Raw genomic sequence first — 103,985 nt, forward strand, 5'->3', positions numbered from 1 at the left:
AACGCCGTCGCCCTGGGCACCATCAAGACACCCATGCACCCCCAGGAGCACCACGCCGCCCTCGCCGCCCTCCACCCCGTCGGCCGCATGGGCGAGATCAGCGACATCGTCGACGCGGTCGTCTACCTCGAGAACGCCCCCTTCGTCACCGGCGAGATCCTCCACGTCGACGGCGGCCAGATCGCCGGCCACTGAGCCGCAGGCCACCCGTCACCGTGCCGCTCGACATGCAGGGACCGATGTGTCGGACCGTCGGTGCCGGACGCCGCGCTCGTGGCCGGTCCGGTCCGTACCGGTCCGCGGGAGGGGCGGCCCTCCGGCGCCCCCGAGGTCCGGGTGGTATGTGCAGAAATAGTTGCGTCGTCAAGGATGGATCGGCTCCTTGTTTTGTCAAGGAGCTAAAGTGTGGGCATGCCGTCAAAAGAGCAGCCCCTTCAGCCGATGAGCCCGAGCGAGGAAGCGTTCGTGCGGGCGCTGGCCCGGGTGCTGCTCGCGCTACCGCGCGTGGTGGATGCCGACATGACCCGCGGTGCGGGGCTGCCGCTGTCCGAGTACACGCCCCTTATGCACCTGTCCGAGGCTCCACAGCAGCAGATGCGAATGAGTGAACTCGCCTCGGTCTGCAACCTCTCGCTCAGCGGTATGACCCGCGTCGTCATCCGGCTCGAGCGGCAAGGCTGGGCCCGGCGCACCAAGTGCGCCGAAGACGGGCGTGGCTGGAACGCCGTACTGACCGAGTCCGGGCTTGCCCGCCTGGAACAGGCCTGGCCGACCCATCTGGCCAGCGTGCGACGGCACCTCCTCGACCATTTCGGCGGTCAAGACCTCACTCGGCTCACCGCCACCCTCCAGCGGGTCGCCGCCTCCGACCAGGCGGACCACGCCTGATTCCTGACGGGTCCGGTCGGGGTGCGGGTCTTTCTCCGGTCCGGGGCGGCCTGTGAGGCCGGGCGCTGATCGGCGCCCGGGGAATCGTGTCGCCCGTGGCGCGCCGGTGAGTGTCGACCTGAGCGGCGCCTGCCCGTGAAGTGCGACGTGTGGCGTTTCACGCCCGTCCGCATCACTGCCCCGTTCGGTGCGCAGCCTCGCAGTCGCACCGCTCGACCTGTCGGCGGTCGAACGCCGGCCTCGCGACGGCATTCGCGTCAACGCCCCACCGGCTCGGCCCTCGCTGTCCAGGCCGCCGCGGCGCGGCCGAGTGCGCCCTCGACCTGCACGGGGCGGCCCGCCTGTCGGCAGGTTTCCCTCGAGGCTCCCCTCGGCATGCTCGCCGCCGCCAGGGCCGCCGCCTGACCGCACCGCCGCATGCGCTCGCCCGCCACGACGCGAGGGCCTGGCCTGGCGCCGCGCCGTCGGCCCGGCCGGCGGCGCGGACCGCACACGGAAGAGCCGTCACCGCCTGGCTGTGGCTGCGGGAACTGCATGGCCGATCTTTGGGTAACGCGAGCGGCTCCTTGACGCGTCAAGGAGATTCGTGTGTACTTCACCCGGCAAGTTTCTACTTGACGAGGCAACTACATGTTCAAGCTGTTCAAGAGGCACGGAGGAACACCCATGACCAGGATCGGCATCATCCTCGGAAGCACGCGCCCCGGACGTAACGGAGAGGCCGTCGCCCGCTGGGTGCACGAGGTGGCCGCCCAGCGCACCGACGCGGAGTTCGAAATCGTCGACCTGCTGGACTACAAGCTCCCGCTGCTCGACGAGCCCGCCCCGGCGGCGATGGGTCAGTACAGCCAGCCGCACACTCACGAGTGGGCCGCAAAGATCGCCTCCTTCGACGGCTTCGTGATCGTGACGCCCGAGTACAACCACTCGGTGCCCGGCGCGCTGAAGAACGCCATCGACTTCCTCTGCGCCGAGTGGATCAACAAGGCCGTCGGGTTCGTCAGCTACGGCTCGGTCGGCGGCACCCGCGCCGTGGAGCACCTCCGCCTGATCGCCGGCGAACTCCAGATGGCCGACGTGCGGTCCCAGGTCGCCCTCTCCCTCTTCACCGACTTCGAGAACTTCAGCGTCTTCAAGCCCATCGACGCACAGCGCGACGCCCTCACGAGCACGCTGGACCAGGTCGTCGCCTGGAGCAACGCGCTCTCCCCCCTGCGCGCCAACTGACGCCGCGCCACCCACCAGAGGCGGAGCGGCTCGCACCACCGTCGACCGTCCACCGGCCGAAACGGTCGAACCGCAAGGCCCCATGGAGCCTTCATGCGGCGGAAGCCGACGTGAGCGGGCACCGACATCGCCGTCCCGCGACCTCCGTTGCTGTGCACGCGACCTCCGTTGCTGTGCAGCCGAAGAACGCTGGACGGCCACCGTGCGCGTGACGCCCCCTGGTTCAGCCACTCCGTGGGCTTCGCCCTGCCTCCGGTGGCGGCACCGCGCACCCATCCCGGCAACATGTCACTGATGCGACGCCGCGTCGCAGGAAGCACAGGACGAGAGTGAACACATTCCTCTGGATTCTCCAAGGGCTGGTTGCGGCCGTCTTCGCCATGGCCGGCCTGATGAAAGCAACCCAGCCCAAGGAGAAACTCGCGGCGAGTCAGCCCTGGGCCGAGGATGTCTCGCCCAGCGCGATCAAGTCCATCGGCATCGTGGAGCTCCTCGGCGCGGTGGGGCTGATACTGCCCGCCGCCCTCGGCAGCGCCACGTTCCTGACGCCGTTGGCTGCCACGGGCCTGGCCGTCGTCATGATCTTCGCCGCCGGCGCCCACGCTCGCCGCAAGGAATACGGCAACATCGTTGTGAACGTCGTGCTGCTCGCCATGACCGCGGTCGTGGCCTGGGGCCGCTTCGGTCCTTACGACTTCTGACCCCGTCTGTCGGGATCGCCGCGCCCGAAGTAGGTCGTCGTTGTTTCCCCTCGGCGCGAGGCGGTAACAGTGCGGCACCGAACCTCTCCGTCCGCCTCGCACCCGACGGCGAACGCGGGGGGGCGAACGAACACAGTCGATGGCCAGGGGCCGCGCCGGAGTGATCCGGCCCGGCCCCTGGCCTGTTTCCGCTCCTCAGCCAGAGCCTTCCGTGCTCTCCTTGGCGGCCTTGAGCTTCCGCCACACCGTGCCGAGCGCCTCGAGGTCCTGCTGGTCGAGGAGGTCGGTGAAGACCGGGGCCAGGCACTCCCGTCGCGTGGCGTCGGCCTCGGCGAAGAGGCGGTGGCCCTTCGGTGTGAGCGCGACCTCGACGGAGCGGGCGTCGCGGGGCGACGGGGTCCGGGTGGCCAGGCCACGGCTCTGGAGGGCGTCGACGACGCGGGAGACCTGGCTGCGGCTGAGCATGGTGCTGTTGCCGAGCACGGAGGCCGGAACAGGGTCCGGGCTGCCGGCGAGCCACAGCATGACCTCGAACCAGGAGACCGGCAGGTCGTGGGCCTTGCTGAGGGCGCGGTCGACGCGCTCGGTGAGGGTCGTGCCGGCCCAGACCAGGCCGTAGAAGGCGTAGTCGGCGGCGGGCATCTCCGCCTGGGTGAGCTTCCTTTTCGGCATGCTCCGATCTTACGGGTTGCGTGCGCACGCACATAATGCTTAAGGTGTGTGTACACGCACTGAATCGCCCCGGCTGTGCGGCGATTCACCCACGGAGAACCCCCGACGAAAGGCCCACCATGTCCTCCACGCCTCCAAGGTCGTTCTGATCACCGGCACCTCCTCCGGCATCGGCCTCGCCGCCGCCGTCGCCGCGGCGCAGGCGGGCTGGCACACCGTCGCGACCCTGCGCGACACCGGCCGCGCCGACGCACTGCGCAAGGCCGCCGCCGAGGCCGGGGTCGAACTCGACATACGGCAGCTCGACGTCACCGACGAGGCGTCCGTCGCCGCAGCGGTCGACGGCGTGATCACCGACCTCGGCCGCCTCGACGCCGTGGTCAACAATGCGGGCGCCGGACACGTCGGCACCCTGGAGAACGACACCGTCGACGAGGTCCGCACGGTCATGGAGACCAACTTCTTCGGCGTGCTCCACGTCTCCAAGGCCGCCCTTCCGCACCTGCGTGCCTCCGGCGGCCGGCTGATCACCGTCACCAGCGTCGGCGGCGTCGTCGGTCAGCCCTTCAACGAGGCTTACTGCGCGGCGAAGTTCGCTGTCGAGGGCTACATGGAGAGCCTGGCCCCCGTCGCCGCCACGCTCGGCGTGAGCGTCTCCCTCGTCGAGCCGGGCGCCGTGGCCACGGAGTTCGTCAACAACATCGGGATCGACGTCGAGGCCGAGATCGCCGCCGCCGGACCCTACGCCGCCGCGCTGCACCACTACGCCAACCGCACCGTCGCGCAGTTCCTCAGCGGCGCGCAGACTCCGGCCGAGGCAGCCGAGGCCGTGCTGGAGGCGCTCACCGCGGACCGCCCGGCGCTGCGTATCCAGACGTCCGACTGGGCACGCGGCTTCACCGGCACCAAGCTCGCCGACCTGGACGGCTCGGCCGTGCTCGGCATCACCGGAGCCTGGGTCCGCTGACCGCGGCGGAGCCCGTACACGCCGGCGCCAGGGGCCGTACCGGATCGCCCGATACGGCCCCTGGCACCGGGACGGGCCCTAGATCCGTAGTTCGCAGGTCCCTCGTTCGTGAAGATCGAGCGGTCGCAGCCGGTCAAGTAGCGGTCGACTTGGGTGCGCACGTATCCCTGTCGGCTCGACAGCGGCCGGGAACGGACAACGATCATGCGTCGAGCCGTCACCAACGGGTGACCTGCGAAGTCCGGGCCCTAGATGTCCAGCCGTGCCGCCAACTGCTCGGGCAGCACGTCCCGATTCTCCACAGTGACCTGGACCAGTTCGATGCCGGCAGTCCGCTTCAGGGCATCGGTGAACGGGTCGTGGTGAGCGTGCACGGTGGCGACGACATCGATGCCGGCCGTGAACAGACTCCCGACAGCCTCCCGGAACGCTGGGCTGGACAGCTCCATCCGGCCCAGCTCGTCGATGAGCACAAGATCCCCCGGCGCCGGGTCCCGGGACACGGGCGCCAGCGCCGACACCGCCAGCTCGTCCATGACGCGCGGATCGACGCCGTACCGCCCGACGCGCGGCGGCCCGGGGAAGCCGACATGTGCGAGCACGGCCCGCCGGCCGTCCAGCGTCTCCAGCGCGAAACCCACCCGGGCGGCGCCCTGACGGATCTCCTCCGTGGTGAAACCGACGAGCGCACGGGTGCGCAGCAGCGCGGTCAGCCGCCGCACGGCGGTCGTCTTGCCCACACCCGGGCGCCCTTCGAGCAGGATCCTCGTCGGCATCTCGTCCTCCGCTCCGTTCGCGTCGGCCGCCCACGTCTCCCCGGACGGGGCTCATCGCGTCCCCGCATCCGTGTACCGGAGCAGCGCCCCCACGCCGTCCCGCAGCCGCAGCGCGCTCTCCGGTACGACGACCAGCTCGGCGGCCGTGGCCACCAGGGACCGGACCAGCGCCTCGTCGGCCGGTTCCTCGCGGGGTGCCCGTACCCCGAAGGACGTGAGCTCCGCCTCGGTGAGGGCGACCTGGGTGGGGCGCGGACCGACCCAGAGCAGCCGCCGGGACCCGGTGTGCGGATTGAGCAGAAGGGCGGTGACCTGGCCGCGCTGGAGCGCGGCGACGGCGGCTGCCAGGCCCTCGGCCGTGGCGCCGTCCCGTGCCCGCCGGGCGACGAAGATCTCCACGAGTGCACGGTCGTGCTCGGCCATGCGCCCGCGGAAGACGTCCTCGAGCTGCGCCTCCAGCAGAGCGCGTCCGGTGTCCGTCGGCGTAGGGCCGCCCACGCGCACCACCCGGGTCCGCAGCCTCTCCGGCAGCCGGCGGACCAGGACGCTGCACGCCCATTTGTCCCCGCCGACCACGACCGCGTCCGCGCCCTCGTGCCGTGCCCGTGCGTCCAGCTCGTGGCCGAGCCGGGCCGCGGCGTCGTGCCACTGCGCGACCGGGACCCGCCGACGTCGCCGCTCACCGGGGGCGACGCTGGACACGGGCCAGGTCCCGCCCTCGACGGCCACGGTCACCGTGCCTTCGGTTCCGGCGGTCGGGAGTCCGCCGTAGTGCACCACCACCGCGAGATAGGGGATCTCCGGCAGGTGCTGCACCACGAGGGGCATCGCGTCGGGAAGCATGCCGTAGCGCGCGGAGTCGTGCGCGGGCGGCGCCGGCAGCTCACCGTCCAGCACCAGCGCCCCGTCCGCTGTGAAGATCGCCTGCCCGTGCATGCCGGGCAGCTCCGCATCCGCGCCCACCACCCGCTCCGCGGCGGTGATGGACGCCCGGTCCGCGCCCTGCCGTGCCAGCTCGTCGCGCAGGCGGCGCCAGCGCAGCGCGATGGCCCGCTCCGGATCCTCGATGTCGCGCGAGGTGTCCAGATACACGGAGGTGAACGGGCCGGGCTCCGCGTAGAGAGGCTGCAGGAACGACAACCTCATCGCCCCTCCTCGTCGCTCGTCTCCTCCGTCTCCTCACTTCGATGATGCGCGCGCTCGGGCGCTGGAGGGCAGGAGAGGCCGCCGGCGGACGGCGCGGTGAGCCCGGCCGGCGCCGGCGGAAGCTCCTATAGATCGTGATGGGACCTTTGGCCGGGCTCCTATGAAGTCGCAGACGCCCGACCGGCCACGCGCCGAGCGGCACCGCCCGGAAGGCCGACGAATCCACCGAAGGACAACCGGAGCGTCAGTCAGGCGAGGAGTCAGACCGCCGGGCGATGCCATCGTCAATCCTCACTGTCAGGCGTTCAGTGCGGCGGCCAGCTGGGCGCGCGAACGGACGTCCAGCTTCTGGTAGATGCGGGTCAGCCTGGCCTCGACCGTCTTCACGCTCAGATACAGCTTGGCCGCCGCCTCCTGGTTGCTGGCTCCCTGGCCCACCAGCTGGGCGAGGCGCAGCTCCGCCTCCGTGAGGGCGGAGAGGGCGCCACCGCGGGCCGACGGGGCGGGGTCCGGAGCCCCTGCCGGAGTCTCCTTGGCGAGCCCCAGCCAGGGCGCCGCGCCCGCCCGTTCGAAGATCACGGCCGCGGCCTGCAGCGCGTTCTGCGAAGCGGACCGCCGACGGCGGCGGCGCTCCACGCGGGCGAGCGCCACCAGCGCCCGGCCGCGCTCCAGCGGCAGGCCCGCGGCGCCGAAGGCCTCGGCGGTGTCCGTCAGCAGTCCGGCCGCCCCGTCGGGCTTTCCGCTCGCCGCCAGATACAGCGCGTACGCCCGGTCGCAGCCGAGCAGGACGGTCCTGCGGCCGAGGCGTTCCGCGACCGGACGGACATCCGCGATCAGGGCCGCGGCCTCCTCCGGGGCGTCGTTCGCGAGCAGCGCCTCGGCCAGCTCCTCGTGCCAGCGGAGCATGGAGGGGTCGACGGTCGCCTGGGCCCGTTCGCCGGACTGGACCCGGCGCAGGGTGTCCAGGGCGTTCGTCACGTCACCCATGACGAGCTGAACGCGGCCGAGTGCATACAGGCTGCGGGAGAGGAAGACGTGGTCGCCCTCCTCCTCGGAGGCCTGGACGCTGCGCCGTGCATAGCTGGCGGCGCGCGCGAAGCTGCCGCCCGCGGTCTCGGCGAGGGCCAGCGCGTACCAGGCGGGGCCGGGGGAGAGGCCCGCCTCCAGGGTCAGGGCGAGCGACCGTCCGGCGTGCGCGAGGACCGCCGCGCACTGGCCCTGCCGGGCCTCGACCTCCGCGAGCGTACGGAACAGCTCGATCGCGTCCTCGACCGGACCGCGCCGCTCGACCAGCGGCAGCAGGGCGCCCAGCTGTTCGCGCGCGTCGGAGAGACGGTCGTCGAAGAGCGCGTGACGGATCGTCAGTATCTGGGCGGCATTGCGGACTCCGAGCGGACGCTCGACCATCTCGAGGGCCCGCGCCTCGGCGAGCACCCGCTCGGCGTCCGGCGAGCCCAGGACCCGTTCCATGCGCGCCTGGACGGTCAGCGCCCGCGTCGCCGTCATCCGGTCGCCGACCGACGCGGCGAGCGCCGCCGACTCGACGGCGGCGGCCCGGGAGCGTACCGGGTCGCCGTCGGCGAGTACGTGCTTCACCGCGAGCCGGAGCTGGACGGCCGCCCGCAGCGCCGTGTCGCCCTCCGAGTCCTCCATGGCGTGCACATAGATCTCGTCGAGTCCCGTCAGCCCCTGACCTGCCGTGTCCAGCACCGCGAGGCGCGCCCGCACCCGGTCGGCCGGTGACGCGTCACGCGCGAGGAGATCCGTCGCGGCGCGCATCGCCAGGTCGGCGCGGGCCGCACGCGCGGCTTCCTCGGCGGCGTCGACGAGCCGTGCGATCCGCTGCGCACCCTGGCGGCCGGGTGTGGACTCGGCGGCAAGCAGGGCGAGTTCGGCGGCCAGCGCGCTGTTGCCGCGGCGGCGGGCGGTGTCGGCGGCCGCCCCGACCTCGGCGGCCAGCCGCTCGTCCGGGACATCGGTGGCGAGCGCCCGGTGCCGTACCTCCTCCACGGGGTCGTCGACGACCCGGGCGAGCGCCGCGTGCCCTTCGCTGCGCTGGATCCAGCAGGCGTCGTGCACGAGCGTCGATGGCAGGAGGCCGGCCGTGAAGGCCACCGTCCCGTCCTCGGTGAGTGAGATCAGCCCGGCTCGCTCGGCGGTCGCGAGATCGGCCTCGGCGGTGGGCCGGCCTGCGCGGCGGATCAGTGACGCGGTCGGGCGCAGGGCCAGTGCGGCGAGCAGCAGTGTGGTGCGCACCGAGGGCGATGCGGCGCCGAGCAACTGCCGTGCGAGATCGCGGGCACGGCCCGACAGGGACAGCGCCTCGGCGTGGTGCACGGGCGTGCGGGCGTCGGCGAGGGAGCGGCCGACCGCGAGCGCGAGGCGCGGATTGCCGCCGCTGGCCCGGTGGATCCGGCCGGCCATCCGGGACGGAAGCCGGTGGTGGATGAGGAGTTCGGCGATCTCGTCGGCCTGCAGCGGCGGAACGTTGAGGACGTCCGCCTCGGACGGCACCCACAGGGGCTCGGGGCCGTCGGGGCCGTCGGCGGTGTGCGTGCCGGGTCCGTCTGCCTTCGGCCCGTGCGCCGTCGGTCGGTACGTCGTCGGTCCGTGCGCCGTCGGTCCGTGCGTCGCCGGGGTCTCGACGGCGACGACCCGCAGTGTCGGCGGCGCGAGATGCAGCGCGAACCTCAGCAGATCGGCGCTGTCGGCGTCCATGTGCTGGACGCCGTCGACGACGAGCAGGGCGGCTCCGCGGGCGGTGAGCGCGCGCAGGATCTGCGCGAGGGCCAGCCGCAGCGCGATGGGGTCCCAGCCGCCTTCGGGAACGGGCGCCTCGCGGCACAGCATGGCCACGGCGGTGCGCTGGGGGCCGGGCAGCCCGTCGAGAACGTCGTACGGGCCGGACGGCCCACCGGACGGTGCCGGACCGGGGCTCCCGGATCCGCCCACGGCGCCGGGCCGCCACGTGCTGCCCGAACCGCCGGGTCCTGCGGGCGTGTCCGCACCGGGGGAGACGCCCGGGCGGCCCGCCTCCGGCCACGGCCAGGTGACGCACGAGCGGACGGCGGCCACCAGCGCGGCCGCCACCGCGCCCGGTATGGACCGGTCGGTGGGGAGCGTGGCGAGCCAGAGGACGGTGTCGCCGCGGGACTCCGCGCGGGCCGCCGTGGCGAGGGCGAGCTCCGTCTTGCCGACGCCTGCGGGGCCCGTGAGAAGGGCGCGCCCGCGCGTGTGCAGGACCCCTTCGAGACGGGCGAGCAGGTCGGCCCGGCCGACCGGCGCTGGGGGTCCCCCCACGCCCGCAGGGCGTAGGGGGAGGTAATCCGCCGACGTCACGTGCCCACCACCACCTTCCGGCGTGCGCGGGCCCCCTGCCCGTTCGAGCAGAGGATACGAAGCGTTTCGCTGCAGTCCAGGCCCCTGGTCCGGCATACGGACAGGTCTGGACCGGAGCGGCGGCGGGGCGCGCCCGCGGCATGTGCCCGCGAACGCGCCCCTGACCAGCGATGATTCCGATGTGCGGCCGTCTCAGAAGGTGAGACTCCAGGTGTCGATGTAGCCGGTGTCACCCGATGCCACATCGCGGACCTGCAGCTTCCACGTGCCGTTGGCGACCTCGCTGGACGCGTCGACCGTGTACGTCGCGAGGACGTTGTCGGCGCTGTCCGAGCCGGAGGCGGCCTTCAGGTTGCGGACGGTCCCGTCCGGGGCGATCAGGTCGATCACCAGGTCGCCGCGCCAGGTGTGCTTGATGTCCACGTCGACCTTGAGGGCGGCGGGGGCGTTGCCGGTGCGGCCGGTGACGGCGATCGAGGACGAAACGGTGGCGAGGTCGCCGATCGTGACATTCGTCCCGTTGGTGAACGTCGCACCGCCGGGGGTGGTGCCGGTGGCGGCGTTCACGGTCTTCGTCGCATCGGCGACACCGGCGCCGCAGCCACCGGTGCAGGTGCCGGGCAGCGGCCGGGCGTTGGCCTTGATCGCCGACTCGATCTCGGCCGGGGTCAGCGCCGGCTTGGCAGACTCCAGCAGCGCGGCGAGACCGGCGATGTGCGGAGCGGCCATCGAAGTGCCCTGGTAGGGCTTGTAGTTCTCGGTCGACTGGGTGGTCGCACCGGAGTTCAGCGTGGAGAGGATGCCGTTCTCGGGGGTGGTGACGGTGCCGGGCGTGTCGGTCGCGCGGCGGGTCTCACCGCCGGGCGCGGCGACATCGACGATGCTGCCGAAGTTCGAGTAGAAGGAACGGTTGCCCTCGCGGCTGGTCGACGCCACGTTGATGATGTTGGCGCAGTTGGCGGGGGTGAAGCCGGACGCGTTGGCGTTGCTGTTGCCCGCCGCGACGACGACCGTCGTACCGCGGGAGACCGCGCCGTTGATGGCGTTCTGGTAGACGCTCGGGCAGGTGGAACTGGCGCCGCCGAGGCTGAGGTTGATGACCTTGGCCGGGTTCGCGTTCGCCGGGACGCCCGGGACGCTGCCGCCGGACGCCCAGGTGATCGCGTCGGCGATGTCGGCCGACGAACCGCCGCACTTGCCGAGCACGCGGACCGGCTGGATCTTCGCGTTGTACGCGATGCCCGCGACGCCCTTGCTGTTGTGGGCCGTCGCCGCGACGGTGCCCGCGACGTGCGTGCCGTGCCAGGAGGAGTTGCTCGCCTTGGAGCCGGTGCCGCACTCGCCGTCGGTGGCGTTCCAGTCGCCCTCGTCCTTGGCGTCGGCGTCACGGCCGCTGCCGTCACGGGCGTCCGCCGAGCTGGAGATGAAGTCGTAGCCGGAGACGACATTGCCCGACAGATCCGAGTGGGCGGCGTAGCCGGTGTCGATGACCGCGACGGTGACGCCGCTGCCGGTGGTCTTGTCCCAGGCGCCCGGGACGTTCATGCCGCCGGTGGCCTCGAAGAGGTCCCACTGCTTGGTGTACTCGGTGTCGTTCGGGGTGACCGCCATCGCGTAGGCACGGATGTCGGGCTCCACGGAAGCCACCGAGGGGTCGGCGCGGAAGGCGTCCATGACCTCGGTGAGGTCCTTCTTGGACGCTTCGCCCCCGAGGTCGACGAGGGCGGAGCCGCCGGCGAGGCGGCGCTCGAAGGACAGGCTCTCGCCGGTCTCGGTGCCCTTGGCCGCGGCGTCGCTCTTCGCCGCCGCGTTGGAACTGGCCTCCGCCGTCGTGGACTTGTAGGTGACGATGACCTTCTCGACGGGTGCGGCCGGGAGGGTGTTCATCGACTGCGAAGCCGGGGCGGGCTTCGGGGAGGGGCCCGCCGGGGCGGCGGCGAGCGCCACGGCGGAGGTGGCGGCGACACCGATGATCGTGGCGGTCGCGGCCACGACGGATATGAGTCTCCGTCCGGAACCGTTCAAGGTGTTCCCTTTCAAGACGCTGCGGAGCGCGGACGGGTGGCGCGGGAACCGTGGTGCGGTGTGGGGGTGCGATCCACGGTTCCCCGGGCCGGGTCGCCCGCGCGCCGCCGCCGGCGCGACGGCCCCTGGTCAAGAGCCGTCACCGGACGAAACCCAGTGTTTACATGCACCTGACAGCTACGCGTCAGGGTCTGGGAACCGCCGGTGCGGCAGACAGTAGGGAAAGGCGAGATGAACCCGATACGGGGAAAACCCTTGTCGCCGCGAGGGAGGTCCCAAGGGCCGGTGCCGCCGGTGCCCTGCGGCCATCGCCCCAAGTCCCGGTCGGTTGGCGGGGTGTCGGACGAACCCGGCACGTGCGGGGAGCCTGCCGGGAGCGTCGGTGGCGGATCGCCCTTCGCGGCCGCGTCTGGGCCGGGTGTCGGGCTGCCGGGGTGCCTGGGTCCGAGTGCCGAGGTTGCGCGGGGTGGGAGAATGAAATCGCGACAATCACTCCGATTCCGGGAGGTCGCGATGGATGTCCTGGTGCTGATTGGACGCATTCTCTTCGTACTGGTGTTCCTTCCTTCGGGTGTGCAGCACCTCATGCAGAGCAAGGCCATGGGTGCCTACGCCGCCGCAAAGGGCGTCCCCGCCCCGGTCGCGGCCACGGTGACCAGCGGACTGGTGCTCCTGGCCGGAGGGCTGAGCGTCCTGCTCGGCATCTGGGCGGACCTGGGGTCACTGCTGCTGGCTGTCTTCTGCATCCCGGCTGCCGTCGTCATGCACGGCTTCTGGAAGGAGAGCGACCCCGGGGCGCGTCAGACGGAGCAGATCATGTTCCTGAAGGATGTGTCGCTGGGCGGCGCCGCGCTCATGCTGCTCGCGTTCTTCTCGTACGTCGGTCACGACCTCGGCCTGATGCTGACCGGCCCGCTCTTCCACATCGGCTGACCCGGCTCAGGGCTTCGTCCCGGCCTGTACGAGGACCTCGCCGGCGGCGGTCCGGTAGTACAGCACCGACCGCCCGGCGCGTCGCCGCCGGATCAGCCCGGCCTCGTACAGCACCTTGAGGTGGCGGCCCACCGACCCCAGCCCCTGCCCGGTCAGCGCCACCAACTGCGTCGTGCTCTTCGGCGTGCCGAGGAGCACGAGGACTCCCGCCCGGGCGGGCCCGAGCAGCCGGCCCAGCGAATCGGGCACCGGCGCCGCCTCCGGCTCGGCCGGCTCACCCGAGCACGGGTACACCACCGCGTACCGGTGCGGCAGATCCCAGGCGACCCATCCGGTGCGCGGAGTTACCGGAACGAACAGCAGGTCCGCCGCGGAGATCTCGCGCGGCGGATAGTCCTGCGTGTTGACCTGCAGGCGGCCCTCACCGAGCCAGCGCATTCCCTGGCGCATGCCGGCCAGCGCGGCGGCCCAGCCGCCCTGGCTCAACTGCCCGGTCCGCGCGACGACATCGGCCTCGATGATCCGCCGACGCCGCGGCCAGTACGGCAGCACGGCGTCCGACCAGACCCACTCCACCAGCTCCGCCGCGCGCCAGGAGAGATCGGAGCGGTGCAGCAGGCGGGGGAGCGGGCCGCCCAGCGACACCTCCAGATCAGCCCGGACGCGCGCGGCGGACGCGTCGCGTATCCGCGCCAGCTCCTCCTCGAACGCCGGCTCGCCGTCGCCCGTCGGCGCCGGTGTGAGGAAGTCCGCGAACCAGCGCCGTCCGAGAGCCACGCGCACGAGCGGCGCGGTGACCGGGTCGGCCGCCAACCGCTCGCGGTACGCGGGCAGATGAGCGTCGAGCCAGAGCCGCTCGCCCGGATGCGCGGCCGTGCCCCGTTCCAGGGCGATCAGGCTCGCCATGGCTTCGGCCAGCGGGGAGAGGGCGAAGCGGCTGCCCGCCAGCGTGTCCGCGCTGATCCGCCACCACCCCATCGTTTCGCCTCCCCGCGAAACAGTGACGCCCACGCGCCCACGGCACCGAGACTCCCCGGCATGCGCACCTACCGAGAGCTCTTCCGGGCCCCCGAGTACACCCCGCTCTTCCTGAACACCACCGCACAGATCGCGGCCTCGACGGTGAGCGGTCTGGCCGTCGGGACGCTCGTCCACGCGGCGACCGGCTCGCCCCTCCTGTCCGCCCTGGCCATGTTCGGTCCGTCGCTCGCCCAGGTGATCGGTGCGACGACGCTGCTCTCGGCGGCCGACCGGCTGCCCCCGCGCGCCGTGCTGTGCGCGATGCCGCTCGTCTCCGGGCTCGTCATGGCGGCCATGGCCGTGCCAGGAGTGCCTGTGTGGGCCGTCTTCGCGATCCTCTTCGGCCTCGGGACCATCGCGGCCCTCGGTGGCGGTGTGCGAGGCGGTCTCCTCAACGAGATCCTCACGACGGACGGCTATCTGCTCGGCCGCTCCGTCCTCAACATGTCCGTCGGCGCGATGCAGATCTGCGGATCCGTGACCGGCGGTGTGCTTGTCACCGTGCTCTCGCCGCGCGGCACGCTGCTCGCGGGAGCGGCTCTGTACGTCGCCGCCGCGGCCGTCGCCCGGTTCGGTCTCGCGCAGCGGCCGCCGAGGGCCGCAGGGCGGCCGTCGGTCACCGAGACCTGGCGGAACAACGCGCAGCTGTGGTCGTCCACGCCGCGCCGCTACGTCTACCTCGCCCTCTGGGTGCCCAACGGGCTGATCGTCGGTTGCGAGGCCCTCTTCGTCCCGTACGCGCCCACGCACGCCGGGCTCCTCTTTGCGGCGGCTGCGCTGGGCATGCTCATCGGGGACACGGCGGTCGGACGGTTCGTGCCCCGCCGGTGGCGGGAGCGGCTCGGTGCCCCGCTGCGTCTGCTGCTCGCCGTCCCGTATCTGCTCTTCGCCCTGCGGCCGGGGCTGCCGCTCGCGATGGCGGTCGTGGTGCTCGCCTCGGTCGGCTATGCGGCGAGCCTGCTGCTCCAGGAGCGTCTGATGGCGCTGACCCCGGGGGAGGTGAGCGGGCATGCCCTCGGGCTGCACACCTCCGGCATGCTCGCCATGCAGGGGGTCGGTGCCGCGATCGCGGGTGCCGTTGCCCAGTTCACGTCGCCCGCGACGGCGATGACGGTGATGGCCCTGGCGTCGGTCGCGGTCACGCTGGCCCTGGCGCCGGGGTTGCGTGCCGATGACCCCGACCCAACCGACCCAACCGACCCAACCGACCGAACGGACCGAACGGACCGAACGGACCGAACGGGCCAATCGGTCTGATCGGACCGATCCGACCGCCCGGGTCGATCCGTTCGAACCCGCTGACGCCTCGGACGCCGAGGACGCGGCCGTTCGGCCGGCGGTCCCGTCAGTGACCCGGTCCGCTGAGCCGGGCGGCCCGTATCGTCAGATGGTGCCGCTCCGGCAGGCTCGGCGTACGGCTCGCGGCTGCGCGGTAGTTCTTGACGGCCGCCTCGCGTTCGCCTGACATCTCGAGAAGGTGTGCCCGCACCACATAGAGGCGGTGATGGCCCGTCAGCCGGGCGTCGGCCTCGAGCGCGTCCAGGAGGCGCAGACCTGCCTCGGGGCCATGGACCATGGCTGCCGCGACCACGCGGTTGAGCGAGTAGAACGGATTGTCGGAGAGCTGCTCCAGCACCCCGTAGAGCGCCAGGATCTGCGGCCAGTCGGTCTCCTCCACCGTCCTCGCCTCGTCGTGCACGGCGGCGACGGCGGCCTGCACCTGATAGGGGCCGAGCCGGCCTCTGGGCAGGGCATCGGTGATCAGCGCGACACCCTCGGCGATGGCCTCGGCGTCCCACAGACTCCGGTCCTGCTCGGCGAGCGGCACCAGCTCGCCGCCCGGTCCTGTGCGCGCCGTGCTCCTGGCGTGGGTGAGCAGCATCAGCGCCAGCAGCCCGGCGACCTCGCTTTCCTTGGGCAGTAGCCGGTGCAGCGCCCTGGCCAGCCGGATCGCCTCCACGGACAGCTCGACACGTTGCAGCTCCCGGCCGGCGCCGGCCGCGTACCCCTCGTTGAAGACGAGGTAGAGAACGTGCAGGACCGCGTCCAGACGGCGCTGCCGGTCGTCCTCGTCCGGCATCCGGAAGGGCACGCCGGACGACGTGATCCGCTGCTTGGCACGGCTGATCCGCTGCGCCATCGTGGCGTCCGGCACCATGAACGCCCGCGCGATCTCGGTCGTCGTGAGCCCGCCCACCGATCGCAGGGTGAGCGCGATCGCCGCCGACGGTGTGAGTGCGGGGTGACAGCACATGAAGAGCAGAGTGAGGGTGTCGTCCTCATCGGTACTGTCGTCGCTGTCCGCCGCGGGAGCGATCAGCCGGTCCGCGGGCTCCCGCCGTACGGCGAGGTCCTCCCGGCGCCGCCGGGCCTGCTCGCTGCGCACCTGCTCGGTCATCCGCCGGCTCGCGACCTGGATCAGCCAGCCCCGCGGATTGCGGGGCAGACCTTCCTGGGGCCACTGCACGGCGGCGGCCAGCAGCGCTTCCTGTACGGCGTCCTCGGCGGCGTCGAAATCCCCGAACCGCCGCGTGAGCACGCCGACGACCTGCGGCGCCAGCTCGCGCAGCAGGTCCTCGGCGATCCGGTCGGCTTCCATGGCCCCGGTGGCCTGCCCAGCTCCCGTGTCTTCCACAGTGCCCACTGCTCCCATGGCTCCGACGCGGCTCAAGAGACTCCGGGGTCAGTGTCGCTCACAGCTCCTGGGGTGGTGCGGACATCACCTGACGCACCTCGATCGGCATGTTCAGCGGGGCCCCGCCGGGCCCCGGCGCCGCCGAGACGAACGCGGCCAACTCGACCGCCCGTTCCGGAGTCTCGCAGTCCACGATCCAGTACCCGGCCAGGAACTCCTTGGTCTCCGGGAACGGCCCCTCGGTCACCACGGGCGCGCCGCCCTCGGCCCCGGCCCGTACGATCTTGGCGACCTCCGGCATGGCCAGGCCCTGGCCGTCGACGAGCTCACCGGCCTCGGCGATCTTCGTGGTGGCGTCCTTCATGAACGCGATGTGCGCCTGGACCTCCTCCGGCGTCCATGTGTCGATCCGCGGGAAGTCGACGGTCGCCTCGCTGAACTGCATCAGCAGCATGTACTTCATGGTCCGCTCCCTGTCCTGTGGGGCGCCCTCATGGCGCTCTCACGGGTAGGTAGAAGCACGCGCCGCGTTTTCGACATCCCGGCGGGCCTTTTCGGCAAGATTTTTCCGGACGGCGGATCCGGGCGCTTCCGGTCAGTCTCCTCGCGGGAAGGTCAACGGCTCACCCGTCTCGATCAGGCTCTTCAGACTGGACAGCCGCATCGGCCAGCCCGGTTTCACGATTTTGAGGAGCTCGCCATCGGGGTCCAGCCCTCCGTGCACCACATTCAGATGGGTGACCTCGCCCATGGGGTCGAGGTCGAAGGACACGACGGACGGCCGGCCTCCGTTCAGGTCCGGCTCGTCGGTCTGGCGCCAGTCGTAGGACAGATGCTGCCCGGGCACCGCCTGCTGCACGCTGCCCTCGCCGTCCGGCGACCGGGTGGTGAGCGGGGAGCCCGGCTGCCAGTCGGTGCGGAAGGTCATCCCGAGGCGCCAGCGCGGAACCATCGCCGGATCGGTCAGCGCGTTCCAGACCTGCTGGGGCGTGGCGCGAACGTACACGTCAAAGTCAAGGCTCGTCATCGAGACTCCAGCGGCGGCCCGGGATCATCGGCGCCCAGCGTGCCACGGGGACGCGGGCAGGCGCTCCTCCCCGCGCGGGACATGCCGAAGCGATCACGCGACCAGGGGCCGGGCTGTGTGGGGGCGCCCTTCCTCCGGTGCGCCGCCTCGGACACCATGGCCGACCCGTCCAGGCTCGACCTGACATCGCGGGCCAGGGCTTCCCGCACATCCCACCCGCCACCTCACCCTCGCCGGGCACCGAACTGCCCACCGGAGCCACGGTCTTCGTGGCGTCGGATCCACGACCGCGCCCCTCCACCCCCTCCCCCCAGGAACTCGGCGCCGTCGACAGCGTCGACAGCGTCGACAGCGTCGCCACGGGCAGGGCGATCGCCATCGCCGATACCGGTCCCCGGTGCGCACGATCGTCCTGGACGGCGGCGCCGGCCAGGGGCGACGCCGGATCACCCTCGTCCCCGACCACCACGTCCGCGGCGTACGACCAGGAGCAGGTCGTCGCCTCCGTGCCGCAGGCGCTGCCCAGGTCGGCCGTCGACCGCCCGCCGACCTGGATCTCCGGGCCGTCAGCCACCAGCGACATCGAAGTCAACCGCGTCGAGGGCGTGCACGGCCCGCGGACGCTGGAGGGCGGGCTCGTCACCGGCTGACGCGCAGCCGCGGCGCCCGTTCCGCCGCCGTGACCACGGCAGTGTCCCGCCGCAGCTCATCGGCCAGCGCGCCTGCCCAACGGGTGAGCCCGACCACGTCGATTCCGTACGGCATGGCCGCGGCGTACGACGCGATGGACTCCGCGCCGCGCACCAGCAGCGCCGCGCCGCCCGCCGCGTTGCCGCGGGCGGCGTGTGTCAGCCCCACCGCGAGCTGTGCAAGACCACGCCACAGCCCACGCTCCGCCTCCGGGCCGGACTTCCAGGCGTCCTCCAGCACCTCGTGCGCATGGAACGGCTTGCCTGCGTCCAGCAGCCGCTGGGCCTCCACGAGCGTCTCGTCCGGGGTCCGGACCACGCCCTCGGGCTGCCGCTCCACGCCCTTCTCCCCGTACGGGAGAGGTCGCCCCAGCCCGTCACGCGGGCGCGCGCTGCGTGCCCTGCCCTCGACGTCGCGGTCCCTCGGAGTCCTGTTCACGCCCCGATTGTCACTCGCCCGACGGGGCCTGTCAGACCCGCTTCCGTCGCCCGCTCGAACCGACGGCGTCCCTGCCGGGGATGACACAGAGTCAGGCCGCCGCTTCCCGACACGCCCTGACGTGCCGCGACGAGGAGGCCCGCGCGTCCATCCTCACCGTGGAGTGAGGTAATGTTTTCCTGCGCGCACGGCGGGGCCCAGCCCCGACGGTCCGCGCATCGGGACGTGGCGCAGCTTGGTAGCGCACTTGACTGGGGGTCAAGGGGTCGCAGGTTCAAATCCTGTCGTCCCGACTTGCGAAGTCGCAGGTCAGGGGTTGTGTCGGAGCATCCGATGCGGCCCCTTGACCTTTTTGGGGCGGTGGAGTCACGGCATGCTTCGCGCCGTGAGCACGCTGTAGCGCCCATGGGGAATGAACGCCCCATGGGTGAACGCCCCATTGGTTGAGAATCCTCGACCGGGATCCCTCCGGCCCAATTCCCTTCTGTGGTGCGGCGCCCCTCCCCTCCTCTCGTTGACATCGCGCCAAGGGAAGAGCAGGGTGGAAATAGTCTAAAAGTGTGATTTGCACCCGATTGCTCGGAGGTGCATGGAAATGCGTCGCAGGATAGTTGCCGCAATGTCCGCAGCAGCCGCAGGGCTGGCCATCGGCGTGATGCCCGTCGGCGGAGCTCAAGCCTCAACGAGTGACTTCAGGGACGACTACAGGTGCTCCGAGTGGTTCTACAGCGGCTGGGACTACCGCGACTACCGCTACTACTGCGGTGACTACGGCGGCTACTACGACGACCGTGGCTACTACGGCTACTACGACGACCGCGGTTACTACGGCTACTACGACGACCGCGGTTACTACGGCTACTACGACGACCGTGGTTACTACGGCTACTACGACGACCGCGGCTACTACGACGACAACGGCCGCGGCTACTACGACGACAACGGCCGCGGTGGCGACGGCGACAACGGCCGCGGTGGCGACGGCTACGGCGACAACGGCCGTGGTGGCGACGGCGGCGATCGCGGGGGTGGCGGCGGTGACGGTGGCGGTCGCGGGGGTGGCGGCGGCGGTGACGGTGGCGGTCGCGGTGGAGGCGGGGGTGACGGCGGCGGTGGCGGCGGCGGTCGCGGTGGAGGCCGGTGAGCGCTGAACGGTGAGGCCGCGCGTCAGGCCACGGGCCCGGATCTTTCCGGGCCCGTGGCCTGTGACGAGCCGTCGGGGCCCTTCGCCGGTGAACGGTCGGGTGGGCGGTCCGGTGCGGTCAGGGGCGAAAGGCCGGCGAGCCTGGCGTGAAGGGATGAACGGTGGTTCACTTCTTCCATGGCCTATCGCAAGACCCCCGCGGTCCAGGACCGGCTGACCGCCGCCCGTGACCGGCTCGTGGACGAGGCGATCACCGTCGTCGCCGAAGTGGGCTGGGCGCAGGCATCCGTGACCGCGGTGGCCGCGGCAGCCGGCATGTCGGTCGGCTCGGTCTACCAGCACTTCCCGTCGAAGGCGGCGCTCGCCGTCGAGGTGTTCCGCCGCGCCGCCGGGCGGGAGGCCGACGTGCTCGGTGAGGTGCTGCGCGACGGCGACGGCGATCCGGTCGAGCGGCTCGCGCACGGCGTGACCGTCTTCGCGCGACGCGCCCTGGAGAGCCGGGGCGTGGCGTACGCCCTGCTCGCCGCGCCGTCGGAGCCCGCCGTCGAGACCGAGCGGCTGGAGTTCCGGCGGCGCTATCGCGGCATGTTCGCCGAGGTGGTCCGGGAGGGCATCGCCGCCGGGCTGCTCCCCGAGCAGGACCCGGAGGTCACCGCGGCGGCGCTCACCGGCGCCATCGGCGAGGTGCTGGTCGATCCGCTGTCCGGGCCCGCCGAGGGCTCCGACGGCGACCGTCTGGTCGCCGAGCTCGCCGCCATGTCCCTGCGCTGCGCGGGCGCCCTGCCCGCCGCGCCGCCCCGTGAGTTGGAGGACTCCGATGCGCAGTGATCCCGTACGCACCCACGAGGTGACCAACCAGGTGCCGCCCCTCGCGGAACACGACGTGGCGGACGACCCAGTGCTGCTGGAGGGTGTACGGAACGAGGGCGCCGAGTGGTACGAGGAGGACCTGCACCGCCTGGGGCGGCTCGCCGGCTCGGAGGAGGCGCGACGCTGGGGCGACGAGGCCAACCGGTACGAGCCGGTGCTGCGCACCCATGACCGGTACGGCAACCGCATCGACGAGGTCGACTTCCACCCCTCCTACCACGCGCTCATGGACGTGGCCATCCGCGAAGGCCTGGGCGGCACACCCTGGACGGAGGACAAGCCCGGCGCCCATGTCGCGCGCGCGGCCGGACTGATGGTGTGGGGTTTCACCGATCAAAGTCATCTGTGCCCGGTGTCCATGACCTACGCCGTCGTCCCGGCCCTGCGGCACGCCCCGGAGCTGGCGGCCGCGTACGAGCCGTTGCTCACCGGCCGGGTGTACGACCCGGGGCTGCGCGCCCCCGAGGACAAGCGGGGACTGCTGGCCGGAATGGGCATGACCGAGAAGCAGGGCGGCTCGGACGTGCGCGCCAACACCACGGTCGCCGTCCCGCAGCCGGACGGCACCTGGCGGCTGCGCGGCCACAAATGGTTCACGAGTGCGCCGATGAACGACCTGTTCCTCGTCCTCGCCCAGGCTTCCCCCTCCCAGGGGCCAGGCGGCCTGTCGTGCTTCCTCGTGCCCCGCGTCCTCCCGGACGGCAGCCGCAACACCTTCCGGATCCAGCGCCTCAAGGACAAGCTCGGCAACCGTGGAAACGCCAGCAGCGAGCCGGAGTTCGACGACACCGTGGCATGGCTGGTCGGACCCGAGGGGCGCGGAGTCAGGACCATCATCGAGATGGTCACCATGACCCGGCTGGACTGCATCCTCAGCTCCGCCTCCGGCATGCGGACCGCGCTCACGCACGCCGCCCACCATGTGCGCCACCGCTCGGCGTTCGGCGCGACACTCCTCGACCAGCCCCTGATGCGCAATGTCATCGCCGATCTCGGCATCGAGTCCGAGGCCGCGACGACACTGGCGCTGCGCGTCGCGGGCGCGGTCGACCGGGCGCAGCGTGGCGACGACCAGGAGCGGAGCTTCCTGCGCCTGGCCACGGCCGTCGCCAAGTACTGGGTGTGCAAGCGCCAGCCGGCGATGGTCGCGGAGGCGCTGGAGTGCCTGGGCGGCAACGGCTACGTCGAGGAGTCCGGCATGCCGAGGCTCTACCGGGACGCACCGCTCAACGGCATCTGGGAGGGTTCGGGCAATGTCGGAGCCCTGGACGTCCTGCGCGCGCTGACGCGCGAGCCGGAGTCACTGGAGGCCTTCGGCGCCGAGATCACGGCCGCCGCCGGGGCGGACTCCCGGCTCGACGGCGCCTGGCGGCGGCTCCGCGACGAGCTGCGGCCGGGCGAGGACGCGGAGCTGCGCGCCCGGTGGCTCGTCGAGCGGATGGCGCTGGTGCTCCAGGGCTCGCTCCTCGTCCGCCACGCCCCGGCCGCCGTCGCCGACACGTTCTGCGCCTCCCGGCTTGGCGGGGACCAGGGGCTCGCCTTCGGGACGCTGCCGACGGGGGCCGACCGGGCGGGGATCATCGCCCGCGTCCCCGGCGCGGGCTCCGGAGCCTGAGACGGCTCGGGACGCGGACGGCGCCGCGCGGAGGGATCCTGAAGACAGGACCCCGCGCGGCGCCGCAAGGCCTGCACGGGGAGCGGGTGAGGAGGTACGCCATGACGCGGACGCTGGAGTGGCAGGTCGGCGTGGTCCTCGTCGAGGAGGACGGTACGACCAGGGCCAGGGCCGTCCTGGACACCGGCACCACGACCTACACCGGCCAGGGCGTTGCCCGGTGCAACCCCCAGGACGTGGACGTCCCGGAGATCGGCGACGAACTCGCGGCGAGCCGTGCCATGAAGGACCTCGCGACCCAGCTGATGCGGGTCGCGAACCGCGACCTCGAGAGTGTCGGGGGCGGACCGGAGGACGGGCTCGTCCCGTACGGCTGGCCCGAGGCCGCGACGTAGAGCCGGTCCGGGCCGCCGAGCAGCGGTCGCAGAGGGCGGCGCACCGCAGAGATCAGAGCGTGGAGCCGCTGCCGTGCGGCGCGTAGAGATCCAGCAGACGGACACGCGTCGCATGGAGCCGGTGTGCGAGCACTCTGCCGACCCACTGCCCGATCGCCGAACCGAGCCTCGGGTCGGCGTCCATCATCATGCGTACGGTCAGTGCGTCGAACTCCTGTGCACGGACCGGCGTCATCGCCTCCGCGCTCAACTGCCACACGTACGGCGGGAACAGCCATGACCAGCCCACGAGTTCACCGAAGCCGAGGTTCTCGATCACGGCCGGGCGCCGTTCCGGCAGCGGCATGTGGAGGGTGACCGTGCCGGACCTGATGATCCAGAAGTGGTCGGCCCGATGGCCCTCCTCGAAGACCGTGGCACCCTCGGGAAACTTGACCTCTTCGGCGATCTCCAGCAGCCGGGCGCAATGCTCGGCCGAGAGGGCGGCTGTCATACGCATGGAAGAATTCATCAGGGGGCCTCCGTTCCGCGCGCCGGCTCATCTCAAGAGTCGCACGGCGGAACGCGGTGTGCGGTGCTCGGGACCGGCCGGAGAAGGTGCCCGCACCACCTTCCGCTGACGTTCCCCCCGGCGCTACGTGGCGGCGGCCGCCGCGTCCCTGAGCGCGTCGAGCAGGACGCGCAGCGCGGGCTCGGCCGGCGCCGAATCCCGTACGGCCGCGTGGATGACCCGCACCGGCTCCGGTCGCCGCACCTTGCGCACGACCACGCCGGGATGGGGGTTCCGCAGCCCGATCAGCGGGATCAGGCTGATGCCGAGACCGGCCGCTACGAACCCCTGCGCCGTGGCGTAGTCCTCGCTGTCCACGACGAACCCCGGGCCGAAACCGGCGGCGGAGCATGCGTCGAGCACGGTGTCGAGACAGGGCCCCGGCCACTCGCTGCCCACCCAGGGCTCATCGGCGAGATCGGCGAGGTCGAGCGTGCGCTTCGCGGCGAGCGGATGGCCCTTGGGCAGGACGGCACGGTACGGATCGTCCAGCAGATGCTCCAGCCGCACGCCGTCGACGGACCGGTCGTGCGCGCGGACGACGAGCGCCACATCGGCCCGGCCCTCCTTGACCTCCGGCAGGGGGTCGTCGGGGTCGATCAGCTTCAGGTCGACCTGCACGCCCGGGTGGTCGCGGCGCAGCCGGGCGAGCGCGGGCGCCACGAGCGGTGCACCGGCCGTGGCGAAGTAACGGACGGACAGCCGGCCCGTACGCCCCTCGCGCAAATCGGCCAGCGCCGTCTCCGCCTCGGCGACCTGCCGGCTGATCAAGGCGGCGTGCTCGGTGAGCAGCAGCCCGGCCGTGGTGGGCCGGACGCCCCGGCCCACCCGTTCGAGCAACGCCATGCCCGCTTCCTTCTCCAGGGCCGCCACCTGCTGGCTGACGGCGGACGGCGTGTACCCCAGGCGGGTGGCCGCCGCCGTCACCGAGCCACTGGTGACGACAGCCCGCAGAACCTGCATCCGTCTCACATTGAGCATGTAGTACAGGTTAATCGTCCATGCAGAACATTTCACTTGTCCTGTCGAATCTGATGCGTGACCGTTGCCCTGAGGACGCGACGGGCATCGGCGTGCATCAGCGGGCAGGGGAGAGAACTCATGACGAGCGGCCACGGAGCGAGCGGCGGCGGGCGGGGAACAGCGGTGCGGATGGGCGTGCTCGCCCTGCTCTGGGGATCCGGCTTCCTGTGGATCAAACTGGCCCTGAATCACGGCCTGACGCCGCTCCAGATCACCGTCGCACGCTGTGTGCTCGGCGCGGCCGTACTACTCGTGCCGGCCTGGTCGGCGCGGCAGCGACTGCCCCGCGACCGCGCGACCTGGGGCCATCTCGTCGTGGCCGCCTTCTTCTGCAACGCCCTTCCCTTCTTCCTCTTCAGCATCGGCGAGCAGACCGTCGACTCCGGCGTGGCAGGCGTGCTCAACGCGACAACTCCGCTGTGGTCGCTGCTGATCGGCATCGCGATCGGCACGGAACGCGGGCGTGCGCTGCGCCCGTTCCGCCTGGGCGGACTCCTGCTCGGCTTCGCCGGCACACTGCTGATCTTCGCGCCCTGGCAGCGGAGCGGACTGATCGGCTGGGGCGCCTTCGCCCTTCTCGCGGCCGCGGCCAGCTATGCCGTCGCGTTCGCCTACATGGGCCGTCATCTCACCGGCAGGGGCACCGCGCCCCTCGCGCTCTCCGCCGCCCAGCTCGCCACCGCGAGCGCCCTCGGCGCGCTCGCCCTGCCCGCCGGAGGCGGACTCACAGCGGTACGCCCCGACGTGACCGCCCTGATCGCCGTCACCGTCCTCGGGATCTTCGGCACCGGGCTCACGTTCCACCTCAACTACCGCCTGATCGCCGACGAGGGTGCGACAAGCGCCGCCACCGTCGGCTATCTGCTGCCGGTCGTCTCGGTGGCGCTCGGGGCCGTTGTGCTCGACGAGCAGATCGGCTTCCGGGTCGTCGCGGGCATGGTCGTCGTCCTCGTCGGCGTCGCCATGACCCGCGGCGGTGACGTGGTGACCGGCGGCGGTGACGCGGTGACCCGTGGCGGTGACGTGGTGACCGGCGGCGGTGACGCGGTGACCGGCGGCGGTGACGCGAAGGCGACGCGCGCGCCGCGACGCGAGGACACCGTCCCCGTCGCCCGGTCTCAGTGCGGCCAGTCCTTGATGATCTCGAAGCGGTGAGTCTCCCGCCCGAGCTCCGTGCCCTCCTTGTCGACGAACGTGCCGGTGACCTCGTACACGTCCCGTGCCAGATGGCCGGTCGGCAGATGCTCCGCCGGGAGGACGATCTCGTACGGACCACCGGTCCGGTAGTCACCCAGCAGGGTCTCCCGGTGGGTCATGGTCACCCCCTGCCTGCTGCGCTCGTCGATGTACCGGAGCCCATCGATGTCGTGCTTGGAGCGGACGGTGAACGCCAGTCGCGTCCGGAACTCCGTGCCTGCCCTCAGCGTGAGCGGAGCCACCTGCGGCCGTTCGCCGTCCGGATCGCCCGGGCCCTCGGGAGGCAGCGGTACGGGGATGTCGGGACGCCCTTCTACCTGGATCGTCACGGCCACCAGCTCGAAATCACGGGGTGAGTTCATCGCGTACGCCAGCTTTCGCCGCTAATGAGGAGGAAGGGCCCGTATGTCAGCCTAGTCATCGGAGCGCGGCACGGTCGCCGACGGGCGGGGGCGGGGAGCCGGTAGCGGTGTCATAGTCGGGTGTGTCACCGGGGGGCCGGACGGACCAGGAGAACCGGGCATGGGGTCAGCACGGGACGGATGGCCGGGGAACACCGGCGAAGGCGGCGGGCTCGCCGTCGACGTACGGCCGGGGCCCGAGCCGGGCGTCGCGGTGGTCGCGGTCACGGGCGAGCTCGACCACGACACGGCCGAACCGCTGCGCACAGCCCTGGACGAGACCATCGCGGGCGGCGCGCGACGGATCCTGGTCGACTGCTCCGAGCTGCTGTTCTGCGACTCCACAGGTCTGAACCTGCTGCTGCGGGCCCGCCTCGCGGCGAAGGAGACCGGCGCTCGCATCGAGCTGGCGGCGCTGCGGCCCCAGGTCGCGCGGATGCTGGCCATCACGGGCGCCGGCGCGGTCTTCCACCGGTACGCGAGCCTCGGTGAGGCCTTGGCGGAGCCCCGGCAGGAGTAGCCGTGAGCGCGGCACTTCCGGCGCAGGGTGAGACCCGGAGACTCGTACTCTCCGAAGCCCGGGGGGCCGTGGGGCGCTGCCGTGCCTTCAGCAGGGCCGCGCTCGCGGACTGGGGGTGGCTCCCGGACGGCGGCATGGACGACGATCCGTACGCCTGGAGCCACGTCCCGGCCGGCGAGGTGTACGAGTTCGACGAGGCCTGGGAGTTCGACGAGGCGTGGGAGTTGGACGAGGGGCACGAGACGGACGAGCGGAGGGCCGTCACCGAGGACGTGCTCATGGTCGTTTCCGAGCTGGTCACCAACGCCTGTCTGCACGCCGGCGGTCCGGAGGAGCTGGTGCTCCACTGCACGTCCGAGCGGCTCCGGATCGAGGTCACCGACGCGAGCCCTGTCCCTCCCCACCCCCGCCCTCATGCGGACCCTGCCGTACCCGGAGGCCATGGGCTCATCGTCCTCGGACGGCTCGCCCGCGCCTGGGGCTCCGCTCCGCATGGCACCGGCAAGACGGTATGGGCGGAGATCACGGCGCCCCGCCGCGCGTAGGCCGCCCTGTCAGGTGCCGCGCTTCCGGTCCGGCCGTGGACGCCGTGCCCGCGCGCCAGGGGCCGAGCCACCGTCGCCGTGCTCACTGCCACCGCGGCTGTCGCCGGTGCGCGTGCCGGTGTCCTCGCACTGGTCGCGCAGCTGCTCGGCCTTGCGGCGCAGCCGCTCCCGGTGCTCGGGATCGTTGCAGCGCTCCGCGCCGCGGGTCAGCTCCTCGGCCATCACCCGGAGCTGTTCGGGCGTCCTGACGGGTTCACCTGCTGTCGCCATGGCTCCTCCTTCCGGGGCCATGTGACAGGCAAACACGACAGGGTCACACGCGCATCACATGTCATTGCTCTGCGTGACGGGTCATGGTCGACCTTCACCTCTGAGGCGGCGAAAAGCGGTCTCTGTACAGCTGGTTGGCAGCTGGTTGGCCGTTCGGACCTGCTGTCGGGGCGGCTTCGACGAGCCGCGAAAAGCTGCCGTCCGGTGCCGCCGCCTCCGACCCGGCGGGCGGCACGGACAGCGGGTGCCCGTCAGGGCAGGTAGCGCTCCAGCGCCGCTGCGCCCTTCTCCTCTATCTCCTTGCGGGCGCGTTCCAGGTTCGCCGGCGTCGGCTCGCGGCCGGACGCCATCACCAGGTCCTCGGGGTCGAAGGGGCGTTCCGATCCGGTCCAGATCCGCAACGGCGCCCGCCTGCTCTCGGGCTCTTCGGTCTTGTCCTGACTCATCTGTGCCTCCGGGCGATCCGATGTCGAGGGGCTGACTACCAGCATCAACCCGTATCGCCCGACGTGCAGCTCGGACGTGTGTGCGGATACGGTGCGTGCGGACACGGCGACGGGCCGGGTATCGCGGTGTCGCGACACGCCGGCCCGTCGTCTGCCGTCGGCGGCCAGTACGGCCTGCTCAGGCGATCGATGCCGAGACGATCGCCGCCACCGCGAGATTGCACGACGCCGTCACCCACACCGCCGGGTGCGGCTCCGGCTCGACCAGCGTCTCCCCCAGCTTCCCCGGCGTGACCAGGTCCACGATCAGGAACGCCACGGCCATGAGCACGAGCCCCAGCACACCGAAGGCGGCCGTCGAGACGAGGCCCTTGCCGAAGTCGTCGTACGTCGTCCAGATCGACGTGAAGACGATGCCGCCGATGCCGAGGAGCGCGGAGCTCAGCAGGAGCGCCGCGTTGCGGTTGCGCTCCTCCCAGATCTGCCGGCCGAGCTTGCCGGGCGTCAGCACGTCCACCAGGACGATGCCGAGGATCAGCAGGACCACGCCGAGGGCACCGTAGGCGGTGGCCCGGCCAAGTCCGTTGACTATGTCGGTCATTGAGAAGCCAGTCTCCGTGTCTAAAAATGATCGCGGTCAAGGCGCGGCAAAATGTATCGCACGGTCGGCGCGCGCCCCAGGGCACTCCTCGCCCCGGCTCCGCCACTCGGGCGGCCCGGCAGCGGACGGAGAGGGGTCGGAGAATGGCCCCGTGCCTGGTTTCCGGAGCAGGTTTCCGGAGCAGGCCCTGGCATCGGCGTCATCCGACCGAGGAGATTGTCATGGCAGATCGCGAGCTCCGCGACGACCGGGAAAAGGGCCGGCTGGAGGCCTACGAGGACGGCGTGTTCGCCGGACACATCGCCTACTTCACGATGAGCGGAGAGCCCGCGGCCCTCGTCGCGGTGCACACCGTCGTGGAGCCCGAGCACGAGGGCAAGGGCGTGGCCGGCTCGCTGGTCCGGGAGTTCCACTCGATGGCCGCGCGCGAGGGCGTCACCGTCGTGCCGCTCTGCTCGTACGCCGCGAAGTGGGCGCAGCGCCACCCCGACGAGGCGCCCGTGCCACCTGCCGAGCTGGTGAGCGAGGCGGAGCGGAAGCTGCGTGTGGAGCACCCGGGGATGTGACGACGCTGCCCGCCGATCCTGCGTTCGTCGAGCCTGCGTCCGTCGGCTCCACGCCCGCCGGTTCCGCGTCCGTCGGCTCCACGCCCGCCGGTTCCGCGCGCGTGCTCGCGCTGGCTGCACACACCCCCGGTCCACGTCCCCCTCTTCAACGTGCTGCGGGACCTCGACCACCCAGGGCTGGAACCGCGGCATGCGGTGGACGAGGAACTGCAGGTACGCGGCAGGGCCGAGGGTCCGGACTCGGCCGCCGTCGAGGCCGTCGTCGAGGCCGCCCTCGTCGCGGCCGTCGCCCAGGGGGGCGCGTGCCGTTCTGTGCGCCTGCTCCACGATCGGCGCCGTCGCGGACGGTGCGCCGAGGCCTTCGCCGTACCCGTGCTCCGCCTGGACCGGCCGATGGCCGCGGCGCGGCCGGCGCCCACCGCGGCATCGCGGTCGTCGCGGCGCTCGCGAGCACTCTGGAGCCCATCGTCGCGCTGATCGGCAACGAATCGGGGGGCGCAGTCAGTCCGCGCATTCGTGCCAAGGTGGTCGAGGTGCCTGGGAGTTGTTCGAGGCCGGCGACCGGGACGGATGTCGGGACGCCGCGGCGGCGGCCGTCGACGGTGTACGCGCCGCCGAGGTGATCGTGCCGGCCCAGGCGTCCATGGCCGGTGCCGCCGACCGCCACGACGGCCGTTCCCGTGCTCTCCGGCCCGCGCCCGCCCTCGCCGCTGCCGCGGCCGCCGCGCGCCGAGGACTGGATCCGCCGCGCGTGGGCACCCGCAAGGCGAGAACCTGGAGCCATAGCCCCACCGACCCCGGGAGCCCCTCATGACCCAGCCGCAGCCCCCTCCCACACCTCCCATCCCGACCCCGCCACCGGACCCCCTGGGACCGGGGCCCGGGCCCCCCACCCCCGTACCCCCGCCGGAGCCGCCGCCCGGTCCGGCCCCGGGACCGGTTCCGGAGCCGCCGGCCCCGATCCCGGTGCCGGAGCCGGAACCGTCGCCGAGCCCGCCCGGCTGAGCGGGCTCAGCCGGTGCGCTCCTCCGACCGGTCGCCGCCCCACAGCGTGTGGAACGACCCGTCGCGGTCGGTCCGCCGGTACGTGTGCGCGCCGAAGAAGTCACGCTGGCCCTGGGTCAGCGCCGCGGGCAGCCGCCGCGCGCGCAGCGCGTCGTAGTACGCCAGCGCCGCCGAGAAGCCGGGCGTCGGCACGCCCTGGCGTGCGGCGGCCGCCACCACCGCACGCCAGTCGTTCTGCGCCGCGCCGATCTCCTCGGCGAACTGCTTGTCCGACAGCAGGCTCGGCAGCTCGGGCTGCGCGTCGTAGGCGGCGCGGATCCGGTCCAGGAACGCCGCCCGGATGATGCAGCCCGCCCGCCAGATCGAGGCCACCGCCCCCAGGTCGATGTTCCAGTCGTAGGCGTCGCTGCCGGCCTGGATCTGGTGGAAGCCCTGCGTGTACGACACGATCTTCGACGCGTAGAGGGCCTGCTCGACCTGGTCCGCGAAGCGCGCGGCCTCCTCCTCGCCGAGCGGCTGCGGCACCGGCCCGGGAAGGTCGCGTGAGGCCTCCCGCAGATCGGCGTGCCCGGAGAGCGACCGGGCGAAGACCGCCTCCGCGATACCGGAGACCGGCACCCCCAGGTCCAGCGCGATCTGCACGGTCCAGCGGCCCGTGCCCTTCTGCTCGGCCCGGTCGGCGACGATGTCGACGAACGGCTTCCCGGTCGCCGCGTCCGTGTGCGCCAGCACCTCGGCCGTGATCTCGATCAGATACGAGTCGAGCCGGCCCGTGTTCCAGCCCCTGAACGTCTCCGCGATCTTCGCGGGGGAGTAGCCGGCGACCGAGCGCAGCAGGTGGTACGCCTCCGCGATCAGCTGCATGTCCGCGTACTCGATGCCGTTGTGCACCATCTTCACGAAGTGGCCCGCGCCGTCGGGGCCGATGTGCGTGGTGCAGGGCGTGCCGTCCGGGGCCTTCGCGGCGATCTTTTCCAGCAGTGGACCGAGCGAGGCGTACGACTCCTCCGAGCCGCCCGGCATGATGCTCGGCCCGTGCAGCGCGCCCTCCTCACCACCCGAGATGCCCACACCCACGAAGTGGATTCCGCGCTCGCGCAGTTCGCGCTCGCGGCGCCGGGTGTCCGCGAAGTGCGCGTTGCCGCCGTCGATGATGACGTCGCCCGGCTCCAACAGCGGGGCGAACTCCTCGATCACGGCGTCCGTCGGATCGCCCGCCTTGACCATGATGACCAGACGGCGTGGCCGCTCCAGTGCTGCGACGAACTCCTCGGGGCGCTCGGCCGGCACGAAGGAGCCTTCGTCGCCGAACGCCTCGACCAACTCGCGCGTCCTGGCGGCGGTCCGGTTGTGCACAGCGACCGTGAAGCCGTTGCGTGCGAAATTGCGGGCGAGATTGCGGCCCATCACCGCGAGGCCGGTGACGCCGATCTGGGCGGTACCACTCATGCGTGTGCTCCTGGAGTCGGTCGGAAGTGCCCCTCCCTGTGGCCAGTATGGATACGTGTCCGAGGTGCACCGCGTTCATGAGAGCTCAAGTCGCCCGAGCGGCGCATGATTCCCGGACGGCGGCTCACGGCGGCCCACGGCGGCTCACGGCGGCTCACGGCGGTTCGCGCGTGCGACGTGGCGCCTCCTCCACGACCCTTGTCACGGCCTGTTCCCAGCCCCTAGCTTTGACGGCTGCTGATGCGTTCAAGGGGGGACCATGGCCGTTCGCGGACGACACCGTCGCTACCAGCCGAGCCGTATCAACCGGGCATCGCTCACCGTCACCGCGGGGGGTGCGGGCATCGCCCTGCCGCTGATCGGCGCAGGCACCGCCGACGCCGCGTCCGTGGACGTCTGGGACAAGGTCGCGGCCTGCGAGTCCACGAACAACTGGCAGATCAACACCGGCAACGGCTATTACGGCGGCCTCCAGTTCAGCCAGTCGACGTGGGAGGAGTACGGCGGCAGGGCCTACGCCCCGCGCGCCGACCTCGCCACCAAGGACCAGCAGATCGCCATCGCCGAGAAGGTGCTCGAGGGGCAGGGGCCGCGGGCCTGGCCGAACTGTTCCGTACGGGCAGGACTGGCCCGCGGGGGCGACGCGCCCGGCATCACGCCGGAGCGCCGGGGCGAGACGAAGGCCGAGCCCGTCCGTGCCCGGCAGCAGCAGCCGGCCCCGGCCGCCACTCCGACCACCGTCCCCACCCAGCGCGAGATGTACACGGTGGCCCGAGGCGACACGCTCTCCGGGATCGCCGAGACGCAGCGGGTCAGGGGCGGCTGGCAGGCGCTCTACAAGGCGAACCGGACCGTCGTCGGCGACGACCCCGACCTCATCCTCCCGGGCCAGCGGCTGCGTACGCAGATCGTGGCGCCACCGCGCCCGGCGACTCCCGCACAGCCGGAGAGCGCCGCGACCTCCCGGCCGCCGACGTCCCGGACCGGAGCGAAGACCGCCCCCGACCAGCGGTCGGCGCAGCAGAAGCAGAGGGCACAGGAGCAGCAGCAGAAGCAGCAGGAACGGAAGAAGCAGCAGCGGGCCGAGGAGCGGAGTGAGCGGGCCGAGCGCCCGGCCACCCGCACCGGCGGCTACGCCGCTCCTGTCGCCGCAGGCCCTGGCACCCCCTACCGCAAGGCCGGTTCGGCCTGGAGCAGCGGCTACCACACGGGCGTGGACTTCCCCGTGCCCACCGGCACCTCCGTCAAGGCCGTCGCCGCCGGCCGGGTCGTCTCGGCGGGCTGGGCCGGCGCGTACGGCTACGAGGTCGTCATCCGGCACGCCGACGGGAGGTACAGCCAGTACGCGCATCTCTCGGCCATCACGGTGCGCGAGGGCCAGCAGGTCGGCGGCGGGCAGCGGATCGCGCGTTCAGGATCCACCGGCAACAGCTCCGGACCGCATCTCCACTTCGAGGTGCGGACGGGGCCCGGGTACGGCTCCGATGTCGATCCGCTCGCCTACCTCAGGGCACGCGGCGTCACGATCTGAGGCATCGGCCGCCGCCGCGCGGGGCTGTTCCCTGGTGAGCAGCACCAGCCCCGCGGCGGCAACCGCCGCGCACGCCACCGCCACAGCGGTGCCCGTCGCGCCGTACCGGAAACCCTCGCCGAAGAGGGTGACGCCGACCGCTGCGGCGACGACCGGATTCACCACGGTCACGGTCGCCAGCGGCGCGGCCAGGCCCGCGCCCCGGTACGACGCCTGCGACAGCAGAAGTCCCGCAGCGGCCAGGCCCGCGATCACCAGCAGAGCCGGCAGCCGTTCGCTCACCGCGCCGCCGGGCAGCTCCGTCAGATCCTCCGCGGCGATCTTGATGAACACCGAAGCGACCCCGAAGGCGACTCCCGCACCTCCCGCCAGCACCACGCCGCGCACCACGGGACGGTGCACCCGGGGCGCGGCGAGGAGCACCGCGGCGATCGCTCCGAACGCCGCCGCGGCCAGCACCAGCCGCCCCGCGCCGCCCGGCGCACGGGAGTCCGCGGGTCCGGTGAGCGCCAGCAACCCGGCGAGTCCCGCCGTCGCCATGAGCGCGCCCCGCCACGCGGCCGCGCCGGCCCCGCGCCGTACGAACACCGCGGCCATGGGCAGCGCGAAGACGATGGTCAGCGCACCGAGCGGCTGCACCAGGCTCAGTGGCCCGTACGCGAGAGCGATCACATGCAGCAGCCCGCCCACTCCGTTCAGACCGACGGCGGTCCACCACCCGGCGTTGCGCAGCAGGGCGTAGGGCCTGCCGGACGCGTCGGCGGCCACGCGCTCCTGCACGATCGCCGCGGCCGCGTAGGCGACCGCCGAGACCAGTGACAGCAGCACGGACAGTGCGAGGGAGCTCATGGTCTCCACGATCTCCCCCGCGGACCGCCCCCGTCGTCGTCCTTGAGCAGGCAATTGGTCGTACTGCCGACGGAGTACACGATTACGGGAATACAACGCCGCGCCCTGAATCCGAGCGACTTTTCAGTCCTTTTCCATCAGATCAGCGTCAAATCCGATCGAATCAGAGCACTCCGTCGTCCGGGTCGAGGTCGGGCCCGGGCCACGGACCGTCCTGCCCGGCGGCCTTGAAGGGTGGCGTGGGAAGGTGACATGGCAACGTGACACGGCAACGTGACATGGCAAGGGGGCCTGGAACGAACAGCTGTATCGAGGCGGGGAGCGGATGGACTGGGACGAGGCGGCCTCCGTCGGCGGGTACTTCGCGGTACGGACCGGTGAACCCGGCACCGGAAACCTGCCCATCGCCCGCCTGTACGCGGGAGACCTCGCGCCGCTGACCGCCCGCGTCGACCGGGTCGCGGACCGGCTGCGCACCCCCGAGCGCCGGGTCGCCGCCTCCATCGCCCATCTGGGGCTCGCGGCCCGGCTCTGGTCCACGGCGCTCGGCCCGGCCGCACTGTACGGCGAATTCCCCGACCCGGCGGCCGCGGCCCTGCACTGGGACCCGGACCTCCCCGCGCCCGACGACCTCCGCTGGACGCGGGCACGGCCCCTCCCCGGCACCGTCGAGGCCATCCGCGAGGCCGTCCACCACGGCCATCTCGTGCCCCTCGCAGACGCGATCCGCCACGACGTGCGGATCTCGCCCCGGCTGCTGTGGGGCAACGCGGGCTCGGCACTCGCCGGAGCGCTGCGCGAGCTGACCCGCTGGTCCCGGGCCCAGGGCCGCCCCGAGACCGCCAGGCGCGCCGCGGACCTCACCGCCGGGCTGCTGGACCACCCCGATCTCTCCGGCACCGTGCACGGCCCGGCTCTGCGCAGAACCACGTGCTGCCTCTACTACCGCGTTCCCGGCGGCGGGCTGTGCGGCGACTGCGTCTTCGACCGCCCGCCGAAACGGTAGGCGGGCGTGCAGGAGGTCTTCCGCACCGGCCTCATCTGAGTGACCATCAACCTATGAGGGTGGGACTGCTGACGCGCGAGTATCCGCCGGATGTCTACGGCGGCGCAGGAGTCCATGTGGAGTTCCTCGCCCGGGAGTTACGGGCCCTGGCCGACCTCGACGTGCACGCCTGGGGCGAGAGCGCTGCCGTCGGCGGTGTCGTACGCCACGCCGCACTCGCCGGGCTCGACGGCGCGAACGACGCGCTGCGCACCTTCTCCGTCGATCTGTCGATGGCCGCCGCGCTCGCGGGTCGCGAGCTGGTCCACTCCCACACCTGGTACGCGAACCTCGCAGGACACCTCGCGAAGCTGCTCTACGGCATCCCGCACGTCGTCACCGCGCACTCGCTGGAGCCGCTGCGGCCCTGGAAGGCCGAGCAGCTCGGCGGCGGGTACGCCCTGTCCGGCTGGGCCGAGCGGACCGCGATCGAGGCGGCGGACGCCGTCATCGCCGTCTCCCACGGGATGCGTGCCGACATCCTGGGCTGCTATCCCGCCCTCGATCCGGCCAGGGTCCATGTCGTGCACAACGGCATCGACACCGCTCTCTACCGCCCCGACGCCGGCACGGACGTGCTGCGGCGCACCGGCATCGACCCCGGCCGCCCGTTCGTTCTTTTCGTCGGCCGCATCACCCGCCAGAAGGGCGTCCCGCATCTGCTGCGCGCCGCCCGCGCACTCGACCCCGGTGCCCAGCTCGTCCTGTGCGCAGGGGCGCCGGACACCGCGGAGATCGGCGGCGAGTTCCGGGAGCTCGTCGAGGAGCTCGGGCGGGCGCGCGACGGCGTGCACTGGATCCCCGACATGCTGCCGCGCGCGGACGTGGTCCAACTCCTCAGCCATGCGGCCGTGTTCGTCTGCCCGTCCGTGTACGAGCCGCTCGGCATCGTCAACCTGGAGGCGATGGCCTGCGGCACCGCGGTCGTCGCATCGGCCGTCGGCGGCATCCCGGAGGTCGTCGACGACGGGCTGACCGGGCTGCTCGTACCGTACGACGCCCGGCATCCGCGCGACTTCGAGAACGGGCTCACCGAGGCCCTCAACCGGGTGCTCGACGACCCCGCCACCGCACGGCGGATGGGCGAGGCGGGACGGGAGCGCGCCGTCCGCGAGTTCGGCTGGGACCAGGTGGCCCGGCGCACGTACGACGTGTACGAGGAGACGCTCAAGGCGAGCTGACGGCGGATGCCGACGGCGTGACGGCGTGAGGGGGCGCGATGCGCGGTGGACCTTCGGTGCTCGGAATCGTCCTGGCGGGCGGCGAGGGCAAACGGCTGATGCCCCTCACCGCCGACCGGGCGAAACCCGCGGTCACCTTCGGCGGCACGTACCGGCTCGTCGACTTCGTCCTGTCCAACCTGGTCAACGGGGACATCCTGCGGATCTGCGTGCTGACCCAGTACAAGTCGCACTCGCTGGACCGCCATGTCACCACCACCTGGCGGATGTCCAGCCTCCTCGGCAACTACGTGACACCCGTGCCGGCGCAGCAGCGGCTCGGCCCGCGCTGGTACCTCGGCAGCGCCGACGCCATCCTGCAGTCCCTCAACCTGGTCCATGACGAACAGCCGGACCACATCGTGGTGTTCGGCGCCGACCACGTCTACCGCATGGACCCGCGCCACATGCTGAAGCAGCACATCGAGAGCGGAGCGGGAGTCACCGTCGCCGGGATCAGGGTGCCGCGCGCCGACGCCTCGTCGTTCGGGGTCATCAGCCCGGCGTCGGACGGCGCCCGTGTGGAGCGCTTCCTGGAGAAGCCCGCCGATCCACCGGGGCTTCCCGGCGACCCGGGAAGGGTCTTCGCCTCGATGGGCAACTACGTCTTCACCACCAAGGTGCTGATCGACGCACTCCACCGGGACGCCGAGGACCCGCACTCCGTCCACGACATGGGCGGCTCGATCCTCCCGATGCTCACCGAGCGGGGGACGGCGCAGCTCTACGACTTCGACAGCAACCACGTGCCCGGGGAGAGCCCCGCGGAGCACGGCTACTGGCGCGATGTGGGCACGCTCGACTCGTACTACGAAGCCCATATGGATCTCCTCGCCGACCAGCCCGTCTTCAGCCTCGAGAACCGCCGCTGGCCCATCTACACACACCCGGGGCAGCTGCCGCCCGCGAGATTCTGCGCGGGCGGGATCGCGAGCGAGTCGGTCGTCGGCCCCGGCTGTGTGATCCGCGGCCAGGTCACCCGCTCCGTCCTCTCACCCGGCGTGACGGTCGAGCCGGGCGCGGTCGTCCAGGGCTCCGTCCTGCACGACAACGTCCGCATCGGACGCGGGGCGGTGGTGCGTGGCGCCGTCCTCGACAAGAACGTGAACGTGCCGCCCGGCGCGACGATCGGCGTCAACCCCGAGAGGGACCAGGAGCTCTACACGGTGTCGAAGGGCGGGGTGATCGCCCTCGGCAAGGGGCAACCCGTGCTGTGACTCCCGCCGCCCACGGGGCCGGTCACCCCGGTCACGGTCGCCCTGCGGGCCTGCCGGGCGTGGCGGGCGTGACGGGGATGAGCAGTGCGGTGATGTTGTCGTGGCCGCCGGCGTCCAGGGCGTGATCCACCAGCGTCCGCGCATCCTCCAGCAGTCCGACACCGCCCGCGGGTGCGCGTCTGCGCCGGACGAGCATGCCCCGCAGCGCGTCGGGGTCCGGCAGGCAGCGCCACAGCCCGTCGGTGCACAGCATCAGCCGGCCGGGCCCCGGTGGCCGGTAGCTGCGGATGCGCGGTGCCGTTTCGCCGGCGTCGGCGCCCAGCCATGCGGCGAGGGCCTCGTGCTCGCCGATGTCGTCCTCGGTCAGCGCGATACCCGGCCCCTCGTCCGGCAGCCAGTAGGCACGACTGTCGCCGATCCAGGCGCTCCAGAGGCCCTCCGGGCCGGCGATGCCGGCGACATACGTGCACGCCGGTGCCGCGTCCACCGACGCGGCCAAGGCGGCGACCGCGCGGCCTGCGCGGACGGCGGCCTCGTCGAGGGCGACCTCCGGCACGGCGCCCGCGCGCAGCCGCTCCGCCAGGGCGGTCATGCCCACCTCGGCCGCGACTCGGGCGGCTCGCTCGCCCCGCGGCGACATGGACACGCCGTCGCAGACGACACCGATCGTCCACATGCCCGTCCTGGTCAGGGCCATGGCGTCCGCGTTGGTGCCGCGCCGCTTGCCGCGGTCGCTCACTCCTGCCGCGCCGTCGTCCGTCGTGATCTCCACATGCGAGCGGAAAGCCGGCTGCGCCTCGCCGCAATGCCAGCAGTGGCCGTCGGGGGCGACCGTTCCGCCGCACAGGACGCAGCTCGTGATCCCAGTCATCGATGAGGGATCTTGTCATGCTCCGGAGGCCGCCTCCAGCTCCGACCGGGAACGGTCCGCAACGAGACGGTTTGGCGTCGGCTCCCCCGACTGACGTAAAGTTCCGCTTTTGGAAACTTCACGCGACACAGCGAACGGAACGGCAGCGGCGATGACGGTGACACAGGACGGCCCTGGCCAGGAGTGCGGGCCGGACCAGGCACCGGACCAGGAGTACGGGCCGGGCATCGACCCGGAGCGCCTGGCCGTCTGCCTGAGCGTTCTCGAGGAGCTCGACAGCCTCGAGGTCGACCACCCCGACGCGATCGCGGTCCGCCGGGCCACCGCCGGCATCTACCGGACCGTGAAGCAGCGCCGCCGCCAGGAGCGCCGCGCCGCCAAGACCGCCCACGACAGGTCGGTCACCGAGGCCACCGCCACCGGCTCCGCCGAGCGCATCGACGACGAGACGCAGGGACTTCTGCCGTCGTCCTCCGTGCTCGGCGAGGTCGCGGGCATACTCCAGCGCCCGAGGTCCTGCTACATCTGCAAGACCCGGTATGTCGAGGTCGACGCCTTCTACCACCAGCTCTGCCAGAAGTGCGCCGCCGAGAACCGGACCCGCCGCGACGCCCGCACCGACCTCACCGGCCGCCGGGCACTGCTCACCGGCGGCCGGGCCAAGATCGGCATGTACATCGCGCTGCGGCTCCTGCGTGACGGTGCCCACACCACGATCACCACGCGTTTCCCGAACGACGCGATCCGCCGCTTCAAGGCGATGCCGGACAGCCATGAGTGGATCCACCGCCTCAAGATCGTCGGTATCGATCTGCGCGACCCCGCGCAGGTCGTCGCGCTCGCCGACTCGGTCGCCGCCGAGGGCCCGCTCGACATCCTGATCAACAACGCCGCGCAGACCGTGCGCCGCTCCCCGCAGGCGTACAGCGAGCTCGTCGCCGCCGAGGGCGCCCCGCTGCCCGCCGGTGAGCTGCCCGCCGCGCAGGTGATCGGCACCTTCGGCAGCGGCACCGTGGACCGGATGGCCGCCCTGCCCGGGCCCCGGTCGGAAGGGCTCACCGCCCAGGACGTCACCGAGCTCGCACTGGTCTCCGGCTCGGCGTCGCTCGCCCGGATCGAGGCGGGCACCGCCATCGACGCCGGCGGCCTCGTCCCCGATCTGCACGACACCAACAGCTGGATCCAGACCGTCTCCGAGGTCGACCCGGTCGAGCTGCTCGAGGTGCAGCTGTGCAACTCGACCGCGCCGTTCATCCTCATCAGCCGGCTGCGCCCGGCGATGGCCGCGTCGCCCGCGAAGCGCAAGTACGTCGTGAACGTCTCCGCCATGGAGGGTGTCTTCAGCCGTGGCTACAAGGGCGCGGGCCACCCGCACACCAACATGGCCAAGGCCGCGCTGAACATGCTGACCCGCACCAGCGCCCAGGAGATGTTCGAGACCCACGGCATCCTGATGACCGCCGTCGACACCGGCTGGATCACCGACGAGCGCCCGCACCCGGACAAGGTCCGGCTCGCGGCCGAGGGCTTCCACGCCCCGCTCGACCTCGTCGACGGAGCCGCCCGCGTCTACGACCCGATCGTGCGCGGCGAGGACGGCGAGGACCTCTACGGCTGCTTCCTCAAGGACTACGCACCGGCCAACTGGTAACCCGTTCGGCCGAAACCCCCGGGCGCGCAGGGCCGTCCGGGGGTTTCCTGTACCCGATGGGCCGCCATTTCTGAGGATTTTCCTGTACAGAAACCCTCGATGTGACGAGCCCCATCGAGCGCAAGGGTGCTCATTTGGTTAGGCTGGTGTCCAGCGGACGGCCACCGAGGGCCCACGAAACCCCTCGACCGTCCTGGGACCAGGCCCACAACCACGGCCGCGATCCCGCCTGGAAACGGCGCCACCGCGACCGAATGGCCCTTGTCCCCCTGTTACGCGACACACGAGGAGTGCGCGGTGACAACTGAAGTGACAAAGCAGGACCAGCGACCGGCAGAACGCGGCGAACGGGCCGGCAGGCCCGACGAACTCGGCAGCCTCGAAGTCTGGGCCAGGTCCGCACCCATCCGCCTCGCCGGATACGAGGACGACCTCGAGGAACCGCACATCCTGCAAGGCATCGACTGATCCGGTTGCTGGATGACGTACCCCCTGGCCCGGGCTGGGCCAGGGGGTACGAGGTTGTTTACATCCTTTTTGCTCACTGTTTACACTCTTTCGGCGGATGTGTCCGTCGTGCTCAGCCGGCTCGGCGGCAGGAAGTCCCGCAGATAGCGCCGCTGCCACCAGGCGCCGGTGGCCCGCAACTGCCGCCAGCTCGTGAACTCGTAGTGATAGAGCCGGGCACGGACGAACACCGGCGGTGCGTCGGGGAACGGGTTGTGGCGCAGCAGCTTGAGCGTGTCGCGGTCGTTGTCGAGCAGCCGCTCGACGAAGGCGCCGAACCAGGGTCGGGCGTACGCGGGGGAGAGCGCCGCGAACCACATCAGCCAGTCCAGGCGCAGATGGTACGGGGCGAACTGGCGCGGCAGTCGTCGGATGTCGCCCGGTTTGCCGTGGAACGCGTACTCCCGCCAGACCGTGCCGGGGCGCAGCACCGGTTCGTCCGTCCCCTCCACGACGACCTCGAACCTCACCCGCCCGACGGTGCCGAAGGCCCCGTACGTGTTGACCAGGTGCAGCGGGTCGAAGGAGCGGTTCATCGCCTGGCGCCGGGAGAGCAGATTGCGCACCGGGTGGTAGCTGAGGACCAGCACCATGACGGTCACGGCGATGACGACGACCGCGTACCAGAGCGGCGGGGCCGGCAGCGGATGCGGCCCGGTGACCAGGGAGCCGTCGATGGCGGACAGTGCCAGCGTGATCGTCAGCCAGTTCAGCCAGGAGAAGTTGCCGGACAGCACGAGCCACAGCTGGGTGAGCACGATCGCACCCGCGGCCGCACTCGCGACCGGCTGAGGGGTGAACAGGAGCACCGGAACCACCAGTTGGGTGACGTGGTTGGCCGCGGCCTCGGTCCGGTGGAGCGGCCCCGGCAGATGGTGGAAGAACCAGCTCAGCGGGCCCGGCATGGGCTGTGTCTCGTGGTGGAAGTAGAGGCAGGTCAACCTGCGCCAGCACTCGTCGCCGCGAATCTTGATCAGTCCCGCGCCGAACTCGAGGCGGAACAGCAGCCAGCGCAGCAGCCACAGCACCAGCACGGGCGGCGCGGTGCGTTCGTTCCCGAGGAAGATCGCGAGAAATCCAGCCTCGAGCAGCAGTGACTCCCAGCCGAAGGCGTACCAGGTCTGCCCCACATTGACGATCGACAGATACAGCGCCCACAGCACGGCCCACCACAGCATCGCGGTCCACAGCGGCAGCCGGTCGGCCGCTCCGCCCACCAGTGCCGCCGACAGCACCGCCCCCGCCCAGGCGCAGCAGGCGAAGAACCGGTCCGAGTAGTGGAGTTGGAAGATGCTCGGCGCCCGCCGCATCGGCACGAGACGCACGTACCCGGGCACCGGGAGCATGCCGCGTGACCCGATCAGCGCCCGGAACTGGAGGGCGGCACTCAGGAAGCCGACGAGGTAGATGACGGCCAGCGCCCGCTGGAAGACCAGCCTGCTCAGCCAGTAGTCGGGTGCCGTGAACCACTCCATCGCGGACCTCCGGTACCTCCAGTATCGGCCTGGGCCGCGATGCGTTGCAGTACGGCGCCGAGCCTGCGGGCGTACAGGCGCTGCAGCAGCGGTACGAGGGGCCCGGCGAGCCGCGTGTACCAGGTGGCCGGCCTGCTGAAGGCCATCACGGTGAACCAGACGGAACCGTCGTCCCCGAGCTCCACGACGAAGCACTCCTCCCCGCACTCCGGATGACCGGTACGGGTGCCGTACGCGAAACCGGTGCGGAGCGCCTCGTACTCCGTCCAGATCACCTGGCACGAGGCCCGGAACCGCAGCGGCCCGACGCCCAGGGACAGCTCGACGGCCGTGCCCGGCTCGGCGTGCGGCGAGGAGGCCCGCACCCGTGCGCCCGCCTCGCGGTGCATGCGCCAGGTGGTGACCGCGCTGCCGGCGGCCTCGAAGACGGCGCGACCGCGGCCGATGCGGGTGCGGCGGTGGAGGTGGTGGTAGCCGTCCGGGAGAGGGCCGAGGCGGGTCGCTCCGATCTCGCGGTAGCTGAGCCCGTCGGTGGTGTTCATGCGGTGATCTCCTTCAGTCGGTGCCACGCCAGCACGGAGCAGAGGGCGAAGCCCAGCGCGTTGCCGAGACCATGGGTGGCGGCCATCCAGGTGAGGTTCGGGTGCGGCAGACCGGTGGCCTCGCCCACCGCCCAACTCAGTGCGAGGAGCATCGTCGCCACCAGAACGGCCGAAGACACCGCGAGAAGTCCGCGCGTCATCCGTTCGGCCCTGCCTGTGCGCACATCGCGCCAGGTCAGCAGGGCGACGGCCCACATGCCCGCGGTCAGGACGAGGGCCCCGGCCAGCTCGGCCCAGTCGCCGACGAAGTAACCGCCGAGGACGAGCAGCGTGCCGAGCGGGACGCTGAGCGCCGCGAAACGGCCGGCCGGCGAGTCGGCGGCCCCGCACACCAGGCCCGCGACCAGCGCCGCGGCGAAGCCCGCGAAGTGGAAGTGCGGCACGGTCAGCGCCAGGATCTCCAGGTCGAAGCCGAAGAGGCGGTGCCCGGAGCGTTCGGCCACCAGGGCGACACCGGCGACCGCGGGAGTGACGAGGGCGGTGAGCACGGCGATCTCGGCGGGCGAGAGCGAGCGGGTGCGCCGCAGCCGGGCCGGGGCGTGCAGGGCGAGGGCGACGGTGGCGAGCGCGTACGCCGAGGCCAGGGCCGTGGCGACGGGTCCGCGCGGCAGCCAGAGGGCCACAGCCCCGGCGGCGGCCGGCAGCGGCCACAGCCGGCGCAGCGGCACCGGGTCAGGGCCCCCGACGAGCTGGAGGCCTGCCGGGACGATCACCAGCATGCCCAGCATCACGATCGCGTTGACCAGGGCGTTCATGCCCCACCCCCCTGCTTGAACATGTTCAATTCTTGTTCATGAGTCTAGAGCCTTCTTTGAACGTGTTCAAGTCGCGGTCCGGGCCGGCATGCGGCATGAACAAGAGTGATCACTCCGTGTCACTCACAAACAGGCGGGAGATGGCGGTTCATGTTCGTGCGCTCACCGAGGTATCGCCGACACGCCGGGCTCGCCGCGCTGTCGGCCGGTCTGACGGCCGCGGCTCTGGTCACGGGCTGCAGCAGTCTGACGGATTCGGGCCAGTCAGGCGCGGCAGCCCGGCAGCAGGTCCATCTGCAGGCGGCCCTGGAACAGGGCCCCGATCCCTTCACTCCCTCGACGGCGACCGTCATGGGCGCCGCCGGGAAGCTCCCGGTGCCGCGTGCCTCCGCGTCGGCCGGGTCCGGGGCCGCGTTCGGGTCCATCCGTACGGTGCTGGGTTCCACGCCCGGCCTGTACGGCGGGATGAACTCGGTCGGGAGCTGCGACGTCGAGCAGCAGATCCGCTTGCTCATGGCCGACGGCAACAAGGGCCGTGCCTTCGCGCACGGCGCCGGCGTCAGCCAGGAGGACATCCCCGCGTTCCTGCGCGGGCTCACCCCCGTGGTGCTGCGCGCCGACGCACGGGTCACGGGGCACAACTACCGCGACGGCTCCGCCAACCGCTTCCAGGCCGTCCTCCAGGGCGGCACGGCCGTCCTCGTCGACGAGCAGGGCTCGCCCAGGGTCCGCTGCGTCTCCGGTAGTCCGGTGGCCTCGCCCGTGGTCGACTCCGCCGAGCCCGAGGAGCAGGGCAAGGCCTGGCCCGGCTACGACCGCGGGCGCGTCGTGGTCATCACCCGCGCTGCGCAGACGATCGACAACCTCATCATCGCCGACCTCGCGAGCAACTCCTGGCTGGCGCGGAAGAGCGGCACCGACGGCGAGGCGGACCGCGCGCCGGAGGTCCCGCCGGCCTACGCCCCCGGGCTCCACGTCACCGACGTGCCCGAGTCGCAGGCGGCCGGCCGGAACCCGGTGAACCCGAGCGCGCCGAGCCCGAACCCGCCGAGCCCGGATGCCGCGAGCCCGAACGCCGCGAATCCGCAGCGGAAGGCCAGTCCCGGCGTCACGGCCCCCAAGCCGGTCCTCCCGGACGCGAACCCGGACCGGCCGGGCGTGCCGACGGCCCCCGACGCGGGCGGCTCCGGTGGCTCCGGGGATGCTCCCCAGCCCGCGCCCGTTCCCGAGGCCCCCATCGGCGGCAACCAGCTGCCGCTGCCGGACGGCGGGACCACGTACGAGGAGTTCGACACCGAGAGCGGCTCGGTGGAGGGCTCCGAGACCGGGTCGGACGACGACATCCTCTTCGGCCCGGGCAGTGCCCCCGGCCAGGGCCGGGGCGGCGCTCCGAGCAGCGACCGGAGCGGCAGCCCCGGCGCGGCAGCCCCGGGCTCCGGCGTCCCCGGCGGTGCGCGGAACGCCGTGCCGGCGCCCAAGGGCGGCGGTGGCGCCCTGCGCGGCTGAGCGGGTGGTCGAGCGGGTGGGCCGCCCGGACCACCCGCTCGCTCGAAAAATCGGACAAATGATGGCAGAGTGTCACCATGGTTGATCGGGCAGCGGGTGCCGTGTCGCTTCCCGACGACTGGCCCGCCCACCCGGATCTGAGCCTGGCCCTCAACCGCATGGGCAGCTTCGACTGGGATCTCGACAGCGGGCTGATGCACTTGGACCAAGCCGCCCTCGACGTATTCGACATGAGGGCTGCGGAGTACGACGGGCGCCCCGAGAGTCTGACCTCCCGGGTCCCGCCCAGCGAGGCGACCCGGCTGGACGGACTGGTGTCGCAGGCGCTCAAGGGCGGCAGCAAGACCTACGGCGCGTACTTCCGCATCCGCTGCCGCGACGGCATGCTGCGCTGGACCCACACCCAGGGCTCGGTCCAGCGTGACCACGCCGGGCGCCCCTACCGGATCATCGGCATCGTCCGTGACGCGACCCAGGAGCTCGCCGACTCCAGCGCGCGCGTCGAACTCGACACGGAGCGCCGTCGCCAGACCAGCGTCGTCGAGAGCACCACGGCCGCGCTCGCCCATGCCAGGACCGTCAAGGACGTCATCGACGTGCTCAAGGACTCCCACGGGCTCGAGCACCTCGGTGCCACCAGCCTCGTCATGGGCCTGCTGGAGTCCGGCCGGATCCACCTGGTCGCCGAAGGCCCCGAGGGCTCGTTCGTGCCCGGCACGCGCTACACCCGGGTCGACGAGCAGTACCCGATGAGCGAGGTCATCCGCACCCTCGCACCGCGCTTCATCGAGTCCAAGGAGGACTTCGCCGTCTCGTACCCGAGGCTGTGGCCGCATATCAGCGGGCTGGGCATCACCTCGGCCGCGTACATGCCGCTCATCGCCCAGGCCCGACCCATCGGCGCGCTCGGGCTGCTCTACCGCGACAAGACCGGGTTCACCACCGAGGAGCGCAATCTGCTGGTCGCGCTCGGCAGCAGCATCGCGCAGAGCCTCCAGCGAGCCGTCCTCTTCGAGCAGGACCACGACCTCGCCGAAGGGCTGCAGCAGGCGATGCTGCCGCGCCGGATCCCGTCCGTGCCCGGCGCGCAGATCGCCGTCCGCTACCGCTCGGCCCGTCTCGGCCGCGACATCGGCGGCGACTGGTACGACATCATCCCGCTGCCGGGCGGCCGCGTCGGCGCGGTCATCGGCGACGTCCAGGGCCATGACACGCACGCCGCGGCGGTGATGGGCCAGCTGCGCATCGTGCTGCGCGCGTACGCCGCCGAGGGTCACACCCCGGCGACGGTCATGGCCCGTGCCTCCGTCTTCCTGCACGAACTCGACACCGAACGCTTCGCCACCTGCATCTACGCGGAGGCCGATCTGACGACCGGTGTGGTCCAGGTGGTGCGGGCGGGACATGTCGATCCGCTGCTGTGCGAGGACGACGGCCACTGCCGCCGCATTCCGGTGAACGGCGGGCTGCCGCTCGGCCTCTCCGCCGAGTTCGGCCGGCTCGAGTACCCGGTCGCCACCGTCGAACTCGACCCCGGGCAGACCCTCCTGCTCTACACCGACGGGCTCGTCGAACAACCGGGCTCCGACCTCGACGACGGCATGCAGCTGCTCGCCGCCGCGATCCGCAGCGGCCCCAGGAACCTCCAGCTGCTCGCCGACCGGCTCTGCGAGGAGGTCGACGAGCGGGGAGGCGAGGACGACGTGGCGCTGCTGCTGCTGCGCCGCCACGGCGCCTGCGCCCCGCAGGCCGGCGGCAGGCTGCAGCAGCACGTCGCCCAGAACGACCCGGAGGCACTGAGCTCCGGCCGACACATGATCCGGGCTGCGGTACGGGCCTGGGGTGCGGGGGACCGGTCCGACGAGATCGAGCTCGTCGCGGACGAGCTGATCACCAACGCCCTGATGCACACGGACGGCGACGCCATCGTGACCGCACGCGTGCTGCCGGGGCCGGAGCGGCGGCTGCGGATCGAGGTCGAGGACCCGTCCAGCGCCCTGCCGCGCCGCAGGGAGGCGGGGGAGTCCGGGGTCTCGGGACGGGGGTTGATGCTGGTGGACCGGCTGACGGACGTCTGGGGTGTGGAGTCGCGCGGCAGCGGCAAATGTGTGTGGTGCGAGTTCATCGTTCCGGCCCGCGCCCATGGCCGCCCGGCAACCTGACCACTACCGAACGGTAACCGTATGTAACGTTCCTGTGCTTGACCGTAACCGATCGCAGGCGATTGACTGCATATACCTGTCTTCCTGTTCCGCACGTTCCGCGTCCGTACCCTCTGCCTCCGTACTTCCTGACGTCCTGTCTTCCGGCCTTCCCGTACACGAGGACCCCCTTGAGCGCTGAGCCTCTCGCACCCATTGATCTGGCTTTCTGGCACCTCGAGACCGCCGACCACCCGATGCACCTCGGCGCGCTGGCCTTCTTCGCCCAGCCTCCGGCCGGTGAGCGCGGCAGCGAGGAGATCCTCGAACTGCTCGCCACCCGCGCCGCCGCGATCCCCCGGCTGCGGATGCGGGTGCGGGACGTCCTCCTGCCCGTCGGCGGGGCCGCCTGGGCCGTCGACAAGGACTTCGACGTGCGCCGCCACGTCCGCCAGGTGCGGCTCCCGGCGGGGGACTTCGCCGAGACCGCCACCCGGCTCGCCGGAGAACTGATGGAGCGTCCGCTGGAGCGCGGGCTGCCGCCGTGGGAGATGTACCTGCTCACGGGCGGTCCAGGCGACCCGTTCGGTGTGCTCGTCAAACTGCACCACGCACTCGCCGACGGGATGCGCGCCGTCGCCATCGGCGCCGGGATCTTCGACGAGATCGCCGGCACCCGCGCGGCGCGCGGCCGCAAGAGCGGCCGGAAGCCCCGCAGTGTGCCCCCCCGTTCCTGGCTGCCGGGGCCGTGGCAGGTCGCCGGGATGGCGCGCGGCCGGATCGAGGACCTCGGCCGGGCGGTCGGCGTCGGCGCCTCGCTCGTCGGTGCCTCGCTCGCCCGGGCGGGCCGGCTCGATCCGCGGGGCGCCGCGGCGCTGACCGCCACCTCCAGCGGCACCCGCCGGCTCGCCACGTCCGTGCTCTCCCTGGACGACGTCCAGCAGGTACGCAGGGCCGTCGGCGGAACCGCGAACGACGTGCTCCTCGCGACCGTCGCGGGGGCGCTGCGCCGCTGGATGACCGAGCGCGGGGACACGCTGCCGCTCAGCGACCCGAGCGCGCTCGTCCCGGTGTCGAGGCGCCGGCCGGGCAGCGCGCCCGGCTCCGGCAACAAGCTCTCGGCCTATCTGCTCGGGCTGCCCGTCACCGAGCCCGACCCCTGGGTCCGGATCTACACGGTCCGGACCGCCATGGACCGCAACAAGGCCGCGGGTCCGCTGCGCGGTGCCGGCGCGGTCGCGGTCCTCGCCGACCAACTGCCGCCGCTCGCACACCGCTTCGGCGCGCCGCTGGCCGGGAACGCGGCCCGGATGCTCTTCGATGTGCTCGTGACGAGCGTGCCGCTGCCACGGTCGGCGCTGTCGCTCGGCGGCTGCCCGCTGCGGGAGGTGTACCCGATGGCTCCGCTCGCCCGCGGCCAGTCGCTGGCCGTCGCGATGTCGACGTACGGGGGGCACGTGCACGTCGGCCTCGTCGCCGACGGCAAGGCGCTTCCGGACGTCGACCGCCTCGCGCGCAGCATGGAGGACGAACTCGCGGCCCTGCTGGCGCTGATCCGATAGAAGGGCGAGGGCGGGGCTCCGCCGCGTGAGGGGCGAGCCCGCAGCCCCCGTCGGGCGGCCGGTGCCGTCCGGCGGCCCGGAATTCCGTCCTCAACCGCGGGACGGGCTCCGAACCGAGGCGGATCCCTCGCGAACGGGGCCCGGGGCATCCCGGACAGGCTCGCCGCACGCGGCCGCGTGCGGCAGGCTGGAGCCATGCCGGAACTGCCCGAAGTCGAAGCGCTCCGAGGCTTCCTCGACGACCACCTGGTCGGCAAGGAGATCGCCAAGGTCCTGCCCGTGGCCATCAGCGTCCTCAAGACGTACGACCCTCCGCTCACCGCCCTCGAGGGCACGCAGGTCACCGCCGTGCACCGGCACGGCAAGTTCCTCGACGTCGCCACGACGGGCGGGCTGCACCTTGTCTTCCACCTCGCCCGGGCCGGCTGGCTCCAGTGGAAGGACGTGCTGCCGTCCGGAGTGCCCCGCCCGGGCAAGGGCCCGCTCGCCCTGCGCACCGCGCTCACCGGTGGCGACGGCTTCGACCTGACCGAGGCGGGAACGACGAAGCGGCTGGCCGTCCATCTCGTACGGGACCCGTCCGAGGTCTCCGGCGTCGCCAGGCTCGGCCCCGACCCGCTCGCCGACGGCTTCGGGCGGGACGCCTTCGCCGCGCTGCTCGCCGGGGAACGCCGCCAGATCAAGGGTGCACTGCGCGACCAGAGCCTCATCGCCGGAATCGGCAACGCCTACAGCGACGAGATCCTGCACGCCGCGAAGATGTCACCGTACAAACTCACGTCGAAACTCACCGCGGACGAGATCACCGGGCTCTACGAGGCGATGCGCACGACGCTCACCGATGCCGTCAAGCGCTCGCACGGGCTGGCCGCCGGGAGTCTCAAGTCCGAGAAGAAGAGCGGTCTGCGGGTGCACGGGCGCACCGGCGAGCCCTGTCCGGTGTGCGGCGACAGCATCCGCGAAGTCTCGTTCCACGACTCGTCGTTGCAGTACTGCCCCACCTGCCAGACGGGTGGCAAACCGCTCGCCGACCGACGGATGTCCCGGCTGCTCAAGTGATCCGGGGCCGGGCCGCACACGGGGTCACGAGCCACACGCGGGGTCAGCGGCCGGCGTTCAGCGTCACGAGCCGTTCACCGCGCACCGTGCGGACCTCGAAGTGGTCGATCTCGTCCGGCCGCAGCGCCGTCGCCGCCTCGAGGTCCAGCGGACTCCCGTCCCCGGGCGAGCCGGGGACGCCGTGACCGCCGCTCGGCACCGACCAGGTGGTGACCCTGTGCTCCTCGCCGTCCCTGCCGACCACGACCAGTTCGCAGGTCCGCGGCCCCCGCAGCCGTGCCACGCGGAGGGCGACGGAGGTGCCCGAGTCCTTTGCGCGGAGATCGACGGCGCCGTACACACCGGTCGCCGCGTCCGTCGCGGCGATCCGCGCATCGGGACGACCGCCCCGGGCGCCGGCACCGTCCACCAGGGCCGGCGTCACGGCCGGCAGCGCCACGATCAGCGCCGCGGCCGCCACCACCAGCCGCAGCCTGCGGCGGGAGCTGTGCCGGCGCCGTGCCGCGACCTCGTGGAGCAGCCGGTCGAGCAGCTTCGGCGACGGCGCCGGCGTCGGCGCGCGCCCAGGGCCGGGACCGGCGAGCTCGGCCAGTGCCGACGCGGCCGGCGTGAAATCGGCCAGCCGCACGGCACACAGGACACACTCCGACAGATGCTCCTCGAAGCGGAACGCGTCCGAGGGATCGAGGACGCCCAGCGCATAGGCGGCCACGTCCCGGTGCCGCTCCCGCAGATTCATGGACCATTCCTCGATTCGCGTGTGCTGTCGTGTACGTAGAGTGTTGTGGTGTCGCTCTGGAATACGCAGAAAGACCCGTCCGCGCTCATGCGACAGGTGGAGAAACGGGGAAACCCATGACCGTGCCACCCTCCGGCAGCCCTCATGTGGTGCTCCTGCTCGGCGCGTACGTGCTCGGCGCGCTCGCCCCCGAGGAGGACGCGGGCGTCGCCCGCCATCTGGCGTGCTGCGACCCGTGCCGGACGGCGTGTCTCGACCTCGCCGACGCACGGGCGCTGCTCGCGACGGTCACGGTGGAGGACCTGCTCGACGGCATCGAGCGGATCGAGGGCCCGGCCGGCCTCGGCGGCCACGACGTCCCCGAGGACGGCGCCGGACCTCCGGGGACCGGCGCCCCGTAGGGCCGGTGGCCCGGTAGCCCCGTCGACCCGTGGTCCCGCGCTCCTCCCGCGCCTAAACTCCGCAGCATGCTGCGCGTACTGGCCGTCGACGACGAGAAACCGGCTCTCGAGGAGCTCCTGTATCTGCTGCGCTCCGACCCCCGCGTGCGCAGTGCGGAAGGAGCCACCGACGCCACCGAGGCGCTGCGCCGCATCAGCCGCGCCCTCGACGCGGGGCCCGACGGTGACGACGCCATCGACGTCGTCTTCCTCGACATCCACATGGCCGGGCTGACCGGGCTCGACGTGGCCAAGCTGCTCGCGGGCTTCGCCCGGCCCCCGCTGATCGTGTTCGTCACCGCCCATGAAGGCTTCGCCGTGCAGGCCTTCGACCTCAAGGCCGTGGACTACGTCCTGAAGCCGGTGCGCAGGGAACGGCTGGCCGAGGCGGTGCGCCGGGTCAGCGATCTGGCCGATTCGGCGCGCGAGCCCCGGCTGTCCGTGCCCGTACCCCAGCCCGCGCACACCCACGCACCGCCCGCCGTGACGGGAGCGGCCGTGCCCGGCGGAGGCCCCGATCAGATCCCGGTGGAACTGGGCGGGGTCACCCGGTTCGTCGCGATCGACGACATCGCGTACGTCGAGGCCCAGGGCGACTACGCCCGACTGCACACGGCGGAGGGCAGCCATCTCGTCCGGATCCCGCTCTCGACGCTCGAGGAGCGCTGGGCGTCCCGCGGATTCGTTCGCATACACCGCAGCCATCTCGTCGCCCTCGGCCGCATCGACGAACTGCGTCTGGACGCCGGGGCCACCACCGTCCGGGTGGGCAGCGCGGAGCTCGCGGTCAGCCGCCGCCACGCGCGCCAGCTGCGCGATCTGCTCATGCGCCACGCGCGCCGCTGAGGACCGTTCGGCGTGTGCGCACCGCCGTTCGTCGTCCCGCCCGGCCCGTACGGCGACGGCCCGGGCCACTGGCCGAGCGGCGACCGCAATCGGTGCTGCCGCCCTCCGGACCCGCCTACCCTTGATCGGGAAGGGGAGAAGGGGCCTGATGTCCGATATCGAAGCGCTGCTGCACGAGCTCAGCGGTCTGCAGGAGATGCGGCCCGCCGGTCCGGACGACGTAGAGGCGCTCCTCGCCAGGGCCAGAAGCGCGGCCGGCCGCTGGGCCGATGTGCTCTACGACATCCAGGAGTCCGCGCAGGGGCTCGTCGGCCCGCGGGCGGAAGCCGCCCTCGAAGTCGCGTTCCGCCGTGCCGAGGAGTCGTACGTCGAACTGGAGATCGCCCTCGCCGACTGCACCCGCCAGCGCGCCGGCCAGTGATCCCCGGACCTGCCGGGACCGTCTGTCGGAGGTCCGCGGGCCGGGACGCGGCCCACCGAGACCGGGACGAGACCATCCGGTGCCTACCTTCCGTCAAGGCCGCTGCATAGACTCCGTAGATCCTCGGACCCCTGTCCGAACGAGCCGAGTCGACGAGAGATGCCGGGAGCGGACGACGATGTCTGCAGAGCAGCCACCCCGCCGTGAGGTGGTCACGGGTGTGCCGCGAGGGGCCCGCCGCAGGCCGGGCCACGCCCCTGCCCGCTCGGAGATCAGCGAGCAGACGCCGCTCGGCACCGTGTACGTCCGTTCCCTGATGCGCAGTCAACTGCGCACGGGCCTGTACGCCCTCGGCGCGCTCGCCCTCCTCGTCGGCACCCTCCCGCTGCTGTTCGCGTTCCCCGCGGCCGTTCTCGGCTCCTTCTCCTCGCCCGAGCCGTTCGTCTGGGTGGTGCTCGGCGTGGTCGTCTATCCGGTGATGTGGCTCGTGGCGCGCTGGTACGTCCGCCGGGCGGAGCGCAACGAACGCGACTTCACCGGGCTCGTCGAAGGCCGCTGACGCCGCTCGTGGGGAACAGCCGGTGAACCAGACCTACGCGGTGACGGCCGTCACCTTCGTCGTCCTCGCGACCGTCCTCATAGGCGGCCTCGGCCTGCGCATATCCCGTACCACCTCCGACTTCTACGTCGCGTCGCGCACCGTCAAACCCGGGCTGAACGCGGCCGCCATCAGCGGCGAGTACCTCTCCGCCGCCTCCTTCCTCGGCATCGCGGGACTGGTCCTCCTCCAGGGCCCCGACATGCTGTGGTACCCGGTCGGCTACACCGCCGGATACCTTGTCCTGCTGGTGCTCGTCGCCGCCCCGCTGCGCCGCTCGGGGGCGTACACCCTCTCCGACTTCGCCGAGGCACGGCTCGAATCGGGCGTCGTGCGCCGCCTCGCCAGCCTCTTCGTCGTCGGCATCGGCTGGCTCTATCTGCTGCCGCAGCTCCAGGGCGCGGGACTCACCCTGGAGATCCTCACCGGCGCGCCGGACTGGGTCGGCGGACTCGTCGTGGCCGTCGTCGTCACGGGCGCGGTCGCCGCCGGTGGGATGCGCTCCATCACGTTCGTCCAGGCGTTCCAGTACTGGCTCAAGCTCACCGCACTCCTCGTGCCCGCGCTCTTCCTCGCTGCCGCCTGGTTCGGCGACGACGCGCCCCGCGCCCGGTTCGACGCGCCCACCGTCTTCCGTGAGCACACCGTCGTACGGATCGACGACACCGTACGGGTCGAGCTGGAGCAGCCGCTCACCGTCGGCGTCCTCGGCAGCATCGACGGCATCCGGCACGACGAGGACCGGCTCACCCTCGACGCGGGCACGCACCGCATCGACGCCGGGACCCGCCTCAGCTTCGTCCGCGGCTCCGAGGTACCCGAGCGGGCCTCCACCGGGACCGACCCGTTCAGCTGGTCCCAGCCGCTCGCGGGCGGCCGCGACGGCTATCAGCTGTACGCCACGTACGGGCTGATCCTCGCGACCTTCCTCGGCACCATGGGACTGCCCCATGTGGCCGTCCGCTTCTACACCAGCCCCAACGGGCGGGCCGCGCGCCGGACCACACTCGTCGTGCTCGGGCTGATCGGCGCCTTCTACCTGCTTCCGCCCGTCTACGGAGCGCTCGGCCGCATCTACGCACCCGAACTCGCCCTCACCGGCCAGGCCGACGCGGCCGTGCTCGTCCTGCCGGAGCGGATGATCGGCGGCATCCCGGGGGATCTGCTCGGCGCGCTTCTGGCGGGCGGCGCGTTCGCCGCGTTCCTGTCCACCGCGTCCGGACTGACCATGTCCGTCGCGGGAGTCCTCACCCAGGACGTGCTTCCCTCGCGCGGTGTGCGGCACTTCCGGCTTGCGACCGTCGTCGCGATGGCGGTCCCGCTCGCCGTGAGCGTCGTCGCCACCAATGTGCCGGTCGCGGACGCGGTCGGACTCGCGTTCGCCGTTTCGGCGTCCTCGTTCTGCCCGCTGCTCGTCCTCGGCATCTGGTGGCGGCGGCTCACGCCACCGGGTGCCGCGGCCGGGCTCGTCGTCGGCGGTGGGGCGGCGCTGACCGCGGTCATGGCGACCCGCGCCGGTCTCGCCCCCGAGGGCTGGCCGCACACGCTGATGGCCTGGCCGGCCGTCTGGTCGGTGCCGCTCGGCTTCCTCACCATGGTGGTGGTGTCGCTCGCGACGCCCCGGTACGTACCGTCCGGGGCGGCCGCCATCCTGGCGCGCCTCCATCTGCCCGAGGACCTGGTCGGCCGGCAGCAGCCCGAAGGAGCCGATCGATGACGGCGATGGCGCTGGCGGCGCTCGGTGCGGCCGCAGCCGTACTGCTCGCGGCCGGGTTCGGGGTCGGCCGGCTCACCGCCCGGCCCGACAGCGACCCCGACCTCGACCTCGGCACCCCGGTCGAGCGGGCCACCTTCCACACCCTCCACACCGCTTCCCTCGCCGCCCCGCCGCTGCGCGCCGGACTCACCGAGGAGACCGCCCGCAAGGCGGCCCGACGGCTGCGCTCCCTGCTCGGCACCGAGGCGCTGTGCCTCACCGACCGCGACACGGTCCTCGCCTGGGACGGACCCGGCGGCGACCACCACGGGGAGCGGGTGATGCGGCGCGTCACCGGCGTCCTCGACTCGGGGCGCAGCCAGAGCATCCGCACGGACTGCGACGACCTGGAGTGCCCGCTGCGCTGGGCCGTCATCGCCCCGCTCACCGGAGAGGAGGGTGTGCTCGGCGCGCTCGTCGCCTACGGCTCGAAGGAGTCGGCGGTGCTGGTACGGGCCGCCACGGAGGTCGCCCGCTGGGTGTCCGTACAGCTGGAGCTGGCCGAGCTCGACCGGTCCCGTACGCGGCTCATCGAGGCCGAGATCCGCGCACTGCGCGCCCAGATATCTCCGCACTTCATCTTCAACTCGCTCGCCGCCATCGCGTCCTTCGTCCGTACCGACCCCGAGCGGGCCCGTGAACTCCTCCTGGAATTCGCCGACTTCACCCGCTACTCGTTCCGCAGGCACGGCGATTTCACGCACCTTGCCGACGAGCTGCGCTGCATCGAGCAGTACCTGGCGCTCGCCGGCGCGCGCTTCGGCGACCGGCTCAAGGTGACGCTCCAGATCGCGCCGGAAGTGCTGCCGGTCGCCCTGCCCTTCCTCTGTCTCCAGCCTCTCGTCGAGAACGCCGTCAAGCACGGCCTGGAGGACTCCAGGGAAGAGTGCCGGGTCTCGATCTCCGCACAGGACGCGGGCGCCGAGGCGGTCGTCACGATCGAGGACGACGGCATCGGCATGGACCCCGCCGAACTGCGCCGCATCCTCGCTGGAGAGGTGACCAGGTCGTCGGGCGTCGGACTGAGCAACGTCGACGAGCGGCTGCGGCAGGTCTACGGCGACGACCACGGCCTCGTCATCGAGACGGGCATCGGGGCCGGCACGAAGATCACCGTGCGGATCCCCAAGTACCGGGCGGGCGTGCACAAGAACTCCGGCGGGCGCTGAGCCTCCGGGTGGCGCGGCTCAGTACAGGTGGATCGCCAGATGCCCCAGTGGCAGCCCGAGCCGCCACGCCGGGGTCCACACCTGCGCCGACTCGTCCACCGCCGGTTCCAGCGGCAGGGCCGGGTGCCAGAGCCCGGACTCGTCGCCGAGGTCGGCGACGAGCAGCTCGGTCCGCTCCAGCCACCGCCAGGCCTCCCGCGCCAGCGCCAGGTCCGGGTCGGGCCCTGTGACGTCCCGCTCGAAGGCCTCCCGGGCTGCCATCCGTTCGCGTACCCACTCGGGCCAGGGGTGCCCGTACGCCGTGCGCGACAGCCACTCGTCCAGGCGGGACACCGTCCGGACGAGCCCCGGCTCCTCGGGGCCGTCGCAGAGATAGACCGTCAGGGCGAGGGTCTCGCGGCCGGCTCTGAACTCCAGCGAACCGGTCTCCACAAGGCCGCCGGTGCGCAGCACCTCGTCGGCTATGTACTCGGCGCACAGCCAGGCCATGGGGACCGCCAGACCGCCTCCGCCGGTGCCGTTCGTACCTTCGGGCAGCACTTTCTCCACCTTCTCCCGGACGTGCTCCGTACGGCTGTCGACGACGAGCCTCCACCGGGAGACACGCGTCAGGGTCCCTCTTTACTCAACTCGAGCGGCGGATTTCGAATCGGTGGGACGCCGAGCCGTGGCCCCAGGGGGCCAGGCTTCCGAAGGGGCGGCGGAGACTGAAGTGACGCGGTCCTGGCCGTCAGGCGGCGGCGGAGGAGACCGCCGCACGGCTGTAGCCGGGCAGACAGCGGGCCAGCTGCCGCAGGGCGTAGTACGAGCGCGACTTGACCGTCCCCGCCGGAATGCCCAGCGCCTCGGCGGCCTCGGCCACGCTCCGGCCCTGGAAGTAGATCTGCATCAGCACGGCCCGGTGCTGGGGACTCAGCGACTGCACCGCGGTGCGGACGTCGAGCACGGCGACCGTGCGGTCGGCGGCATCGGCGGGGTCCGCGGTGGTGGCGAGGACGGCGTCGCCGATCTCGGTGGGGCGCGCCAGCTGGGAGCGGCGGGCGTCGATCGCGAGCCGTCGGCCGACCGTGAAGAGCCACGGCCGCATCGACTCGTACGGCCCCTCGAACGCCTCGGGATGCTGCCACGCCCTGACCAGGGTCTCCTGGAGGAGGTCCTCGGCACGCTGCTGGTCGCCGTACGTCAGGCCGATGAGGAAGCTCAGCAGGGCGGGACCGTGTTCGCGCTGCAGCTCAGCCAGGGCCCGCTCGTCGGTCGTCGCCGTCGCGCTCGTCACCGTCGCGGTCGCCGTCGCCATCGTCGGCATCCTTTCGCACAGTAGTCCGGAGTATTCGCTGCTACGTGGCGTATACGAACGCATCGGGGCGCGGAGGGACAGGCGTTGTACCGGCGCGTGCGTTGAGCGGTCGCACTGTTCGGCGAATGGTTCGGCGAACGGTTGACCGGAAGGGAGAACGGTCGACCGGAAGGGAGTAGTCCGTTCTGGTTGGGTAAGTCATATTAGCGGCTTTGATGATTGACTGACCGTTGAGTCCCCTGTAACGGAGCCGCCGATGAGTCCACGCGTACGCACGGCGGCGGTGGTCCTGGCCATCGCACTGCTCGCCCCGTCGGCGGGCTGCGGCGGCGGCCCCGACCGGGCCCGGAGCGCCCGTCCTGCCACCCACGAGCCCGGAGCCACCGGAAGCCGCCGTCCTGTCCCGAAGGCCGTCCCCGAGCCGGCGACCACACCTGACTCCCCGACCACACCCGACTCCCCGGCCCCCCGTGGCTTCACGCTCGTCGCCAGCGGTGACGTACTCCCGCACGACTCGGTCATCCGGCAGGCGAAGGAGGCCGCAGGGGGCGACGGCTACGACTTCCGGCCCATGCTCGAGGGCGTCGCTCCCGTCGTGTCCGGCGCCGACGTCGCCATCTGCCACATGGAGACGGTGTACGGCGACAACGACGGGCCCTACACCGGCTACCCCGCCTTCACCTCCCCGCCCCAGATCGCCGAAGCCCTCCGCGCCACCGGCTACGACTCCTGCTCCACCGCCTCCAACCACACGCTGGACGACGGTGCCGAAGGGCTGCGGCGCACGCTCGACGCCCTCGACCGTGCCGGGATCGAGCACGCGGGCTCGGCCCGCACCGAGGCCGAGGCCCGGGAGCCGGCCTGGCTGCGCGCGGGGACTGCCAAGATCGCTCAGCTCGCGTACACGTACGGCACCAACGGCTACCCGCTCCCGGCGGGACAGCCGTGGGCGGTCGATCTGATCGACGAGCGGAAGATCGTCGAGGATGCGCGCGCCGCCCGCCGGGCCGGGGCCGACGTCGTCGTGGTCAGCCTCCACTGGGGCACGGAATGGCAGACCGCCCCCGACGCGCGCCAACTGCGGCTCGGTCGCGCCCTGACCGCCTCGCGCACCGCGGACCGTCCCGACATCGACCTCGTCATCGGCACCCACGCCCACGTCCCCCAGGCGTACGAGAAGGTCAACGGCACCTGGGTCGTCTACGGCATGGGCGACCAGATCGCGGGCCCGATGACGAACTACGAGGGCGACCACGACCCGCGCGGCAACCAGGGCACCATCGGCCGCTTCACCTTCGCGCCGCCCGCCCGGCCCGGCGGGCGGTGGGAGGTGATCAGGGCCGAGTTCATCCCGCAGTGGATGGACACGGCCGCCGGTCGCGTGGTCGACCTCAACGCGGCGATCGAGGGCGGTGCCGAGCACCTCACCGCCGTACGCGACCGGATCCGCCACGTCGTCCTGAGCCGCGGGGGCGCCGCGGACGGCCTCGTCATGGGCCGTTGACGCCGCCGGCCGAAGCCGGCACTCGGGCCGTTCAATCGAGCCCTTCGGGTCACTGCGGCCCAGGACCGGCCTCGGTCCCGGTCCCGGATCCGGTCCCGGGACCCGCCCCGGGCCCGGCCGGCACCTCCGCCTTCGCGAGTGCCGAATGCCGGTAGGAGTACGCGAAGTAGATGACCAGGCCGAGCGCGAACCACACCGCGAACCGCGCCCACGTCTGCCACGCCAGAAACGTGATGAGCCAGATCGAGAACGCGACACCGATGGCCGGCACGAAGGGCATGCCGGGGCAGCGGAACGACCGCGGCAGCTCCGGACGCCTGTAGCGCAGCACGATCACCGCGATGCACACGACGACGAACGCGAGCAGAATGCCGATGTTGGTCAGCTCCGCCGCCTCGCCGATCGGCAGGAATCCGGCGATGATCGCGGATCCCACACCGACGATCCAGGTCACTCGTACCGGCACATGCTTCGTCGGGTGGGTCTTCGCGAACCAGCGGGGCAGCAGCCCGTCACGGCTCATCGCGAACCACACCCGTGTCACCCCGAGCATGAACGTGAACATGACGGTGAGGATGCCGATGATCGCGCCCACCGCGATGACGTTCGCGAGCCCGCCGAGCCCCACCGACTCGAAGGCCGTGGAGAACCCGCTCTCCGGGTCGATGTCCTTGTAGTTCTGCATGCCCGTCAGCACCAGACACGCCAGCACGTACAGCACCATCGAGATGGCCAGCGAGTAGATGATCGCCTTGGGCATGTGGCGCTGCGCGTCCTTGGACTCCTCGGCCGCCGTCGACATCGCGTCGTACCCGAACACCGCGAAGAAGACCGTCGCCGCACCCGTGAACGCCCCGCTGACGCCGAACGGGAAGAACGGGCTGTAGTTGGCCGTGTCGATGTAGAAGAAGCCGACGACGATCACCACCAGTACGACCAGGACTTTCAGCACCACGACGACCGTCTCGAAGCGGGCCGCGTTCTTGATCCCGAGCGTGAGCAGGTACGCGATGAACAGACAGAGCACCGACGCGAACAGGTCGACCTGGTGCCCCTCGCCGGTGCCGGGTGCGCCGAGCATCCATGCGGGCAGCTCCACCCCCAGCGCGTTGAGCAGGAAGCCGAAGTAGCCGGAGATGCCGATGGCGACCACTGCCACGATCGCCGTGTACTCCAGCAGCAGGTCCCAGCCGATGAACCAGCCCACCAGCTCACCGAGGACCGCGTAGCCGTACGTGTACGCCGATCCCGCCTTGGGGATCATGCCGGCGAACTCGGCGTACGAGAAGGCGGCGGCGGCGCTGGCGACGCCCGCGATCAGGAACGAGATGAGGACCGCAGGGCCCGCCGTGCCGTTGGCGACCGCTCCGGCCAGGGCGAAGATCCCGGCGCCGATGATGCCGCCGACGCCGATGGCCGTGAGCTGCCCGAGGCCCAGAGTTCTTGTGAGCTGTTCGCCCGGCGGACCCTCTTCGATCAGTTCGATGGGCTTGCGGCGCAGTACGCCCTGTCCCATCCGTAGCCCTGCCATGAGTCACCTCTTCGCGGACCGCTGTCGGACAACGGCGGCTCATGATGGACCAGGGGAGCCGGGGACGGAAGGCGACATGCGGCCGCGGAAGTGATGATTCCGGGCGGACTACGGAACCACTGTCACCGGCCAGCGCCCCGCCTTGACGAGCCGCACCGCCACCGAGCCGATGATCCGGTGCCCCGCCGACTCCGACGCGCCCACCACCACCGCGTCCGCCTTGAGCTCGTCGGCGGCCGTCACCAGTCCGTTGTAGGGATCGCCCCGGAAGGTGTGGAACTCCCAGCGCACGTTCCAGATGCCCCGTACCCGCTCCGCCGCCTCGCGGATCTCCGCGACCAGGCCCTCGGCGATCTCCTCGGTCGCGTCCACGACCGGGGCGCCGAGCGCAGCGCCCGCGGACAACAGCGGCTGCACGTACACGATCGCGAGCAGGGCGTTCTGCCGCCGGGCGAGACCGCCCGCGTAGGCCACGGCCCGCAGCGACGAGTCGGAACCGTCCACGCCCGCGACGATCACCTTCGGCCCGTCGGTGCCACGCTCGAACCCCTGGCGCTGCTCAGTCACACCACCGAGGCTATCCCGCCCGACAGGCGGCCGGGCGGCGGCCTCCCTAAAGTGCGGAACATGAGCGTCGGCGTGGCGGATCATGCGACGAAGGCCCGAAGCGGCTTCCTCGGCAAGGTGCCGGGCGCCTTCGCGGTGTTCTTCGCCGTGCTCGGGGCGTACTGCGCGCTGATCGCGCTGATCGCACCCCTGCGCAGGCTGCTCAGCCCCGTCTCCGCCTTCCTCGACCAGGTCGCCGTACCCGTCAGCGCCAACCTCGCCTACGCCGTCTTCCTGATGCTGCTCGCCGCCGCGATCGGCGCCCGGAAGAAGGCCGCCTGGTGGCTGGTCGTCACCTATCTCGCACTGCTCGTCGTCACCGACGTCCTGACGCTCGCCCTCCAGCGGGACTGGGCATGGATCCCCAACCTCGTGCTGTGCCTGCTCGCGCTCGCACTGCTGGTCGTCGCCCGGCGCGAGTTCTACGCCCTGACGCGGCGCGGCGCGCTGCGGCACGCGATCCTCGTCCTGATCCTCGGACTCGCCGTCGGCATCCTCGTCGGCTGGGGACTCGTCGAGCTCTTCCCGGGCAGCCTCGTCCCGGAGCAGCGGCTGCTCTGGTCCGCCAACCGGGTGCTCGGCGGCCTCGCCTCCGGCGCCCAGTTCGACGGCTCCCCGCCGCGCGCACTCTTCTTCCTCCTCGGCCTCTTCGGCGCCCTCGCGCTGCTCAACTCCGCCCGTACGCTCTTCCGCTCACAGCGCATGGAAGCCGCTCTGCACGGCGACGAGGAGCCCCGCATCCGCGCCCTGCTCGGCGCCTACGGCTCCCAGGACTCCCTCGGCTACTTCGCCACCCGCCGGGACAAGGCCGTCGTCTTCGCACCCAACGGCAAGGCCGCCGTCTCCTATCGCGTCGAGGCGGGAGTCGCCCTGGCCAGCGGTGACCCGGTCGGCGACAGGGAGGCCTGGACCCCCGCGGTCGAGGCCTGGCTGGACGTCGCCCGCCGCTACGCCTGGGCGCCCGCCGTCATGGGCGCCTCCGAGGACGGCGCCAGGTCCTACGCACGCTCGGGGCTCGGCGCCATCCAGCTCGGCGACGAGGCGATCCTGCACGTCGACCGCTTCGACCTGGACGGGCGTGACATGCGGGTCGCCCGGCAGGCCGTCGGCCGCGTCCGCAGACTCGGCGCGACCGCCCGGATCCGGCGCCACTCCGCCCTCACCGACGAGGAGATGAAGCAGGTCGTCGACAAGGCCGACGCCTGGCGCGACACCGAGACCGAACGCGGCTTCTCCATGGCGCTCGACCGGCTCGGCGACCCGGAGGACGGCGACTGCCTCCTCGTCGAGGCCTTCGACGTCGACGACCGGCTCATCGCGCTGCTCTCCTTCGTCCCCTGGGGGCGCGACGGCATCTCCCTGGATGTCATGCGCCGCGACCGCGACACCGCCCCCAACGGCATCATGGAGTTCATGGTCGCCGAGCTCTGCGCCCAGGCCCCGACGCTCGGCGTCCGCCGGATCTCCCTCAACTTCGCCGTCTTCCGCTCGGCCTTCGAGGAGGGTGCCAGGATCGGTGCGGGACCGGTGCTGCGGCTCTGGCGCAGGCTTCTGCTCTTCTTCTCCCGGTGGTGGCAGCTGGAGGCGCTCTACCGGTCCAACGTCAAGTACAAGCCCGCCTGGTACCCGCGCTTCCTCTGCTACGGCGATGCCGGCTCCCTCGCCCGTGTCGGACTCGCCTCCGGGATCGCCGAGGGCTTCGTCTCCGTACCCAGCCTGCGCAAACGCTGGGGCAAGGGCCGACAGCGCGGCGTCGCCGCGCCCGTGGCCGGCACGGCGGGGCTGCCGGCGATCGACGCGCTGGAGCTGGCCGGGCCCGACACGGTACGCCCCATGGGAGAGCGCAGACTGCCCGAGCAGGTGCGGATCCGCCATCGCAAGCTGGAGCGGCTGCGGGAGCAGGGCACCGACCCCTACCCGGTCGGCGTCGCCGCACGCACCGGCACGCTCGCCGCGATCCGGGCCGCACACCCGGCCCTCGTGCCCGGGACCCGCACCGGCGACCAGGTCACCGTCGCCGGGCGCGTCATGGCCGTACGCGACTTCGGCGGCGTGGTCTTCGCCGTGCTGCGCGACTGGTCCGGCGATCTCCAGATCGCCTTCACCCGCGACGCGTCGGGCACCGGCGTCCTCGACACGTTCACCAGGGACGCCGACCTCGGTGACCACATCACCGCCACGGGGGAGGCCGGCGCGAGCGACCTCGGCGAACTCACCGTCTTCGCCACCGCCTGGCAGCTCACCGCCAAATGCCTGCGCCCGCTGCCCGACAAGCGACGCGGACTCGCCGACCCCGAGGCCCGCGTCCGCCGCCGCTATCTCGACCTGGTCGCCAGCCCCGACGCGCGCAGTGTCGTCCGCGCGCGCTCCAGCGCCGTACAGGCACTGCGCCAGGGGCTGCTCGACCGCGGCTATCTGGAGGTCGAGACCCCGATGCTCCAGCAGATCCACGGCGGCGCCAACGCCCGCCCGTTCACGACCCACATCAACGCCTACGACATGGACCTCTATCTGCGCATCGCCCCCGAGCTGTTCCTGAAGCGGCTGTGCGTGGGCGGCCTGGAGAAGGTCTTCGAGATGGGCCGCACCTTCCGCAACGAGGGCGTCTCGTACAAGCACAATCCCGAGTTCACGATGCTGGAGGCCTATCAGGCCTTCGCCGACTACGACGTGATGCTCGACCTCACCCGTGAACTCATCCAGGGCGCCGCCACCGCCGCCTTCGGCACACCCGTCGCGCACAAGGCGGGAGCGGACGGGAAGCTCGTCGCCCACGACATCTCGGGGCCGTGGCCGGTCAAGACGGTCTACGGCGCGCTGTCCGACGCCCTGGGCGACCATGTGGACGCCGACACCGACGAGGACACGCTGCGCAGGCTGTGCGATCTGGCCGGAGTCCCGCACAGTCCCGAGGACACGCGCGGCGATGTCGTCCTGGAGATGTACGAGCGGCTGGTGGAGGAGAAGACCCGGCTGCCCACCTTCTACAAGGACTTCCCGACCGACGTGTCCCCGCTGACCCGCCAGCACCGCCACGACCCGCGCCTCGCCGAACGCTGGGACCTGGTCGCCTTCGGTACGGAACTGGGTACTGCCTACTCCGAGTTGACCGATCCGGTCGAGCAGCGGCGGCGCCTCACCGCCCAGTCGCTGCTCGCCGCGGGCGGCGACCCGGAGGCCATGGAGCTCGACGAGGACTTCCTCGACGCGCTCGAGTACGCGATGCCGCCGACCGGCGGCCTCGGTATCGGAGTGGACCGGCTCGTGATGTTCCTGACCGGGCTCACCATCCGCGAGACGCTGCCGTTCCCTCTGGTACGCCGCCACTGATCATTCGGCCGACTTGTCGGACAGATGTACCTACCGGTGCTCCCAATGGGTGCATTCGTACGCCGAACCGGTGTCGCGGAGGCCCGCTGAACGGTGCCCGTGGCAGCCATTGCTCATGGAGAAGGATCAGAACCCGCTGACGCGACGGTCGGTGCTGGGCTTCGCAGCCTGCTTCGCGGCCGCCGCTGCCGCACCCCTGTTCAGTGCGGAGGTCACCCGCTCGCCGAACGGGCCATCGGTCCCCGCGCCGGGCCCGCAGGCGGCGGACCCCAAGGCGGCGGGCCCCAGGGCGGCGGCGGGACCACAGTCGGCAGCCACGGTGCCCAAAGCCTCGGCGTACAGGCTGCAGCCGATGACGGCGTTCGCGCCCAACCCCCTGATGAGGGCGGCGACTCCGGTCCGGCAAGAGCCGTTTCTGCGCATGCCGGCACTCGGCCGCTCCATGGTGCTGACCTTCGACGACGGCCCGCACCCCCGATACACGCCGGACATCCTGAAGATTCTGGGCAAACACGACGTCCGGGCGATGTTCTTCGTCTGCGGCGAAATGGCGGTGGAGCACCCGGACCTGCTGCGCAGGGTTGCCGACGACGGGCATGTGATCGGCAATCACACCTGGTCGCATCCGCTGGTGCCGAGGCTCTCCGCGTCCCGCATCCGCGACGAACTGGGCAGCACGAGTGAGATCATCGAGAAGACGCTCGGCAGCCCGCCGCTCTGGTACCGCGCCCCGTACGGGGCATGGAACAAGCACTCGTTCGAGATCGGCGCCGATCTCGGCATGGAGCCGCTCGCCTGGACCATCGACAGCCTCGACTGGCGCGAGCCCGGCACCGGAAAGATCGTCAGCCGCGTCCTGGACGGGGCCGAGCCCGGCGCCGTCGTCCTCTCGCACGACGCGGGCGGCGACCGCTCGCAGAGCGTGGCGGCGCTGCGCCGCTACCTGCCGGCGCTGCTGCGGTCCGGGTACCGGATCAGAGTGCCGGTGCGCTGAGGAACGCCGGGCGCGGGCGCTGCGCGTGCACGGTGACCGGCACGTAGGACGAGGGGCCGTCGGCGGGCCGGGCCGGCGGCCCCTCGAACGCTCACTGCGACGAGATCATGCGGGCGAAGACGACGACGTTGCCGTCGTAGCCACCGGCCCGTGAGTACCCGCCGCCGCAGGTGATGACGCGCAGCTCCGGGGCCCCGGTGTCGCCGTACACGCGGGCGCCCGGGAACTCGTCCTTGGAGAACACCTCGACGCCGTACACCTCGAACACCGCGGCCCTGCCGTCGTATCGGGCCACCTCCACGTGCTGACCCTTCTGGAGCGCGCCCAGACCGTAGAACACGGCGGGGCCGGCCGCGTTGTCGACGTGGCCGACGACCACGGCGGTGCCCTGCTGGCCCGGGGCGACGCCGTTCTGGTACCAGCCCGCGAGGTTGGGGTCCTGCGCGGGCGGGGCCTCGATCCAGCCGTTGGTGTCGAGACCGACGTCGATGATCGGTGCGTCGACCTGGAGCGCCGGGATCGCGATCCGGGACGCCGGGGCGTACGGCAGCGGCTCGACGGGCCCCGTCAGGGGGACCGAATCCGTGTAGCGGCGGCTGTCCAGCGCGGCCGCGACCGCCGGCTGGGGCGGCCCGATTCCCACATCGATGCCGTTCCGGACAAGAGCGAGGCCGGTGAGCATGACGAGAGCAAGTACGCCCCACGGTGAGCGTCTCCTCGACTTTGCGCCGGTGTAGTCCTGGCGGCCCATGGTTCTCCCATCTCATCGTCTGCACGCACGCTAAGCACGCCTGGGCCGGGCGGCGACCGGAGAGGGGCGAACGGGTGGTACGGCCACTTGGGGTGACCCATTCGTGTACATCGTCATATAAAAGCCTCTGACGGTCTGTGACCTGCGACTCCGTCAGATACGAGGTGCTCGCACCGGCGTGTCGGCTCACTGGGGTGGACCAGTCCCAAAATGCGGCGAATGTGCAGGCCGGTGAGTGTTCGTGGTGGAGGGCGTTCTCGTCAAATCTCCCGGAGCACCGTTCCGGGGCGCGTCTCCACTGGAGGTTCAACCATGCGTGCTTCACGCACACTCGCGGTGACCTTCACCGCATGCGCGGCCGTTGGGCTGTCAGCGCCGCTGACCGCCGCCAACGAGGGTGGCAGCGGCCCCACCAGCGTCAACATCTCCCCGTCCGCGGTCCACCAGGGCGGGATCCTGAACATCTTTGTCGACGGTTGCGACAAGGGCGGCACCGTGAGGTCCAACGCCTTTCCGACGGCCAACCTCTCCGGGAACCGGGGCGGGCACGGCTCGAAGGGTGAGCGTGCGGTGGGCGGCGCGACCCGTGACAGGTCCGGGGTCCGGAGCAGCGACGGCGATGACTGGGACGAGGGCGGGAGCGAGAGCGGCTTCGGCGAAGGCTCTGGCGAGAACGGCAACGGGAACGGGAACGGGAACGGGAACAACGGCCGTGACCAGGGTGGGAACGGGAACGGGAACAACGGCCGTGACCAGGGTGGGAACGGGAACGGGAACAACGGCCGTGACCAGGGTGGGAACGGGAACGGCAACGGGAACGGCAACGGCCAGGGTGGGAACGGCAACGGGCACGGTAACGGGAACGGCAACGGCCAGGGTGGGAACGGGAACGGGAACGGCAACGGGAACGGCAACGGCCAGGGTGGGAACGGCAACGGGAACGGGAACAACGGCCGTGACCAGGGTGGGAACGGGAACGGGAACAACGGTCGCAACCAGGGCGGCAACAACAACGGCCGGGACAACAACGGCCGGGACAACAACGGCCGTGACAACAACGGCCGTGACAACAACGATCGCGACAATGACCGTGGCCGCGGCGGGAACGGCAACAACCGTGGTGACCACGGCGACGACTTCCGCGGCGTGGCCGACGCCACGGCCCGCATCTACGACAACGCGACGCCGGGCGTGTACAACCTCGCCGTCCGGTGCCACGACGGCAAGAGCGAGAGCCATCGGGTAGCCACCCGGACCTTCACCGTGCTCGCCGGCCGCGGCGCGCAAGGTGGCCTCGGCGGCTCGCGCGGTCCCTCGACCACCGAGATGGCCGTGGGCGGCGGGCTCGTCGCCACGGCGGCCGTCGGCGGCGCCGTCTACACCATCCGGCGCCGTCGCATGAGCAGCGGAAAGGCCTGACCGGCCGAACCTCCCGGTCGGCCCGAACCGCCCGTCGCCCCGAGTCCTGGACCAGGACTCGGGGCGACGGGCTTGTGCTGCGTGTTCTTTTGTCGACGTGGGGGACGGTCGTGGGTGGAGGCCGGTGGCCGAGGCTGGTGGCGAGGCGCTCAGTGGAGACGGTTTCCCATATGCCTGCGCACCACGTAGAAGACGCCACCGGACGCGGCCAGCACGAGCACCCCACCGGTGATGATCTTGAATGTGTCGATCCCCCCGACACTGCCGCCGACGCCGCCCCTGACGCCCTGGGGGGCCCGGGGGGAGGCGGCGGCGGTGGCGGTGGAGGTGGACGTCGAGCGTGTCGTCGCCACGCCCGTGCCGCCGGCGACGGTCAGGTCGGTCGTGCCCGACTGGCCTCGGCAGGTGAACGTCACCGAGTACACGGCACCGCGTCTGGCGTCCCGGTCGACCGTCGCCGTGCCGGTGAGACCCGGCGGGATGGTGACGGTGTCGAAGACGCCGGAGGAGGCCGTGGCAGAGGTGTTGCAGCCGGACACGGTCAGGGTGACCTGGCCGCCCGGGACGACGGTCTTGGGCGAGACGGCGAACGAGAACGGCTGCTTGCGCGGCGCGCCGGGTGCGCCGCCCGCGCCGTCAGTGCCGTCGGCTGTCGCCCAGGGAGTGGTGAGGGCGAGGGCGGCCGCTCCCAGCAGAGCGGCAGACGCGACTGGTATCGCGCGCATGATCAATCCTCCGGGTCCCCGAGGAGCAGCTGCGGAACGGGTTTCCACAAAGGCAGGGAATGCACCTCGATACCCGAACGCTAGGAGCGCCCTATCACACCCGCGATCTCCGACGGGCGAATGGGGGACGCGGGTAACCCGGATGGCGTACGACCGGGTGAATCGGCCGTACGCCACCCGGGTGTCTCGCCCTCAGTCGAGGATTTGTGGGAAGAGAGTGATGAACGGATCGGCGGTGGCCGAAATGCCACGGCCGAACGGCGCGTCGAAATCCCAGATGAGGAAGAGGAGGAAAGCGATCAGGGCGCTGAACAGCCCCGCGAGCAGGAGTTCCCGGGGAGTCCGGCGAATCTGGAGCGTAAAGATCAGGCCAACGGTTACCACGGCTCCAGTGATCAGTCCGAACCACACCACGCCGGGCATCGTCGCCTCGATGCCCTGACCCCTGGAGCCCCTGGCATCGTCGGCCGCCGCGACCTGGTCGACCAGCGGCTGGTACGCCTGCCCCTCGTGGTCGGTCTTGGGGACGTAGTCCGTCACGTCCCGCCGCACCTGCTCCAGGAGGCGGGTGCCCTTGTCGGTGAGGCTGCCCGTCTCGACCATGGCGGGCCACTCGTCGTCGACGACATGGCTGACGTACGCGTCGACGTCGTCCCGGATACGGGTACGGACGTCCGCCGGATACACCTCGGCGCGGGCGTACACCTCGTGCAGCGCCTGTGCCTCGTGACGCACGGACTCCTGGGACGCGCTGCGCGCCTCCCAGACGCCGGCGATGGCGAGGCCCAGCACGATCGCGTACACCACGCCGATCATCATCGTCATGTACTCGATGACGCTGGGGGTCTCCGACGGGTCGTCGTCATCGCCGATCCGGCGGTGGTTGATGATCGTGATGGTCAGGACGACCGCGCACGCGGCCGCCATCGCGATCGTCAGTACGGCCCATTCCGACACAGATACCTCCGAGGGCTAACGGGAGCGGGGACGCAGAAAGGCCGCGGCGAGTACCGCGGGGGCGGTGACCAGGAGCGTGAGGGACACGAGGGACGGGCCGTTCCGCGGTTCCTCGCGCTGTGGGCTGCGGTAGTGGGGGAGCGCGACCGGGCTCGGTGAAGGGACCGTGCGCACGGTCGGCGTGGGCGACGGCGTCGGAGGTGGAGGCGGCGGTGGGGGCGGGGCCGGCTCGGGTTCGACGCGCGGTGGTGGTGGAGGTGGTGGTGGAGGAGGTGGCTCGGGTGGCGGCGGGGCCGGCCGAGGTGGTGGCGGTGGCGGTGGCGGTGGCGTCGGGGCGGGCGACGGGCCGGCCGTACAGCGGCCGCTGCCCGCGACCGCCACGGCCGAGGCCGAGCCTTCGCCGCCGATCGAGGCGTACGTACAGTTGTCGGCAGCGGCGGGCACCGGGGCCACCAGTAGCCAGGCGAGTGCGGCGGCTGGCAACAGCCGTCCGACGAGGAGCGATCCGTACACGCCCGTGAGCATGATCCACAACTGTGCCGGGCACGCCAGAACGGGTGCCGATTCGCCTGATGGTGGGGTTGTCGGCGGACCGGGTTTGAGACTCCGGAAGATTTCTTCGCTGCCGTTGAACACTTCACAGCCTCCTGCCCGTACCTAGGGACATGAACGGCGCACCCAGGCGCCACAACAGGGACCAGGCACAACGGGAGTTGACATGAATACCTGGCGTAACGCCTCGCTCGCGGTGACTGCAGCGGCCGTACTCGCGCTGACGACGGCGTGCGGTCAGGACCAGGGCACGGCAACACCCAACGGTCAGGCGGTCGGTGCGGCCAATCCCGCGCAGCAGCCTGCCGCCGACGGCTACGGCTCCGACTACGGTTCGGGCGCCGACGCCGCGGCCGCCCCGAAGACGGCTGGTCAGCTCGCCGTCGTGGACAGCAAGAAGCTCGGCAAGGTCCTCACCGACAGCGAGGGCTTCACCCTCTACCGCTTCGACAAGGACACGGCCAGCCCACCGAAGTCGAACTGTGAAGGCGAGTGCGCGAAGGCCTGGCCCGTCGTGGCGGCCGGCGACGTCACCGCCGCACCCGGCACGGACGATTCGGTGATCGGTGAGATCACCCGGGCCGACGGCAGCAAGCAGCTCACCATCGGCGGCTGGCCGATGTACCGGTATGCCAAGGACACCAAGCCCGGTGACACCAACGGCCAAGGCGTGGGCGGCACGTGGTTCGCCTCGGCCCCCGACGGAAAGAAGGCCGCACCCGGCGGAGCCGGGGACGCTGCGGAAGAAGCGGGCGGCGAACCCGCAGACCTCGCGGGCCTCTCCGTCCGCAAGGACCCCAAGCTCGGCGACATCGTCGTCGACAAGAACGGCATGACGGTCTACCGCTTCAAGAAGGACTCCGCCTGGCCGATGAAGACGGCCTGCACCGGTGCCTGCCTGGAGAAGTGGCCGGTTGTCGAGCCGGTCGACAAGAACGACACCGCGGGCATCCTCAAGAAGGGCTTCGTCACCTTCGACCGGCCCGACGGCATCGAGCAGCAGACCATCGACTGCTGGCCGATCTACACCTACTCCGGCGACTCCGAGCCCGGTGACACCAACGGCCAGGGTGTGGGCGGTACCTGGTACGCCGTATCGCCCCAGGGAAAGCTGGTCGGAGCGTCCAAGTAGAGTCCCCACGCAGCGTTTCCGGCCCTGTCGGCCCGCCGTTCACGCCCCCCGCGTGACGGCGGGCCGACCGCACGTGCCGACGGCATGTGTGACCAAGAACGGACCGGTAATTTCCGTTTCTGCTCGCCCTCTTGGCGGCCGATCAGTAGCCTCGGCTCGAACACCGGCCATGCGCATGGCCTTACGTCCGTGGCGACTTGTTGGAGAAATCAATGGAGCGTCCCGCCTGGGCCCCGCCGGGCATCGACATATCGGTGCCGAGTGTGTCCCGCATTTACGACTACTACCTGGGCGGCTCGCACAACTTCGAGGTGGACAGGGAAGCGGCGCGCAAGGCCATGCAGTTCATGCCGGGGCTGCCCAAGATCATGCAGGCGAACCGGGCCGTGATGCGCCGTGCCGTGCGCTTCGCCGTGAGCGAGGGTGTCACCCAGTTCCTCGACATCGGCTCGGGTATTCCCACTTTCGGCAATGTCCATGAAGTGGCCCAGAAGGCGGACCCGCAAGCCCGGGTGGTCTACGTCGACCACGACCCGGTCGCCGTCGCGCACAGCCAGGCCGTGCTGGAGGGCAACGAGAGAGCCGGGATCGTCGGCGCCGATCTGCGCAAGCCGCGCGAGATCCTCGACAGCCCCGAGGTCGCCCGTCTCCTCGACCTCGACCGGCCCGTCGCCCTGCTCCTGGTCGCCGTGCTCCACTTCATCGAGGACGCCGACGAACCGCAGCGCGCCGTCGCCGAGTTGCGGGATGCGCTGGCGCCCGGCAGCCTCATCTTCGTCACCCACGCCTCGTACGAGGGCGTCCCCCTTCCCAAGGAACAGGCGGGCGGCGCGGTCGAGGTCTACAAGGACATCCGCAACCCGCTGATCATGCGCGGCCGCGAGGAGGTCGCGCGGTTCTTCGACGGCTTCGAGCTGGTCGAACCCGGACTCGTGGCGACGGCGAAATGGCGGCCCGACGCCCCGGCCGAGCAGGAGGACCCCTACGCCTTCGCCGGCTTCGCAGGGGTGGGACGCAAGGCGTGATGGCGCCGGCGCAGGCACCGGAGCCCACGGCGGGCCCGGACGGCCTGGAGGACAGACTCCAGCGGTTCGCGACCATCTGGAGCCGGGCGATCTTCCCGGTGACGGCCACGTCGCTGACCAGAGCCGAGTTCGAACAGCATCTGCTGCCTCTGGCCAGGCAGTTGCGCGACGCGCTGCACGTGCGTCCCTTCGACACCGCCGCGGCCCAGCGTGTCGGGGCCGCCCTTGTCGACGCGCACTGCACCGACCCGGACGCGCTCAGCCGTACCCTCGGCGTCGTCGACGCGTATCTGGTCCTCTACTGCGGAAGCGACCGGGAGTCCGCCGAGGACAACCGTGCCCGCTGCGCCCGGCTGCAGCATGCACTGGCGGCCGGCTACGCCCATGCGCTGCGCGAGCGCACCCTCGCCGAGCAGGAGGCCATCGCCCGGTCGGCGCTCGCGGCGCGCAGCGACGCGATGCAGGCCCTGCACGCGACCGAGACCCGCTTCCGCGCGGTGTTCGAGGGCGCCGCCGTCGGCATCGGCATCGCCGACCTCGAGGGCAATGTACTGGAGGTCAACGACACCCTGACCCGGATGTTCGGCGGACTCGAGCACCACGTCCGCGGCCGCAAGGTCAGCGAGTGGGCCCACCCCGAGGACCGGCCGAACGTCTGGGAGCTGCACGAGGAGCTCGTACGCGGGGACCGCGAGCACTTCCGGGTCGAGAAGCCGTTCTTCCGCAACGACGGCACCGTCCTGTGGACCAACCTCACGGTGTCGCTGCTGCGGGACGCCGACGGCAAGCCGCAGTACCAGCTGGCGCTGATGGAGGACACCACCGAGCGCCGGCTGCTCAACCTCCGGCTGCGCTACGAGGCCACGCACGACGCGCTCACCGGACTGCCCAACCGCACGCTCTTCTTCGAGCGGCTGGAGAAGGCGCTCTCCGCCGGAGAAGGCGCCCGCTTCGGGCTCTGCTACCTCGACCTCGACGGCTTCAAGGCGATCAACGACAGCCTCGGGCACTCGGCAGGGGACCGGCTGCTCGTAGAGGTCGCCGACCGGCTGCAGAGCTGCGCCACCGCGCCCGGCGAGATGGTGGCCCGGCTCGGCGGCGACGAGTTCGTGGCGCTGACCACCGGCGCGGACACCGCCCGCGAGGTGCGCGAACTGGCCGCCGGGATCCTCGGCGTACTGGCCGCGCCCGTCACGCTCGAGGGACGCGAGATCAGCCTCCGGGGCAGCATCGGGATCGTCGAGGGGGGCGGCGGGGGAGCGGACCTCTGCGGAGGTGCTGCGCAGCGCCGACATCACCATGTACCGGGCCAAGGCGGCGGGCGGCAACCGCTTCGAGTTCGCCGACGCGGAGGCGGACGCCCGCGCGATCACCCGGCACGGGCTGACCACGGCGCTGCCGGCGGCGCTGGAGCGCGGTGAGTTCTTCATCGAGTACCAGCCGCTCGTGCACCTCGGCGACGGCAGTGTGTACGGCGCGGAGGCGCTGGTGCGCTGGTGCCATCCGCAGCACGGGGTGCTCGGGCCCGACCGGTTCATCCCGCTCGCCGAGCACACGGGCCTGATCGTGCCGCTGGGCCGCTGGGTGCTCCAGGAGGCTGTGAACCAGGCCCGGTTCTGGCACGAGCAGGCTCCGGTCGGCGGGACCGGCCGGCCACTGAGGATCAACGTCAACCTGTCGCCGACCCAGTTGCACCACCCGGGACTGGTCGCCGACACGGTGGACGTCCTGGAGCGCTCCGGCCTGGAGCCGAGGGCGTTGTGCCTGGAGGTCACCGAGTCGGCGTTGATCGGCGCGGACGAGGACCTCCTCAAGCCGCTGCGGCAGCTCGCCGAGATGGGTGTCGACATAGCGCTCGACGACTTCGGCACCGGCTACTCGAACTTGGCCAACCTGCGGCGGCTCCCTGTGAGCGTCCTCAAGCTCGACCGCTCCTTCACGCAGGGCATGCAGCAGCATCCTGCGGACCCCGTCGACATCAAGATCGTCGAGGGCATCGTCTCCCTGGCGCACAGCCTTGAACTCGCGGTCACGGTGGAGGGCGTCGAGACGGGTGCGCAGGCCGAGCAGCTGCGCCAACTGGGCTGCGACACCGCCCAGGGCTGGTACTACGCCCGCCCGGGCCCTCCGGAGCGCCTGCACACACTGTCCCTGGCGGACGCGGTGTAGCCGGCCGCGGGCGGTCGAGGGCGCGCTCGGCCGTGCGGGTGCGGTCCGGGTGCGTTGCTCGGCCGCGGGCCGGTGGGGTGCCCCCGCCCGGCCTCCGGCCGGTGGGGCACCCCACCCGCACACCCGCGCAGGTGGGAGTCCAGGTGCGGGTCCCCTCGCGGGCGGTTGCGCGCCGTCGGCGGCGGCCGCCGTGTGGGCGGCCCGCCCGGGCCTGCGGCCCGACTGCCATCGGCGTGGGGCCGCGGGTGCAGGTTTCCCGCGGCGCGTTGACGCCGGCCGAGTGTGGCCCGGCCTCGGGCCGGGCTGCCGCTGCCCATCAGGTGTGGGCAGCCGTTCCGCCGGGGCCCCAGGACGATGTCCTAGGGGGCGGAACGCGTGGGCACAACCCACCCATCGGGCCGCCCCCGGCGAGCAACGGGCGGGACCGGCCAGGCACGTCGTCGACCGACACCCCCCCCGGGCCGCGCGCGCTGGGGCGCGGCCCGCCACTGTGGGTGTCCGGGACGCCGCCGGCCAGCAACGGGCGGGACCGGCCAGGGACACTGCCCGGCGCCTTCGGGACGTCCCGGGCCGACAACCCCGGGCCGCGCGCCCCCGGGGCGTGGGCGCGCCGTCGAGCGTCGCCCGGGACCGTGGGTGTCCGGGCCGCGCCCGGCGAGCAACGGGCGAGAACCCGGCCAGGGACGTTCTCGACCGGCGCCCCCGGGCGGCCGCCGCGCGCGCCGCCAGGCGTCGCCCGGGACCGTGGGTGTCCGGGCCGCCGGGCACGGGCCCGTCAGGTGTCCGGGGCCGGGCCAGTGGGCGCCCCGGTCCGGGTGCGGAGCAGCATGCGCTGCAGCTCCCGCGCCGCGCGCGGCGGAGCCACATCGCTGCGGTGCGCCAGCGCAATGGTGCGCCGCAGGCCGGGCGGGGCCAGCGCCGTCACCCGCAGGTCCCGCCCCGCCCGCGCCGCCACCATCCACGGCACCACCGCCACGCCCAGCCCCGCCCGCACGAACCCGAGCACGGCGTCCATCTCGCCCCCCTCCACCGTGAAAGAAGGCTCGAAGCCCTCCGCCCGGCACGCCGCGACCGTCAGCTCCCGCAGGTCGTACCCGTGCCGGAACATCACCAGCGGCTGCCCCTGGAGATCCGCGATCCGCACCGGCCGCCCCGGTGCTGCCGCAGCCGCCGATGACACCACCACCAGGTCCTCCTGCAGCAGCTCCACCGTCGTCAGCGCGGGCGCCTGAGTCGGCAGCGGCAGCACCACCAGCGCCAGATCGAGCACGCCGCGCGCCAGCTCCCGTACGAGATCGTGCGAGCCGCCCTCCTCGATCAGCAGCTCGATCCCCGGGTGCAGATCGTGGAACGCGCGCAGCACGTCCGGCAGCAGCCCGGTGCACACGCTCGGCGTCGCCCCGAGCCTGATCCGCCCGCGTCGCAGCTGCGCCAGCTCCTGCACCTCGTGCCGGGCCGTGTCCGTGTCCGCCAGGATCCGCCGGGCAAGCGGCAGCAGCGCCTCGCCCGCGTCCGTGAGCGCGATGTTCCCGCGCGCCCGGCTGAAGAGGTCCGCCCCGAGCTCCTTCTCCAGCGCCCGGATCTGCTGCGACAGCGACGGCTGCGAGACGTGCACCTGCTCGGCCGCCCGGGTGAAGTGACGGGTCTCGGCGACGGCCACGAAGTACTGAAGCTGCTGGAACTGCATACCACCACGATAGCGAGAGCCTATGGAGATGAGCCGGACCATGTCTTGGACCTTTCGGCATCCCCGGACCTAGCGTCTGTGACCATGGCTCTGGCAACGCGGACGGACCGACGACCGTCCATGACGCGATCCCTCTGGGGATCGACCGTCGGCAAGAAGACGATCATGGCTGTGACCGGCCTGATCATGCTCGGCTATCTGGTCGTCCACATGCTGGGCAACCTCAAGATCTTCTTCGGCTCCGACGACTTCAACGGCTACGCCCACTGGCTGCGCACGCTCGGCGAGCCCTTCCTGCACTACGAGTGGGCGCTCTGGATCTTCCGTGTGGTCCTGCTCGCGGCCGTCGTGCTGCACATCGTGTCCGCGTACCAGCTGAGCAGGCGGGACATCAGGGCCCGCCCCAGCAAGTACGTCCACAAGCGGCGCCGGGCGAGCTACGCCACGCGCACCATGCGCTGGGGCGGGATCATCCTGGGCCTGTTCATCGTCTGGCACCTGCTGGACCTGACCACACTCACCGTCAACGAGAACGCGCAGCACGGCCGCCCCTACGAGAACGTCCTCGCGACCTTCTCCACCTGGTACGGCAACACCATCTACATCGCGGCGATGCTCGCCCTCGGCCTGCACATCCGGCACGGCTTCTGGAGCGCCGCCCAGACCCTCGGCGTGGGCAACGCGCGGCGCGAGCGCGTTCTCAAGACCGCCGCCGACGTCCTCGCGCTGGTGCTGACGCTGGGCTTCATCGCGGTACCCGTCGCCGTCATGACCGGAGTCGTGAACTGACATGAGTTACCTGAACTACGAGACCGGCGCCTCGATCGCCGACACCAAGGCACCCGCCGGGCCCGTCGCCGAGCGCTGGGACCGCCGCCGCTTCGAGGCCAAGCTGGTGAACCCCGCCAACCGCCGCAAGCACACGGTGATCGTCGTGGGCACCGGCCTCGCGGGTGGCTCCGCCGGAGCCACCCTCGCCGAACAGGGCTACCACGTCGTCCAGTTCTGCTACCAGGACTCCCCGCGCCGGGCCCACTCCATCGCCGCCCAGGGCGGCATCAACGCGGCCAAGAACTACCGCAACGACGGCGACTCCATCCACCGCCTCTTCTACGACACGGTCAAGGGCGGCGACTTCCGCGCCCGTGAGTCCAACGTCCACCGCCTCGCCCAGATCTCCGTCGAGATCATCGACCAGTGCGTCGCCCAGGGTGTGCCGTTCGCCCGCGAGTACGGCGGACTCCTCGACACCCGCTCCTTCGGCGGTGTCCAGGTCTCCCGTACGTTCTACGCCCGCGGCCAGACGGGACAGCAGCTTCTCCTCGGCGCCTACCAGGCACTGTCCCGGCAGATCGCCGCCGGCAACGTCGAGATGCATCCGCGCACGGAGATGCTCGACCTGATCGTCGTCGACGGACGGGCCAGGGGCATCGTCGCCCGTGACCTGATCACCGGGAAGATCGACACCTACTTCGCCGACGCGGTGGTCCTGGCCACCGGCGGCTACGGCAACGTCTTCTACCTGTCGACGAACGCCATGAACTCCAACGCCACCGCCGTGTGGCGGGCGCACCGCCGGGGCGCGTACTTCGCCAACCCCTGCTTCACCCAGATCCACCCCACCTGCATCCCGCGTACCGGCGACCACCAGTCCAAGCTGACGCTGATGAGCGAGTCGCTCCGCAACGACGGCCGCATCTGGGTCCCGAAGGCCAAGGGCGACACCCGACCGGCGAACGAGATCCCCGAGGACGAGCGCGACTACTACCTGGAGCGCATCTACCCCTCCTTCGGCAACCTCGTCCCGCGCGACATCGCCTCCCGGGCCGCCAAGAACGTCTGCGACGAGGGACGGGGCGTCGGCCCCGGCGGCCAGGGCGTCTACCTGGACTTCGCCGACGCGATCCGGCGCATGGGCCGGGCGAAGGTCGAGGAGAAGTACGGCAACCTCTTCGACATGTACGAGCGGATCACTGCGGAGAACCCGTACGAGGTGCCGATGCGGATCTACCCCGCCGTGCACTACACCATGGGCGGACTGTGGGTCGACTACGACCTCCAGACCACCGTTCCCGGCCTCTTCGCCATCGGTGAGGCCAACTTCTCCGACCACGGTGCCAACCGCCTCGGCGCGTCCGCGCTGATGCAGGGCCTCGCCGACGGCTACTTCGTCCTCCCGTCGACGATCAACGACTATCTCGCCCGCAACCCGCAGCACGACACGATCGACGACAGCCACCCCGCCGTGGCCGAGGTGCTCGCCGAGACCGGGGACCGGCTCCAGCTCCTCCTCGCTGTCGACGGCGACCGCACGCCCGACTCGTTCCACCGCGAACTCGGCGAGCTGATGTGGGAGTTCTGCGGAATGGCCCGGACCGACGCAGGGCTGCGCAAGGCCCTCGACCGGATCCCGCAGATCCGTGAGGAGTTCTGGCGCCGGATCAAGGTGCCCGGTACCGGCGAGGAATTCAACCAGTCGCTGGAGAAGGCCAACCGGATCGTCGACTACCTGGAGCTCGCCGAGCTGATGTGCCTCGACGCGCTGAACCGGTCGGAGTCCTGCGGCGGCCACTTCCGCGAGGAGTCCCAGACCCCGGACGGCGAGGCCGCGCGCAGGGACGAGGAGTTCTCGTACGCCGCCGCCTGGGAGTTCACGGAAACCGGCGAAGCGCCTGTCCTGCACAAGGAAGACCTCGTCTTCGAGTACGTCCACCCCACCCAGCGGAGCTACGCATGAAGCTCAACCTCCGCGTCTGGCGTCAGAAGGACGCCGACGCCCCCGGCGCCATGGCCACCTACGAGGTGGACGGCATCTCCCAGGACATGTCGTTCCTGGAGATGCTCGACACCCTCAACGAGGAACTCATCCTGCGCGGAGAGGACCCGGTCGCCTTCGACCACGACTGCCGCGAGGGCATCTGCGGCGCCTGCTCGCTCGTCATCAACGGCGACGCGCACGGCCCGGAGCGCACCACCACCTGCCAGCTCCACATGCGGTCCTTCGAGGACGGCGACACCATCGACGTCGAGCCGTGGCGCGCCTCGGCCTTCCCGGTGGTGAAGGACCTGGTGGTCGACCGGTCCGCCTTCGACCGGATCATCCAGGCCGGCGGCTACATCTCCGCGCCGACCGGCTCCGCCCCCGAGGCCCACGCCACCCCGGTCCCCAAGGCCGACGCCGACTTCGCCTTCGAGCACGCCGAGTGCATCGGCTGCGGTGCCTGCGTCGCGGCCTGCCCCAACGGCTCGGCGATGCTCTTCACCTCGGCGAAGATCAACCACCTCAATGTGCTGCCGCAGGGTGCGCCGGAGCGCGAGACCCGCGTGCTGGACATGGTCGCGGCCATGGACGAGGAGGGCTTCGGCGGCTGCACCCTGACCGGCGAGTGCGCGACGGCCTGCCCGAAGGGCATCCCGATGCCGTCGATCGCGGCGATGAACAAGGAGTGGCTGCGTGCGACCCGGAAGGCCGGCCGGTAGCACGACACGCCGCGCGGTGCGGTGGTCAAGGGCCGGCGGTCGCAACGCCGACCAGGCCCGCGGTGAACTCGTCCGCGGTGAGGATGGCGTGGGCATAGGCCGGAGCGTTGATCTCGAAGGTCGCCTGCATCTCCTCGGGGCGGAACGCGGCGATCGCGTCCCTGATGAGCGTGACGTGATAGCCGAGCTCCTGCGCGAAGCGCGCCGTGGTGTCGATGCAGGTGTTCGCACGCATGCCCATCAGCACGATCCGTGAGACATGATGCTGCTTCAGCAGGAAGTCGAGATCGGTGTTGGCGAAGCCGCTCGCGGACCAGTGCTCGTGGACGCGGAGCTCTCCGTCGCGCGGCTGGAAGTCCGGGTGGAACTCTCCGCCCCATGAACCTGCCGCGAAGAACCGGGCCTTGCGCGTGGCGTCCTGCGAGGGCGACAGAAAGGCCCAGGTCTCGTAGTCGCCCGGGGCGGTCCTGCGGTGAGGCACGAACAGTACGCGCAACCCGGCGGCGCGAGCCGCCGCCAGGACCTGACGCATGTGGTCGAGGAGGCCGACCTGTTCGGCGACCGCCTTCGTGCGCGGCCACAGCTTCCCGCCTTCGGACAGGAAGTCGTTGTACGGATCAACCACAAGGAGTGCGGTGCTCTCGCTGGTGTTGCCGGGATCGTTCATGCCAAGGCTCCCCTGCGGCGGGTCGTTCCGACCGGGGCCGTCAGCTCGACCTTAGAACGGAACGGTCGGGGGTGCCACGTGTGACGAGCCGCCTGCGGGGCGGGCCCGGGCGTGCGGTGCGGCGGTGACGCTCTACCCGGTACTGCTGCCCGATCCCCTGCCGAGGGACCTGGCCAGATACGGCGCGGTCCGGCTGCCCGCCTCCCGCGCCACGTCCGCCGGGGGTCCCTCGGCCACGATCCTGCCGCCCTCGTCCCCGCCGCCCGGCCCCAGGTCGATCACCCAGTCCGCGTCCGCGACCACATCCATGTCGTGCTCGACGACGACCACCGAATGCCCGGCGTCGACCAGGCCGTGCAACTGCCGCATCAGCACCTCCACATCCGCCGGATGCAGCCCGGTGGTGGGCTCGTCCAGCACGTACAGGGTGTGGCCGCGACGCAGCCTCTGGAGCTCGGCGGCGAGCTTGATGCGCTGCGCCTCCCCGCCGGACAGCTCGGTCGCCGGCTGGCCGAGGCGCAGATAGCCGAGGCCGACGTCGAGAAGCGCCCGCAGGCTCCGCAGGGCCGCCGGGGTGTCGGCGAAGACCTCGGCCGCGGCCTCGACGGTCAGGTCGAGCACCTCGGCGATGTTCCGGCCGCCGTGGCGGACCTCGAGGGTCTCCGGGTTGTAGCGGGCGCCGTGACAGTCCGGGCAGGGTGCGTACGTGCTGGGCAGGAAGAGCAGTTCGACGGAGACGAACCCCTCGCCCTGGCAGGTCTCGCACCGGCCGCCCGCGACATTGAAGGAGAACCGCCCCGCCCGGTAGCCGCGCGCCCGCGCCTCGTCGGTGGCGGTGAAGAGCTTGCGCACGACGTCGAACAGGCCCGTGTACGTCGCCAGATTGGAGCGCGGAGTGCGCCCGATCGGCCGCTGGTCGACCGTCACCAGGCGCTCCACGCCGGGGAGTTCCTCGGTGATCGAGCCCACGAACGTCGACTTGCCGGAACCCGACACGCCGGTGACCGCCGTGAGCACCCCGAGCGGCAGCCGGGTCGTCAGGCCGCGCAGATTGTGCCGGGTGACCGGGCCCAGCGCGAGCTGCCCCGACGGCTCGCGCCTCCTCCGCGCGGGTGCCGGACGCACGTCGAAGAGGAAGCGCCGGGTCGCCGACTCCGCCACATCGGCGAGTCGCTCGGGCGGCCCGCTGTGCAGCACCTGTCCGCCGTGCTCGCCGGCCCGCGGCCCCACGTCCACCAGCCAGTCGGCGTTCCGCACCACATCCAGGTGGTGCTCCACGACGAACACCGTGTTGCCGCCCGCCTTCAGCCGGTCCAGCACGACCAGCAGCGCCTCCGTGTCGGCGGGGTGCAGGCCCGCGGAGGGCTCGTCGAGCACGTACACGACGCCGAAGAGCCCCGCCCGCAGCGCGGTGGCCAGCCGCAGGCGCTGCAGCTCGCCGCTGGAGAGGGTGGGCGTGGCCCGGTCCAGGCTCAGATAGCCGAGACCCAGCTCGGTCACCGTGGCGATACGGGCCAGCAGATCGTCCGTCAGCACTCGCGCCGTCTCGTCGTCCCGGTCCCGCGCGCCAAGGGCCAGGGCCTCGGCGAGCGCGGTCAGCGCAAGCGCCGCCAGCTCGGCGATCGTCCGCCCCGCGAACGTCACCGCGAGGGCCTCGGGACGCAGCCTGCTGCCCTCGCACACCGGGCACGGCTCGCTCGTCAGGAAGCGCTCGGCCTTCGTGCGCAGCGCCTGGCTCCTGGAGTCGGCGAAGGTGTGCAGGACATAGCGCTTCGCGCTCATGTACGTGCCCTGGTACGGGCGCTGGATACGGCCCGCCTCGCGCACCGGGTGGACCGTCACCACCGGCTGCTCGTCCGTGAACAGGATCCAGTCGCGGTCCTTCTGCGCGAGCTCCCGCCAGGGCCGGTCCACGTCGTACCCGAGCGCGTCCAGCACATCCCGCAGGTTCTTGCCCTGCCAGGCGCCCGGCCAGGCCGCGATCGCGCCCTCCCGGACGGACAGCGAGGGATCGGGAACCAGCAGCTCCTCACCGGTGCGGTGGATCCGCCCCAGGCCATGGCACTCGGGACAGGCCCCGGCCGCCGTGTTCGGCGAGAACGCGTCGGAGTCCAGATGCTCGGCGCCCTCCGGATAGTCGCCCGCACGCGAGAACAGCATCCGCAGCGAGTTCGACAGCGTTGTCACCGTGCCGACGGACGACCGCGAGGTGGGGGAGGAGCGGCGCTGTTCCAGGGAGACGGCCGGCGGCAGCCCGGTGATCTCGCCGACCTTCGGCGCGCCCACCTGGTGGATCAGCCGGCGCGCATACGGGGCGACGGACTCGAAGTAGCGCCGTTGCGCCTCGGCGTAGATGGTGCCGAAGGCGAGCGAGGACTTGCCCGACCCGGAGACCCCGGTGAAGACGGTCAGCGCGTCGCGCGGGATGTCGACGTCGACGCTCCTGAGGTTGTGCTCGCGGGCGGCGCGGACGCGGACGTACGGATCGTGAGGGCCTTGCATACCGGGGATTCTAGGCAGCGGCCGGGACATCCGCGCTGGTCAGCCCCGCGAGACGGGCGAGACGCCGGAACGAGTCGACCAGCCCGGCGCGGTCGTACGTGCTCGTCGTCACCAGCACCTCGTCCGCGCCGCTGTCCTTGATCACCGTCTCCAGTGCGACCGCGACCTGATCCGCCGTGCCGTGGATCTGGCCGCGCAGCCCGGACTCGTAGAACTCGCGCTCCTTCGGCGTCATCGTCCGCGCCTCGATCCGCTCGGCCGGTGCGAGTGGCGGGAAGGTGCCGTGCGTACGGGCGTACGCCATCGCCCATGCCTCCGGGACCAGCAGCCGCCGGGCCGCCTCCTCGGTGGCCGCGACCGCGACCGTGCCCGACACGACGACGTACGGCTCAGCGGCCCAGGGCGACGGCCGGAACGCGCCGCGATAGCGCTCGACGGCCCGCAGCAGCCGCTCCCGGCCCTTGAGGTCGCCGATCACCAGCGGCAGCCCGGCCGCGGCGGCGATGTCCGCGCCCTCGCCGGTCGCCAGGACGAACGGCGGCACGCGCAGCCCCTCGGCGGGGCGGGCGTGCACCTGCGGATGGGCCCCCTCGAAGTAGCGCAGCAGCTCGCCCAGTTGCCCGGCGAAGTCCTCCGCGTCGTCCTTGTCACGCCCCAGCGCCCGACGGACCCCGTCGGTGAAGCCCACCGACCGGCCGAGCCCCATGTCGATCCGGCCCGGGAAGAGGGACTCCAGCACCCCGAACTGCTCGGCCACGACCAGCGGCTGGTGGTTGGGCAGCATCACCCCGCCCGTGCCGACCCGGATCAGCGAGGTCTCGGCCGCCACCGCCGCCGCCAGCACCGTCGGTGCCGAGCCGGCCACGCCCGGCACGCCGTGGTGCTCGGAGACCCAGAAGCGGTGATAGCCCAGCGCCTCCACCTCCCGTGCGAGCCGCACGGTGTCGCGCAGCGCCTGCGGGCCGTCCCGTCCCTCCCGGGTGCGGGAGCGGTCCAGGACGGAGAACCGGGTCGAGGCGATCACGGAGGTCACACGGGCTTCAACGCCCCTGCGCCACGATGATTCCCGTCGACGCGCCGCCGGCTGCCTGCCGCGACCGCTTACCCTGGGGCCCGTGCATCAGAGCAGCAGGCCGCTGGCCGTATTCGACCTTGACGGGACCGTCGCCGAGACCGGCCACCGCCAGCACCATCTGGAGCGGAAGCCGCGCGACTGGGACGGTTTCTTCGCCGCCGCCCCCGACGACGCACCCCTCGCCGACGGCGTACGACTGGCGGCCGAGGCGGCCGAGGAGTGTGAGGTCATGTACCTGACCGGCCGCCCCGAGCGCTGCCGCGTGGCGACCGTGAAGTGGCTGGAGCAGCACGGACTGCCCACGGGTCGCATCTGGATGCGCCGGGACGACGACCGCCGGCCCGCGCGGACCACCAAAATGGAGATCCTGCGGCGCCTGAGCCGCACCCGCGAGATCCGGATGCTGGTCGACGACGACGAACTCGTCTGCGACGCCGCCGAACGGGCGGGCTTCCGTGTGGTACGCGCCCGCTGGGCCAGTACGTCCCAGGCGATGAAGGACGCCCAGCAGCGCGAAGGCCGCACCTGAGCCGGACGGCGCCCGCGCGGCGCCGGGGCTGCTGCGCGCCACGGCTTCCGACGCGGCTGCTGCGCGGGACCCGTTGCGCCCTGTGCGGCCGAACGGGTGACGTGCAGCCCTGTCCTACGAGTCTTCCAGCCGGAAGCCGACCTTCAGGCCGACCTGGTAGTGCTCGATCTCGCCGTCCAGGATGTTGCCGCGGATCTGCGTCACCTCGAACCAGTCGAGCCCTCTGAGCGTCTGCTTGGCGCGCTCGATGCCGTTGCGCAGGGCCTGGTCGATCCCCTCGTGCGAGGTGCCGACGATCTCGGTGACCCGGTAGGTGTGGTGGGACATGGGGCCGCACTCCTCGTCGCTGTGGCGGTGGTTCCCCTCCACGGTGCACCACCCCGGAGCGGTCCGCGAGGTGTCGGGGGGTTGACCACCCGATTGGTACATACCAAAATCCAGCCAACGCCCGCGCGAACACTGTTCGATCCCCCCACGTCGGGTCCACCGTCCGTGCCATCACGCAAAGGTGACCTACGTGAAGAACCGTCTCCTGACCTGCGCCACAGCCATCGTGTCCGCGACAGCGCTCAGCGGCTGCGGAATGCTGCCGGGCGGCGGCCCGGGCGGCCGTACCGTCACCGTCTGGCTGATGCAGGACAGCGTCTCCGACGAGTTCCTTGAGCGCTTCGTCACCGAGCACGAGGACGCGCACCCCGGTGTCGACCTGGAGGTGACCTTCCAGGAGTGGACCGGCATCGGCAAGAAGGTGACCGCCGCGCTGGAGAGCGACGAGGCACCGGACGTCATCGAGGTCGGCAACACCCAGGTCGCCGAGTACGCCGGGAGCAACGCGCTGCTCGATCTCACCCTGGAGTCCATGCGTGACCTGGGGAGCGAGGACTGGCTGCCGGGCCTCGCCGACCCGGGGAGCATCAACGGGACGCAGTACGGCATCCCCTGGTACGCCGCCAATCGCGTCGTCATCTACAACAAGGACCTCTATGCGCAAGCGGGCATCGACGTGCCCGCGAAGACGCGCGAGCAGTGGCTCGAGGACACCGAGAAGCTCAACAGCGGCGGCAACCAGGGCATTTACCTCTCCGGACAGGACTGGTACACCCTTGCCGGGTTCATCTGGGAAGAGGGCGGGGAGATCGCCGTCGACGAGGGCGGTCTCTGGACGGGAGCCCTGCACGCACCCGCCGCGATCAAGGGCATGGAGTTCTACGAGAAGCTCCAGGCCCTCGGCGACGGACCGGAGAACGCGGACGAGCAGACGCCGCCGCAGGCCGGGGTCTTCGCCAAGGGCGACGTCGCCCAGATCATCGCGGCCCCGTCCCATGCGAAGGCCATCGAGGAGGCGAACCCCGCACTCAAGGACAAACTCGGGTTCTTCCCGATCCCGGGCAAGACCGCGGAGAGACCCTGCGCCGTCTTCATCGGCGGCTCCGATCTGATCATTCCCGAGAAGGCTCGCGAGCGCGGCGCCGCGATCGAGGTGGTCAAGGCTCTCGCCGGTGAACGCTGGCAGAAGGAGCTCGCGCGGACCATGAGCTACGTGCCCAACAAGTCGAGCCTCGCGTCGGCCGTCGAGGGCGACGCGGCCACCGCCGCGATGGCCGCGGGCGCGACGCGGGGGCGGGCCACTCCCAACTCGCCGCAGTGGGCGGCCGTCGAGGCCGACAACCCGATCAAGCAGTACATGACCGCCGTCCTGCAGGGCAAGGACCCCGTGAAGGAGGCGAAGAGCGCCTCGGACCGCATCACGGCGGCGCTCGCCGAGTGAGAGGGGCCAGGGCCAACCGGTTTTCCTGAAATACTCCGTTTTTCTCCTCATTCGCGACGTATTGTTCCGTGGGCATCTCGGCGGACATCTCCGCGGAGTTCACCGCGAATCGCTCCGCGAACGACTCTCCGGCGCCGGTCCGCCCTTCATGCGGACCGGCATTGCGCTGCCCCGTCCGGACCGGGTCACCGGCCGGGCGGGCCGGAGTCGCCCGGCATTCAGATGGCGCACATCCGCGCTCCGCACCCACGTCATGTCGAATCCAGCCGGTCACGGAATTAGTTAGGGGCCGGGCCGCCGCAGGCGCGGTCCAGTGCTTCCGTCCGGCAGAGGAGAGCCGCCATGCCCGTATCGCCCGCCGTCGCTCCCGCACCACTCGTGTCCGCCGAGCCACGCTACGTGGTCTCCCTCGCCCGCGACCAGGACGACGTCCGCGCCGCCCAGCGGCTGAGGCACCAGGTGTTCGCCGGAGAGATGGGCGCCCGGCTCGAGGGACCCGAGCCCGGCCTCGACATCGACGCCTTCGACGCGTACTGCGACCACATTCTCGTACGGCACGAGGACACCGGCGAGGTCGTCGGGACGTACCGGGTGCTGCCCCCCGACCGCGCGAAGGTCGCCGGGCGGCTCTACTCCGAGACCGAGTTCGACCTCACGCGGCTCGCGCCCATCCGCGACGACCTCGTCGAGGTCGGCCGCTCCTGCGTCCACCCCGCACACCGCAACGGCGCCGTGATCGCCCTGATCTGGGCCGGTCTCGCCCGCTACATGACCCGCACCGGCCACACCTGGCTGGCCGGCTGCTGCTCGATCCCGCTCGCCGACGGGGGCACCCTCGCGGCCGCCACGTGGGACACCGTCAAGGCCAAGCACCTTGCCCCGGAGGAGTACTGGGTCACCCCGCACAAGCTCTGGAGCGCCGACGGCATCGAACGCCCCGAGGGCCGCACCGAGCTCCCGCCGCTGCTGCGCGGCTACCTCCGGCTCGGCGCCTGGGTGTGCGGCGCGCCCGCCCACGACCCCGACTTCGGCGTCGCGGACCTGTACGTCCTGCTCTCGCTGCGCCGCACCAACCCCCGCTACCTCAACCACTTCCTCTCCCTGGCCCCGGTGAAATGAGCGTCTGGCTCCCCGTCGCGCCCTGCACCCCGGCCGACTGTGCGACCCCTCGATGGCCCACGGTCGGCCGTCTGACGGCGATCACCCGCCTGATCGCGGGCATGTCGGCGGTACTCGCCGGCGTGCTGCTCTCCCCGCTGGCGATCCCCCTCGGCCCGGCGGGCCGGGCCCGCCTGGTCGGCCTGTGGTGCCGCACGGTGATACGCGCCTTCGGCGTGCGGATCCGCGTCGTGGGCCCCGAGCCGGGAGCCGGTTCCGTGCCGGGCCCCGCGTTCGCGCCGCAGGCCGGCGACGCCGCCGGGACACTCGTGGTCCCCAACCACATCTCCTGGCTGGACATCCCTCTGGTCGCCGCCGTCCTGCCGGGGCGGATGCTGGCCAAGAAGGAGGTGCGGCAGTGGCCCGTGCTCGGGCCGCTCGCCGGGTTCGGCGGGACGCTGTTCGTGGACCGGGACCGGCTGCGGGCACTGCCCGGGGTCGTCGGGACCATGGCGGACGCGCTCAGGGGAGGGTCGCGGGTCATCGTGTTCCCCGAGGGGTCGACGTGGTGCGGTCGCGAGAAGGGACGCTTCCGCAACGCCGCGTTCCAGGCCGCGATCGACGCGGGTGCGTCCGTACAGCCCGTACGGATCTCCTATCGGCCCGTCGGGGCCGCAGCGTTCGTGGGTGAGGACCCGCTGGCCGCGTCGCTGTGGCGGGTCGTGACGGCCGGCGGGCTCACCGCGGAGATCAGGATCCTTCCGCCGATCACCGCGGGCCGCCACGCCGACCGCCGCTCACTCGCCCGGGCCGCGCACGCCGCGGTGGCCGGCGGCGCGGAGGCGACGACCGCCCACCCCGTCCACCGGGCTGTCGCCGCTCACACCGCCGTCGACAGGGACAGCGCGAACCTGCCTGCCGCGTCGGTCCACCACTCCGACATCTTCAGCCCCGTCTCCGCGAGTTCCGCCCGCACTCCTTCCTGACGGAACTTCGCCGAGACTTCCGTACGGATCTCCTCACCGGCTTCGAACGGCACCACCAGATCCAGCTCCCGGATCTTCACCGTCACCGCGTCCCGTGCCCGGAGGCGCATCTCGATCCACTCCTCCTGCGCGTTCCACAGCGCCACATGGGCGAAGGCGTCCAGCGGGAAGTCGGCGCCCAGCTCCCTGTTGATGACCGCCAGCACATTCCGGTTGAACTCGGCGGTGACACCGGCCGCGTCGTCGTACGCCGCGACCAGCACCGCCTCCTCCTTCACCAGATCCGTGCCGAGCAGCAGCGCGTCCCCCGGCGACAGCATCGCGCGTACGGAGCGCAGGAACATCTGCCGCTCGCCCGGCAGCAGATTGCCGATCGTGCCGCCGAGGAAGGCGACCAGCCGGGGCCCGGGGGTCTCCGGCAGGGTCAGGCTCCGGGTGAAGTCGGCGATCAGGGCGTGGACATGGAGCTCCGGCCGCTCGGCGAGCAGGGCCTCGGCCGCGCCCGTGAGCGCGCTCTCGCTGACGTCGACCGGGACATAACTGTGCAGCTCCGTCAGCGCGTCCAGGAGGTGGCGGGTCTTCTCGGAGGAGCCGGAGCCCAGCTCCACCAGGGTGCGGGCGCCGGTCCCGGCCGCGACCTGGGCCGAGCGGGCGACGAGGATCTCGCGTTCCGCACGGGTCGGGTAGTACTCGGGCAGCCTGGTGATCTCCTCGAAGAGCTCACTGCCGCGGGCGTCGTAGAACCACTTGGGCGGCAGTTCCTTGGGCGTACGGGTCAGCCCGTGCAGCACATCGGCGCGCAGCGCGGCGGCCATGGCATCGTCGGGCAGGGTGCGGGTCAGCTGGAACGTGCTCACGCAGTCGGCTCCTTGAGCGGGGTCAGCAGGACATCGGTGCGGGTCGCCGCGAGCAGCGTGCGGTCGGGCACCTCGCACCAGTGGGGGTCGTCGTCGTACGGCTCCGATGCCACGACCGTGCGGCGGCCGGGCTCGGCGAGGTACCAGAGCGAGTCGCCCCAGGCCGTCGCCGTGACCGTCGTGCCGTCCGTGAGCAGCAGATTGAGCCGGGATCCCGGGGCCGCCGCGGCGATGTCGAGCACTGTGTCGGCGAGCGCCATTCCCGGTTCGTCTCCGCTGCGCAGCCGGTGCAGCACGAGCGCCCACACCAGCGCGGAGTCCGAGCGCGCCTCCAGCGACAGCAGGTCGGCGGGCGGCAGGGCGGCTGCCTGCGGTGCGACCGAGTCCGGCCAGCCCCTGACGGCGCCGTTGTGGCTGAACAGCCAGGGCCCGGCGGCGAAGGGCGCGGCCGCCGCCTCGCCGTCCGCGCCCGCCAAGGTCGCGTCCCGGACGGCCGCGAGCAGCGCCTCGCTGCGGACCACCCGGGCCAGGTCGGCGAAGGACTGGTCGCCCCAGACCGGCCCCGACCGGCGGTAGCGGGCCGGGACCGGATCGCCTTCGGCGTACCAGCCGACGCCGAAACCATCCGCGTTGACCGTCCCGTACCGCTGCCTGCGCGGCGCCCAGGACTGCCGCAGAAGGGCGTGCGGCGGCCGTACGAGCAGCTCGCCCAGCGCGGTCGGCGGGCCCAGAAAGGCGATGTGGCGGCACATCACGCGTCCCTGGCGGTACGGAACCCGGAGAAGATCTGCCGGCGCACGGGCAGGTCCCAGTTGCGGAACGTGCCGCGGCACGCCACCGGGTCCACGGCGAAGGAACCGCCGCGCAGCACCTTGTGGTCGGGGCCGAAGAAGACCTCCGAGTACTCGCGGTACGGGAACGGCGCGAACCCCGGGTAGGGCAGGAAGTCGCTCGACGTCCACTCCCAGACGTCGCCGATGAGCTGGCGGACACCGAGCGGCGACGCCCCCTCCGGGTACGCGCCCGCGGGCGCGGGCCGCAGATGCCGCTGGCCCAGATTGGCGCGGCCGGGCGACGGGTCCTCGTCGCCCCACGGGTAGCGCCGCGAGCGCCCGGACGCGGGATCGTGGCGGGCCGCCTTCTCCCACTCGGCCTCGGTCGGCAGCCGCCGCCCCGCCCAGCGGGCGTACGCGTCGGCCTCGTACCAGCTGACGTGCAGAACGGGCTCGTCATCGGGCACCGGCTCGGTCACCCCGAACCGGCGGCGCAGCCACTGCCCGCTCTCACGCCGCCAGAACAGCGGCGCGCCGATGTCGTGCTTGCGGATCTGCGCCCAGCCCTCGGGCGCCCACCACCGCTCGTCGGAGTAGCCGCCGTCGGCGACGAAGGCCTGGAAGGCGCCGTTGGTGACGGGCGTGGTGTCGATGAAGTACTCCGGGAGACGGCGCTGGTGCGCAGGTCGCTCGTTGTCGAGCGCCCAGGGCTCGGCGGAGGTGCCCATGGTGAACGGGCCCGCCGGGACCAGTACTTCGGCCGGCAGCCCGTGCGTGCTGCCGCGGGGCGGCTCGGGCGCGTCGAGTGCGGCCGGGCCGCGCCGCAGCTGATGGGTGATCAGCATCGTCTCGTCGTGCTGCTGCTCGTGCTGCGCGATCATGCCGAAGGCGAAGGCGGAGTCGACGAGCGGGCCGCCGTGCAGCGGATGGTCGTCGAGGATGTCGAGCACCCGGCCCCGTACGTCGGAGGCGTAGGCCCGGGACTCGGCGGGGGAGAGGAGGGGCAGCGACGGCCGCTCGGCGCGGGGGTGCTCGAAAGCGTCGTACACCGAGTCGATCTCGGGGCGTATCGCCTCCCGCCCGGCGACGGCGCGCAGCAGCCACTGCTCCTCCTGGTTGCCGATGTGTGCCAGGTCCCACACGAGCGGCGACATCAACGGAGAGTGCTGTGCGGTCAGTTCATGGTCGTCGACGCAGGTGGTGAGCAGGGCGGTGCGGGCGCGGGCCGTGGTCAGCGCCGCCAGGGCGCGCTGCCTGAGCGCCTCGTCGGTCGCCACCGGGGACTCGTTCATGAGCTGATCTCCTTGCTGCTGAGCGAGAAGTCGTCGGCCGGGCACCGGCCCCGCAGGACGTAGCGGTCGTGGTACGCGGCCACCGCCTCCTGAACGGCCGTGGACGCTCCCAGCCGCGGCAGCGCCTCGAGTGCGACGGCGAAGCAGGTGATGGCGGCGCAGCGCAGTTCGGGGTCGGTGAGCCCGTCACGGGCTGCGGCCAGCCAGAGGGGATTGCGGGGCGCGGGCAGCTCACCGGCGAGCTCGGCGAGCGGTTTGACCGTGCGGTACGCGGTCTCCGCCGCCTCCGGGTCGTCGAACAGGGCCATGGTGACGGCGAGCGGCACCATCCAGCCGTCCTCGCCGGACTGGGCGTCGATCATGCGCAGTTCGAGATGGCCGCGCGGGCGCACGGGCGGGAAGAGCGTGGTGATGTGGTACTCGAGATCCTCGCGGGTGGGCGGCCGCGGCGCCCCGGTCCTTGTCCACTCCCGGAACGTGAGCCGCTCCGGCACCGGCCAGGGCCCCTCCGGCGCCCTGATGCACATCACGGGCGCGTCCAGCACATGCGCCGCCCACGCCGCGCGCGGCTCGACGCCGGGCGCGGGGGCGAGCGAGCGGACCGGGTCCAGGTCCGCCCAGAGGGCCTGCCGGGTGGACCGCCAGCCGGTGGGCCGGCCGGCCCCGGCCGGGGAGTTCGCGAAGGCCGCCACCAGCACCGCACCCAGCAGATGCGCCAGCTGCCAGCGCCGGCCGAGCCCCAGCGGCCCCGGCTCCTCGAAGCCGGCGTCCAGACACACCTGGACGGAGGCGGACGAGCACATCATCGAGCGCCCCGCGGGCCCGGTGCGGTCGAGGCAGGTCTCCATGGCGTCGTACCGCGGTTCACGCAGCAGCCGGCGCGGAGGATGCCAGGGATCGTGACCGAAACCGGTCAGAGTGAGGCCGGATGCGTGCAGTGCGGTCCGGACGGCCGAGAGGTCCGCCGCGGTGGAGTCGATGCACTCCATCAGCGACGCGGCGGGCGGCGAGCTGAGCTCCAGCTGCCCGCCCGGCTCGAACGTGAGCGCCGAGGCCAGGGTCAGGTCCCGCAGCCCGGCGAAGGCCCGGTCCAGACGGGCCGGCGCGACGGGCAGGCGGGGGTGGTGCAGTTCGTGCACGAGCCATTCGAGTTCGACCCCGACGGCGCGGGGCGGGCCCGTCTTGAAGCAGATACATCGAAGCAGGTCTTCGGCGTCGTCACCGGAGATCTGCGGGCCGCTGTCCCCGAAGCCGTCTGCTGCCATGGTCGACTCCTCCTGTCGCAGGCACTCCGTCCACCTAAGGCCACCGTCGCTGGTTCGCACAAGAGTGCCCCTGCGGGGCGTAAAGGGGCCGTAATCGGCTTGCTGCCTCCCTGATCGATCACTGAGGATTCCAGGCATGAGCGCACGTTTGCGGGGGATCGCGAAACAGACCCAGGAGATCGTCGAAGCAGGTCGCTACCGGGCGCCGGGCGGCCTCTTGGTGACGATCGGCGGGGAACTGTCCGCCGCGGTCGAGGGGACACGGATGTACGGACCCGGGCCCGTGCCGGTGGTCCCCGACACGGACCGTTTCAGCCTAAGTGAGGTCACCGGGGAGAGCAGCCTGGACGCTGCCCGCCGCCTCGTGGCCCGGGATCCCGGCCCGGTCGCGGTCCTGAACTTCGCCTCGGCCCGCAATCCCGGCGGCGGCTTCCTGAACGGTGCACAGGCGCAGGAGGAGGCGCTCTGCCGCGCCTCCGCGCTCTATGCCACGCTGCTGCGCGCCCCGGAGTTCTACGAGCACCACCGGGCCGACCGCGACCCTTTCTACTCCGACCGGGTGATCCACTCGCCCGGCGTCCCGGTCTTCCGCGACGAGCGCGGCCGTCTCCTCGACACCCCGTACACGGTGGGCTTCCTCACGTCACCGGCGCCGAACGCGGGGGTGATCCTGAGCCGTACGCCGGAGGAGGCCGACCGCATACCGGCCGCCCTCGCCTCACGCGCGGAACGGGTCCTGGAGACCGCGGCGGCGACCGGTTACCGACGGCTGGTGCTCGGGGCGTGGGGCTGCGGGGTGTTCCGCAACGACCCGGCCAAGGTCGCGGGCGCGTTCCGGGCGCTGCTCCGGGACGGCGGCCGGTTCTCCGGCCACTTCGACGAGATCGTCTTCGCCGTCCTGGACCGCACACCGGCGCAGTCCACCCTGGCGGCCTTCCGTTCGACGCTCGCGGCGTAGGGCCCGCGTCCCCGGTCCCCGGTCCCCGGGGTAGAGGCGAAGGCCTCGGACAACTTCCCCAAAGAAATTCTGCAAAAATACTTTGGGAAAGCGCCTGATCCGCTCTACGCTGCCGCCATGGTCAGCGAAGAGCACCGACGCGTCCTCGATCCCGAGCACGACGCGGCGGCCCTGAAAGCCCTCACCCACCCCCTGCGGATCCGGCTGCTCGGGCTGCTGCGGCTGCACGGCCCCGCCACCGCGAGCGAGCTCGCCGTGCGCACCGGCGAGTCGTCCGCCTCGACCAGCTACCACCTGAGGGTGCTCGCCAAGTACGCCTTCGTCACCGAGGCCGAGCACCGGGACGGGCGCGAGCGCCGCTGGCGCGCCGTGCACCGGATCACGTCGTGGAGCAACGAGGCCATGGCCGCCTCGGACGACAGCCGGGCCTTCGTCTCCGCAAGCCGCAGGGCACAGCTGACGCATCTGGAGCAGACCCTCGTCCAGTACGACGAAGGGGTCGCGGCAGGCCGGCTCGGTACCGAGTGGCTCGAACCGTCGGGCGTGTCCGATGACATCGTCCGGCTGACCCCCGAGTCACTCACCGAACTCCGGCGGACGCTCGACCGCAAGGCCGAGGAACTGGCGGCCCGTGACGCGGACGATCCCCGTGCTCGTCAGGTCGTCATCCTCGTCGCGGGAGCACCGGTCGCGCCCCGCGACAACGGCACGGGTAACGCGGACACGGAGATGAGGACGGGCGCGGAACCCGTGGACGCGGGGACGGACGCGGAAGGCGTGGACACGGGGACGGACGCGGAAGGCGTGGACACGGCGACGGGCACGGAAGGCGCGGAGACGCAGCACGGACACGCCTCATGACCGGCCCGCTCGACCCCGTGTCCGCCCGCCGCCGCTTCACCGCCGTCACTTTCCTCTTCTGGCTGCCCGTGGGCCTGTACATACCCTCACAGGTCCTGCTCCTCGGGGAGCGGGGCATGACCGTGGCCGCCATCGCCTCGCTGTTCGCCGTCCACTCCTTCACCGTCGCCGCGCTGGAGCTGCCCACCGGAGGTCTCTCCGACGTCATCGGACGCCGCCCCGTGCTGGCCGCCGCGGGCGTGCTCAACCTGAGCGCCCTCGTCCTCCTCGCGCTGGGGAACGACGTCTGGATGCTCACGCTCGCCATGCTGCTCATGGGCTCGGGCCGTGCCCTGTCGAGCGGACCCGCCGAAGCCTGGTACGTCGACACCGTGCAGGCCCACTCCGGCCCCGACGCCGAGCTCCGCACCGGACTGGCCCGCGCGGGCACCGCGTCCGCCGCCGCGCTGGCGCTCGGCACCCTGACGGGCGGCGCACTGCCCTGGCTGCTCGGGCTCGGCCCGGACCCCGGCGCGTGGCTGACCGACGCCACCTCCGGGCTCGTACTCCCGCTCTCCGTACCGGCGTTGGCGGGAACGGCCGTCGGGCTGGTCTTCGTGACGTACGTGCTCACGCGGCTGCCCGAACCGCCCAGGCCCCCCGCTGCGCTCCGCGATGTCCTGCGCGGCGTCCCGGTCACCGTGCTCGGCGGGCTGCGCCTGGGTGCGGGAGACCCGCTCGTACGCCGGGTGCTCCTCACGGCGGGCGCGGCCGGCGCGGCTCTGGGCACCGTGGAACTCCTCACCCCCGGACGCGCCGCAGCGCTGACCGGCGCGCCGGAGTCCGGCGCCGTGCTCTTCGCCGTGCTCGCCTGCGCGGGCTTCGTGTGCACCGCACTCGGCAGCCACGCCGCACCGCTCGTGTCCCGCTGGGCGCGCAGCGGGGAGCGCGCGGTCCTGGTCGCTCTCGGTGTGGGCGCAACCGGCCTGCTGCTGCTCGGCCTCACCCTCCTGTGGTCCGGGCCGCTCGCCCTGGTCCTCGCGGCCACCGGCTACGGGCTGATCTACCTCGGGCTCGGCGCCGCGGGCCCCAACGAGAACGACCTCCTGCACCGCCGCGTCGACAGCGCGGGCCGCGCCACGGCGCTGTCGGTGCAGTCCCTCGCCCTCCAGCTCATCGGCGCCCTGGTCGGCCTGGCCGTCGGACGGTTGCCGGCAGGCCCGCTGCCCTGGCTGCTCGGCGGGACGGTCCTGCTCGCCGGCGCACTGCTGTGGATCCGCCGCCCACGCCCCGCGGCGCCGGAGCCCGGATCGCCGACCGTCACGGTGCCCACGGCGGCGGCACGCTGACCGCCGCGTACGGCCGGGGCCCGGTGCGCACCCCCGTCCGCGCACCGGGTCCCTGCGGCTCCCAGGAGGTCCGGACCGTCAGATCCAGCCGTCCAGCGACGACATGAAGCCGTCGAAGTCGTCCCGGTGGATCGTGTGCCCCGCGCCCTCGACCGTACGGACCTCGAAGCCGCGCTCGCGCAGCACCTGGGCCCGCTCCTGCGAGACCAGGAAACTGGGGTCGGCGAGCTGCACCAGCGACGGCACGACCGGCTTCGCGGGCAGCAGGTCCACGCCGACCGAGCCCGCAAGGCCCTGCACCGACGACTCGTCCCACGCGTTGAGCGTCTCCAGCTCGATGTCGACGTCCACGCTCTCCCAGCGCGGGCTGAGCGTCACGATCTGCTCCCGTGTGGCCGTCACCTTGAACGCGGCGAACTGCACGGGATCGAAGCCCTCTTCGGGTGTCGCCAGATACCAGGCCGGGTCGGAGTACACGACGCGCCGCGGTGCGAGCCGCTCCACCGCGAGGGAGAGGGCGAACCCTCCGAGCGAGTGGCCGATGGCCAGTTCGGCGCCGGCAGGCAGCGTCTCGACCACGTCGTCGGCGTAGTCCTGCGGCCTGTACGAGCCGGCGCGACCGCTTGCGCCATGGCCGCGCAGATCGACGGCGAGCACGCGGTAGCCCTTGTCGGCGAGCGCCGGGCCGACCCTGCGCCAGGTGCGGTGGTCGGCCATGATGCCGTGGATCAGGAGCGCGACGCGGTCGCCCTCGCCCCAGGTGTGGGTGTGGAGTCGCACGGTCGTGTGCCTTTCGGTGAGTGCATGGACGGAGCGTTTTCCGCGCACGATGCGGATGGGGCGGCGCACGGCGAGCGCTCACGGCACCGACAACACCGCAGCCGCGAAGAACAGTGTCGTTCAGTCAGCGCTGACCGACCCGATCACGGACGCGGCGAGGGGCGACGATCTGCGGACCAGCTCGTCGGGACGGCGGGAGCACCATGGCCGCGGCCGTCGGCGCGGCGGGTTCGCCGACGAACAGTCCTCGTCGGTGGTGGCGGTCGGCGAGCCGACCGCCACCACCGTGGACACCGCCGTCGCCACGGCGTCGACGGGCATCACGACGGACACCGTCTCCTGGCCTTCAGGCCGGCGGGCAGCACGGTGTGGTCCTTCGGGAGGTGCGGCTGAAGACAGGCGGCTGCCGAGCGGGCGCGCGCACGTTGCGGGTTGCGGCCGAGAAGATCACTGCGGCGACCGCCACGATCACGCCGAAACGAGTGGCCGGTGCGGTGGTCGTCGGAGTGGGCGGCACCCGGCAGGGCCCGCCGACCGACCCGAACGGCAGGCCGGCCCGACGCCCGAGGACGCCTGCGGCCTGATGGGGAGACCGTCCGGACGAGAGGGCGGTTCCCGCGTCGGTCTCTCGTGCCATTGACTCGTGTAATCCCTGTGTAGCACTCAATTCCGGCCATCCGCCGGACCCGAGCGGGATCGGTGCCGGATCGGTCTGGAAAGATGCCGAGGGCGATGAGCCAGACACCCAGACACTCAGCAGAACGTTCCGTTCCGACCAGTGCAGATGTCGCGCGGCTGGCCGGAGTCTCCCGGGCCACCGTCTCGTACGTGCTCAACAACACCGCGTCGGTACGGATCAGCGAACCCACCCGACGCCGGGTGCGCGAGGCCGCCGAAGAACTGGGCTATGTACCGCACGCGGCGGCCCGCAGTCTGCGCGCCGGGCACACCCGCATCGTGCTGCTGCCCACCGCGCACGTCCCGATCGGGCCGCTCTACAGCCGCTTCATCAACGAACTCCAGTGGGCGCTGCGGCGCCTGGACTACACGGTCGTGCAGTACGGCAGCCTCGGCCTCGACGGCGATGCCGCGGCCCGCGCCTGGGCCGAGCTGCGCCCCGTCGCCGTCGTGTCGCTCGGCGAGATCGCGCTCACCCCGCAGGGGGTCGAGGTGCTCAAGCGCTCCGGCGCGAAGGCGGTGATAACGCTCGGTCCGCAGCACGTGGACGGCGCGCACTCCCTGGTCATGGACCAGCGTGAGATCGGCTCCCGGGCGGCGGAGCATCTCCTGGAGCGCGGCTACCGGCGGATCGGCGTGATCATGCCCGAGGAGCAGGGGCTCGATCTCTTCTCGGAGCCCCGGCTGGCCGGCGTCCGGCAGACCGCGGAACCCGCAGGTGCGACCGTGCGGCCGCTCACGCTCGCGTACGACGAGGGCGCGGCGAACGCCCTCGCGGCGCGCTGGCGCGGCCTCGGCCTGGATGCCGTGTACGCGTACAACGACGAGTACGCCATGCTCCTGATGCGGGCCCTGCAGGACACGGGGATCGGCATCCCGGACGAGACGGCCGTGATCGGCGCGGACGACCTGCTGCTCGGCCGGCTGCTGCGGCCGCGGCTGAGCACGGTGCGGATCGACATGGTCACCGGGCAGCATCTGGCCGAGCTCGTCGACCGTGTGGTCCGCGATCCGGGCGGTGCGCCCGAGCGGCGCGATCTGATGGGCGCGCAGGCCGTCCGGCGCGAGTCCACCTGACATGCGGGGCGGGCGGCGCGTGGCTAGCGTCGTGGCATGAGCACACTTCCGCGGCGCTTCGTGGTCCTGCTGGTGCCCGAGCACGTCGTCGACCGCTCCGGGGCGGCGGTCGAGGACAGCGCGGTGCGCTCGGCGGCCGTGGAGTACACGGGTGCGTCGGGCGCGTCGGGCTATCCCCGCTACGCGGGCCACGGCATCGTGGCCGACATCGACCCGGAGACCCGCACGGTGGAGGCGCTCCTGGTGGATGGCTCGGAACTGGACTACGGGCTCACCGCACTGGTCCTGGAGTACACCCCGAACTGACGGGAGCCCTCCGCCCTTCCCCGGTCGCCTTCCTGTCCAACTCGTCGCTAACTCGTCGCTCCCACACGTGAGTTGACGCACTGTCCACGCGCCGCCGGACCGCACGCGGAGCCTTCCGCATGGTTACGATGTTGCACGTTCAACTGGGTGAAACTGAGCGAAACCGAGCGACTGGAGAGTCTTCATGTCCCTGCTCGATCCCAAGACGTGGCAACCCGTCAGACTTTCGGGAGGTGAGTCGGACGTCGTCGAGCCCGCCACCGGTGAGACGCTCGGCGCCGTGCACCTCGCCACGCCGAAGGACGTGTCCACCGCCGCGCAGTCCGCCGCGGCGGCCCAGTCCGCGTGGGCCCGCACCCCGCACTTCGTGCGGGCCGCCGTGCTCCGCCGGGCCGGGGACCTCTTCGGCGAGCACGCCGCCGAGCTGCGCGAATGGCTCGTCCGCGAGTCCGGTTCGATCCCGGGCAAGGCGGACTTCGAGCTGCACGTCGCCGCCCAGGAGTGCTACGAGGCCGCCGCACTCGCCTCCCGCCCCACCGGGCAGGTGCTGCCCAGCGAGCAGCCCCGGCTGTCGTACACCCGCCGCGCCCCGGCCGGCGTCGTCGGCGTCATCGCCCCGTTCAACGCCCCGCTGATCCTCGCCATACGCTCGGTCGCCCCGGCCCTCGCGATCGGCAACGCCGTTCTGCTCAAGCCCGATCCGCGCACCGCGGTCTGCGGTGGTGTGTCCCTCGCCGCCGTCTTCGCGGAGGCCGGGCTCCCCGGAGATCTCCTGCACGTCCTTCCGGGCGGCGCCGATGTGGGCCAGGCGCTCGTCGCCGAACCGGGCGTCCCCGTCATCTCGTTCACCGGCTCGACGGCCGCGGGCCGTACCGTCGGCGAGGCCGCGGGCCGCCATCTCAAGCGCGTCCACCTCGAACTCGGCGGAAACTCCGCGCTCGTGGTCCTGGAGGACGCCGACATCGAGGCGGCCGTGGCCCAGGCCTCGTGGGGTTCGTTCTTCCACCAGGGCCAGATCTGCATGACCACCGGCCGCCACCTCGTGCACGCCTCGCTCTACGACGAGTACGTCGAACGGCTCGCCGCGAAGGCGGACTCGCTCGCCGTCGGCGATCCGCACCGCGAGCAGGTGCACCTCGGCCCGGTCATCGACCGCGGTCAGCTCTCCCGTATCCACGGCCTCGTCGAGTCCAGCACGGCCCGCGGTGCCGTGCTCGCCGCGGGCGGTACGCATCGCGACCTGTTCTACCGCCCCACCGTCCTCGCGGGCGTCGACGACCACACCCCCGTCTATGCCGAGGAGGTCTTCGGCCCGGTCGCCCCGGTCCGCTCGTTCACCACCCTCGACGAGGCGGCGACGCTCGCGGCCGCGGGCCCGTACGGACTCTCGCTGGGCATCGTCACGCGCGACACCGCGCTGGGCCTCGAACTCGCCGACCGGATCCCCACCGGCATCGCCCACATCAACGACCAGACGGTCAACGACGAGGCGGTCGCACCGTTCGGCGGCGTCGCGGCGTCGGGCACCGGCGCGCGCTTCGGCGGCGAGGCCAATCTGGAGGCCTTCACCGAACTGCGCTGGACGACCGTACGCCGAGAGGCCGCAGGCCATCCGTTCTGACAGGCGGGACCGGACCGCGCGAGGGGCTGCCGGCAGCGGACGCGTCACCCGTTCCGACAGTCCGAAGCCCGGGCCGCCGCTGTTCCGGCGGCGGCCCGGGCCCGGCCTCGTTTCCCTGCTGCCGAGCGTCCTCGCCCTGCCGAGGCTCGCCCTGTCGAGCGCCTGCGCCCTACTGCGCGCCTCCCCTGTCGAGCGTCTGCGCCCTACTGCGCGCCTTCGCCCTGCTGTGCGGCAGCGCCCTGCTGTGCGGCCGCGACGGACTTGCGCACCTCGTCCATGTCCAGCCCGCGGGCCTGGCCGATCACGTCCTCCAGCACGGGCTCGGGCAGCGCACCGGGCTGCGCGAACACCGCGACGTTGTCACGGACGATCATCAGCGTCGGAATCGAGCGGATCTCGAACGCCGCTGCCAGCTCCTGCTGCGCCTCCGTGTCCACCTTCGCGAAGACCAGGTCGGGGTGGCGCTCCGAGGCCTTCTCGTAGACCGGGGCGAACTGGCGGCACGGACCGCACCAGGAAGCCCAGAAGTCGATCAGCAAGAAGTCATGGTCGGCTACAACCTGATCGAAGTTTTCCTTGGTGAGCTCGATAGTGCTCATTGCTTCCTACCTCTTCCTGGTGTCCGTCCGGCACCGCCCCGCACAACGACAGACGGGGTGGCCGTATTCCGCCTGCCCATGTGGCCGCGGCCCACACGTGGCACGAGACTGTGCGTATGACGGCAGCCGTGGAGTACGACGTAGTGGTGCTGGGGGCCGGGCCCACCGGCGAGAACGTGGCGGACAGGACCCGGGCCGCCGGACTCAGTACGGCGGTGGTGGAGAGCGAACTCGTCGGTGGCGAGTGCTCGTACTGGGCGTGCATACCGAGCAAGGCGATACTGCGGCCCGTCATCGCCCGCTCCGAGTCGCGCAGGGTCCCCGGCGTGCGGCACGCCGTCCAGGGCCCGCTCGACGCGGCCGAGGTGCTCGCCCACCGCGACGAGTACGTGGCCCACTGGAAGGACGACGGCCAGGTCGGCTGGCTCGACGCGATCGGTGCCCGCCTCTTCCGCGGCCACGGCCGCCTCCACGGCCACCGGAAGGTCGTCGTCGAGGGACCGGAGAACGAGCACCATGTGCTGACCGCTCGCCACGCCGTCGCCGTGTGCACCGGCAGCCGGGCCGTCCTGCCGCACCTGCCGGGACTCGCCGGTGCCAGGGCGTGGACCAGCCGGGAGGCGACCAGCGCGCAGTCCGTCCCCGGCCGGCTCGTGGTCGTCGGCGGCGGAGCGGTGGGCTCCGAGATGGCCACCGCCTGGCAGGCGCTCGGCTCGCAGGTCACCATGCTGGTGCGCGGCAAGGGACTGCTGCCGCGCCTGGAGCCCTTCGTCGGCGAGCACGTCGCCGAGGCGCTCACCGAGGCCGGCGCCACGGTCCGTACGAACGTGTCCGTCGCCGCGGTACAACGCAACGGCGGCGGAGCACCGGTCACGGTCGTCCTCGAGGACGGCGAGCTGATCGACGCGGACGAGGTCCTCTTCGCCACCGGACGCGCCCCCCGCACCGAGGACATCGGGCTGGAGACCGTGGGCCTGGAACCTGGCTCCTGGCTCCCTGTCGACGACAGCTGCCGGGTCGAGGGCTCGGAGTGGCTGTACGCGGTGGGGGACGTCAACCGCCGCGCCCTCATGACCCACCAGGGCAAGTACCAGGCACGCATCGCGGGCGCCGCGATCGCCGCCCGGGCCCAGCACGTCCCGCTCCTGGAGACGGACCGCTGGGGTGCGCACTCCGCGACCGCCGACCACGACGCCGTCCCGCAGGTCGTGTTCACCGACCCCGAGGCCGCGTCGGTCGGCCTGTCCCTGGCCGAGGCCGAGGCGATGGGCCGCCGGGTGCGCGCCGTCGACTACGACCTCGCAGCCGTGGCCGGAGCCGGGCTCTACGCCGACGACTACCGGGGCCGCGCGCGCATGGTCGTCGACCTCGACCGCGAGATCGTCCTCGGCGCCACCTTCGTCGGCCCCGGCGTGGGCGAGCTGCTCCACTCGGCGACGATCGCTGTCGCGGGCGAGGTCCCGATCGACCGCCTCTGGCACGCGGTCCCGGCGTTCCCGACGATCAGCGAGGTGTGGCTGCGGCTGCTGGAGACGTACCGCGGCTAGGCCGTGTCCGGCGAATCTTGCTTGGCCTGCGATGCCTGGCACGCTCCCCCAGAGCTTGCGCCTGGGAGGTGCCCCCACCCCGTAGCCCTTCGGGCACGGGGGTGCCCCGACGCTGTGTTGTCGGAGCCATCCGAGTACGTCCGGTACGAGGATGATCCTCCGCCTTGGCGATGGCACGCACCGGACGCCGCGCGCCCCGCCCTACAGCGGGCGACGCCAGTTCTCACACACGGCCAGGCCCGTATTCCGGATCGTGCCCGGCTCCCGGGGCGGCGTCCTGCGCCCCGTGGAGCCTGCGGCCGAACCGGTGTACGACCGTCCGTTCTGCCGTGCCTGCGACCGCACCCGCCTCACCGCCGACGGACAGGTCCGTGAGAAGCCGCGCTCCGGACTGCTGAAGCACCTCGAATCGCTTCTGTGGCCCGACCCGGGCACGCCGCGAGCAGCACCCCCAAGCCGCGCGAGTCGCTCGACGAGCCCCGTAGTCTGTCGGCGTGTACGCGACGCAGGTCTCCCGCCACATCGATGCCCCGCGTTCGGCCGTCTACCGGGCGCTCGTCGATGCGGCCGCGATCGCGGTGTGGCGGGTGCCGTCCGGCATGAGCAGCCACGTGCACGAGTTCGATGCCCGCGAAGGCGGCTGCTTCCGCGTCTCGCTCACGTATGACGCGCCGAACGGAATGGGCAAGTCGACAGCGCGCACCGACACGTACCACGGCCACTTCGCACGACTCGTGCCGAACGAGCAAGTGGTCGAGGTCTTCGAGTTCGAGACGGCGGATCCCGGACTCGGCGGCACGATGACGATGACGACCACGCTCACCGAAGCCGACGGCGGCACGGACGTCCTGATCGTGCACGAAGGGATTCCGGACAGCGTCCCTGCCGCCGACAACGAGACCGGCACGCGGATGGCACTGGCCAATCTCGCCAGGCTCGTCGAGGCGGACCAGGGCCTCTCTCGTGGTTGAGGCCGGATCAGGGAGCGGTGTCCGTCGGCTCTCGCCGGCGACGTCGCTCCGCCGCTGCGCGAGCGACGTCGCGAGCAGCATGCCCACGACGATCGCGGTGACGCCCGTGACCGTCTTCAGCAGGTCGCGAAACCCCTCGACGAGGTGACCGGCCGCCGGCGTCGTCAGGCCCTCGCAGCCCGAGTGAGCCCACGGTCGACGTGAAGACGCGTCGACGCTGCAGGCGCGGGCCCGCAGCGGACCGAGCGCCCGATGCCCTCGGGCCCCCGCTGCTCGAGCGCAGCAGCAGCCGCGCCGACCGCGCCGGCGCGCGAGAAAGCCGCTGAGTTCATCAGGCCCGGCGGCCGTACGAGAAAGTCGCTCCACGGTCTGTCTCCCCCAACGTCCCTCGCCTGAGGGCCCTTTGCGTGCGGGCGCGCCGGCACGGCGCTCAGGGCGGCAGGACCAGTGCCGGGCGCGGGTGGGGGAGCGGCGAGCGGGACATGACCGGACGGGCGAGGGTCCCGCCGTGCGGTACCGCGTTCACTCATGCGGCCCCGGCCCGCTCGCGTGGGCCAGTGCCCCGGGGTCAGCTGGAGCCACCCATACATACGGGGAGGACGCGCCATGTCGGAAAACGGAGCAACGGGCTCCGGTGCCAGTAAGGGCCCGGGCGCCGGCGGGGGGACGGGCGCCGGGGGGCGTGGCGCGGCGTCGCCCGGCGGGGATGATGCGCGCGCCGAGATCGAGCAGCTGCGCACGCGCATCACGGCACTCGAGACGGCCAGGCCGCCCAGGGCGCCCCGGCACCGGACGCGGTCGTTCTTCGCGGCCCTGCTCATCGTCATCGGCTGTGTCCTCGTGCCGTTCGCCATCGTTGCCGCGTGGACGTCGGACGAGGTGGCGAACACGGACCGGTACGTCGACACGGTCGCACCGCTCGCCTCGGACCCTGCCATCCAGTCGGCCGCGGCGGGGCGGGTCACCGACGCGGTGATGGAACACATCGACCTGGCCAACCTCCTCGAGGGCGTCGCCCCGGCGGACCGGCCACGCCTGGAGACGGCGCTCGGTCTGCTCGGCAACTCGCTGGAGAGCGCCGTCCGCAGTTTCGTCGACGACAAGGCGCAGGAGGTCATCGCCTCCGGAACCTTCGCGAGGATCTGGACCGACGCCAACCGCCGGGTCCACGCAGCCGTGGACAAGGCGCTGACCGGCAGCAGCGACAGCGCGGTGCAGATCAAGAACAACTCGGTGAGCATCGACCTCGGCCCCGTCGTCGACCAGGTCAAACAGCGCCTCGTCGACGACGGACTGACGGTGGCCGCGAAGATCCCCGAGGTGCACACCGACTTCACCGTCCTGCGGGACGACCACATCGGCAGGGTCAAGACGGCCTTCCAGCTCCTCGAGATCGCCGGGTTCTGGCTGCCCGTGCTCGCGGTGGTGCTGATCGCCGCGGGAGTGCTGCTCGCCGCACACCGGCGGCGCACCCTGGTGATCGCCGCACTCGGCTTCGCCGTGGCCGCGCTGGTGCTGGGCTTCGCCTTGAGCGTCTTCCGCGTGGTGTATCTCAACGCGCTGCCGGACAGCGTCTCCCAGCCCGCCGCCGAGTCCGTCTACGACGTGCTGACGCGCTATCTGCGGACCACGGTGCGGATGGCCGCCACGCTCGGTGTGGTGATCGCGCTGGCCGCCTGGCTCTCCGGCCCGGGCAGGGCGCCCACGCTCGTGCGCGGGCTGTGGAACTCCGGCATCGGCGCAGTCCGCTCCAACGCCGACCGTGCGGGCCTGCGCACCGGTCCGGTGGGGCCTTTCGTGCGTCGTTACCGGACGTGGATCACCTGGGTGCTGGTCGCCGTGGCCGTCATCACGTACCTCCTGTGGAGCTTTCCCACGGGCTGGGTCGTCATCGGCATCACACTCGTGTGGCTCCTCGCGATGGCCGTGGTGGATTTCCTCGCGGCGGGCGATGCGGGTGCCCCGGACACGCATGCTTCGGGCGTGGACAGGCCGGAACCTCCGGGACCGGGCCCGGCATCTCATCGGTCGTCCGCCGGGTGACAACCGCAGCCGTACCGGCGCGGTGACCGCGGGTTCCGGGAGACGCAGCCCGCGACGGCCCGGCGCATGCGGGTGCCCCGGATACGCATGCTTCGGGCGTGGACAGGTCGGAACCTCCGGGACCGGGCCCGGCATCTCATCGGTCGTCCGCCGGGTGACAACCGCAGCCGTACCGGCGCGGTGACCGCGGGTTCCGGGAGACGC

Annotated in this window: 95 protein-coding genes, 1 tRNA gene and 3 pseudogenes; 57 read left to right on the forward strand and 42 right to left on the reverse strand. The window is 71.9% G+C overall.

The features are described from left to right. The 4 genes from ACWCP0_RS20120 to ACWCP0_RS20135 all read left to right on the forward strand — a co-directional run. Positions 1-195 (forward strand): SDR family oxidoreductase (locus tag ACWCP0_RS20120; protein ID WP_451080155.1); only part of this gene is annotated, 195 nt, incomplete at its 5' end. Between the two features lie 216 nt (positions 196-411). Further along, positions 412-888, forward strand: coding sequence for a MarR family winged helix-turn-helix transcriptional regulator (locus tag ACWCP0_RS20125; RefSeq protein ID WP_451080156.1), 477 nt, complete (start codon positions 412-414; stop codon positions 886-888). 666 nt (positions 889-1,554) lie between these two features. Beyond that, on the forward strand, positions 1,555-2,115 hold the full coding sequence (locus ACWCP0_RS20130) for an NADPH-dependent FMN reductase (protein WP_451080157.1): 561 nt from the start codon (positions 1,555-1,557) through the stop codon (positions 2,113-2,115). A gap of 329 nt (positions 2,116-2,444) precedes the next feature. Beyond that, positions 2,445-2,816, forward strand: a complete 372-nt coding sequence (locus ACWCP0_RS20135; RefSeq protein ID WP_451080158.1) for a DoxX family protein — start codon at positions 2,445-2,447, stop codon at positions 2,814-2,816. Positions 2,817-3,011: 195 nt separating this feature from the next. Here ACWCP0_RS20135 and ACWCP0_RS20140 read toward each other — a convergent pair whose 3' ends face one another. Continuing rightward, a complete protein-coding gene (locus tag ACWCP0_RS20140) occupies positions 3,012-3,488 on the reverse strand; it encodes a MarR family winged helix-turn-helix transcriptional regulator (RefSeq protein ID WP_451080159.1) in 477 nt (158 codons plus the stop codon). Positions 3,489-3,633: 145 nt separating this feature from the next. Here ACWCP0_RS20140 and ACWCP0_RS20145 point away from each other — a divergent pair, with 145 nt between their 5' ends. Then, positions 3,634-4,455: an SDR family NAD(P)-dependent oxidoreductase gene (locus ACWCP0_RS20145; RefSeq protein ID WP_451080298.1), complete on the forward strand. Its 822-nt coding sequence runs from the start codon at positions 3,634-3,636 to the stop codon at positions 4,453-4,455. Between the two features lie 248 nt (positions 4,456-4,703). On the opposite strand, the gene ACWCP0_RS20150 is transcribed toward ACWCP0_RS20145, so the two are convergent. The 4 genes from ACWCP0_RS20150 to ACWCP0_RS20165 all read right to left on the reverse strand — a co-directional run bounded on the left by ACWCP0_RS20150 (position 4,704) and on the right by ACWCP0_RS20165 (position 11,603). Next, positions 4,704-5,231 (reverse strand): nucleoside-triphosphatase, encoded by a 528-nt coding sequence (locus tag ACWCP0_RS20150; protein WP_451080160.1) that lies wholly within the window; start codon positions 5,229-5,231, stop codon positions 4,704-4,706. Positions 5,232-5,282: 51 nt separating this feature from the next. Beyond that, entirely contained in the window at positions 5,283-6,377 is a 1,095-nt protein-coding gene (locus tag ACWCP0_RS20155; protein ID WP_451080161.1) for a baeRF2 domain-containing protein, read from the reverse strand. Positions 6,378-6,674: 297 nt separating this feature from the next. Beyond that, positions 6,675-9,677, reverse strand: coding sequence for an AAA family ATPase (locus ACWCP0_RS20160; protein ID WP_451080162.1), 3,003 nt, complete (start codon positions 9,675-9,677; stop codon positions 6,675-6,677). 231 nt (positions 9,678-9,908) lie between these two features. Next, complete coding sequence (locus ACWCP0_RS20165) at positions 9,909-11,603, reverse strand: S8 family peptidase (protein WP_451080299.1); 1,695 nt, start codon at positions 11,601-11,603, stop codon at positions 9,909-9,911. Positions 11,604-12,266: 663 nt separating this feature from the next. Here ACWCP0_RS20165 and ACWCP0_RS20170 point away from each other — a divergent pair. Next, positions 12,267-12,674: a DoxX family protein gene (locus tag ACWCP0_RS20170; protein ID WP_451080163.1), complete on the forward strand. Its 408-nt coding sequence runs from the start codon at positions 12,267-12,269 to the stop codon at positions 12,672-12,674. 6 nt (positions 12,675-12,680) lie between these two features. Here ACWCP0_RS20170 and ACWCP0_RS20175 read toward each other — a convergent pair whose 3' ends face one another. Continuing rightward, the gene (locus ACWCP0_RS20175; protein ID WP_451080164.1) at positions 12,681-13,652 is read right to left on the reverse strand and encodes a winged helix-turn-helix domain-containing protein; all 972 of its coding nucleotides are present in this window, start codon (positions 13,650-13,652) and stop codon (positions 12,681-12,683) included. 60 nt (positions 13,653-13,712) lie between these two features. On the opposite strand from ACWCP0_RS20175, the gene ACWCP0_RS20180 reads away from it, so the two are divergent. Beyond that, the gene (locus tag ACWCP0_RS20180) at positions 13,713-14,951 is read left to right on the forward strand and encodes an MFS transporter (protein ID WP_451080165.1); all 1,239 of its coding nucleotides are present in this window, start codon (positions 13,713-13,715) and stop codon (positions 14,949-14,951) included. An 88-nt stretch (positions 14,952-15,039) separates the two neighbouring features. Here ACWCP0_RS20180 and ACWCP0_RS20185 read toward each other — a convergent pair whose 3' ends face one another. The 3 genes from ACWCP0_RS20185 to ACWCP0_RS20195 form a co-directional block, all read right to left on the reverse strand. Further along, entirely contained in the window at positions 15,040-16,293 is a 1,254-nt protein-coding gene (locus ACWCP0_RS20185; protein ID WP_451080300.1) for an RNA polymerase sigma factor, read from the reverse strand. Positions 16,294-16,387: 94 nt separating this feature from the next. Continuing rightward, positions 16,388-16,792 (reverse strand): YciI family protein, encoded by a 405-nt coding sequence (locus tag ACWCP0_RS20190; protein WP_351227384.1) that lies wholly within the window; start codon positions 16,790-16,792, stop codon positions 16,388-16,390. Positions 16,793-16,924: 132 nt separating this feature from the next. Beyond that, on the reverse strand, positions 16,925-17,356 hold the full coding sequence (locus ACWCP0_RS20195; RefSeq protein WP_451080166.1) for an SRPBCC domain-containing protein: 432 nt from the start codon (positions 17,354-17,356) through the stop codon (positions 16,925-16,927). 335 nt (positions 17,357-17,691) lie between these two features. On the opposite strand from ACWCP0_RS20195, the pseudogene ACWCP0_RS20200 reads away from it, so the two are divergent. After that, positions 17,692-18,006: pseudogene (locus tag ACWCP0_RS20200) on the forward strand (LUD domain-containing protein); the annotation flags it as partial. Here the strand turns inward: ACWCP0_RS20200 and ACWCP0_RS20205 are convergent. After that, complete coding sequence (locus ACWCP0_RS20205) at positions 17,996-18,484, reverse strand: DUF309 domain-containing protein (RefSeq protein ID WP_451080167.1); 489 nt, start codon at positions 18,482-18,484, stop codon at positions 17,996-17,998. The pseudogene ACWCP0_RS20200 and the gene ACWCP0_RS20205 sit on opposite strands and share 11 nt — an antisense overlap. 219 nt (positions 18,485-18,703) lie before the next feature. On the opposite strand from ACWCP0_RS20205, the gene ACWCP0_RS20210 reads away from it, so the two are divergent. The 5 genes from ACWCP0_RS20210 to ACWCP0_RS20230 all read left to right on the forward strand — a co-directional run bounded on the left by ACWCP0_RS20210 (position 18,704) and on the right by ACWCP0_RS20230 (position 22,508). After that, positions 18,704-18,777: transfer RNA gene (locus tag ACWCP0_RS20210), tRNA-Pro, on the forward strand. 326 nt (positions 18,778-19,103) lie between these two features. Then, the gene (locus ACWCP0_RS20215; protein ID WP_451080168.1) at positions 19,104-19,628 is read left to right on the forward strand and encodes a hypothetical protein; all 525 of its coding nucleotides are present in this window, start codon (positions 19,104-19,106) and stop codon (positions 19,626-19,628) included. Positions 19,629-19,805: 177 nt separating this feature from the next. Then, entirely contained in the window at positions 19,806-20,456 is a 651-nt protein-coding gene (locus tag ACWCP0_RS20220) for a TetR/AcrR family transcriptional regulator (protein ID WP_451080169.1), read from the forward strand. After that, the gene (locus ACWCP0_RS20225; protein WP_451080170.1) at positions 20,446-22,113 is read left to right on the forward strand and encodes an acyl-CoA dehydrogenase family protein; all 1,668 of its coding nucleotides are present in this window, start codon (positions 20,446-20,448) and stop codon (positions 22,111-22,113) included. The genes ACWCP0_RS20220 and ACWCP0_RS20225 overlap by 11 nt, the downstream gene beginning before the upstream one ends. A gap of 101 nt (positions 22,114-22,214) precedes the next feature. Beyond that, on the forward strand, positions 22,215-22,508 hold the full coding sequence (locus ACWCP0_RS20230) for a DUF1876 domain-containing protein (RefSeq protein WP_451080171.1): 294 nt from the start codon (positions 22,215-22,217) through the stop codon (positions 22,506-22,508). Positions 22,509-22,560: 52 nt separating this feature from the next. On the opposite strand, the gene ACWCP0_RS20235 is transcribed toward ACWCP0_RS20230, so the two are convergent. Both ACWCP0_RS20235 and ACWCP0_RS20240 read right to left on the reverse strand, forming a co-directional pair. Next, entirely contained in the window at positions 22,561-23,007 is a 447-nt protein-coding gene (locus tag ACWCP0_RS20235) for a Crp/Fnr family transcriptional regulator (protein WP_451080172.1), read from the reverse strand. Between the two features lie 135 nt (positions 23,008-23,142). Further along, positions 23,143-24,039, reverse strand: a complete 897-nt coding sequence (locus ACWCP0_RS20240; RefSeq protein ID WP_451080173.1) for a LysR family transcriptional regulator — start codon at positions 24,037-24,039, stop codon at positions 23,143-23,145. 120 nt (positions 24,040-24,159) lie between these two features. Between ACWCP0_RS20240 and ACWCP0_RS20245 the strand changes: the two genes are divergently transcribed. Then, on the forward strand, positions 24,160-25,236 hold the full coding sequence (locus ACWCP0_RS20245) for a DMT family transporter (RefSeq protein ID WP_451080174.1): 1,077 nt from the start codon (positions 24,160-24,162) through the stop codon (positions 25,234-25,236). Here ACWCP0_RS20245 and ACWCP0_RS20250 read toward each other — a convergent pair. After that, the gene (locus ACWCP0_RS20250; RefSeq protein WP_451080175.1) at positions 25,200-25,640 is read right to left on the reverse strand and encodes a hypothetical protein; all 441 of its coding nucleotides are present in this window, start codon (positions 25,638-25,640) and stop codon (positions 25,200-25,202) included. The two genes, ACWCP0_RS20245 and ACWCP0_RS20250, sit on opposite strands and share 37 nt — an antisense overlap. Before the next feature lie 160 nt (positions 25,641-25,800). On the opposite strand from ACWCP0_RS20250, the gene ACWCP0_RS20255 reads away from it, so the two are divergent. Beyond that, positions 25,801-26,199, forward strand: a complete 399-nt coding sequence (locus ACWCP0_RS20255; protein ID WP_451080176.1) for an STAS domain-containing protein — start codon at positions 25,801-25,803, stop codon at positions 26,197-26,199. A gap of 2 nt (positions 26,200-26,201) precedes the next feature. Continuing rightward, positions 26,202-26,744: an ATP-binding protein gene (locus ACWCP0_RS20260; RefSeq protein WP_451080177.1), complete on the forward strand. Its 543-nt coding sequence runs from the start codon at positions 26,202-26,204 to the stop codon at positions 26,742-26,744. A gap of 9 nt (positions 26,745-26,753) precedes the next feature. Here ACWCP0_RS20260 and ACWCP0_RS20265 read toward each other — a convergent pair whose 3' ends face one another. From ACWCP0_RS20265 to ACWCP0_RS20275, 3 genes are all read right to left on the reverse strand, one after another. After that, entirely contained in the window at positions 26,754-27,014 is a 261-nt protein-coding gene (locus ACWCP0_RS20265; RefSeq protein WP_451080178.1) for a DUF6381 family protein, read from the reverse strand. Between the two features lie 251 nt (positions 27,015-27,265). Continuing rightward, on the reverse strand, positions 27,266-27,460 hold the full coding sequence (locus ACWCP0_RS20270; protein ID WP_351227356.1) for a hypothetical protein: 195 nt from the start codon (positions 27,458-27,460) through the stop codon (positions 27,266-27,268). Positions 27,461-27,638: 178 nt separating this feature from the next. Then, positions 27,639-28,061, reverse strand: a complete 423-nt coding sequence (locus tag ACWCP0_RS20275; protein WP_451080179.1) for a DUF350 domain-containing protein — start codon at positions 28,059-28,061, stop codon at positions 27,639-27,641. 143 nt (positions 28,062-28,204) lie between these two features. Here ACWCP0_RS20275 and ACWCP0_RS20280 point away from each other — a divergent pair, with 143 nt between their 5' ends. After that, positions 28,205-28,627: a GNAT family N-acetyltransferase gene (locus ACWCP0_RS20280; protein WP_451080180.1), complete on the forward strand. Its 423-nt coding sequence runs from the start codon at positions 28,205-28,207 to the stop codon at positions 28,625-28,627. Positions 28,628-29,171: 544 nt separating this feature from the next. Continuing rightward, positions 29,172-29,441 carry a hypothetical protein gene (locus ACWCP0_RS20285; protein ID WP_451080181.1) on the forward strand — a complete coding sequence of 90 codons (270 nt, stop codon included), beginning with the start codon at positions 29,172-29,174 and terminating at the stop codon, positions 29,439-29,441. A gap of 197 nt (positions 29,442-29,638) precedes the next feature. On the opposite strand, the gene gndA is transcribed toward ACWCP0_RS20285, so the two are convergent. Next, positions 29,639-31,081, reverse strand: a complete 1,443-nt coding sequence (gene gndA, locus ACWCP0_RS20290) for an NADP-dependent phosphogluconate dehydrogenase (RefSeq protein WP_451080182.1) — start codon at positions 31,079-31,081, stop codon at positions 29,639-29,641. Positions 31,082-31,340: 259 nt separating this feature from the next. Here gndA and ACWCP0_RS20295 point away from each other — a divergent pair, with 259 nt between their 5' ends. After that, entirely contained in the window at positions 31,341-32,612 is a 1,272-nt protein-coding gene (locus ACWCP0_RS20295; protein ID WP_451080183.1) for a transglycosylase family protein, read from the forward strand. Here ACWCP0_RS20295 and ACWCP0_RS20300 read toward each other — a convergent pair. Beyond that, positions 32,493-33,461 carry a DMT family transporter gene (locus ACWCP0_RS20300; protein ID WP_451080184.1) on the reverse strand — a complete coding sequence of 323 codons (969 nt, stop codon included), beginning with the start codon at positions 33,459-33,461 and terminating at the stop codon, positions 32,493-32,495. The two genes, ACWCP0_RS20295 and ACWCP0_RS20300, sit on opposite strands and share 120 nt — an antisense overlap. A gap of 325 nt (positions 33,462-33,786) precedes the next feature. Here ACWCP0_RS20300 and ACWCP0_RS20305 point away from each other — a divergent pair, with 325 nt between their 5' ends. The 3 genes from ACWCP0_RS20305 to glgC are packed head-to-tail and all read left to right on the forward strand — an operon-like array spanning position 33,787 to position 36,943. Continuing rightward, on the forward strand, positions 33,787-34,467 hold the full coding sequence (locus ACWCP0_RS20305) for a (2Fe-2S)-binding protein (RefSeq protein WP_451080185.1): 681 nt from the start codon (positions 33,787-33,789) through the stop codon (positions 34,465-34,467). A gap of 53 nt (positions 34,468-34,520) precedes the next feature. Then, entirely contained in the window at positions 34,521-35,687 is a 1,167-nt protein-coding gene (glgA, locus tag ACWCP0_RS20310; RefSeq protein ID WP_451080186.1) for a glycogen synthase, read from the forward strand. A gap of 38 nt (positions 35,688-35,725) precedes the next feature. Then, the gene (gene glgC, locus ACWCP0_RS20315) at positions 35,726-36,943 is read left to right on the forward strand and encodes a glucose-1-phosphate adenylyltransferase (RefSeq protein WP_451080187.1); all 1,218 of its coding nucleotides are present in this window, start codon (positions 35,726-35,728) and stop codon (positions 36,941-36,943) included. A gap of 31 nt (positions 36,944-36,974) precedes the next feature. On the opposite strand, the gene ACWCP0_RS20320 is transcribed toward glgC, so the two are convergent. After that, positions 36,975-37,814, reverse strand: a complete 840-nt coding sequence (locus tag ACWCP0_RS20320) for a PP2C family protein-serine/threonine phosphatase (RefSeq protein WP_451080188.1) — start codon at positions 37,812-37,814, stop codon at positions 36,975-36,977. Between the two features lie 151 nt (positions 37,815-37,965). On the opposite strand from ACWCP0_RS20320, the gene ACWCP0_RS20325 reads away from it, so the two are divergent. Together ACWCP0_RS20325 and ACWCP0_RS20330 are read left to right on the forward strand one after the other, a co-directional pair. Continuing rightward, positions 37,966-39,465: an SDR family NAD(P)-dependent oxidoreductase gene (locus tag ACWCP0_RS20325; protein ID WP_451080189.1), complete on the forward strand. Its 1,500-nt coding sequence runs from the start codon at positions 37,966-37,968 to the stop codon at positions 39,463-39,465. A gap of 297 nt (positions 39,466-39,762) precedes the next feature. Then, positions 39,763-39,933, forward strand: coding sequence for a hypothetical protein (locus tag ACWCP0_RS20330; RefSeq protein WP_451080190.1), 171 nt, complete (start codon positions 39,763-39,765; stop codon positions 39,931-39,933). A gap of 80 nt (positions 39,934-40,013) precedes the next feature. On the opposite strand, the gene ACWCP0_RS20335 is transcribed toward ACWCP0_RS20330, so the two are convergent. Genes ACWCP0_RS20335 through ACWCP0_RS20345 form a run of 3 tightly spaced genes read right to left on the reverse strand, consistent with a single transcriptional unit; the run spans position 40,014 to position 42,804 of the window. After that, complete coding sequence (locus ACWCP0_RS20335) at positions 40,014-41,447, reverse strand: lipase maturation factor family protein (RefSeq protein ID WP_451080191.1); 1,434 nt, start codon at positions 41,445-41,447, stop codon at positions 40,014-40,016. Next, the gene (locus tag ACWCP0_RS20340) at positions 41,414-41,989 is read right to left on the reverse strand and encodes a DUF1990 family protein (protein ID WP_451080192.1); all 576 of its coding nucleotides are present in this window, start codon (positions 41,987-41,989) and stop codon (positions 41,414-41,416) included. Before ACWCP0_RS20340 ends, ACWCP0_RS20335 begins: the two co-directional genes overlap by 34 nt. Continuing rightward, the gene (locus tag ACWCP0_RS20345; protein WP_451080193.1) at positions 41,986-42,804 is read right to left on the reverse strand and encodes a YndJ family protein; all 819 of its coding nucleotides are present in this window, start codon (positions 42,802-42,804) and stop codon (positions 41,986-41,988) included. The genes ACWCP0_RS20340 and ACWCP0_RS20345 overlap by 4 nt, the downstream gene beginning before the upstream one ends. A gap of 150 nt (positions 42,805-42,954) precedes the next feature. Between ACWCP0_RS20345 and ACWCP0_RS20350 the strand changes: the two genes are divergently transcribed. The 4 genes from ACWCP0_RS20350 (at position 42,955) to ACWCP0_RS20365 (ending at position 49,072) form a co-directional block, all read left to right on the forward strand. Next, positions 42,955-44,310, forward strand: a complete 1,356-nt coding sequence (locus ACWCP0_RS20350) for a DUF6777 domain-containing protein (RefSeq protein WP_451080194.1) — start codon at positions 42,955-42,957, stop codon at positions 44,308-44,310. A 77-nt stretch (positions 44,311-44,387) separates the two neighbouring features. After that, positions 44,388-46,472 (forward strand): SpoIIE family protein phosphatase, encoded by a 2,085-nt coding sequence (locus tag ACWCP0_RS20355; protein ID WP_451080195.1) that lies wholly within the window; start codon positions 44,388-44,390, stop codon positions 46,470-46,472. 170 nt (positions 46,473-46,642) lie between these two features. After that, complete coding sequence (locus ACWCP0_RS20360) at positions 46,643-48,013, forward strand: wax ester/triacylglycerol synthase family O-acyltransferase (protein ID WP_451080196.1); 1,371 nt, start codon at positions 46,643-46,645, stop codon at positions 48,011-48,013. Between the two features lie 195 nt (positions 48,014-48,208). Continuing rightward, positions 48,209-49,072, forward strand: a complete 864-nt coding sequence (locus ACWCP0_RS20365; protein WP_451080197.1) for an Fpg/Nei family DNA glycosylase — start codon at positions 48,209-48,211, stop codon at positions 49,070-49,072. A gap of 43 nt (positions 49,073-49,115) precedes the next feature. Here the strand turns inward: ACWCP0_RS20365 and ACWCP0_RS20370 are convergent, their stop codons facing one another. Continuing rightward, positions 49,116-49,811 carry an anti-sigma factor family protein gene (locus ACWCP0_RS20370; protein WP_451080198.1) on the reverse strand — a complete coding sequence of 232 codons (696 nt, stop codon included), beginning with the start codon at positions 49,809-49,811 and terminating at the stop codon, positions 49,116-49,118. 116 nt (positions 49,812-49,927) lie between these two features. Here ACWCP0_RS20370 and ACWCP0_RS20375 point away from each other — a divergent pair, with 116 nt between their 5' ends. The 6 genes from ACWCP0_RS20375 (at position 49,928) to ACWCP0_RS20400 (ending at position 55,041) form a co-directional block, all read left to right on the forward strand. Then, entirely contained in the window at positions 49,928-50,212 is a 285-nt protein-coding gene (locus tag ACWCP0_RS20375; RefSeq protein ID WP_451080199.1) for a zf-HC2 domain-containing protein, read from the forward strand. Positions 50,213-50,278: 66 nt separating this feature from the next. Further along, the gene (locus tag ACWCP0_RS20380; RefSeq protein ID WP_451080200.1) at positions 50,279-51,097 is read left to right on the forward strand and encodes a LytR/AlgR family response regulator transcription factor; all 819 of its coding nucleotides are present in this window, start codon (positions 50,279-50,281) and stop codon (positions 51,095-51,097) included. Between the two features lie 148 nt (positions 51,098-51,245). After that, positions 51,246-51,518 carry a hypothetical protein gene (locus ACWCP0_RS20385; RefSeq protein WP_451080201.1) on the forward strand — a complete coding sequence of 91 codons (273 nt, stop codon included), beginning with the start codon at positions 51,246-51,248 and terminating at the stop codon, positions 51,516-51,518. Positions 51,519-51,696: 178 nt separating this feature from the next. Then, positions 51,697-52,077, forward strand: coding sequence for a hypothetical protein (locus tag ACWCP0_RS20390; protein ID WP_351227308.1), 381 nt, complete (start codon positions 51,697-51,699; stop codon positions 52,075-52,077). A gap of 22 nt (positions 52,078-52,099) precedes the next feature. Then, positions 52,100-53,833 (forward strand): sodium/solute symporter, encoded by a 1,734-nt coding sequence (locus ACWCP0_RS20395; protein WP_451080202.1) that lies wholly within the window; start codon positions 52,100-52,102, stop codon positions 53,831-53,833. Continuing rightward, the gene (locus tag ACWCP0_RS20400) at positions 53,830-55,041 is read left to right on the forward strand and encodes a sensor histidine kinase (RefSeq protein WP_451080203.1); all 1,212 of its coding nucleotides are present in this window, start codon (positions 53,830-53,832) and stop codon (positions 55,039-55,041) included. The genes ACWCP0_RS20395 and ACWCP0_RS20400 overlap by 4 nt, the downstream gene beginning before the upstream one ends. A gap of 18 nt (positions 55,042-55,059) precedes the next feature. Here the strand turns inward: ACWCP0_RS20400 and ACWCP0_RS20405 are convergent, their stop codons facing one another. Beyond that, positions 55,060-55,530 (reverse strand): hypothetical protein, encoded by a 471-nt coding sequence (locus ACWCP0_RS20405; RefSeq protein ID WP_451080301.1) that lies wholly within the window; start codon positions 55,528-55,530, stop codon positions 55,060-55,062. A 241-nt stretch (positions 55,531-55,771) separates the two neighbouring features. Beyond that, positions 55,772-56,338: a sigma-70 family RNA polymerase sigma factor gene (locus ACWCP0_RS20410; protein ID WP_451080204.1), complete on the reverse strand. Its 567-nt coding sequence runs from the start codon at positions 56,336-56,338 to the stop codon at positions 55,772-55,774. Between the two features lie 256 nt (positions 56,339-56,594). Between ACWCP0_RS20410 and ACWCP0_RS20415 the strand changes: the two genes are divergently transcribed. Beyond that, a complete protein-coding gene (locus tag ACWCP0_RS20415; RefSeq protein WP_451080205.1) occupies positions 56,595-57,842 on the forward strand; it encodes a CapA family protein in 1,248 nt (415 codons plus the stop codon). Positions 57,843-57,891: 49 nt separating this feature from the next. Here the strand turns inward: ACWCP0_RS20415 and ACWCP0_RS20420 are convergent, their stop codons facing one another. Both ACWCP0_RS20420 and ACWCP0_RS20425 read right to left on the reverse strand, forming a co-directional pair. Then, positions 57,892-59,373: an amino acid permease gene (locus tag ACWCP0_RS20420; protein WP_451080206.1), complete on the reverse strand. Its 1,482-nt coding sequence runs from the start codon at positions 59,371-59,373 to the stop codon at positions 57,892-57,894. A gap of 108 nt (positions 59,374-59,481) precedes the next feature. Continuing rightward, positions 59,482-59,940: a universal stress protein gene (locus tag ACWCP0_RS20425; RefSeq protein ID WP_451080207.1), complete on the reverse strand. Its 459-nt coding sequence runs from the start codon at positions 59,938-59,940 to the stop codon at positions 59,482-59,484. A 60-nt stretch (positions 59,941-60,000) separates the two neighbouring features. Here ACWCP0_RS20425 and lysX point away from each other — a divergent pair, with 60 nt between their 5' ends. Together lysX and ACWCP0_RS20435 are read left to right on the forward strand one after the other, a co-directional pair. Next, complete coding sequence (gene lysX, locus ACWCP0_RS20430) at positions 60,001-63,309, forward strand: bifunctional lysylphosphatidylglycerol synthetase/lysine--tRNA ligase LysX (protein ID WP_451080208.1); 3,309 nt, start codon at positions 60,001-60,003, stop codon at positions 63,307-63,309. A gap of 115 nt (positions 63,310-63,424) precedes the next feature. Continuing rightward, the gene (locus tag ACWCP0_RS20435) at positions 63,425-64,303 is read left to right on the forward strand and encodes a polysaccharide deacetylase family protein (protein ID WP_451080209.1); all 879 of its coding nucleotides are present in this window, start codon (positions 63,425-63,427) and stop codon (positions 64,301-64,303) included. 91 nt (positions 64,304-64,394) lie between these two features. On the opposite strand, the gene ACWCP0_RS20440 is transcribed toward ACWCP0_RS20435, so the two are convergent. After that, positions 64,395-65,054 carry a class F sortase gene (locus tag ACWCP0_RS20440; RefSeq protein ID WP_451080210.1) on the reverse strand — a complete coding sequence of 220 codons (660 nt, stop codon included), beginning with the start codon at positions 65,052-65,054 and terminating at the stop codon, positions 64,395-64,397. 1,143 nt (positions 65,055-66,197) lie between these two features. Between ACWCP0_RS20440 and ACWCP0_RS20445 the strand changes: the two are divergent. Beyond that, a pseudogene (locus ACWCP0_RS20445) lies at positions 66,198-66,473 on the forward strand (hypothetical protein); the annotation flags it as partial. A gap of 149 nt (positions 66,474-66,622) precedes the next feature. Here ACWCP0_RS20445 and ACWCP0_RS20450 read toward each other — a convergent pair. After that, complete coding sequence (locus tag ACWCP0_RS20450) at positions 66,623-67,198, reverse strand: hypothetical protein (RefSeq protein ID WP_451080211.1); 576 nt, start codon at positions 67,196-67,198, stop codon at positions 66,623-66,625. Positions 67,199-67,390: 192 nt separating this feature from the next. Next, a complete protein-coding gene (locus tag ACWCP0_RS20455; RefSeq protein WP_451080212.1) occupies positions 67,391-68,155 on the reverse strand; it encodes a bestrophin-like domain in 765 nt (254 codons plus the stop codon). A gap of 718 nt (positions 68,156-68,873) precedes the next feature. Between ACWCP0_RS20455 and ACWCP0_RS20460 the strand changes: the two genes are divergently transcribed. From ACWCP0_RS20460 to ACWCP0_RS20470, 3 genes and pseudogenes are all read left to right on the forward strand, one after another. After that, positions 68,874-69,839, forward strand: coding sequence for an SCO0930 family lipoprotein (locus ACWCP0_RS20460; protein WP_451080213.1), 966 nt, complete (start codon positions 68,874-68,876; stop codon positions 69,837-69,839). A 212-nt stretch (positions 69,840-70,051) separates the two neighbouring features. After that, the gene (locus tag ACWCP0_RS20465; protein ID WP_451080214.1) at positions 70,052-70,864 is read left to right on the forward strand and encodes an SAM-dependent methyltransferase; all 813 of its coding nucleotides are present in this window, start codon (positions 70,052-70,054) and stop codon (positions 70,862-70,864) included. Further along, positions 70,864-73,033: pseudogene (locus ACWCP0_RS20470) on the forward strand (putative bifunctional diguanylate cyclase/phosphodiesterase). The gene ACWCP0_RS20465 and the pseudogene ACWCP0_RS20470 overlap by 1 nt, the downstream one beginning before the upstream one ends. A gap of 775 nt (positions 73,034-73,808) precedes the next feature. On the opposite strand, the gene ACWCP0_RS20475 reads toward ACWCP0_RS20470, so the two are convergent. Next, a complete protein-coding gene (locus ACWCP0_RS20475) occupies positions 73,809-74,720 on the reverse strand; it encodes a LysR family transcriptional regulator (protein ID WP_451080215.1) in 912 nt (303 codons plus the stop codon). 84 nt (positions 74,721-74,804) lie between these two features. Between ACWCP0_RS20475 and ACWCP0_RS20480 the strand changes: the two genes are divergently transcribed. Genes ACWCP0_RS20480 through ACWCP0_RS20490 form a run of 3 tightly spaced genes read left to right on the forward strand, consistent with a single transcriptional unit; the run spans position 74,805 to position 78,200 of the window. Beyond that, positions 74,805-75,509: a succinate dehydrogenase cytochrome b subunit gene (locus ACWCP0_RS20480; RefSeq protein ID WP_451080216.1), complete on the forward strand. Its 705-nt coding sequence runs from the start codon at positions 74,805-74,807 to the stop codon at positions 75,507-75,509. A 1-nt stretch (position 75,510) separates the two neighbouring features. Continuing rightward, on the forward strand, positions 75,511-77,457 hold the full coding sequence (locus ACWCP0_RS20485) for a fumarate reductase/succinate dehydrogenase flavoprotein subunit (protein WP_451080217.1): 1,947 nt from the start codon (positions 75,511-75,513) through the stop codon (positions 77,455-77,457). Further along, a complete protein-coding gene (locus ACWCP0_RS20490; protein WP_451080218.1) occupies positions 77,454-78,200 on the forward strand; it encodes a succinate dehydrogenase/fumarate reductase iron-sulfur subunit in 747 nt (248 codons plus the stop codon). The genes ACWCP0_RS20485 and ACWCP0_RS20490 overlap by 4 nt, the downstream gene beginning before the upstream one ends. A gap of 25 nt (positions 78,201-78,225) precedes the next feature. On the opposite strand, the gene ACWCP0_RS20495 is transcribed toward ACWCP0_RS20490, so the two are convergent. The 3 genes from ACWCP0_RS20495 to ACWCP0_RS20505 all read right to left on the reverse strand — a co-directional run bounded on the left by ACWCP0_RS20495 (position 78,226) and on the right by ACWCP0_RS20505 (position 82,402). Then, the gene (locus ACWCP0_RS20495) at positions 78,226-78,867 is read right to left on the reverse strand and encodes a cysteine hydrolase family protein (RefSeq protein ID WP_451080219.1); all 642 of its coding nucleotides are present in this window, start codon (positions 78,865-78,867) and stop codon (positions 78,226-78,228) included. 132 nt (positions 78,868-78,999) lie between these two features. Beyond that, positions 79,000-81,369: an ATP-binding cassette domain-containing protein gene (locus ACWCP0_RS20500; protein WP_451080220.1), complete on the reverse strand. Its 2,370-nt coding sequence runs from the start codon at positions 81,367-81,369 to the stop codon at positions 79,000-79,002. A 10-nt stretch (positions 81,370-81,379) separates the two neighbouring features. Beyond that, positions 81,380-82,402, reverse strand: coding sequence for an LLM class flavin-dependent oxidoreductase (locus tag ACWCP0_RS20505; RefSeq protein ID WP_451080221.1), 1,023 nt, complete (start codon positions 82,400-82,402; stop codon positions 81,380-81,382). A gap of 82 nt (positions 82,403-82,484) precedes the next feature. Between ACWCP0_RS20505 and ACWCP0_RS20510 the strand changes: the two genes are divergently transcribed. After that, on the forward strand, positions 82,485-82,973 hold the full coding sequence (locus tag ACWCP0_RS20510; RefSeq protein ID WP_451080222.1) for a phosphatase domain-containing protein: 489 nt from the start codon (positions 82,485-82,487) through the stop codon (positions 82,971-82,973). A 114-nt stretch (positions 82,974-83,087) separates the two neighbouring features. Here ACWCP0_RS20510 and ACWCP0_RS20515 read toward each other — a convergent pair whose 3' ends face one another. Next, positions 83,088-83,300, reverse strand: coding sequence for a dodecin (locus ACWCP0_RS20515; RefSeq protein ID WP_451080223.1), 213 nt, complete (start codon positions 83,298-83,300; stop codon positions 83,088-83,090). A 190-nt stretch (positions 83,301-83,490) separates the two neighbouring features. Here ACWCP0_RS20515 and ACWCP0_RS20520 point away from each other — a divergent pair, with 190 nt between their 5' ends. The 3 genes from ACWCP0_RS20520 to ACWCP0_RS20530 all read left to right on the forward strand — a co-directional run bounded on the left by ACWCP0_RS20520 (position 83,491) and on the right by ACWCP0_RS20530 (position 86,825). Further along, a complete protein-coding gene (locus ACWCP0_RS20520; RefSeq protein ID WP_451080224.1) occupies positions 83,491-84,741 on the forward strand; it encodes an extracellular solute-binding protein in 1,251 nt (416 codons plus the stop codon). Positions 84,742-85,083: 342 nt separating this feature from the next. Next, positions 85,084-85,860 carry a GNAT family N-acetyltransferase gene (locus tag ACWCP0_RS20525; protein ID WP_451080225.1) on the forward strand — a complete coding sequence of 259 codons (777 nt, stop codon included), beginning with the start codon at positions 85,084-85,086 and terminating at the stop codon, positions 85,858-85,860. Continuing rightward, positions 85,857-86,825, forward strand: coding sequence for a lysophospholipid acyltransferase family protein (locus ACWCP0_RS20530; RefSeq protein WP_451080226.1), 969 nt, complete (start codon positions 85,857-85,859; stop codon positions 86,823-86,825). Before ACWCP0_RS20525 ends, ACWCP0_RS20530 begins: the two co-directional genes overlap by 4 nt. Here the strand turns inward: ACWCP0_RS20530 and egtD are convergent. The 4 genes from egtD to egtA are packed head-to-tail and all read right to left on the reverse strand — an operon-like array spanning position 86,720 to position 91,012. Further along, positions 86,720-87,682, reverse strand: a complete 963-nt coding sequence (gene egtD / locus ACWCP0_RS20535) for an L-histidine N(alpha)-methyltransferase (RefSeq protein WP_451080227.1) — start codon at positions 87,680-87,682, stop codon at positions 86,720-86,722. The two genes, ACWCP0_RS20530 and egtD, sit on opposite strands and share 106 nt — an antisense overlap. Next, complete coding sequence (egtC, locus tag ACWCP0_RS20540; RefSeq protein ID WP_451080228.1) at positions 87,679-88,434, reverse strand: ergothioneine biosynthesis protein EgtC; 756 nt, start codon at positions 88,432-88,434, stop codon at positions 87,679-87,681. The genes egtD and egtC overlap by 4 nt, the downstream gene beginning before the upstream one ends. Next, positions 88,434-89,747, reverse strand: coding sequence for an ergothioneine biosynthesis protein EgtB (gene egtB / locus ACWCP0_RS20545; RefSeq protein ID WP_451080229.1), 1,314 nt, complete (start codon positions 89,745-89,747; stop codon positions 88,434-88,436). The genes egtC and egtB overlap by 1 nt, the downstream gene beginning before the upstream one ends. Further along, a complete protein-coding gene (gene egtA / locus ACWCP0_RS20550) occupies positions 89,744-91,012 on the reverse strand; it encodes an ergothioneine biosynthesis glutamate--cysteine ligase EgtA (protein ID WP_451080230.1) in 1,269 nt (422 codons plus the stop codon). The genes egtB and egtA overlap by 4 nt, the downstream gene beginning before the upstream one ends. A 136-nt stretch (positions 91,013-91,148) precedes the next feature. Between egtA and ACWCP0_RS20555 the strand changes: the two genes are divergently transcribed. The 3 genes from ACWCP0_RS20555 (at position 91,149) to ACWCP0_RS20565 (ending at position 94,159) form a co-directional block, all read left to right on the forward strand. Beyond that, positions 91,149-91,970, forward strand: a complete 822-nt coding sequence (locus ACWCP0_RS20555; protein WP_451080231.1) for a TIGR02452 family protein — start codon at positions 91,149-91,151, stop codon at positions 91,968-91,970. 117 nt (positions 91,971-92,087) lie between these two features. After that, positions 92,088-92,831: an ArsR/SmtB family transcription factor gene (locus ACWCP0_RS20560; protein WP_451080232.1), complete on the forward strand. Its 744-nt coding sequence runs from the start codon at positions 92,088-92,090 to the stop codon at positions 92,829-92,831. Further along, a complete protein-coding gene (locus ACWCP0_RS20565; protein WP_451080233.1) occupies positions 92,828-94,159 on the forward strand; it encodes an MFS transporter in 1,332 nt (443 codons plus the stop codon). Before ACWCP0_RS20560 ends, ACWCP0_RS20565 begins: the two co-directional genes overlap by 4 nt. A gap of 78 nt (positions 94,160-94,237) precedes the next feature. On the opposite strand, the gene ACWCP0_RS20570 is transcribed toward ACWCP0_RS20565, so the two are convergent. Next, the gene (locus tag ACWCP0_RS20570) at positions 94,238-94,939 is read right to left on the reverse strand and encodes an alpha/beta fold hydrolase (RefSeq protein WP_451080234.1); all 702 of its coding nucleotides are present in this window, start codon (positions 94,937-94,939) and stop codon (positions 94,238-94,240) included. A 120-nt stretch (positions 94,940-95,059) separates the two neighbouring features. Beyond that, positions 95,060-95,272, reverse strand: a complete 213-nt coding sequence (locus tag ACWCP0_RS20575; protein ID WP_451080235.1) for a hypothetical protein — start codon at positions 95,270-95,272, stop codon at positions 95,060-95,062. Positions 95,273-95,671: 399 nt separating this feature from the next. Here ACWCP0_RS20575 and ACWCP0_RS20580 point away from each other — a divergent pair, with 399 nt between their 5' ends. From ACWCP0_RS20580 to ACWCP0_RS20590, 3 genes are all read left to right on the forward strand, one after another. After that, positions 95,672-96,694 (forward strand): LacI family DNA-binding transcriptional regulator, encoded by a 1,023-nt coding sequence (locus ACWCP0_RS20580; RefSeq protein ID WP_451080236.1) that lies wholly within the window; start codon positions 95,672-95,674, stop codon positions 96,692-96,694. 36 nt (positions 96,695-96,730) lie between these two features. Continuing rightward, positions 96,731-97,000 (forward strand): hypothetical protein, encoded by a 270-nt coding sequence (locus tag ACWCP0_RS20585; protein WP_451080237.1) that lies wholly within the window; start codon positions 96,731-96,733, stop codon positions 96,998-97,000. Between the two features lie 184 nt (positions 97,001-97,184). Beyond that, complete coding sequence (locus tag ACWCP0_RS20590; protein WP_451080238.1) at positions 97,185-98,621, forward strand: benzaldehyde dehydrogenase; 1,437 nt, start codon at positions 97,185-97,187, stop codon at positions 98,619-98,621. 203 nt (positions 98,622-98,824) lie between these two features. Here ACWCP0_RS20590 and trxA read toward each other — a convergent pair whose 3' ends face one another. Next, positions 98,825-99,220 carry a thioredoxin gene (gene trxA / locus ACWCP0_RS20595; RefSeq protein WP_451080239.1) on the reverse strand — a complete coding sequence of 132 codons (396 nt, stop codon included), beginning with the start codon at positions 99,218-99,220 and terminating at the stop codon, positions 98,825-98,827. 116 nt (positions 99,221-99,336) lie between these two features. Here trxA and ACWCP0_RS20600 point away from each other — a divergent pair, with 116 nt between their 5' ends. From ACWCP0_RS20600 to ACWCP0_RS20610, 3 genes are all read left to right on the forward strand, one after another. Then, positions 99,337-100,767: a dihydrolipoyl dehydrogenase family protein gene (locus ACWCP0_RS20600; RefSeq protein WP_451080240.1), complete on the forward strand. Its 1,431-nt coding sequence runs from the start codon at positions 99,337-99,339 to the stop codon at positions 100,765-100,767. 494 nt (positions 100,768-101,261) lie between these two features. Continuing rightward, the gene (locus ACWCP0_RS20605; protein WP_451080241.1) at positions 101,262-101,738 is read left to right on the forward strand and encodes an SRPBCC domain-containing protein; all 477 of its coding nucleotides are present in this window, start codon (positions 101,262-101,264) and stop codon (positions 101,736-101,738) included. A 606-nt stretch (positions 101,739-102,344) separates the two neighbouring features. Continuing rightward, positions 102,345-103,781: a hypothetical protein gene (locus ACWCP0_RS20610; protein ID WP_451080242.1), complete on the forward strand. Its 1,437-nt coding sequence runs from the start codon at positions 102,345-102,347 to the stop codon at positions 103,779-103,781. Positions 103,782-103,985: the final 204 nt, after the last annotated feature.

Source organism: Streptomyces sp. NPDC001970, assembly GCF_053594115.1.

What these genes read in the sequence shown, in the direction of transcription:
- ACWCP0_RS20125 (WP_451080156.1), top strand. Translation starts at nt 412, where the DNA reads ATGCCGTCAAAAGAGCAGCCCCTTCAGCCGATGAGCCCGAGCGAGGAA.
- ACWCP0_RS20130 (WP_451080157.1), top strand. Translation starts at nt 1,555, where the DNA reads ATGACCAGGATCGGCATCATCCTCGGAAGCACGCGCCCCGGACGTAAC.
- ACWCP0_RS20140 (WP_451080159.1), bottom strand. Translation starts at nt 3,488, where the DNA reads ATGCCGAAAAGGAAGCTCACCCAGGCGGAGATGCCCGCCGCCGACTAC.
- ACWCP0_RS20150 (WP_451080160.1), bottom strand. Translation starts at nt 5,231, where the DNA reads ATGCCGACGAGGATCCTGCTCGAAGGGCGCCCGGGTGTGGGCAAGACG.
- ACWCP0_RS20155 (WP_451080161.1), bottom strand. Translation starts at nt 6,377, where the DNA reads ATGAGGTTGTCGTTCCTGCAGCCTCTCTACGCGGAGCCCGGCCCGTTC.
- ACWCP0_RS20165 (WP_451080299.1), bottom strand. Translation starts at nt 11,603, where the DNA reads ATGAACACCCTCCCGGCCGCACCCGTCGAGAAGGTCATCGTCACCTAC.
- ACWCP0_RS20175 (WP_451080164.1), bottom strand. Translation starts at nt 13,652, where the DNA reads ATGGGGTGGTGGCGGATCAGCGCGGACACGCTGGCGGGCAGCCGCTTC.
- ACWCP0_RS20180 (WP_451080165.1), top strand. Translation starts at nt 13,713, where the DNA reads ATGCGCACCTACCGAGAGCTCTTCCGGGCCCCCGAGTACACCCCGCTC.
- ACWCP0_RS20185 (WP_451080300.1), bottom strand. Translation starts at nt 16,293, where the DNA reads ATGGAAGCCGACCGGATCGCCGAGGACCTGCTGCGCGAGCTGGCGCCG.
- ACWCP0_RS20190 (WP_351227384.1), bottom strand. Translation starts at nt 16,792, where the DNA reads ATGAAGTACATGCTGCTGATGCAGTTCAGCGAGGCGACCGTCGACTTC.
- ACWCP0_RS20195 (WP_451080166.1), bottom strand. Translation starts at nt 17,356, where the DNA reads ATGACGAGCCTTGACTTTGACGTGTACGTTCGCGCCACGCCCCAGCAG.
- ACWCP0_RS20215 (WP_451080168.1), top strand. Translation starts at nt 19,104, where the DNA reads ATGTCCGCAGCAGCCGCAGGGCTGGCCATCGGCGTGATGCCCGTCGGC.
- ACWCP0_RS20220 (WP_451080169.1), top strand. Translation starts at nt 19,806, where the DNA reads ATGGCCTATCGCAAGACCCCCGCGGTCCAGGACCGGCTGACCGCCGCC.
- ACWCP0_RS20225 (WP_451080170.1), top strand. Translation starts at nt 20,446, where the DNA reads ATGCGCAGTGATCCCGTACGCACCCACGAGGTGACCAACCAGGTGCCG.
- ACWCP0_RS20230 (WP_451080171.1), top strand. Translation starts at nt 22,215, where the DNA reads ATGACGCGGACGCTGGAGTGGCAGGTCGGCGTGGTCCTCGTCGAGGAG.
- ACWCP0_RS20235 (WP_451080172.1), bottom strand. Translation starts at nt 23,007, where the DNA reads ATGCGTATGACAGCCGCCCTCTCGGCCGAGCATTGCGCCCGGCTGCTG.
- ACWCP0_RS20240 (WP_451080173.1), bottom strand. Translation starts at nt 24,039, where the DNA reads ATGCTCAATGTGAGACGGATGCAGGTTCTGCGGGCTGTCGTCACCAGT.
- ACWCP0_RS20245 (WP_451080174.1), top strand. Translation starts at nt 24,160, where the DNA reads ATGACGAGCGGCCACGGAGCGAGCGGCGGCGGGCGGGGAACAGCGGTG.
- ACWCP0_RS20250 (WP_451080175.1), bottom strand. Translation starts at nt 25,640, where the DNA reads ATGAACTCACCCCGTGATTTCGAGCTGGTGGCCGTGACGATCCAGGTA.
- ACWCP0_RS20255 (WP_451080176.1), top strand. Translation starts at nt 25,801, where the DNA reads ATGGGGTCAGCACGGGACGGATGGCCGGGGAACACCGGCGAAGGCGGC.
- ACWCP0_RS20265 (WP_451080178.1), bottom strand. Translation starts at nt 27,014, where the DNA reads ATGGCGACAGCAGGTGAACCCGTCAGGACGCCCGAACAGCTCCGGGTG.
- ACWCP0_RS20270 (WP_351227356.1), bottom strand. Translation starts at nt 27,460, where the DNA reads ATGAGTCAGGACAAGACCGAAGAGCCCGAGAGCAGGCGGGCGCCGTTG.
- ACWCP0_RS20275 (WP_451080179.1), bottom strand. Translation starts at nt 28,061, where the DNA reads ATGACCGACATAGTCAACGGACTTGGCCGGGCCACCGCCTACGGTGCC.
- ACWCP0_RS20280 (WP_451080180.1), top strand. Translation starts at nt 28,205, where the DNA reads ATGGCCCCGTGCCTGGTTTCCGGAGCAGGTTTCCGGAGCAGGCCCTGG.
- gndA (WP_451080182.1), bottom strand. Translation starts at nt 31,081, where the DNA reads ATGAGTGGTACCGCCCAGATCGGCGTCACCGGCCTCGCGGTGATGGGC.
- ACWCP0_RS20295 (WP_451080183.1), top strand. Translation starts at nt 31,341, where the DNA reads ATGGCCGTTCGCGGACGACACCGTCGCTACCAGCCGAGCCGTATCAAC.
- ACWCP0_RS20300 (WP_451080184.1), bottom strand. Translation starts at nt 33,461, where the DNA reads ATGAGCTCCCTCGCACTGTCCGTGCTGCTGTCACTGGTCTCGGCGGTC.
- ACWCP0_RS20305 (WP_451080185.1), top strand. Translation starts at nt 33,787, where the DNA reads ATGGACTGGGACGAGGCGGCCTCCGTCGGCGGGTACTTCGCGGTACGG.
- glgA (WP_451080186.1), top strand. Translation starts at nt 34,521, where the DNA reads ATGAGGGTGGGACTGCTGACGCGCGAGTATCCGCCGGATGTCTACGGC.
- glgC (WP_451080187.1), top strand. Translation starts at nt 35,726, where the DNA reads ATGCGCGGTGGACCTTCGGTGCTCGGAATCGTCCTGGCGGGCGGCGAG.
- ACWCP0_RS20320 (WP_451080188.1), bottom strand. Translation starts at nt 37,814, where the DNA reads ATGACTGGGATCACGAGCTGCGTCCTGTGCGGCGGAACGGTCGCCCCC.
- ACWCP0_RS20325 (WP_451080189.1), top strand. Translation starts at nt 37,966, where the DNA reads ATGACGGTGACACAGGACGGCCCTGGCCAGGAGTGCGGGCCGGACCAG.
- ACWCP0_RS20335 (WP_451080191.1), bottom strand. Translation starts at nt 41,447, where the DNA reads ATGGAGTGGTTCACGGCACCCGACTACTGGCTGAGCAGGCTGGTCTTC.
- ACWCP0_RS20340 (WP_451080192.1), bottom strand. Translation starts at nt 41,989, where the DNA reads ATGAACACCACCGACGGGCTCAGCTACCGCGAGATCGGAGCGACCCGC.
- ACWCP0_RS20345 (WP_451080193.1), bottom strand. Translation starts at nt 42,804, where the DNA reads ATGAACGCCCTGGTCAACGCGATCGTGATGCTGGGCATGCTGGTGATC.
- ACWCP0_RS20350 (WP_451080194.1), top strand. Translation starts at nt 42,955, where the DNA reads ATGTTCGTGCGCTCACCGAGGTATCGCCGACACGCCGGGCTCGCCGCG.
- ACWCP0_RS20355 (WP_451080195.1), top strand. Translation starts at nt 44,388, where the DNA reads ATGGTTGATCGGGCAGCGGGTGCCGTGTCGCTTCCCGACGACTGGCCC.
- ACWCP0_RS20365 (WP_451080197.1), top strand. Translation starts at nt 48,209, where the DNA reads ATGCCGGAACTGCCCGAAGTCGAAGCGCTCCGAGGCTTCCTCGACGAC.
- ACWCP0_RS20370 (WP_451080198.1), bottom strand. Translation starts at nt 49,811, where the DNA reads ATGAATCTGCGGGAGCGGCACCGGGACGTGGCCGCCTATGCGCTGGGC.
- ACWCP0_RS20375 (WP_451080199.1), top strand. Translation starts at nt 49,928, where the DNA reads ATGACCGTGCCACCCTCCGGCAGCCCTCATGTGGTGCTCCTGCTCGGC.
- ACWCP0_RS20380 (WP_451080200.1), top strand. Translation starts at nt 50,279, where the DNA reads ATGCTGCGCGTACTGGCCGTCGACGACGAGAAACCGGCTCTCGAGGAG.
- ACWCP0_RS20385 (WP_451080201.1), top strand. Translation starts at nt 51,246, where the DNA reads ATGTCCGATATCGAAGCGCTGCTGCACGAGCTCAGCGGTCTGCAGGAG.
- ACWCP0_RS20390 (WP_351227308.1), top strand. Translation starts at nt 51,697, where the DNA reads ATGTCTGCAGAGCAGCCACCCCGCCGTGAGGTGGTCACGGGTGTGCCG.
- ACWCP0_RS20400 (WP_451080203.1), top strand. Translation starts at nt 53,830, where the DNA reads ATGACGGCGATGGCGCTGGCGGCGCTCGGTGCGGCCGCAGCCGTACTG.
- ACWCP0_RS20405 (WP_451080301.1), bottom strand. Translation starts at nt 55,530, where the DNA reads ATGGCCTGGCTGTGCGCCGAGTACATAGCCGACGAGGTGCTGCGCACC.
- ACWCP0_RS20410 (WP_451080204.1), bottom strand. Translation starts at nt 56,338, where the DNA reads ATGGCGACGGCGACCGCGACGGTGACGAGCGCGACGGCGACGACCGAC.
- ACWCP0_RS20415 (WP_451080205.1), top strand. Translation starts at nt 56,595, where the DNA reads ATGAGTCCACGCGTACGCACGGCGGCGGTGGTCCTGGCCATCGCACTG.
- ACWCP0_RS20420 (WP_451080206.1), bottom strand. Translation starts at nt 59,373, where the DNA reads ATGGCAGGGCTACGGATGGGACAGGGCGTACTGCGCCGCAAGCCCATC.
- lysX (WP_451080208.1), top strand. Translation starts at nt 60,001, where the DNA reads ATGAGCGTCGGCGTGGCGGATCATGCGACGAAGGCCCGAAGCGGCTTC.
- ACWCP0_RS20435 (WP_451080209.1), top strand. Translation starts at nt 63,425, where the DNA reads ATGGAGAAGGATCAGAACCCGCTGACGCGACGGTCGGTGCTGGGCTTC.
- ACWCP0_RS20440 (WP_451080210.1), bottom strand. Translation starts at nt 65,054, where the DNA reads ATGGGCCGCCAGGACTACACCGGCGCAAAGTCGAGGAGACGCTCACCG.
- ACWCP0_RS20450 (WP_451080211.1), bottom strand. Translation starts at nt 67,198, where the DNA reads ATGCGCGCGATACCAGTCGCGTCTGCCGCTCTGCTGGGAGCGGCCGCC.
- ACWCP0_RS20460 (WP_451080213.1), top strand. Translation starts at nt 68,874, where the DNA reads ATGAATACCTGGCGTAACGCCTCGCTCGCGGTGACTGCAGCGGCCGTA.
- ACWCP0_RS20465 (WP_451080214.1), top strand. Translation starts at nt 70,052, where the DNA reads ATGGAGCGTCCCGCCTGGGCCCCGCCGGGCATCGACATATCGGTGCCG.
- ACWCP0_RS20475 (WP_451080215.1), bottom strand. Translation starts at nt 74,720, where the DNA reads ATGCAGTTCCAGCAGCTTCAGTACTTCGTGGCCGTCGCCGAGACCCGT.
- ACWCP0_RS20480 (WP_451080216.1), top strand. Translation starts at nt 74,805, where the DNA reads ATGGCTCTGGCAACGCGGACGGACCGACGACCGTCCATGACGCGATCC.
- ACWCP0_RS20485 (WP_451080217.1), top strand. Translation starts at nt 75,511, where the DNA reads ATGAGTTACCTGAACTACGAGACCGGCGCCTCGATCGCCGACACCAAG.
- ACWCP0_RS20490 (WP_451080218.1), top strand. Translation starts at nt 77,454, where the DNA reads ATGAAGCTCAACCTCCGCGTCTGGCGTCAGAAGGACGCCGACGCCCCC.
- ACWCP0_RS20495 (WP_451080219.1), bottom strand. Translation starts at nt 78,867, where the DNA reads ATGAACGATCCCGGCAACACCAGCGAGAGCACCGCACTCCTTGTGGTT.
- ACWCP0_RS20500 (WP_451080220.1), bottom strand. Translation starts at nt 81,369, where the DNA reads ATGCAAGGCCCTCACGATCCGTACGTCCGCGTCCGCGCCGCCCGCGAG.
- ACWCP0_RS20515 (WP_451080223.1), bottom strand. Translation starts at nt 83,300, where the DNA reads ATGTCCCACCACACCTACCGGGTCACCGAGATCGTCGGCACCTCGCAC.
- ACWCP0_RS20525 (WP_451080225.1), top strand. Translation starts at nt 85,084, where the DNA reads ATGCCCGTATCGCCCGCCGTCGCTCCCGCACCACTCGTGTCCGCCGAG.
- ACWCP0_RS20530 (WP_451080226.1), top strand. Translation starts at nt 85,857, where the DNA reads ATGAGCGTCTGGCTCCCCGTCGCGCCCTGCACCCCGGCCGACTGTGCG.
- egtC (WP_451080228.1), bottom strand. Translation starts at nt 88,434, where the DNA reads ATGTGCCGCCACATCGCCTTTCTGGGCCCGCCGACCGCGCTGGGCGAG.
- egtB (WP_451080229.1), bottom strand. Translation starts at nt 89,747, where the DNA reads ATGAACGAGTCCCCGGTGGCGACCGACGAGGCGCTCAGGCAGCGCGCC.
- egtA (WP_451080230.1), bottom strand. Translation starts at nt 91,012, where the DNA reads ATGGCAGCAGACGGCTTCGGGGACAGCGGCCCGCAGATCTCCGGTGAC.
- ACWCP0_RS20555 (WP_451080231.1), top strand. Translation starts at nt 91,149, where the DNA reads ATGAGCGCACGTTTGCGGGGGATCGCGAAACAGACCCAGGAGATCGTC.
- ACWCP0_RS20560 (WP_451080232.1), top strand. Translation starts at nt 92,088, where the DNA reads ATGGTCAGCGAAGAGCACCGACGCGTCCTCGATCCCGAGCACGACGCG.
- ACWCP0_RS20565 (WP_451080233.1), top strand. Translation starts at nt 92,828, where the DNA reads ATGACCGGCCCGCTCGACCCCGTGTCCGCCCGCCGCCGCTTCACCGCC.
- ACWCP0_RS20580 (WP_451080236.1), top strand. Translation starts at nt 95,672, where the DNA reads ATGAGCCAGACACCCAGACACTCAGCAGAACGTTCCGTTCCGACCAGT.
- ACWCP0_RS20585 (WP_451080237.1), top strand. Translation starts at nt 96,731, where the DNA reads ATGAGCACACTTCCGCGGCGCTTCGTGGTCCTGCTGGTGCCCGAGCAC.
- ACWCP0_RS20590 (WP_451080238.1), top strand. Translation starts at nt 97,185, where the DNA reads ATGTCCCTGCTCGATCCCAAGACGTGGCAACCCGTCAGACTTTCGGGA.
- trxA (WP_451080239.1), bottom strand. Translation starts at nt 99,220, where the DNA reads ATGAGCACTATCGAGCTCACCAAGGAAAACTTCGATCAGGTTGTAGCC.
- ACWCP0_RS20600 (WP_451080240.1), top strand. Translation starts at nt 99,337, where the DNA reads ATGACGGCAGCCGTGGAGTACGACGTAGTGGTGCTGGGGGCCGGGCCC.
- ACWCP0_RS20610 (WP_451080242.1), top strand. Translation starts at nt 102,345, where the DNA reads ATGTCGGAAAACGGAGCAACGGGCTCCGGTGCCAGTAAGGGCCCGGGC.